Source organism: Cellulosimicrobium sp. NPDC055967 (assembly GCF_042269845.1).
GTDB lineage: Bacteria > Actinomycetota > Actinomycetes > Actinomycetales > Cellulomonadaceae > Cellulosimicrobium.
Map to the genome: position 1 here is coordinate 1 of NZ_JBHJYJ010000017.1, position 87083 is coordinate 87083.

Below are 87083 nucleotides of genomic sequence, written 5' to 3' on the forward strand. Positions count from 1 at the left end.
GGCACCACGCGACAAGAGGAGCACCCGTCCCGGACGACGGTCCGAGGCGGGTGCTCCAACCTGCCACTTGACAGAACGGCCTACATATCAGGCGTCGCCCGCGAGCAGGCGGTCCACCGCGGCGAGGGGGATGGGCTCCCAGTCCGGTCGGTTGCGCGACTCGTAGACGACCTCGTAGAGCGCCTTGTCGAGCGTGAGCGCCCGGACGAGCGCCTCGGACGTCGCGCGGTCGACGCCGGCCGTGTCGGCCCGGTCGTACGCGTCGAGGAACGCGGTGCGCGCCTGGACGGCCCACGCGGCGTCGGGCGCGTGCCCGACGGCGGCGGCGTAGTCGAACGAGCGCACGATCCCGGCGACGTCGCGCAGCGCGAGGTCGGGCCGCGTGCGCTCGACGACGGGGCGCAGCGGCTCGCCCTCGAAGTCGAGCACCTTCCACCCGAACCGGCGGGCGTGCAGCACCTGGCCGAGGTGCAGGTCACCGTGGACGGTCTGGAGCCGGGGGAGCGCGTCGGGGACGCGCGTGACGTTCGCGAGGCGCGCGGACGTGCGGTCCCAGAAGGCGGCGACGTCGTCCGCGCGCCGCGCGAGCGCGCGCGACGACGCGACGGCCTCGTCCGCCCGCCGGCGCAGGTCCGCGACGAGCCAGCGCGCGTCGACCGGCGAGCCGACGTCGAACGCGCGCCGGAGCGCGGCGTGCAGGTCGGCGAGCACGCGCCCCAGGTCGGCCGCGAGGTCGGCGAACGACGCGCCCTGGCCCGCGTACGAGCACGCGAGGTCGAACCCGTCGCGCGCGCCCTCCACGAACTCGCTGAGGATCGCCAGGTGCGCGGACCGCGGCGCGGGGTCCGGGGCGGTGCTCGACGGCGGCGACCCCGGCCCGGCGGTCGGCCCGCCCGGTCGGTGGTCCGGGTCCGGTCCGACGGCGGCCGGGTCGTCCGCCGCGTCCCACGTCACCTCGAGCCACGCGAGCGGGCGGGGCACGCCCGTCCAGCCCTGGGCCGCGAGCGCGCGGGGGATCGTCACGTCGGGGTTGGGGCCGATCGCGATGGCGCGCAGCACCTTGAGCATGCTCCCGCCGGCGACGCCCGGGAGCAGCACCGAGCTGTTGGACTGCTCGACGCTCAGCGCGCGGCCCCCGGCGAGCTCGCGGTCGGGCGCACCGGCGTCGCGGGACCCCGCGGCGCGGGGCGCCGAGCCCGGCTCCTCCCACGCGGCCTCGGCCAGGAGGGCCGCCCAGCAGGCGGGGTGCGTGGTGCCGTCGTGCACGACCCACCCCGGGCCGGCCGGGACGTCCGTGCCCAGGGTGCCGATCGGCGTCGGGCTCCCGAGCCTCGCCGCGCCACCGGGCTCCACGCCCCCGCTCGCGGTGCCCGCGGGTTCGAGCACGAGGGGCACCTGCACGACGAGGTCGACGCCGTCCCCGACGAGCCGCAGGAGGTGGAGCTCGACCCGCGCTCGCCCTGATGCGTCGTCGGGCGGGCCGGCGGCCGGGGCGGACGCCGGGACGTCGAGCGCGAAGGACAACCACGGCACGTGCCGCACGGCGACCCCTTTCACGGGGTACCACCGCCGCGCGGGCAGCCAGTCGTCCAGGAGCGCCATGAGCTCCGCCGAGGGCGGGTCCGTCCGCCGTACCGTCACGCGTGCCTCCCGGGTCGGGTCGCTCTCATGCCATCACGCGAGCGACGAGCCCGCCGCACGAGGACCGGGAGGAGGCGCGCTCACGCGGGGTCGTGCACGACGAGCCAGTAGAAGTCGCGCGACCCCCAGGTCATGACGACGCGCTCGTCGTCGTCGACGGCGGGGAAGTGCGCGCCGCCGAACACGTCGGTGAGCGTCGCCCCGGCGTGACCGGGCAGGTGCACCGCGGCCGAGCGCGCGGTCGCGGAGAGATTCGCGACGCACAGGACCGTCTCGGTCGGCGTGCGGCGCAGGAACGCGAGGATCGACTCGTTGTCGCAGTCGAGCGGCACGAAGTCGCCCGTGCCGAACGCCTTGTGCCGGCGCCGGACCTTGAGCATGCCGTGCACCCAGTGCAGCAGCGACGTCGACTGCTCGAGCTGCGCCTCGACGTTGACGTAGCCGTAGTGGTGCACGAGCGACTGGACGAGCGGCAGGTACACCTTGCCGGGGTCGGCGGTGGAGAACCCCGCGTTGCGGTCGGGCGTCCACTGCATGGGCGTGCGCACGGCGTCGCGGTCGGGCAGCCAGATGTTGTCGCCCATGCCGATCTCGTCGCCGTAGTACAGGCACGGGCTGCCGGGGAGGGAGAGCAGGAGCGCGTGGGCGAGCTCGACCTCCTTGCGCGAGTTGTCGAGCAGGGGCGCGAGCCGGCGCCGGATGCCGACGTTCGCGCGCATGCGCGGGTCGGGCGCGTACCAGCCGTACATCGACGCGCGCTCCTCGGTGGAGACCATCTCCAGGGTGAGCTCGTCGTGGTTGCGCAGGAACGTGCTCCACTGCGCGCCGGGCGGGATGTCCGGCGTGTCGGCGAGGATCTCCAGGACCTGGTTGGCGCGCTGGTCGCGGATCGCGTAGTAGATGCGGGGCATCACGGGGAAGTGGAAGCACATGTGGCACTCGGGCTCGTCCTCGGTGCCGAAGTAGTCCACGACCTCGCGCGGCCACTGGTTCGCCTCGGCGAGCAGGATGCGCCCCGGGAACTCGGCGTCCACCATGCGCCGCACGCGCCGCAGGAACTCGTGCGTCTGCGGCAGGTTCTCGCAGTTGGTGCCCTCGGCCTCGTACAGGTACGGCACCGCGTCGAGGCGGAACCCGTCGACCCCCATCTGCAGCCAGAACCGCGCGACGTCGAGCATCGCGTCCGCGACGCGGGGGTTCTCGAAGTTGAGATCGGGCTGGTGGGAGAAGAACCGGTGCCAGAAGAACTGGCGTCGCACGGGGTCGAACGTCCAGTTGGACGTCTCGGTGTCGACGAAGATGATGCGCGCGTCCTGGTAGCGCGTGTCGTCGTCGCTCCACACGTAGAAGTCGCCGTACGGGCCCTCCGGGTCGGCGCGCGACGCCTGGAACCACGGGTGCTGGTCGCTCGTGTGGTTCATGACGAGGTCGATGACGACGCGCATCCCGCGCGCGTGCGCCTCGCTGACGAGCTCGGCGAAGTCCGACGTCGAGCCGTACTGCGGCGCGATCGCCGTGTAGTCGGAGACGTCGTAGCCGCCGTCGCGCAGGGGCGACGGGTAGAACGGCGGCAGCCACAGCGCGTCGATGCCGAGCCACTGGAGGTAGTCGAGGCGGTCGATGAGGCCTCGGAGGTCGCCCGTCCCGCTGCCGTCGGAGTCGGAGAACGCGCGGACGATCACCTCGTAGAACACGGCCGTGCGGTACCAGTCTGGGTCGTCCGACAGCCCGGGGCGCGCGTCGACGGGCGCCGTCGGCTGGCGGCGTGGCGGGAGCGCCGCGACGGGGACCGGCGCGGTGATGGGCGGCACGGGGGCGGGGCCGGCAGCGGGACCGCGCACGGGGACCGGTGCAGCATCGCGAGGGAACGTCATGCAGGCCTCACGTGCACGACGTGCGCGACCTGGCGCATCGGCTCGAGCCGCACGTAGACGTCCTGGCCCCAGCCGTAGCTCTCGCCGGACAGCTCGTCGTGCGCGACGAAGGACGGCACCCACGGGTCCTGGCCGTCCGCGAGGGGAGGCAGCCCGAGGGTCGCGAGGTCGAGGTGCACGTTCGACTCCTGCGGGGAGCGGGGGTCGAGGTTCACCACGACGACGACCGTGTCCGCCTCGCCGGTCGGCGAGTGCTCGGCGGGCAGGTGCCGCGAGAACGCGAGCACCTGGTCGTTCGTCGTCGGGTGCACGGTGAGGTTGCGGAGCTGGCGCAGCGCGGGGTGGTCGCGCCGGACCTCGTTGAGCCGCGCGAGCAGCGTCGAGATCCCGATCTCCTCGGCGAGCGCCCAGTCGCGCGGCTTGTACTCGTACTTCTCGTTGTCGATCTGCTCCTCGACGCCCGGGCGCGGGACGTTCTCCACGAGCTCGTACCCGGAGTAGATCCCCCACGTGGGCGACCCGGTCGCGGCGAGCACCGCGCGCACCGCGAACCCGGCCACCCCGCCGTGCTGGAGGTACGGGGGGAGGATGTCGTGCGTCGTCGGCCAGAAGCTCGGCCGCATGTACGCGCCCGCCTCTCCCGAGACCTCCTCGAGGTACTCGGCGAGCTCGTCGCGCGTGTTGCGCCACGTGAAGTACGTGTACGACTGGTGGAACCCGATCCGCGCCAGCGTGTGCATCATCGCGGGCTTGGTGAACGCCTCCGAGAGGAACACGACCTCGGGGTTCGTCGCGCGCACCTCCGCGAGCAGCCACTCCCAGAAGTCGAGCGGCTTGGTGTGCGGGTTGTCGACGCGGAACGCCGTGACGCCCCGCTCGATCCACACGCGGACCACCCGCAGGACCTCGGCGTAGATGCCCTCGGGGTCGTTGTCGAAGTTCAGCGGGTAGATGTCCTGGTACTTCTTGGGCGGGTTCTCGGCGTACGCGATCGAGCCGTCGGCGCGGGTCGTGAACCATTCCGGGTGCTCGGCGACCCACGGATGGTCGGGCGAGCACTGCAGCGCGAGGTCGATCGCGACCTCGAGCCCGTTGCGTCGCGCCTCCTTGACGAACGCGCGGAACGTGCGGTCGCTGCCGAGCTCGGGGTGGATCGCGTCGTGGCCGCCGTCCTTCGAGCCGATCGCGTACGGGCTGCCCGGGTCGCCCGGGAGCGCCGTGAGGGAGTTGTTGCGGCCCTTGCGGTGGGTCGTGCCGATGGGGTGGACGGGCGTGAGGTAGACGACGTCGAACCCCATCGCGGCGATCGCGGGCAGGCGCCGGGCCGCCGCGGTGAACGTGCCGGAGCGCCAGCGCCCGTCCTTGAGCCGGCGCGCGCCCTCCGAGCGCGGGAACATCTCGTACCACGCGCCCGCGAGCGCCAGCGGCCGCTCGACGCGCAGGTCGTAGGTGGCCGACGCCGTCACGTGGTCGCGCAGGGGCGCGCGGTCCAGGACGTCGCGCACCTCGGGGGACGTCGCCGCGGCGAGGCGGGCCTCGGCGGGGCGGCTCGCGTCGGCGAGGGCGGCGGCCGCGTCGGCGAGCGTGCGCGCGTCCTGCGGCGACCGGGTGCCCGGGGTGCCGTCGGCGCCCGGGAGGGGGACGGCGTCGGCCAGGACGCGCTCGAAGAGGCGGACGCCCTCGGCGAGCATGAGGTCGACGTCGACGCCCGCGGCGATCTTCACCGTCGCGTCGTGCGCCCAGGTGCCGTACGGGTCGCTCCACGCCTCGACCCGCAGCGACCAGTCGCCGAGGGAGTCGGGGTGCAGCGACGCGCGGAAGCGGTCGAGGCCGGGCGCGACGTCCACCATCCGGGCGGTGCGCTCGGCCCCGTCCGGGGCGACGAGGACGGCGGTCGCGGCGACGGCGTCGTGCCCCTCGCGGAACACGGTCGCCTCGACCGGCACCATCTCGCCGACGACGGCCTTCGCGGGCCACCGCCCGCCCTCGACGACGGGGGACACGTCCAGCACGGGGATGCGGCCGATCGGGGCGGACGGCGCGGGAAGGGGGGAGGTCGCGGGGGTGCGGTGCGGCGCGGGGGCCGGAGGGGTCGACGTCACACGCACAACGTATCGAGGCCCGCGGGGGGCGGGCACCTGGGAGCGCGGGTCGGCGCGTCGCACGTCCGTGCCCGCAGGCGGCGCGCACCGGGGTGAAACTTCATGCAAGCGTTACGTGCGTGTGACGGCGCGAGGGTGTGCAGCGGCCCGAGCCCCCGTAGTCTCGTCCCCGTGAGAGCGATCCGACGGTTCACCGTCCGCACCCTGCTGCCCGCCGAGCTGCGCGACCTGGACGAGCTGGCGCACAACCTGCGCTGGTCCTGGCACGCCCCGACGCGCGACCTGTTCGCCGGCATCGACCCCGAGGCGTGGGCGTCCGTGCACGGCGACCCCGTCGCGCTGCTGGGCGCGCTCGGCCCGGAGCGCCTCGCGGAGCTCGCCGCCGACGGCGCGTTCGTCGAGCGCGTGCGCGCGGCGGCGGCCGACCTGCGCCACTACCTCGACGACGCGCTGTGGTACCAGCAGCGGGCGGCCGCGGAGGACGAGAACGGCCCGCTCCCGGCCGCGATCGCGTACTTCTCGCCCGAGTTCGGCATCACGTCGGTGCTGCCCCAGTACTCCGGCGGGCTCGGCATCCTCGCGGGCGACCACCTCAAGAGCGCGAGCGACCTCGGCGTGCCGATCGTCGGCGTCGGGCTCCTGTACGGCGCCGGGTACTTCAAGCAGTCCCTCACGCGCGACGGCTGGCAGGTCGAGACCTACCCGCTGCTCGACCCGGACGGCCTCCCGCTGACCCTGCTGCGCGACGACGACGGCACGCCCGCGCGCGTCTCGCTCGCCCTCCCGGGCGGTCGGACGCTGCACGCGCACGTGTGGGTGGCCGCCGTGGGGCGCGTGCCCCTGCTGCTGCTCGACTCGAACGTGCCCGGCAACGACGAGGCCGCGCGCAAGGTCACCGACCGCCTCTACGGCGGGGGTGGGGAGCACCGTCTCCAGCAGGAGCTGCTGCTCGGCGTGGGCGGCGTGCGCGCGCTGCGCCTGTGGTCGCGCCTCACCGGCGCGCCGGCGCCGGAGGTCTACCACACGAACGAGGGGCACGCCGGGTTCCTCGGCGTCGAGCGCATCCGCGAGCTCGTCGAGCAGGGCCTCACGTTCGACGAGGCCCTGGAGGCCGTGCGCGCCGCGACGGTCTTCACGACGCACACGCCCGTCCCGGCCGGCATCGACCGGTTCGGCCGCGACCTCGTCACGCAGTACTTCGGCGGCGACATGGCCGTGGACGGCCTGCCTGTGGAGCGGGTCCTCGCGCTCGGCGCCGAGGACTACGACGGCGGCGACCCGACCGTCTTCAACATGGCCGTCATGGGACTGCGCATGGGCGGCCGCGCGAACGGCGTCTCGCTGCTGCACGGCGAGGTGTCGCGGGGCATGTTCGAGGGGCTGTGGCCCGGGTTCGACGCGCGCGAGGTCCCCATCACGTCCGTGACGAACGGCGTGCACTCGCCCACCTGGGTGGACCCCGCGTTCGCGGCCCTCGAGGCCGAGCGGCTCGGGCTCGACGAGCTCACGGCCGACGACGCGTCGTCGGGCTGGCTGCGCGGTGAGGGCGAGGGCGGCGTGAGCGACGGCGAGCTGTGGGCGGTCCGCCGCGAGATGTGTGGTCGCCTCGTCGACGAGGCCCGCCGCCGCGTGCGCAAGTCGTGGCGCGAGCGCGGCGCGACCCCGGCGGAGCTGGGCTGGGTCGACGACGTCCTGTCGCCCGACGTGCTCACCATCGGCTTCGCGCGCCGCGTGCCCACGTACAAGCGGCTCACGCTCATGCTGCGCGACCCCGAGCGGCTCAAGGCGCTGCTGCTGCACCCCGAGCGCCCCGTGCAGCTCGTCGTGGCCGGCAAGTCGCACCCCGCCGACGACCAGGGCAAGCGGCTCATCCAGCAGCTCGTGCGCTTCACCGACGACCCCGAGGTGCGCCACCGCATCGTCTTCCTGCCCAACTACGACATCGCCATGGCGCAGTCGCTCTACCCGGGCTGCGACGTCTGGCTCAACAACCCGCTGCGTCCGCTGGAGGCGTCGGGGACGTCGGGCATGAAGTCGGCGCTCAACGGCGGCCTCAACCTGTCGATCCTCGACGGGTGGTGGGACGAGTGGTACGACGGCGAGAACGGCTGGGCCATCCCCACCGCCGACGGCGTCGAGGACCCCGACCGCCGCGACGACCTCGAGGCGTCCGCGCTCTACGACCTCGTCGAGCAGCAGGTGGCGCCGCGCTTCTACGACCGCACCGCCGACGGCGTCCCGGACCGGTGGCTCGAGATGGTGCGGCACACGCTCGCCACGCTCGGCCCCAAGGTCCAGGCGACGCGCATGGTCGGCGAGTACGTGACGCGCCTGTACGCGCCCGCCGCCGCCGCGGGGCGGGCGCTCGCGGCCGACGGGCTCGCCCCCGCGCGCGAGCTCGCGCACTGGAAGAACGCGGTCCGTGCGGGCTGGTCGCGCGTGCGGGTCGACCACGTCGACTCGTCCGGCATCGGCGAGGTGCCGCAGGTCGGCGACCGGCTCACCGTGCGCGCGTACGTCTCGCTCGGCGACCTGCGCCCCGAGGACGTGCAGGTGCAGGTCGTGCACGGCCGCGTCAGCGAGGCCGACGTCATCGAGGAGTTCACCGCCGAGCCGCTCGCGCTCGCCGAGACGTACGAGGCCGGCCGCTACGCGTTCGCCGGTGACGTCGTGCTCGACGCCTCCGGCCCGTTCGGCTACACGGTGCGCGTCGTCCCGACGCACACCGGCCTCCCGAGCGTCGCCGAGCTCGGCCTCGTCGCCAACGCCTGACGCCCCGCTGCCGAGGTAGAGCCTCCGGTCGCGGCGTAGAACACCCGGAGTTCTACATCGCGACCGGAGGCTCTACCTCGTGGGAGCCGGTGGCCGGGACGAGCCCGCTGGGCGCGGTCGACGGTTGTCCACAGGTTCCTGGCCGGCCCTGGCTGCGGCCGGCGTGCTCGGCCATTCTGTGCCCGTGAGCACGGACGAGCACGAGGTCGAGCAGACGCGTCGGACGGTGAGTCGTCCCCGGGACACGCGGCACCCGCCCCGGCGAGACGACGACGCGCGTGCTTCCGTGCCGTTGCCGTCGGTGGTCCGGTTCTCGGCAGAGCGGCGCGCCGAGATCGCGGCCGCGGTCCGCCGCGGCACGCTCGTCCGGGTGCGTCGGGGTGTCTACGCGGCCCCGCCGGCTTCGGTGGCTCCGCCGGCGCGGCGTCGGCGCGACGCCGTCGTCGCGCGTGCGGTAGCGCTCGCGGGACGGTTGACGACGGACTACTGGTTCAGTCACTCGACCGCTGCAGTCCTGCACGGGCTGTGGACCTGGCGGCTCGAGGACGAGGTCCATGTGACGCAGCTCGGGAACCCGTCCGTGCGCCGGACCGACTCGGGGTTCCGCAGGCACTGGACGGCGCTGCCCGAGAGCGACCGCTGCGAGCTCGACGGTCTGCCGATCACCTCGCTGGAGCGCACGATCGTCGACTGTGCTCGTTCTCTCAGCCCGACGGCGGGCGTCGTGGTCGCGGACTCGGGGCTCCGTGCCGGGGCTGACGTCCAGAAGGTCACGGCCGTTCTGGACGCAGCCGCCGGTGGGCGTGGCGTCCAGCGCGCACGGAGGGTCCTCGCCGAGGCCGATCCCCGGTCGGAGTCGCCGGGCGAGAGCGTGGTGCGCTGGTTGGTGGTCGACGCGGGCCTCCCGCACCCTGAGCCGAACCTCGCGGTGACGACCTGGCGAGGCACGTACCGGCTGGACGTCGCGTGGGCGACGTACCGCGTCGCGGTCGAGTTCGACGGAGCCGTCAAGTACTCCGGCGGCGAGTACGGCGACCCGCGGGACCGCCTGCTCGCGGAGAAGACCAGGCACGACGCCCTGACGGAGGCAGGGTGGTTCGTCCTGCGGGTGACGTGGAACGACCTCGCGGAACCCGACGTCCTCGTTCGCCGGATCCGGGCTGCGCTCGCGCGACGCTCCGCGAGATAGAGGCTCCCGCAGCGAGGTAGGGCTCGCGGAGCTCTATCTCACGACCGGAGGCTCTATCTCGCGGGTGTCGAGGAGGGTGAGGTAGCGGGAGCGGGTGCGGACGACGTCGGCGAGCTGGGTCTCGATGCCGTCGACGAACTCCTCGCGGTAGACCGCGTCGACCTGCACGGAGATCGCGTAGTAGAGGCCGGTGAAGGTCGCGATGGCGACGGAGACGCGCAGGAGCGTCTGCGTCACGACGAGGTCCGCCCCGCCGACCCCACCCCCGCCCGCGAGCGAGAGCGTCTGCTGCCAGGTGCCCCCGTCGACGTCCCACAGCGCCATGACCTCCGGCGTCACGGTGAGGGTCCCCAGCGCCATGAAGAACACGCCCATGCCGAGACTCACGACGAGGACCTGCAGGAGCTGGCTGCTGGCGATCATGGTCGCGAGGTTCGCCGTCTGGCCGCGGCTGAAGCGCGTCGCGCGCTCGTGCCCGGGTAGCCGCGCAGCCGTCTCGGCGAGGGCCTCGCGCGCCTCGCCCGGGGAGCGCAGCGCGACGAACAGCACGACGAGCAGCGCGAAGAACGCGCCGAGCACGAGGTCCGCGACGCCGTGCGTGCGGTCGAACACCTGCCAGACCTCGGCGTTGTAGAACAGGACGAGGGAGAACACGAGCAGCAAGGGGAGCAGCCGCACGAGGCGCAGGAGAGCGGCGCCGAGCTCGTCCGTGACGCGCGCGAGACCCCACCACAGCGACGACAGCACGCCGTACCCCACGACGACGCGCACGACCCCGAGCAGGACCAGGTTCCCCACGACGGTGAGCAGCGCCTCGTCCCACTGGCCGCCGAACACGAGCGGCAGCAGCGCCGGGACGAGCACGAAGAACGCGAGCTCGGGGAGGCCGACCGACTGGGGGAGGGTCGACCACGCGCGGCCGCGCACCACGTTGAGACCCGCGTAGGCGCCGGCGACGATCGCGGCGCCGCCGAGGAGCGCGAGCGCGTTCGCCCAGGCGGGCCAGCCGGAGCGGAGGGCGCCGGTGAGCTCGGCGAGCAGCACGACGAGCAGGAACGGTGCCGACCGACCGAAGACGTCACGGTCCACGGAGTGACCCTCGACGAGGAGCGGGAGCCCGTTGCGGCGGAAGACACGTTCGCACGCAGCGACGTCGGACGGGTCGGTCTCCGGCTGCGTGCCGGACTCCTGGACGACGCCCGGCCCGGCCGGTTCGCCGTGCCCGACCGGTCCCGTACCCGAGGCGAGGGCAGGTCGTCCGGGTCGGGACGCGTCGTCGTGCACGCTCATGCTCGGTGACCCTACCGGCCGTGGCACCTCGCGCGACGGACGACGACAGCCGGCCCCCAACGACCAGGTGCTGTCTCGCGTGGGTTCAGCCGAGCTCCGCCGCGAGCGAGCGGCCCGCGACACGGCCCGAGTAGAGGCAGCCGCCGAGGAACGTGCCCTCGAGCGCGCGGTGGCCGTGCACGCCGCCGCCGCCGAACCCGGCGGCCTCGCCCGCGGCCCAGAGCCCGGGCAGCATGGAGCCGTCGGCGCGCAGCACGCGCGCGGACGTGTCGGTCCACAGCCCGCCGAGCGTCTTGCGCGTGAGCACCGAGAGGCGGACGGCGAGCAGGGGCCCGTCCTTGGGCGTGGTGAGCGGGCGCGGGGGCGAGACGCGGATGAGCCGGTCGACGCGGTAACGCCGCGCCATCGCCGTCGCGACGACCTGCGGGTCCTTGCCGAGGCCGGTGCGGACCTGCTCGTCGCGCAGGTGGACGATGCGTGCGAGGGCGTCGCCGTCGACGTGGCCGCGCGAGCCCGGCGTCGCGTCCACGAGCGCGTTCATCCCGGCGGCGAGCTCCTCGGGCGTGTCGGCCCAGACGAACTCGGGCGACTGCTCGGCGAACCGCGCCACCGGCCCGACGGCGCCCGGCAGCACGCGCTGCGCGAGCAGCCGGACGTCCTTGCCGGTGAGGTCGGGGTTCTGCTCGGAGCCCGACAGCGCGAACTCGGTCTCCATGATCGCCTTGTTGAGCACGAACCAGGAGTGGTCATCGCCGCGCTCGGTGACGTGCTGGAGCGCGCCGAGCGCGTCGAACCCCGGGAACAGCGGCGCGGGCAGCCGGTTGCCGTCGGCGTCGAGCCACAACGAGCTCGGGCCGGGCAGGATGCGGATGCCGTGGTCCGTCCACACGGGGGAGTGGTTCGCGATGCCCTCGGGGTAGTGCCACATGCGGTCCTCGTGGACGAGCGCGGCGCCCGCGTCGGCGGCGACGCCGATCATGAGCCCGTCGGTCGAGTCGGGGACGCCGGAGAGCATGCGGGCGGGCAGGTGGCCGGCGGACCGCGGCCAGCGCGAGCGCACGAGGTCGTGATTCGCGCCGATCCCGCCCGACGTCACGACGACGGCGCTCGCGGCGATCTCGACCTCGCCGACCACGTCGCGCGACGACGGGGCCCCGCGCTCCGCGTCGGACGGCGCCAGCACCTCCGCGCGCACGCCCGTCACCGCGCCGTCGGTCACCACGAGGGACGTGACCCGGTGCCGGAACCGCAGGTCGAGCAGGCCCGCGGCCCGGGCGTCGAGCGCGGCGCGGACGAACGGCTCGAGGATGCCCGGCCCGGTGCCCCACGTGACGTGGAACCGGGGGACGGAGTTGCCGTGGGCGCCCGCCGCGGACCCGTCGGCGCCCGAGCGCACCGGGTACCCGCCGCGCTCGGCCCACTGCACCAGGGGGAACCACCGCACGCCCTTGTCGTGCAGCCAGCCACGCATCTCGCCCGCGGCGAAGTCGACGAACCCGCGCGCCCACGCGTACCCGTGGCGGTCGGGGCCTTCTCCTCGGTCGGCGCCGGGCGCGAACTGCGCGGACCCGAGCCAGTCGTCGAACGCGAGCTCGGCCGAGTCCGTGACGCCCATGCGCCGCTGCTCGGGCGAGCCGACGAGGAACAGGCCGCCGAACGACCACCACGCCTGACCGCCGAGGCTCGCGGCCGGCTCCTGGTCGAGCAGGACGACACGACGCCCCGCCGCGGTGAGCTCGGTCGCCGCGACGAGCCCGGCGAGGCCGGCCCCCACGACGACGATCTCGGGATCCTGGATCGCGGGAGAGCTGACGGAGGAGTCGACCGCGCTGTCACTCATGCGGGAACACTAGAGCACCAGGTCGTGCGACGTCAGCCGCGGTCGTGCGGTCCGCGACCCCACACCCGCCACGCGACGGCGAGCCCGACGGAGAGCAGGACCAGACCGACGAGCACGATCGCTCCCTTCGCGAGGGCGTCGTGCACGAGGAGCTCGACGACGTCGTCGCCGTCCGCGCGCACCGCCGCGCTCCGCAGCGTGGCGCTCACGGGCGGTGTCGGTCGGTCGGACGCTCGTCCCGGGCCGCCGTACCGCGCGCGCCCAGGAGGTGGTCGACAGCGGCACGCGCGACGGCGCGCGCGACCGGTGCGGCCTGCTCGCGCGCGGCGTCGAGCCGACCCCGGCGCCGCAGGACGAGCGCGACGACGAACAGGACGAGAGCGGCCACGACGATCGCGGCGACGACCAGGCCGAAGCGGACCAGGAGCAGGGTGGACAGGGTCTCCACGACGACCTCCGAAAGTTAAGTAGCACACTTGTGATAAAAAAACGTATCACAGGCGTGATAGAACGACCCCATGCCGAGGATCGTGGACCCCGTCACGCGACGGGAGGAGATCGTCACCGCCGTCCTGCGGCTGACGGCGCGCGAGGGACTCGCGCGCGCGTCGTTGCGCAAGGTGGCCGACGAGGCGGGCCTGAACGTCGGCTCCGTGCGGCACTACTTCGCGTCGCACGAGGAGCTGGTTCTCTTCGCGATGGTGTCCATGGTCGACCGGGTCTCCGGACGCGTCCGCCGGCACGTGGCCGACGCGCAGGGGTGGACCGCGCGCCCGTCCGGCGAGCGCCGTCGCCTGGTCCAGGCCCTGGTCGAGGAGCTCCTCCCGCTCGACGACGCCCGGCGCGACGAGGTGTCGGTGTTCGTCGAGTTCACGGCCGCGGCGCGGACGGACCCGACGCTCCAGGAACAGGCCCGACGCGCTGCCGAGGGCACCCGGTGGGTCCTCGGGCAGGTGCTGGCGGGGCACGTCGCCGGCGGGGGGTTACGCCCGGGGCTCGACGTCGAGACCGAGACGGCCCGCCTGTGGGCACTGGTCGACGGCGTCGCGACCCAGGCGGTCCTCCAGCCGCACCTCGCCGGGCCCGCGACGTGCCGGGCCGTGCTCGACGCGCACCTGCGCAGCCTGGAGGCCGACGGCTACGACGACGCGCCCCGCGCCACGTAGACGCGCAGGCTCAGGGCCTCGAGCCCGACGACGTCGCCCGCGCGGGCGGTGCCGTCGCCGTTCGCGCGGTCCCGGTCGTCGGGGTGCTCCCAGTCGGAGTCCCACGCGAGGTCCCAGCGCTCGGGGTCGCCGCCCGACGCCGCGCGCACGCCCGGGAGCGTGACGTCCACGGGGTCGAGGGCACCGACCAGGACGACGAGCACATCGGCGTCGCCGGGCTCGGGCGCGGTCCGCAGCATCTGCAGGGTCCGGACTGCGGGGTCGTGCCACGCGGCGTGGTCCAGGAGCTCACCGTCGGCGCCGAACCAGACCAGGTCGGGCACGCCGACGCGGTCCGCCCCGCGCGGCGTCGCCGCGTCCGTCGCTGCGCCCATCGCGGTGTTCGTGGCGGTGTCCGTCACGGCGTGCGTCGGGCGGGGCCGACCGGTGAAGAAGGTGTCGGGCCGCAGCGCGGGGTGCGCGCGGCGCAGGGCGAGCAGGTGCCGCGCGGTCGCGAGCAGGTCCTCGCGCCACGGGGACAGGTCCCACGACACCCAGGACGTCGCGTCGTCCTGGGTGTAGGCGTTGTTGTTGCCCCGCTGGGTCCGACCCATCTCGTCGCCCGCGGTGAGCATCGGGACCCCGGCGGCCAGGACGAGCGTCGCGAGCAGGTTGCGGATCGACCGGCGGCGCAGGGGCGCGATCACCTCGCCGATCCCGATCCCGATCCCGCTCCCGAGTTCGTCGAGCCCGGCGCCGGGGCCGCCGTCCGTCCGTGCGTCGAGGGCCGCGACCGGGCCCTCGAGGCCGTGGTTCCAGGACCGGTTGTCGTCGGTCCCGTCGCGGTTGTCCTCGCCGTTCGCGAGGTTGTGCTTGTGGTCGTACGCGACGAGGTCCGCGAGCGTGAACCCGTCGTGCGCGGTCACGTAGCTCACCGAGGCGACGGGCCCGCGCAGCAGCGGCGGGTCGGAGCGGCCGAACAGGTCCGCGGAGCCCGCGAGCCGGGTCGCGAGGTCGCGCACGCCGTGGCCGGGCCGCCCGTGGGACGCCTCGCGCGCGTCGGCGAGCCAGAACTGGCGGGCCGCGTCGCGGAACCGGTCGTTCCACTCGGCGAGCGGGGGCGGGAACTGACCGGTGCGCCAGCCGCCCGGCCCCACGTCCCACGGCTCGGCGACGAGCTTGAGCCCGCACAGCACCGGGTCGGTCTGGAGCGCGACGAGGAACGGGTGGTCGGGGTCGAACCCGGCCGACCCGCGCCCGAGCGTGACCGCGAGGTCGAAGCGGAACCCGTCGACGCCCACGACGTCCGCCCAGTACCGCAGCGAGTCGAGCGCCGCGCGCACGACCGCCGGGCGCCGGAAGTCGAGGGAGTTGCCCGTCCCGGTGACGTCCGCGAGGCGCGCGGGCGCGCCGCCGTCGTGCAGGTAGTACCCGGCGTTGTCGAGGCCGCGCCACGACAGGTGGTAGCCGTCCGCGCCGCCCTCGCACGTGTGGTTGTGCACGACGTCGAGCAGCACCTCGATCCCCGCCTCGTGGAGCAGGTGGACCATGCCGCGCACCTCGTCGAGGACGGCGCCGGGACCGGCCTCCTGCGCGGCGCGCGTCGCGTACGCGGCGTGGGGCGCGAAGAACCCGAGCGTCGAGTACCCCCAGTAGTTGGTGCGGCCGCTCGCGAGCAGGTGCGGCTCGGGGACGTTCGCGTGCACGGGCAGGAGCTCGACCGTCGTCACGCCGAGGGTGCGCAGGTGCTCGACCGTCACGGGGTGCGCGACGCCCGCGTACGTGCCGCGCAGGTGCTCGGGCAGCGCCTCGAGCCGCTGCGTGAGGCCGCGCACGTGCGCCTCGTAGACGACGGTGTCGCGCCACGGGACGCGGGGCCGGGGCGCGAGCGCGCCCGCGGGCTCGGCCACGACCACCGCGTGCGGGACGAACGGCAGCGAGTCGCGCGCGTCCGCCGGGCCGTACGGGTCGTCGCCGGCCTGCCCGCGGATCGCAGGGTCGTCGACGAGCTCGCCCACGAGGCCTCGCGCGTACGGGTCGACGAGGAGCTTCGCGGGGTTGTGCCGGAGCCCGGCCGCGGGGTCCCAGGGGCCGTGGACGCGGAACCCGTAGCGCTGCCCGGGGCGGACGCCCGGGACGTGGGCGTGCCAGACGCCGTACGCCGGCCCGGCGAGCGGGACGCGGCGCTCGCGGTAGCGGGCGGGGTCGTGGGCGGGCCGCGCCGCGTCGACGACGTCGACGAGGCACAGCTCGACGGCGGTCGCGTGCGAGGCGAGGACGGCGACGTCGACGCCGTCGCCCGCGACGCGGACGCCGAGCGGCGGCACGAGGGCGTGCCGGTCGACGCGTCCCGGCGCGGCCGGGAGCGCGGGCTCGCCGGTGGCCGGGGGGACGGGGCTCGGGTCGGAGGGCTCGTGCACCCGTCCATTGTGGCGGGTGTCACCGGCTCCTCCCGCCGCCCGCCGGTAGGCTTCCCCGAGCGGGCCGGGAACCTCTCCGGCCGACCGCCCAGCGCACAGGGAGAGCAGCCGATGCGGATCGTCGTCGCCGTGAAGTACGTCCCGGACATCCACGCCGACCGGGGCTTCGAGGGCGGGCGCGTCGTGCGCCGGGCCGACGAGGGGACGCTCAACGAGCTCGACGAGAACGCGGTCGAGGCCGCGCTGCGCCTCAAGGAGGCGCTGCCGGAGGCGGAGCGCGAGACCAGCGAGGTGATCGTCCTCACGGTGGCAGGGCCCGACGCCGACGGCGCGGTGCGCCGCTCGTACCAGCTCGGCGCGGACCGCGGCGTGCGCGTGAGCGACGACGCCGTCGCGGGCTCCGACTACTTCGGTACCGCGCGCGTGCTCGCCGCCGCGGTGCGCCGCCTCGCGGACGAGGCACCGGTGGACGTCGTCGTCACCGGCATGGCCGCGCTCGACGGGCTCGGCTCGGTCGTCCCCGCGCTCCTGTCCGCGGAGCTCGGGCTGCCGCAGCTCACGCTCGCGGGGAAGCTCGAGGTCGACGGCGAGCCGGGCGCGCGCACCGCGCGCGTCACGCGCGAGCTCGACGGCGTCGAGGAGGTCCTCGAGGCGCCGCTCCCCGCCGTGGTCTCGGTGACCGACCACGCGAACGACCCGCGCATGCCCAACTTCAAGCTCATCATGGCGGCGCGCACGCGCCCGGTGGAGGCGTGGAGCCTCGCCGACCTCGGCGTCGACCCGGCGCTCGTCGGCGACGCGGGCGCGCGCTCGCGCGTGACCGACGCGTCGCCCCGCCCGCCGCGCCCCGACGCCGAGATCGTCGTCGACAAGGGCGAGGGCGGCCGCGCCCTGGCCGAGTTCCTCATCCGCAACGACCTGGTCTGAGAGGCGTCCGCACATGAGCACCCCCGGGACCCGTACCGTCCTCGTCCTCCTCGACTCCGCCGGCACCGAGCTGCGCTCGCCCGTGCTGGAGCTCATCACCGTCGGCCGCTCGCTGGGGCGCGTCGAGGCCGTCGCCCTCGAGGCGCCGAGCGTCGACGTGCTCGCTCAGCTCGGCGCATACGGCGTCGCGCTCGTGCGCCAGGCGGAGCCGTCGTCGGGCGGGGAGGTCGTGACCGGCGACGCGCTGCACCTGACGCCCGTCGTGGCGGAGGTCCTCGCCGCCGCGACGCGCGCGTCCGACGCGGACGCCGTCCTGCTCACCTCGTCCTTCCCGAACAAGGAGGCCGCCGCGCGCCTCGCGTTCCTCACCGAGGCGGGACTCGTCGTCGACGCGTCCGCGCTGTCCGACGGCGGCACGCACCTCGTCGCGGACAAGCGCGTCTTCGCGGGATCCTGGGACGTGCGCAGCGAGATCGTCACCGACCCCGCCGTGCTCACGCTGCGGGCGAACTCCGTCGTCCCGCAGCCCGCGGAGGTCGCCGTCGCGACCGAGGTCGGCGCGCTGCGCCTCGAGCTCTCGCCCGCCGCGACCGCGGCGCGCGTCGTGTCCCGCACGGTCGACGAGTCGGCCGGCGCGGGCCGCCCGGCGCTCGGCGAGGCGGCGATCGTCGTCGCCGGGGGTCGTGGCACCAACGGCGACTTCGGTCCCGTCACCGAGCTCGCCGACGCGCTGGGCGCGGCCGTGGGCGCGACACGCGACGCCGTCTACGAGGGCTGGCACGACCAATTCGTCGGGCAGACGGGCGTCACCGTCGCCCCGCGCCTGTACATCGGCGCGGGCATCTCCGGCGCCCCGCACCACCGCGGCGGCATGCAGGCGTCGCAGGTGATCGTCGCGGTGAACAACGACCCGGAGTGCCCGCTGTTCGAGATCTCGGACTTCGCGGTCGTCGGCGACCTCGCGGACGTGCTGCCCCAGGCGGCCGAGGTGCTGCGCGAGCACCGCGCCTCCCAGGGCTAGCGGTCCGCTGGGCGGGTCGGCACACTGCTCGCATGGAGATCACGCTGCGCGGGCTGGAGGACGGCGACCTCGACCAGGTCTTCGCGTGGGAGCGGGATCCCGAGGCCGTCGCGCTCGCGGCCTTCACGCGCGCGGACCCGTCCGACCGCGACGCCTTCGACCGCCACTACGACCGTATCCGTGCCGATCCGACGTGCAGCGTGCGTGCGGTCGAGCGGGACGGCGCGTTCGTCGGGACGATCGGCAGCTTCACCGTGGACGGGGAGCGAGAGGTCACCTACTGGGTCGACCCGTCGCTCTGGGGGCGGGGGATCGCGTCGGCCGCCCTCTCGGTCTACCTCCTGGTCGAGCGGGAGCGTCCGCTGTTCGCACGCGTCGCGGCTCACAACGCAGCCTCGTCGACGGTGCTCACCCGGGCGGGGTTCGTGGAGGTGGGCAGGGAGGTCTCGTTCGCGCCCGGCGTCGGTGCCGAGGTGGTCGAGCGGATCCTTCGCCTGGAGTCGTGACCCGGGCGAGGTCGCACAGCGGGCTCCGAGAGTTCACCCGGCGTCCTCCGGGCGGTGGCCGGCCGGCCACCCATCGTTCCTAGCGTCGGGCCGACTCCCCGGTGACGGGGAGGCCCCCCGACCCGTGGAGACGACCGATGACGATCACGCCTGCCCCCGAGCATCGCCCCCTGCTCTCCGTCGCGCCGCACGCGCGCGGCAAGCGCAGCCCCGTCACCTGCCGGCTGAAGTGCGCGGACGCGTGCTCGCACCCGGTCCCCAACGAGAGCGCCAACGAGACGTTCCGGGACGTCGTCGCCGGCGTGATGTCGCGCCGTGCGCTGCTCGGCGGGCTCGCGGTCGGCGCCGCCGCCGTCGTCCTCGGTGCCCAGACGGTCGGTGCGCCGTCGGCCGCCGCGCAGGGCGTGACGACGCACGGGGGCCACGGCGGAGGCCGCCCGCAGAAGGGCCTGGCCTTCGGCGCGATCTCGCCCCAGCCCGCGGCGCGCGACGCGTTCGTCGTCCCCGACGGCTACCGGTGGCGGCCCGTGATCCGCTGGGGTGACCCGATCCTGCGCGGCGCCCGGCCGTTCGACGTCGGACGCCAGACGCCCGAGGCCCAGGCCCAGCAGTTCGGCTACAACAACGACTACCTCGACATCCTGCCGTTCGAGCGCCAGCACGCCCTCGCGGGCGCCCAGGGCAGGGGCAAGGGCCCCGGCCGGGGCACGCGCGGCCTGCTGGTCGCGAACCACGAGTACACCAACCCGGCGATCATGTTCGACGCCTCGTACGACGCCCCGACGCGCCGCGCCATCGAGCGCGCCGCGCACGGCATGTCCGTCGTCGAGGTGCGCCGCCGCCGCACCGGGACCCCGTGGGACTACGTCGCGGACAGCCGGTACAACCGTCGCGTGCACCTCTCGACCGAGTTCCGCCTGACCGGCCCGGTCGCGGGCACGGACCTCGTCAGGACCGTCGCGGACCCGTCGGGGACGCGCGTGCTGGGCACGCTCAACAACTGCGCGGGCGGCACGACCCCGTGGGGCACCGTGCTGTCGGGCGAGGAGAACTACAACGGCTACTTCCGCACGTCGGGCACGGGCCACGACGCGCGCTACGGCCTGCGCGACGCCGCGACCGGGTACGGCTGGGAGCTCGACGACCCGCGCTTCGACGCCCGCAACCCCGGCTACGAGAACGAGCCCCACCGCTTCGGCTGGATCGTCGAGATCGACCCGTACGCGCCGGACGAGCCGCCGGTGAAGCACACCGCGCTCGGCCGCTTCAAGCACGAAGGCGCCAACGTGATCCTCTCGCGGCGCGGCAACGCGGTCGCGTACATGGGCGACGACGAGCGCTTCGACTACGTGTACAAGTTCGTCTCGTCGCGCACGATGCGCCCGGGGAACAGCGAGGCCGCGCGACGCCACAACAAGACGCTGCTCACCGAGGGCTCGCTGTACGTCGCGCGCTTCACGGGCGACTCGCCGGCGGCCGAGATCGACGGCACGGGCGCCGTTCCGTCCGACGGCGCGTTCGACGGCCGGGGCGAGTGGGTCCCGCTCGTCCTGGACGGGCGGAGCCAGGTCCCCGGCATGAGCATCGAGGAGGTGCTCGTCTACACGCGCGTCGCGGCCGACCAGGTCGGGGCCACGAAGATGGACCGCCCGGAGGACGTCGAGCCCAACCCGGTCACGGGCCGCGTCTACGTCGCGTGCACCAACAACACCTCGCGCGGGCCCGCGGCGGTCGAGGCCGCGACCGAGCCGAACCCGCGCAACACCAACCGCGACGGGCACGTCGTGGAGATCGTCGAGGACGGCGACGACGCCGCGTCACTGACGTTCCGCTGGAACCTGCTGCTCGTCGCGGGCGACCCCGCGACGAACACCTCCACCTACTTCTCGGGCTACCCGAAGGAGAAGGTCTCCCCGATCTCCTGCCCGGACAACCTCGCGTTCGACGCCGAGGGCAACCTGTGGATCTCCACCGACGGGCAGCCCAGCACGATCCAGAAGTGCGACGGCCTGTTCAAGGTCACGCTCGACGGCCGCGAGCGCGGTCGCGTCGAGCAGTTCCTCTCCGTGCCGCGGGGCGCCGAGACGTGCGGGCCGCTCGTCGACTCGGCGGACCGCATGGTCTACGTGGCGGTCCAGCACCCGGGCGAGGACGGGTCGTTCGACGCGCAGGCGTCGTACTTCCCCGACTACCTGACGCCGGGCACCCCGGTCCCGACGGGCGCCTTCGCCGGCCCGCGGCCGTCCGTCGTCCAGGTGTGGCGCGACTGACGCGTCCCCGCGACCGAGGGGCCCGGCGTCGCGACGGCGCCGGGCCCCTTCGTCGTCCGCTCAGAGACCCGCTCAGAGCCCGAGGTGCTCCAGCCAGGCGACGGCTGCGACGCCCTGGGCGCGCTGGAACGCGCGCAGGCGGGGGATCGTCGGGACGGCGGGCTTGCGCGAGGAGTGCAGGAAGTACCCCGCGATCCCGGCGACGACCGACCGGAGGTCGGCCGGGTGCACGTCGCGCCCGAGGGGGTGCGCGGCGAAGGTCGACGCGGCCCACGCGCCGCCGCGCGCACGGCGCCCCGGGTCCGCGCTCACCGTGACCGGCTCGCAGACGTCCACGACACCCTGCATGACGACGCTCGGCAGGAACATCGCCAGGTCGAGCCAGGCCGCGCCGCGCGACGCGTGCGGCCAGTCGACGACGTAGACCTTCTCCGGCGTGAGGAGGATGTTGTCGGCGCGCAGGTCGCCGTGCACGAACGACTCGCCCTCGCACGCCACGAGCGCCCCGCGCTCGGCCTCCGCGAGCGCGTCGAGGTGCGCGGCGGCCCACGGCGCGACGGCGGCCAGGCGCGGGTCGGGGTCGTCGCGCAGCGCGCGCCATCCGGTCGCCATGTCGGCGAAGTCGGGCCCGGTCGGCGGCAGGCGCATGGCACGGGCCCCCGGGACGGCCGCGACGCGGACGAGGGTGGTCAGGACCCGGTCGAGCTCGTCGGGGTCCCAGGGCGTGGCGGGCACGTGCCCGTCCACGACGTCGAAGGCGAGCGCGATCCAGTCGCCGTCGCCGTGACCCCACGCGAAGCGCGGGGCCGGGACCTCGCGCGGCAGCCGGGTCGCGACCTTCGCCTCGGCGCGGTGGAGGTCGGCCGCCACCGGCTCGTCCGCGGTCCGGGCCGCCTTGACGAAGAGGCGGGTGCCGTCGTCGAACGTGAGCACGGACGCGAGCCCGGGGCTGAACCCGGCCGTGACCGAGCGCTCCTGCACGACCCTGCCGCCGGCGACGGCCTCCAGCTCGTCGCGCAGCGTGAGCGGGAGGTCTCCCCAGAGCAGGCGGCCACCGCCCGAGGCGACCGGGACGTCTCCGGCGACCTCGACGGCGGGTGGTGCGGCGTCGTCGGGCATCGAGATGCCACTTCCCCTGTCGGTGGCTGGACGGTCTCGTCCTCGGCACGTTCCCGTCCCGCGGCGATGTGTGGCGCGCGACGGCGGTCCTGCGACCGGGACGAGCGCCCGGCGGCGGCCGGGCGCAGACCTCTGACAACCTAGCGCTTCTCGCCGTGATGTCCAGCGCCGCCCACTCCTCGGACCGGTGCGCGCCGCGGTGCTCCGTAGACTGGGTGATCGTGACCCACCCTCCCGGCCCCGTCCCCGCGCCGGCGGCCTACCTCGACCACGCCGCCACGACGCCGCTGTCCGCGGCGGCGCGCGAGGCCTTCGTCGACGAGCTGTCGCGCACCGGCAACCCGTCGTCGCTGCACGCCGCGGGGCGCGCCGCGCGCCGCACGGTCGAGGAGGCGCGCGAGTCGATCGCCGCGGCCCTCGGCGCGCGCCCGAGCGAGGTCGTGTTCACCGCGGGAGGCACCGAGGCCGACAACCTCGCGATCAAGGGCCTGTTCTGGGGCCGGCGCACGACCGACCCGCGCCGTCGGCGGATCGTCGTCTCCGCGGTCGAGCACCACGCGGTGCTCGACCCCGCGTTCTGGATGGCCGAGCACGCCGGCGCCGAGATCGTCCTGCTGCCCGTCGACGGCGAGGGCCGCGTGGACCTGGCCGCGCTGCGCGCCGAGGTCGCGGAGCACGCGGACGAGATCGCGCTGATCTCCGTCATGTGGGCCAACAACGAGGTCGGGACGCTGCAGCCCGTGCAGGAGGTCGTGCAGCTCGCGCGCCCGCACGGCATCCCCGTGCACTCCGACGCGGTCCAGGCGGTCGGCCAGGTCCCCGTCGACTTCGCCGCGAGCGGCCTCGACGCGACGACCGTGTCCGGGCACAAGCTCGGCGGCCCCGTCGGCGTCGGCGCGCTCGTCGCACGGCGCGACGCGCCCCTCACGCCGGTCCTGCACGGCGGGGGCCAGGAGCGCGGCGTGCGCTCCGGCACGCTCGACGCGCCCGCGATCCGCGCGTTCGGCGTCGCCGTCGCCGAGGCCGTCGCGCACCGCGAGGAGCGCGCCGCCCACCTCGCGGCCCTGCGCGACGAGCTCGTCGCGGGCGTGCGCGAGCGCGTGCCGGACGCCGTCCTCAGCGGGCCCGAGCCGGGGTCCGGCGGTCGCGACGCCGCCCGCCTGCCGGGCAACGCGCACTTCACGTTCCCCGGGGCCGAGGGCGACTCGCTCCTCTACCTGCTCGACTCCGCGGGCGTGCAGGCGTCGACCGGCTCGGCGTGCCAGGCCGGCGTGCCGCAGCCGTCGCACGTGCTCCTCGCGATGGGCGTGCCGGAGCAGGACGCGCGCGGCGCGCTGCGGTTCTCGCTCGGCGTCACGTCCACGCCCGACGACGTCGCGCGCCTCCTCGACGCCCTGCCCCCCGCGGTCGAGCGTGCGCGGGCCGCCGGGCTCGCGTCCGGCCCGACGCGCGCCGCTGCTCCGACCCGCACCGCGGTCCCGACCCGCGCGGGCGGTGCCGCGTGAGGGTCCTCGCCGCCATGTCGGGCGGCGTCGACTCGGCCGTCGCCGCAGCGCTCGCGGTCGAGGCGGGGCACGAGGTCGTGGGCGTCCACATGGCGCTGTCCCGCAACCGCGACCAGTTCCGCACCGGGTCGCGCGGGTGCTGCTCGATCGAGGACGCGGGGGACGCGCGGCGCGCGGCCGACGTGCTCGGCATCCCGTACTACGTGTGGGACCTCTCGGAGCGGTTCGAGGACACCGTCGTCGCCGACTTCCTCGCGGAGTACGAGGCGGGCCGCACCCCCAACCCGTGCGTCCGGTGCAACGAGCACATCAAGTTCGAGGCGCTGCTCGACAAGGCGACCGCGCTCGGCTTCGACGCCGTCGCGACGGGCCACTACGCGCGCGTCGTGACGCGCGAGGAGGCCGACGAGACCGCCCCGGGCGGAGCGCGCACGGTGCGCGAGCTCCACCGCTCCCCGAACACGGCGAAGGACCAGTCGTACGTCCTCGCGGTCATGGGGCCCGAGCGTCTCGCGCGTGCGATGTTCCCGCTCGGGGACTTCGCGTCGAAGGACGAGGTGCGCGCCGAGGCCGCGCGGCGCGGGCTGTCGGTGTCCGCGAAGCCCGACTCGTACGACATCTGCTTCGTCGCCGACGGCGACACGCAGGGCTTCCTCCGCGACCGCCTGGGCGCGCGCCCGGGCGAGATCGTCGACGCCGAGGGCACGGTGCTCGGCGAGCACGACGGCGCCTACGCGTACACCGTCGGTCAGCGCAAGGGCCTCGGCATCGACCGCCCGGCACCCGACGGCCGCCCGCGGTACGTGCTCGACGTGCAGCCCGCGAGCAACCGCGTGGTCGTGGGGCCGGCCGAGCTGCTGAGCGTCGACCGCATCGAGGCCGGCGCGGCGGTCTGGTTCGACGACGCGCGCCCGGCGCCGGGGGAGCAGGCCGACGTCGAGGTGCAGGTCCGCGCGCACGGCGCCCCCGTCGCGGCGCGGGTCCGGGCCGCCGGCGACGCGATGGAGGTCGAGCTCACGGGCACGCCGCTCCGGGGCGTCGCGGCCGGGCAGTCGCTCGTCGTCTACGACGGCGCGCGCGTGCTCGGCCAGGCCACGGTGGACCGCGCCTACCGCTCGACGGCACGGTCGGCGGACCGGTCGGCCGGTCAGCCGACGCCGACGGGCGCGGGGTGAGCGAGCGCACGCACGAGCGCCGACTCGTCGCGCACGCACCAGTGCTCGACCTCCTGGCCCTCGGCGAAGCGCAGCACGTGCATCTCGCGCACCTGGAAGCGCCGTCCCGTCGGGGCGAGGCCGCGGAAGAACCCGGTGTGCCGCGCGCTCAGCTCGACGTGCAGCGCGACGAGGTCGCCCTCCGCGACCGCGTGCAGGACCTCGACGCGCTGGTCCTCGAACGCCTCGTCGTACCAGTGCATCATCGCGAGGAGGGCGTCGGTGCCGCCCTCGCAGCCGGGCGACGTGTCGTGGTTGCGGAACCCGGGCCCGAGCAGCGTCGCGAGCGCGTCGCCGTGGTTGCCGGGGATCGCCCGCGTGTGCACGGCGACCGCCGTGGCCTTGTTCTCGTGCGTGCCCATGTCGGAGTCCTTCCGCACACCCTCGTGCTCGGCGGCCGCGCGGCCCCCGGACCCCGGCGGGGTCGCGGCACGGCTCGGTTTCCCAGTGTGCTCCTGAAGAGAGGTGGTCGGCACGTGGTTCGTGACGAGAGGCCGGGCGGCGCCCGGGGCGGGCGCTCGCGCGCGGGTGCGGCATGACCGCGGTGAGCGGGCTCGGCCCGTGGCCCGGCGGCGAGGGCGTGGACGTGCTGGAGGCGCAGCTCACGGTGCTCGGCGACCTCGCCGAGGTCCCGACGGGCGTGCGCGGGGTCCCGTTCCTCGTCCAGCTCCCGGGACGCGGCCCCGGCGCGGACGCGACCGGGCGCACCGCGGCGCTGCTGCCGGGTCTGCCCGTCGAGCTGGGGCCGCACGGCTGGAAGCTCGCGGACCACGGCGGGTCGGACCTGCGCCGGTCCGAGGCGTACCTGCGCGAGGACCTCGAGGCGCTCGCGATCGCGGGCGCGGGGTACACCGGTCCGCTCGCCGTGACCGTCACCGGGCCGTGGACGCTCGCCGCGGACGTCTACCTCGCGCGGGGCGACCGCGTGCTGTCCGACCGGGGCGCCGTGCGCGAGGTCGTCGAGGCGCTCGCGGCGGCCGTGGGCGACCACGTCGCGCAGGTGCGCCGGCAGGTCCCCGGGGCGGACGTCGTCGTGCAGGTCGACGAGCCGCTGCTCGCCCAGGTCGGGGCGGGCGTGCTCCCGTCGTTCTCGGGCTACTCGCGCCTGCGCGCGGTCCCGGGCCCGGACCTCGTGGAAGGGTTGCGGCCCGTGCTCGACGCCGCGCGCGCGGCGTCGGCGTCGACGGTCGTCCACGTGGGACCCGCCTGGGTGGGCGTGGCGCCCGTCGTGCTCGCGGGCGCCGATGCCGTCGGCATCGCGCTCGGCGCGTGGGACGAGAAGCTGTGGGAGACCGTCGCACGCGCGGTCGAGCGGGGCGTGGGCCTGTGGGCCGCGCTCCCGCCCGCGAAGGTGTCGCAGTGCGCCGGCCCTGCGCTGGGCGAGCTCGCCGACCTGGTGAGCGTGCCGTGGCGCCGGATCGGGCTCCCGCTGCCCGCGCTCGACGACGTCACGCTCCTGGGCGCCTCCCGAGGTGCCGGGGGAGGGCCCGGCCGCGGCGTCGCGGGCACCCCCGACGAGCACCGCGCGCTGCTCGCGAACCTGGGCCGTGTCGCCGACGTCCTCGCCGAGCGCGCCCACGCCTGAACGTCGCCAGGACACGCGCTCGACGCTTCCCGAGCGCGCTCCCGCATGCGTACGCTTGACCGGCGTCGCCCCCCTCGTCCCCTCACCGCGAAGGACCTCCATGCCCGTGCTGCGAGCCGTGCTGTTCGACCTCGACGGCGTCCTCACGCCGACCGCCGAGATCCACATGCGCGCCTGGGAACGCCTGTTCGCGCCCTACTGCGCGGCGCACGGGCTCGCCCCCTACACCGCCGCGGACTACTTCGCGTCGATCGACGGCAAGCCCCGGTACGACGGCGTCGCGACGTTCCTCGCGTCGCGCGGCGTCGAGCTGCCGCGCGGCGACGCGTCCGACGCCCCCGGCGAGGGCACCGTGACGGCGCTCGGCAACCGCAAGGACGAGATCGTGAACCGCATGTTCGCCGAGGAGGGCATCGCGCCCTACCCGGGCTCGGTGCGCTTCCTCGACGCCGTGACCGGGGCGGGCGCCGCCGTGGCCGTCGTGTCGTCGTCGCGCAACACGCCCGCGGTCCTCGCCGCGGCGGGGCTCACGGACCGGTTCGGCGTCGTCGTCGACGGCAACGTCGCCGCGCGCGAGCACATCGCCGGCAAGCCGGCCCCGGACACCTACCTGCGCGCGGCCGAGCTGCTCGGCGTCCCGGCCGCGGAGGCGATCGTCGTGGAGGACGCGCTCTCGGGCGTCCAGGCCGGCGCCGCCGGGGACTTCGGGCTCGTGCTCGGCGTCGACCGCGGCGTGGGCGCCGACGCGCTGCGCGCGCACGGGGCCGACGTCGTCGTCGCCGACCTGGGCGAGCTGGACGCGACGGTCCTCGACCGCCCGCGCGCCGCCGCGACCGCACCGGCCGACTCCGCGCCGGCCGGCGAGGAGGCGGGCGCGTGATCCGCAAGACCGCCGACGAGCAGAGCACCGTCGACCGCCTGCGCTTCCCCGCCGAGCCGTGGCGGCTCGTCGAGTCGCAGTTCTCGGCCGAGGACCTCGGCGTGACCGAGACCCTCTTCGCCGTCGCGAACGGCTACCTCGGCATGCGCGGCAACGTCGAGGAGGGGCGGGAGTCCCACTCGCACGGCACGTTCGTCAACGGCTTCCACGAGACCTGGTCGATCCGGCACGCCGAGGAGGCGTACGGGTTCGCGCGCGTCGGGCAGACCATCGTCAACGTCCCCGACGCGAAGGTCATCCGGCTGTACGTCGACGACGAGCCGCTCCTGCTCCCCGTCGCGGACCTCGTCGACTACGAGCGGTCGCTCGACCTGCGCGACGGCGTCCTGCGCCGCGAGCTGCTGTGGCGCACGCCGTCGGGCAAGCGCGTGCAGGTTCGCTCCGAGCGCATGGTGTCGTTCGTCGAGCGGCACCTGGCGGTCATGACGTTCGAGGTGACGCTGCTCGACGCCGCGGCGCCCGTCGCGATCTCGTCGCAGGTCCTCAACCGCCAGGACGGGCAGGACGAGTACCACGTGCGCTCCGCGTCGCTCGGCGAGGGGTTCGACCCGCGCAAGACCGACCAGTTCTCCGGGCGCGTCCTGCAGCCGCAGTCCCAGTGGGGCGACGACGAGCGGCTCGTGCTCTCCTACCGCGCCACGAACTCGGGCATGACGCTCGCCGTCGCGGCGGACGACCTGCTCGAGACCGAGAACGCGTGGGACGTGCGCACCCAGGTCGACGAGGACCTCGCCAAGCACGTGTTCCGCATCCACGCCGAGCCCGGCCGGCCCATCCGGCTCACCAAGCTCGTCGCGTACCACACGTCGCGCGGCGTGCCGTCGCGCGAGCTCGTCGACCGCTGCCGCCGCACGCTCGACCGCGCGCGGGAGACCGGCGTCGAGGGCCAGGTCGCGCTCCAGCGCGAGTGGCTCGACGACTTCTGGGCCCGTTCCGACGTCGAGGTCCCGGGCCAGCCCGGCATCCAGCAGGCGGTGCGCTGGAACCTCTTCCAGCTCGCCCAGGCCACGGCGCGCGCCGAGGGCAACGGCGTCCCCGCCAAGGGCCTCACCGGCTCCGGGTACAGCGGGCACTACTTCTGGGACACGGAGATCTACGTCCTGCCGTTCCTCACGTACACGAGCCCCCGGTACGCGCGCAACGCGCTGCGGTTCCGCTACCAGATGCTCGACGCCGCGCGCCGTCGCGCGGGCGAGCTGTCGCAGAAGGGCGCGCTCTTCCCCTGGCGCACCATCAACGGCGAGGAGGCGTCCGCCTACTACGCCGCCGGCACCGCGCAGTACCACATCGACGCCGACGTCAGCTACGCGCTCGTGCAGTACGTGCGCGCCACGGGCGACGTGGACTTCCTGCGCCGCGAGGGCGTCGACATCCTCGTCGAGACCGCCCGCATGTGGGAGGACCTGGGCTTCTGGCGCGCCAACGGCGACGACAACTTCCACATCCACGGCGTCACCGGCCCGGACGAGTACACGACCGTCGTCAACGACAACCTCTTCACCAACGTCATGGCGCGGTTCAACCTGCGCGCGGCGGCGTTCGTCGTCGAGCGCATGAAGGCCGAGCACCCCGAGGACTACGCGCTCCTCGTGGACCGGCTCGGGCTCGGCGCCTACGAGGCCGCGGAGTGGGTCCGCGCGGCCGACCACATGTCGATCCCGTACGCCGAGAGCATCGGGATCCACCCGCAGGACTCGCACTTCCTCGAGCGCGAGATCTGGGACCTCGCGCACACACCCGCGAACAAGCGGCCCCTCCTGCTGCACTACCACCCGCTCGTCATCTACCGCTACCAGGTGCTCAAGCAGGCCGACGTCGTGCTCGCCCTGTTCCTCCAGGGCCAGCACTTCACGGCGGAGGAGAAGCTCGCCGACTTCGAGTACTACGACCCGTTGACCACCGGCGACTCGACGCTGTCCGGCGTCGTGCAGTCGATCGTCGCGGCCGAGGTGGGCTACCACGAGCTCGCGCTCGAGTACTTCGTGTCGTCGCTGTTCGTCGACCTCGCGAACCTCCACGCCAACGCGGCCGACGGCGTGCACGTCGCCTCCGCCGGCGGCACGTGGTCCGCGCTCGCGTGCGGGTTCGGCGGCATGCGCGACTCCGACGGCGACCTGACCTTCGACCCGCGGCTGCCGCAGGAGTGGGAGTCCCTGACGTTCCGCGTCCAGTGGCACGGCTCGCGCCTGCGCGTCACCGTGCTCCCCGACGCGATCGAGCTCGACGCCGAGACCGGCGACGGCGCGCAGGTCACCGTGCGCGGCGAGCGCGTCAAGGTCGTGCCGGGCGAGGTCACGCGCGTCGCGCTCGACGGTCAGGGCCCCGTGAAGCCCGGCCGTCCGAGCCTGCGCGCGCTCTCCGGCAACCGCCGCGACGACGGCACCCTCATCACCGCCACCGTCCCGCACTCCTGACCCCGCGCTCTCCGTCGGCGGCCCCCGACCCGCCGACGGAGGCCCTGGTCTTGCTCGACACCGGTGGGGTCGCCTGGGGTGTCGGGGCGGGTGCGTGGCGAGGCATCAGCCGCCGAGGCGGGCGGCGAGCCCGTCCAGGACGATGCTCAGGTGCCGGTCGAACCGCTGGTCGCCGTCGTCGCGCAGGCGGCCGGCTTCCTTGACCAACGGCGCGGCCGGGCCGAGCCACGTGTCGCGTTCGGCCGTCCCGTAGCGGGTGGGGTCGTCCTCGCCGGACTGGCTCCGTTCCTGCTCCTCGATGACGAAGCCGACGACGAACGCCACCACGAGGTCGACGGCGTCGTCGGCCTCGACGAGGGTCAGGCCCTGCGCCGTCCAGCGCGCGAACCACGGCTCCTTCATGCGGACCACCTCGGGGTCCGTCAGGCGTGTGCCGCTGAAGATGCGCGCGCCCTCGCGGTGCTGCAGGAACTCCGTGCGCAGGATCCGGGCGTAGGTCCTCAGGTCGTCGGTCCAGCGGTCGGCGACCGGAGCCTGGGACGCCGCCGTGCTGACGCGACGCAGCACGGCGGTGGCCATCTCGTCGAGCAGCTCCTGCTTGTTGCGCACGTGCCAGTACAGGGCGGGCGGGCGGACGTCGAGCCGGGCGGCGAGCGCACGGACGGTGAGGCCCTCCCTGCCCTTCTCGTCGAGCAGCTCGAGCGCCGTGGCCACGATCCGTTCCCTGGTGACGCCCTTTGCCATGGTTGACACCTTAACAACGTTCAGGCAGTGTGGTGCGCACTAGTTGAACTTAGTTAAGGAGATGTCATGCGTGCTGCCGTCGTCAACGTCCCGGGGCAGGAGCCGGTCTGCGCCGAGTTCCCCGAGCCGGAGGCCAGGCCCGGGCAGGAGCCGCTGCACCTGGTCGGGGCAGGTCTGCACCACGTGGTCCGGGCTCGGGCGTCCGGACACCACTACAGCAGCACCCAGGCCTACCCGTCGGTGCTCGGGGTGGACGCCGTGGCGCGAGCCGCGGACGGGCGCCTGGTCTACACCGGCTTCCCGCGCGCGCCGTGGGGCACGATGGCCGAGCGGATGGTCACCCCGTTCGAGCTGGACCTTCCCGCCGGCGCCGACCCTCTCGCCGTCGCGGCCGGCATGAATCCCGGAATGTCCGGGTGGGTGGTCCTGGCCGGCCACCGCAAGGAAGCGGGTTCCCTGGGCTCCGTGCTCGTGCTCGGTGCGACGGGCATGTCTGGCACCCTCGCGGTGCAGGGCGCGCTCGCGCTCGGCGCCGACCGGGTCGTCGCCGCCGGCCGTGACCCCGAGTCGCTGGAGCGGCTGCGCGCACTGGGTGCCGTGCCCGTCTCGCTCGCCCACGACGGGCCGGACGCCCTCGTGGACGCCCTGGCCGAGGCGACCGAGGACGCGCCCCCGACGCTCGTGCTCGACTTCCTGTGGGGCCCGGTGGCCGAGGCCGCCTTCGCCGCGCTGGGCCGGGGCGGCGTGGGCGACGACGACACCGAGACCGCCTACGTGCAGATCGGCTCGCTCGCGGGGCCGCAGGCCTCCCTGCCGGCCGCGTTGCTGCGCAGCCGCCGTCTCCGGGTCACGGGGAGCGGCATCGGCTCGGTGTCCAGGGCGGAGCTGCTCGCCGAGGCGCCCGCGGTCCTGGCCCTGCTCGCGGACGGGACGTTCTCCGCGCCGTACACCCCGTACCCGTTCAGCAGGGTCGGCGAGGCCTGGGCGCACCAGGGGCGCACGCGTGCCGTCGTCGTCCCGGACTGACCGCCGCCCGCCCCACGAGCGCGGAACGAGGACTCGGAGGAGCACCATGCAGACTCAGGAGAGCGCCGCCCAGCAGCGGCGCGCTCGCAGGCGCGCACTCGTCGTCGGGCTCGGGATCGCCGGCCTCTCGGCGGCCATCGGCCTCCGGGACGCCGGATGGGACCCGGTGATCGTCGAGCGTTCCCCCGAACGTCGGCGGGGAGGCTACTTCGTCGGTCTGATGCCCGACGGTCGGCAGGCGGCCGTCGACCTGGGCGTCGCCGCCGACCTGCACGTGCGCAACCCCGTGGACGGTGCCGAGGCGTGGGAGCTGGACCGGCGCGGGAACCGGGGGCCCGGGATGGGCTTCCTCGACCAGCCCGGCCGGCCCGCAGCGGTCGTCCGCGGTGACATCGAGGCCGCGCTCTGGCGTGGGGTCACGGACGGCACGGGCGACCGGCGGGTGGAGGTGCGGCTGGCCACGAGGCCGCTCGAGATCGTCGACGACCCGGGTGGGGTCCAGGTGCGGTTGGAGGACGCCGACGCCGGCCGGGAGTACCGCGAGAGGTTCGACCTCGTCGTCGGGGCCGACGGCCTGCGCTCCGGGGTGCGGCGCCTGGTGTTCGGTCCGCACGAGCGCTGGATGACCACGTGGGGCGCCATGGTCTGCGCGTTCCAGCTGGCCGAGCAGGTGCCCTCCTTCGGTGCGCAGGACAGCATCGTCAGTGCGCGTGTCGGCCGTGCGGCCTGGGTGTTCGGGTTCGCCGACCGAGCCCCCACCGCGCTGCTGACATACCGCACTGCGGACGTCGCAGGGCAGTTCGCCGGAGATCCGGTCGAGCGGCTGCGCGCGGTCTTCGCCGGGATGGACGACCTCGTCGTGAGCCACGTCCTGGACGGGCTGGCCCAGGCGCCCGAGCACCTGTTCGACTCCGTGCACCAGGTCAGGATGCCCCGGTGGAGCAGCAGCAGGGTCGTGCTCGTCGGGGACGCCGCGTGGTGCCTGAACCTGTACTCGGGCATGGGGGCCACCGCCGCCCTGCGTGGCGGCGCGGCCCTGGGCCAGGCGCTGCGGGACGAGCCCGAGGACCTCCCGGTCGCACTCGCGGCCTGGGAGGCGGGGCTGCGCCCGTCCGTCGAGCGCCACCAGCGCGTCGCCCGGCTCAAGCAGCAGATGTTCGTCCCGTCCAGCCGGCCGGTCGAGGCCGTCCGCTCGTGCCTCGTGCGGCTCGGTGGTGCGGCGCGCGGGCGGGGCCTCGGACCCCGGCCCGCGCGCTCCTCCTGAGCCGGTCCTCGGCCGGGGCGCGAGCCTCAGCCGAGGCGCTCTGCGAGGAAGCGGTAGTGCACGGCGGCCATGTGGGCGGCCTGGGCGTTGTTCGCGGCGCCGCCGTGGCCGCCCTCGATGTTCTCGTAGTACGTGACGTCCTTGCCCTCACCGAGCATCTTCGCGGCGAGCTTGCGCGCGTGGCCCGGGTGGACGCGGTCGTCCTTGGTCGACGTCGTGAAGAGCACGGGCGGGTACTCGCGCTCGGCGTCGAACAGGTGGTACGGCGAGAACGTGCGGATGAACGCCCACTGCTCGGGGTCGTCCGGGTCGCCGTACTCCGCGGCCCACGACGCCCCGGCGAGGAGCTTCGTGTAGCGGCGCATGTCGAGCAGCGGGACGCCGACGATCACGGCGCCGAACAGCTCGGGGTACTGCGTGAGCATGTTGCCGGCGAGCAGGCCGCCGTTGGAGCGGCCCTCCATGCCGAGGTGCTCGTGCGTCGTGATCCCGCGGGCCACGAGGTCGCGCGCGGCGGCGGCGAAGTCCTCGTAGGCGCGGTGGCGGTTCGCCTTGAGCGCGGCCTGGTGCCAGGCGGGCCCGTACTCGCCGCCGCCGCGGATGTTCGCGACGACGTAGACGCCGCCCCGCGCGAGCCAGGCGCGGCCGAGCGCGCCGGAGTACGCGGGCGTGAGCGAGATCTCGAAGCCGCCGTACCCGTACAGCAGCGTCGGCGCGGTTCCCGTGCCGCCGTCGCCCGCGCCCGCGACGAGGTCCGCGCGTCCGACGACGAAGTACGGCACGCGCGTGCCGTCGTCGGACGTGGCGAAGTGCTGGGCGACGGTCATGCCGTCGGCGTCGAAGAACGCGGGGTTGGACTTGACGACCTCCGGTGCACCCGCGTCGCCCGGCCGCTCGCCGAGCGACAGGAGCGAGAGCGTCGTGGGCGTGAGGTAGTCGGTCGTGACGAGCCACAGGTCGTCGGTGTCGACGGGGTCGACGGCCCCGACGGCGACCGTGCCGAGCTCCGGCAGGCCGGGGATCTCGGAGCGCACCCACGGCGCGTCGGCGGTCTCCTGCCCGACGGCGGTCCCGGCACCCTCGGGAGCGGCGGCGTCCGGCGGCGTGAGCACGTGCAGGCGGTTCTTCACGTCGTCGAGCACGTTGACCACCAGGTGGTGGCGCGTCCACGTCGCGCCGGCGAGCGACGTCGTCGCCGTGGGCTCGAACAGCACGGTGAAGCCGCGGTCGCCCGCGAGGAAGTCGTCGAACCGGGCGACGAGCAGCGAGCCCGCGCGGTACGTCGCGCCGCCGACCGTCCAGTCGTCGCGCAGCTCGACGAGCATCCACTCGCGCCGCACGCCGACCTCGGCGGAGTCGGGCACGTCGATCTTCGTCAGGCGCTGCTCGGGCGTGCCGGTGCGCTCGGCGAGGTAGAGCTCGTCGGCGTAGAACGCCTTGGAGCGGTGCACGAAGTCGCGCTCGAACCCGGGCGTGTGCGACCGCCAGGCGGAGATGTACATGTCCTCGTCGGTGCCCTCGTAGACGGTCACCGCGTCCTCGAGCGGGGTGCCGCGCGTCCAGCGCTTGACCACGCGCGGGTACCCGGACGGCGTGAGCGTGCCCTCGCCGAAGTCGGTGAACACGTAGACGGTGTCGGCGTCGACCCAGCCGAGCGAGCCCTTGGCCTCGGCGCGGAAGAACCCGCCGTCGCCGGGGGCGACGAACCGCTTCTCGACGAGGTCGAACTCGCGCGTGACGTCGGCGTCGGAGCCGCCGGGGGAGAGCTCGACGAGCGCGTGGCGCCAGGGCTCGCCCGCGGCGAGCTGCCCCGGCGTCGGGCGCAGGACGCTCGCGCCGTGCCAGACCCACGACTCGCCCTCCGCCGCGGCGAGCGCGTCGAGGTCGAGCACGGTCTCCCACTCCGGGTCGTCCGAGCGGTAGGACTCGAGCGTCGTGCGGCGCCAGAGGCCGCGCTCGTGCTGCGCGTCGCGCCAGAAGTTGTAGTAGCGGTCGCCGATCTTGGAGACCTCGGGGATCTTGGCGTCGGAGTCGAGCACCTCGCGGATCGCGCGCTCGGTCGCGGTGAACTCCTCGGCGACCTCGAGCGTGTCGGCGACCTCGGCGTTGCGTGCGCGGACCCACGTCAGGGCCTCGTCCCCCTCGACGTCCTCGAGCCAGAGGTACGGGTCGTGGGGCGCGCCGTCGGCGGGGAGCACGGTCTCGGCGGTGTTCTGGGGCGCGGGCGCAGGGCTCGTCGTCTGCTCGGCGGTCATGGTCCCCCACCCTACGGCGGCGGGCGCGGTGGTGCGGAGGTCACGAGCGGGCCGGGACCTTGGGCCTCGAACACGTTCTGGACCTTGCTCGGCTGCGCGGCTTGTGAAAACATTCACAAGTAGAGAGACCGCTGAAGGAGCCGGGGCAATCCGGCCCCGGCAGCACCCGCGGCCCGACGCCCGGCCCGACCGGGCACCGGAGGGGACGCATGAGCGCGAAGAGCGCCGGCACGAAGGTCGAGACCCGCACCGAGGACACGCGCACCACGCACGAGATCGACGTCCTCGTCGAGCGCGCCCGCAAGGCGCTCGACCAGTACATGAGCCTCACGCAGGAGGACGTCGACCGGATCGTCCTCAAGGCGTCGGTCGCGGGCCTGCACCAGCACGGTCACCTCGCGCAGCTGGCCGTCGCCGAGACCGGGCGCGGCGTGTTCGAGGACAAGGCGACGAAGAACATCTTCGCGTGCGAGCACGTGCCCAACTCGATGGCGAACCTCAAGACGGTCGGCATCATCGGCCGCGACGAGCTGACGGGCGTCGTCGAGATCGCCGAGCCGGTCGGCGTGGTGTGCGCCGTGACGCCGGTGACCAACCCGACGTCGACCACGATCTTCAAGTCGCTCATCGCGCTCAAGACGCGCAACCCCGTCGTGTTCGCCTTCCACCCGAGCGCGCAGCGCTCGTCGGTCGAGGCGGCCCGGATCGTGCGCGACGCCGCGGTGGCCGCCGGCGCGCCCGACGACTGCATCCAGTGGGTCGAGCACCCCTCGATCGAGGCGACCAACACGCTCATGCACCACCCGGGCGTCGCGCTCATCCTCGCGACGGGCGGCAACGGCATGGTCCGCGCGGCCTACTCGGCCGGCAAGCCGGCGCTCGGCGTCGGCGCGGGCAACGTCCCCGCCTACGTCGAGAAGAGCGCCGACCTCGGCCGCGCGATCAACGACGTGGTCATGTCGAAGGCGTTCGACAACGGCATGGTCTGCGCGTCGGAGCAGGCGCTCATCCTCGACGACGTGATCTACGACGACGCGATGCGCGAGCTGGCCCGCCTGCACGCCTACCGCGCGACGCCCGCCGAGAAGGCGATGCTCGAGCGCCTCATCTTCGGCGTCGAGGCGAGCGGCACGAACTGCGCCGGCGCGAAGCTGAACCCGAAGGTCGTGGGCAAGTCGCCGGTGTGGATCGCGCGCGAGGCCGGGTTCGAGGTCCCCGACGACACGTCGATCATCCTCGCGGAGATCGACGACGTGGGCCCGCAGGAGCCGCTGAGCCGCGAGAAGCTCACCCCGGTCCTCGCGGTGCTGCGTGCGCGCGACACCGAGCACGGCGTCCGCCTCGCGGAGCGCATGGTCGAGCTCGACGGCCTCGGCCACTCGGCGGCGATCCACACGGCGGACCAGGAGCTCGTCGAGCGCTACGGCGCGCGGGTCAAGGCCGTGCGCGTGCTGTGGAACAGCCCGACGTCGCTCGGCGGCATCGGCGACATCTACAACGCGCTGCTCCCGTCGCTCACGCTCGGGTGCGGCAGCTACGGCGCGAACTCGGTGTCGAACAACGTGTCGGCGGTCAACCTCATCAACGTCAAGCGGATCGGGCGGCGCAACAACAACATGCAGTGGTTCAAGGTGCCTGCCAAGACGTACTTCGAGCCGAACTCGATCCAGTACCTCGCGCAGATGCGCGACGTGCACCGCGTCACGATCGTCACCGACAAGGTCATGAGCCGCATCGGCGTCGTCGACCGCGTGCTCGACGTCCTCGCCCGCCGCGAGGAGAAGGTCGCGATCCAGATCATCGACGCGGTCGAGCCCGAGCCGAGCGTCGGCACCGTGAACCGCGGTGCCGAGTCGATGCGCGACTTCGAGCCCGACACGATCATCGCGATCGGTGGCGGGTCGCCGATGGACGCCGCCAAGGTCATGTGGCTGCGGTACGAGCACCCGGAGATCGAGTTCTCCGACATGCGGGAGAAGTTCTTCGACGTGCGCAAGCGCGCCTACAAGTTCCCGGAGCTCGGGGGCAGGGCGAAGCTCGTGTGCATCCCGACGTCGTCGGGCACCGGCGCGGAGGTGACGCCGTTCGCGGTCATCACCGACCCGGAGACGGGCTTCAAGTACCCGCTCGCGGACTACGCGCTCACCCCGACCGTCGCCATCGTCGACCCCGTGCTCACGGACACCATGCCCGCGAAGCTCGCGGCCGACTCGGGCTTCGACGCCCTCACGCACGCGACCGAGGCGTTCGTCTCCGTCTACGCGAACGACTTCACCGACGGGCTGTGCCTGCAGGCGATCAAGATGGTCTTCGAGCACATCGAGGACTCGGTCACGCAGGGCGCGGCGGCCCCGAAGGCCCGCGAGAAGATGCACAACGCGGCGACCATCGCGGGCATGGCGTTCGGCTCGGCGATGCTCGGCATCGTGCACGCCATGGCGCACACCGTGGGCTCGACCTTCCACCTCGTGCACGGGCGCACCAACGCGGTGCTCCTGCCGCACGTGATCCGCTACAACGGCCAGGTGCCCACGAAGCTCACGAGCTGGCCCAAGTACGAGCGCTACGTGGCCCCGGAGCGGTTCCAGGAGATCGCGAAGCACCTCGGGCTGCCGGCCTCCACCCCGGAGGAGGGCGTCGAGTCGTACGCGAGGGCGGTCGAGGAGCTGCGCGCCAAGGTCGGCATCGAGCCGACGTTCGCGGCGCAGGGCGTCGACGAGACGGCGTTCCTGAGCCGCCTCGACGACCTCGCGCTGCGGTCGTTCGAGGACCAGTGCGCCCCCGCGAACCCGCGGATGCCGGTCCTGGAGGACATGCGCGACATCCTCGTCGCGGCCTACCGCGGCAGCAGCCGCGAGGTCGTGCGCGCGGAGCGTCTCGCGGCCCACGAGGCCGCGAGCGCCGAGGACGGGCAGACGGCGACCCCGCCTGCCGAGACCGTGGTGGCCGGCTGACCCTTCCCGGCCCCACGAAACCCGGAGCCCGACGGCGCGAGTCCCCTCCCGCCGTCGGGCTCCGTCGTGCGTGCCTGTGGAAAACCCTCGAGGGGCGTCAGGACCTCGGTAGGTTCTCCGCTCGCGGGACGTCGGTCCCGCGGCTCGCGACGACGCGGGTCGTGACGACGGCAGGGGGCCTCATGGTGCACGGACCTGGACGACGCGTGGTGAGGGCCTTCGCCACGGTGCTGGCGGGAGCGCTCGTGGTGACGCTCGCGGCGTGCACCCCGGACGCGGAGCCGGAGCGGCGCGCGCCGGTGGTGTTCACCGAGATCGACGTGCCACCCGAGCTCGCCCCGCAGGAGGCCGTAGTCGACCACGTCGGGATCGTGCCCGCCGCGCCCGGGCTGCCGTGGATCGTGAGCGGTGTGCGGACGGAGCCGGACGGTCTGCCGGAGGCCGTGGTCTGGACCCTCGGTGAGAGCGGCGCGGTCGCGGGGGAGCCGGCGGTCCTCGACCTTCCGGGCGTGGTGCGCGACCTGGCGGCCGCGGGCGGTCCGGCCCGCACCGTCCTCGCGGGGAGCACGTGGGAGGACGGACGGACGAAAGGCTTCCTGCTGACCTCGGCGGACCGTGCGGCCTGGGTGCCGGTCCGGCTTCCTCCGGAGATCGAGGGCGTCCCGGTGACGCACGTCGCCGAGACGGCCGGCTCGGTCGTCGCTCTCGGCGTCGATCCCGACGCGAGGGTCGTGCGCGGCGTGCTCGTGCCGCCGTCGGGCGACCCGGTGCCGCTGGTGCTGCCGGAGGGCGAGGGGCGGCCGACGATCCAGGGGGTGGCCGGACGCGAGGCGTTGTGGGTCGTCGCGGTGTCCTGGGACGACGAGGTGGAGGACGACGTCGTCGTCACCTATCGATCCGCGGACTCGGGGACCACCTGGACGACGTCCGAGCTGCCCGGTGACGCGCCGCGCGTCGCGGGTGCGGCGGCGACCGCGACAGGGTTCGTCCTGACGGGCTCGGTCCGGGAGGCCGGGCTCGGCGGTCCCGTGACCGACGCGGCCGCGTGGTTCTGGGAACCGGGCGGCGGCGACGCCTGAGAGTACCTGGACTTCCGCCGCGACGACGCCGGCACGGACGACCAGTCGACCGGGCTGTCGGCGCCCGCCGTGGGCGGCGACGATCTCGCGGCCGTCTACTGGGGCGACGAGCTCAGCGCGAGCAGCCTGGTGGTCGAGGACGAGTCGGGAGACATCCTCTCCCAGGGCATGTCCGACGACAACGGAGGGATCGGGTTCGGCGGTCCGTCCGCCTGGGACCCGGACGAGCGTGCGGTGCGGGCCGTCCTCGCCGGGGACGGCGGCGCGTACGTGACCGAGCTCCGCGACGGGCGGTGGCGTCGGCTCGCGACCCTCGCGACGCCTCGGCGCTGGTTCCGGCCGACGGAGGTCGACGCGGGCGACGGGGCTGTCGTCGTGCGGCGCGCGGAGGTCTCGACCGCGGGGGACGGCTGGCGGAGGCGGGTCTCGTCAGCGGTGTACACCGCAGGTGGTCGCGGCCTCGCCGAGAGGTCGGCGGACGCCCCCTGGACCGGGGAGGACCTCGCACTGGTCCGGGCTGCGGCCTCCGACGGGAGGGAGGTGACGATCACGTTCGGTTGGGAGGAGGGCGAGAACGGCGTCACGGTGCGGTCGTGGTTCCGTCCCGTGGGCGGTGAGTGGGCGGAGGGCTCCGGCTGGCCGTCCTCCGGGCACGCGGAGATCCACGACGTCCGCGCGGTCGACGGGGGCTGGGTCGCCGTCGGGGTGCGGGCGGACAGTCCCGAGGGCGCGAGCGTGCGGCACGCCGCGGCCTGGCGGTCCGAGGACGGCCTCGTCTGGACCCTCGACGAGGGGCTCGAAGGGGGTGACGGTCGGTCCTCCGCGCGGCACGTGTGTCTCCTCGCCGACGGTCGTCCCTGGGTGCTGGGCACGGTCGTCGACGGCGACCGGGAGGTCGACGCGTCCTGGGTCGGCGCGGGCACCGGCTGGGAGCGCGCGGTGATCGACGCGGAGGAGTCGTTCGAGGTCGACGGGTGCGTCCAGGGAGACGGCGACGCTCGCCCCTTGCTCCAGGTGCAGGTCGACGGGCGCACCGAGCTGCGCGGGACCACGGACGGCACGACCTTCGAGCTCGTCAGCGCGACGGGTCGAGGCGAGACGTTCGGTCGCGTCGTCCGCGTCGACGGGAGGTACGCCGCCGTGGGCACGGTCGTCGCGACGGGCGTGGAACGGTCGGTCCTGTGGCTGTCCGCCGACGCGGAGGAATGGCAGCATCTCGTGCTCCCGACGCCTGAACCGGGAGGCCAGGGGACCGTCCACCCGGACGGGTCGGACGCCGTCGTGACGCTTGCCGGAGCGGGCGGCGTACGGGCCTGGCGCGTGAGCGACGTCGCTCAGCTCGTCGACGCCGGATGATCGTCGCGTCCCGGACGGACGATGCCTGCCTCGTAGGCGAGGATCACGAGCTGCACGCGGTTGGTCAGGCCGACCTTCGTGAGCAGCGAGCGCACGTGGCTCTTGACGGTCGCCTCGGTGAGGTGCAGCTCGGCGCCGATCTCGCGGTTCGACAGCCCGCGCGCGACGGCGAGCAGCACCTCGCGCTCGCGGGGCGTCGCCGCGTCCAGCCCGGTCCCGGGCGCGTCGGTCTCGGCGGCGTCCGGCCCGAGCGGCGCGTGCCGCGCGAGCTCGACGTAGGTCGAGATGATGCGTCCGGTGACGGCCGGGTCGAGCAGCGAGTCGCCCGCGCGGACGCGGTGCACGGCGTCGACGAGGGTCTGTGGGTCGGCGTCCTTGAGCAGGAACCCGGCCGCCCCGGCGCGCAGCGCGCCGTACACGTACTCGTCGTCGTCGAAGGTCGTGAGGACGAGGGTGCGGACCTCGGCGAGGTCGGGGTCGGCGACGATGCGCGCGGTCGCCTCGATGCCGTCGAGCCGCGGCATGCGCACGTCCATGAGCACGACGTCGGGGCGCAGCGCGCGCGCCATCGTCACCGCGGTCTCGCCGTCCCCGGCCTCGCCCACGACGGTCACGTCCGGCTCGTTCTCGAGGATCATGCGCAGGCCGAGGCGGATCGTGGACTGGTCGTCGACGACGACGACGCGGACCGGGGGGAGCGCGGCGCCGCTCCCGTCCGCGCCCGGCACGGGGCCGGTCACGCGGTCTCCCGCGGGATGCGCGCCTCGACGGTCCAGCCGCCGCGCCCGTCCGGCCCGGCGGTCAGCTCGCCCCCGGCGGCGAGCGCGCGCTCGCGCATGGAGGTCAGGCCGTGGCCCTGACGCCCCTCGGCGCTCGGGAGGGACGGCCCCGGGTCGTGGACGCGCAGGCGCAGGTCGGCGGCGTCGTCGGTCACGGTCACGGTGACGTCGGGGGCGAGCGAGTGGAGCAGCACGTTGGTCAGGGCCTCCTGGGTGATGCGGACGACGGCCAGCCCCGACTCGGCGCCCGTCGTCGGCCACGGGCGGGGGAGCGAGAGGTCGACGTCGCGGCCGGCGTCGCACAGGCGGCGTGCGGCCGCGCGCAGCTCGTCGGGAGCGCGGGTGCCGTCCGGCGTCGGGGCGAGGGCCGCGGTCCCGCCGTCGGCCTCGGTGCCGCGGCGCAGCACCTGCACGACCGACCGCATCGCGGTGAGCGCCTGCTTGCCCTCGTCGCTGATCCAGCGCACGGCCTCGGCGGGAGCCTCGGGCTGGTTCGCCGCGACGCGGTCCGCGGCCTGGGCCCGCACGACGATCGCGGACATGTGGTGCGCGACGACGTCGTGCAGCTCGCGCGCGATGCGGGTGCGTTCGGCGAGCACTGCGCGCTCGGCGAGCTCGGCCTGGAGGGCCTGGAGCTCGGCGTTGCGCTCGCGCAGCCGCTCGGACGTCACCGCGAGGCGGCGGAAGAAGTAGCCGGCCGCGACCGCGCCCAGGACGAGCGCGAGGGCGAGGAGCACGTCCGACGGCGACCGGCCGAGCCCGATCCACAGCGGCGAGAACGGGGTCGGGGGGAACGTCAGGTGCGGTCGGGACCAGAGCTGCATCGCGAACGCCGAGAGGCCGCCCGCGAGGCCGGCGAGGGCCCACGGGACGGCGCCCGAGCGGGTCGCGGCGAATCCCGCGACCAGGAGCGGGAGGAGCTCGAACGGCGTCTGCATGGTCCACGGCAGGGCGAGGGGGTAGAGCATCGCCGTCGCCCAGAAGAGCGGGCCCGGCAGGACCCGGCGCAGGGCGAGGGTCAGGACGATCCACAGCCCCGCCACGCGGTACGACTCGGGGGTGCGGGGGTACCAGTAGTCGCCGCTCTCCATCACGGTGATGACCGCGAACCACACGAGGCCCGCGGCGAGCGCGGTCGCGAGGTCCTGCGCCCACACGGGCAGACGGGTGAGCTGGGGCACCTGTCCACGGTAGCCGGGCGCCCGCCCGGGACGGGACCGCCCAAGGACCGAGGCCGGTCGACGGGGGCTCAGCCCCAGGGCGGAGCGGCGTCGCGCCGGGGACGGACGCGGGACGCGCGGCTGCGCCGGACGGCGGGGGTCGAGGTGCCGCCGTCGGGCCGATGTGGCGGGGGGCCGCGGCGGGCGAGCCTCGAGGCATGACCACGACACCCCTCCGCCCCGCCCGTCCCGCCCGCCACGTCCCGGGCCGTCCCGGTCCCCGTCGCGCCGCTCGCGCCGTGGCCGGCGTCCTCGTCGTCGGGGTGCTCGGCGCGGTGGGCGCGATCACGTACCTCACCGTGTCGACGCCCGACGGCGGCGCCGTCGCCGACCCGTCGCCCACGCTGCGCCCGCAGACCGCGACGGGTCTCGACCCGGAGCTCGAGCGGCGCTTCGACGTGGCACGGGCGGCAGCGGACGCCGACGGCGTCGAGCTCACCCTCACGTCCGGGTGGCGCACCGCGGCCGAGCAGCAGGAGCTCGTCGACGCCGCGCTCGAGCGCTACGGGTCGGCGGAGGAGGCGCACCGCTGGGTGCTCCCGCCCGAGTCGTCCGAGCACGTCGCGGGGCTCGCGATCGACGTCGGGCCGACGGACGGCGCGCTGTGGCTCGAGCAGCACGGGGCCGAGTTCGGGCTGTGCCGCACGTACGCGAACGAGCTCTGGCACTTCGAGGCCGCCGTCGAGCCCGGCGGGACGTGCCCGCCGATGCACGACGACGCGTCCCATGGCTGGGAGTGACCGCCGTGCGGCGGCGAGGTCGTGCGGAGTCGGTGTCGAGGGCCGCCCCCGAGGGTGGCCGGCCGAGGTCGACCTCAGCGGCTGACGAGCTCCGCACGGCGCCACCACGACGCGGTCGCGACCCAGCTGGCGGCACCGACCGTCGGGGCGGCTGCGAGCTGCCACCAGGTCACGTGCACGGCGGGGCCGCCCATGCCGAGCCAGAGGCCCGGCGCGGCCCAGGGGAACCACGCGCCGGCGCCGACCACCGTGACGACCTGGGCCACGACGACCAGCCCGAGCACGGCGCCCACCCCGGCCAATGCGTCGCGGCCCCAGGTCGCGACGAGCGCGCAGGGGAGGGCGAGCAGCGCGGCGAGGAGGCCGCCGACGACGGCGCGCGCGGCCCCGGGCCAGGGCGACCCGGCGCCGGGAGCGAGGGCGAGCCCCGCGACGACCGCGACGCTCACGCCGGCGACGCTCGACGCCAGCGCCCATCCGGTGACGACGACGAGCTTGGCCGACACGACGGCGGTCCGGGACGGGAGGGCGGTGAGCAGCGGTTCGACCGTGCCGCGGGTGAGCTCGCGGCCGAACGTCCAGCTCACGACGAAACCTGCCGCGAGGAGCGTCGCGACGGTCAGCACCTGGCCGGTCGTCCCGGTGACGGCGTCCCAGCCGCCGTCGGGGACCAGGGGGCGGACCTTGAGCGCGAGCGTGCTGTTGCCGCCGTGCTCCGCGGCCGCGGCGAGCCCGACGGCCAGCAGGGGCACGATGAGCACGAGCGTGCCTGTCGCGATGCGGGCGACCGTCGAGCGCGCGAGCTTGAGCAGCTCTGCCTCGAGCGCGGCGCTCACCTGGCGCCACCCCCGGTCGCTGCCGCGTGCACCGTGGTGAAGAACTGGCGCTCGAGGTCGGGGCCGTCCGGTGGCAGCTGCCCGACGACGCGTCCGTCGTGGACGACGTCGATCGACGTGGCGACGCGGGCCATCTCGTCGAGGTGGTGGCTCGACACGAGGACCGCGGTCCCGTCCGCGGCGCGGCGCACCAGGGTCTCGCGGATCTCGACGACGCCCGCCGGGTCGAGGGCGTTCGTCGGTTCGTCGAGGACGAGCAGGTCGGCGTCGTGCACGAGCGCGCAGGCGAGCTCGAGACGGCGCCGGTTGCCGTCCGAGAGGGTGCGCACCCGCCGGTCGGACCACCGGTCCAGCGCGAGCGAGGAGAGGAGCCCGTCCGTCCGCCGTCGCGCCTCCGCGGAGGTGCAGCCGTGCAGCCGGGCCGCGGTGCGCAGGTTCTCGCGGACGGTCAGCTCGTCGTAGGCGTGGCCGGAGCCGACGAAGCCGACGCGTGCCCGGACCTCCGCGGGCGCCCCCCAGGCCGGTGTGCCCCACAGCTCGGCGCGTCCGGAGCCGGGCCGCAGCAGGCCGACGAGGAGCCGCAGGAGCGTGGACTTGCCCGCGCCGTTGAGCCCGACGAGCGCGCGCACCTCACCGGGGCGGACGTCGAGGTCGATCCCTCGGACGGCGGCGACGTCGCCGAAGGAGCGGGACAGCGCGACGGCGCGGAGCACCGGCGCCTGCGCCCTACGCACGACGCCCCCTCGCCACGCGCCCGGCCGGCACCAGCACGCCGAGCGCGCGGTCGATGACCGCACCGAGGTCCTCGTCCTCGGAGTCCGCCCAGTGCAGCAGCGCGGCCGTGAGGACGGCGAGGGTGGCTCCGACGGCGGCGCGCGCCTCGAGCGGCTCGCACCCGTCCTCGACGAGCCGGGCCACGACGGCGTCCTCCGTGCGGAGGTTGTTGAGCCCGACCGCGCCGCGCAGCACGGGCGTGCGCGCGACGATCCGGGTGCGCCGGCGGACGACGTCGCGCGCGTCGGCCGGGATCTCGCCCCAGGCGTTCCGCAGGCCCGCGACGGTGCGCTCCAACGGGCCCTCCGCGCGCGGGCGCGCCGCGACCGCCTCGACGAGCACGGGGTCGTACGGGTCGTCGAGGAGCACTCGCTCCTTCGCGGGGAAGTGGCGGAAGAACGTCATCTCGGTGACGCCCGCGGCCTCCGCGACCTGCGCGACCGACGTCGTCTCGTAGCCCTGACGCTCGAACAGGTCCAGCGCGCCCGCGATCAGAGCGGCCCGTGTCCGCTCTCGGCGCGGGACTGCCGCGGTGATGTGTGTCGAGCTCATGGACCAGATGTTAGTGACTAACATTCATGGTGCCAAGACGCCGTCCCGGCCGGGAACCGGCACCCGGCCGGGACGGACCGGGGGCCGCGACCGATGCCTCTCCACCGCCGTCGAGGGCGGCGGATGTCGGCGGTCCGCGCGATGATGTGCGGGTGAGCGAGAGCACCCCCGCGACGTCCGCCCCGACCGCCCCGACCGTGACGGACCAGGAGGTCCCCACGGCCACGTCCGCCGCCGAGCTCGACGAGGCCGCCGCGCAGCGGCGGTGGGCCGAGCTCGTCGCCCAGGTCGAGGCGGACCAGCGCGCGTACTACGAGGAGGACCAGCCCGTCTCCTCGGACGCCGAGTACGACGCCCGCATGCACGAACTCCAGGCGCTCGAGGCCGCGCACCCCGCCCTCCAGTCGCCCGAGTCGCCGACGCAGCGCGTCGGGGGCCGGGCCGCCGCGGGCTTCGCGACGGTCCAGCACCTCGAGCCGATGCTGTCGCTCGACAACGCGTTCAGCGAGGAGGACCTCGCGGCGTGGGCGGCGCGCGTGCACCGCGACCTCGGCGTGGCCGCCGACGCCGAGGTGGACTACCTGTGCGAGGTGAAGATCGACGGCCTCGCCATCGCGCTGCTCTACGAGAAGGGCCGGCTCGTCCGGGCGGCCACGCGCGGCGACGGGCGCACGGGCGAGGACGTCTCCGCCAACGTGCGGACGATCGAGAGCATCCCGCAGCGCCTCGGCGGAGACCCGGCGACCCACCCCGACGTCATCGAGATCCGCGGCGAGGTGTTCATGGGCGTCGCGGACTTCGCGGCGCTCAACGAGAAGCTCGTCGCTGCGGGCCAGGCGCCGTACGCGAACCCGCGGAACACCGCGGCCGGGTCGCTGCGGCAGAAGGACCCCGCGGTCACGGCGAGCCGCAACCTGCGCATGTACGCCCACGGCGTCGGCGCGCTCCAGTGGGAGGCCGGCGAGCACGCCGAGCTCGCGCGGCAGTCCGCCGCGTACGACCTGTTCGAGCAGTGGGGCGTCCCGGTGTCGCCGCACAACCGGGTCGTCCACGGCCTCGACGAGGTCATGGAGCGCATCGCCTACTTCGGCGAGCACCGGCACGACATCGAGCACGAGCTCGACGGGATCGTCGTCAAGGTCGACGAGCTCGCGCTCCAGCGCCGGCTCGGGGCCACGAGCCGCGCGCCCCGGTGGGCCATCGCGTACAAGTACCCGCCGGAGGAGGTCAACACGCGCCTGCTCGCGATCCAGGTCGGCGTGGGCCGCACGGGCCGCGCGACCCCGTACGCCGTCATGGAGCCGGTCAAGGTCGCGGGCAGCACGGTGCGCCAGGCGACCCTGCACAACCAGGACGTGGTCCGGGCCAAGGGCGTGCGGATCGGTGACATGGTCGTCCTGCGCAAGGCGGGCGACGTCATCCCGGAGATCCTCGGCCCCGTCGCGGCGCTCGCGGACGACGGCTACCCGCGCGAGGACTTCGTCATGCCGGCCGAGTGCCCCGAGTGCGGCACGCCGCTGCGCCCCATGAAGGAGGGGGACGTCGACCTGCGCTGCCCCAACGCCGAGTCGTGCCCCGCCCAGGTGCGCGGCCGCGTCGAGCACATCGGCTCGCGCGGTGGCCTCGACGTCGAGGCGCTCGGCGAGGTCACGGCCGCCGCGCTCACCCACCCGTACGAGCCGGCAGAGCCGCCGCTGCGCACGGAGAAGAACCTCTTCGGGCTCACCGTCGAGCAGCTCGCGCCGATCAAGGTCGTCGTGCGCGACCCGGAGACCGGCCTGCCCCGGCCGTACGAGGGCGTGGGGGAGTCGGGCGAGGTCGCGATGTCCGACGGCTCCGTGCTGCTCGCCAAGGTCGTCCGGCCGTTCCAGAAGGTCGCCGCGCGCACCTACCCGCCGGGGTTCGAGGACGCGACGCCCGCCGAGCGCCGCGCGGCGGGGGTCCGCAAGGACTACCCGGTGTACGGGCCGTCGAGCACGGCGCAGACCCTCGTCGACGAGCTGCGGCTCGCGCGGACGAAGGACCTGTGGCGCATCCTCGTGAGCCTCAACATCCGGCACGTCGGCCCGGTCGCGGCGCGCGCGCTCGCGGACTGGTTCGGGTCCCTGGACGCCATCGAGGAGGCGATCCGCGACGGGGGCCGCGAGGCGCTCGCGGCGGTCGAGGGCGTCGGGCCGGTGATCGCCGACGAGGTGATCGCGTGGCTCGAGGTCGGCTGGCACCAGGAGATCGTCGAGCAGTGGAAGCGGGACGGGGTGCGGTTCGCCATCCCGGGGCATCCCGGTCCGGGAGCCCGCCAGGCGCCGACCGGACCGCTCGCCGGCCTCACCGTGGTCGTCACGGGGTCGCTCGAGGGCTTCAGCCGTGACGGCGCCAAGGAGGCCGTGATCGCGGCGGGCGGCAAGTCGTCGGGGTCGGTCTCGAAGAAGACCGACTACGTGGTCGTCGGCGCCAACGCGGGCTCGAAGGAGACCAAGGCCCGCGACCTCGGCCTGCCGATCCTCGACGAGGACGGCTTCGTCGCGCTGCTCGCCGGGGGCCCCGACGCCGTGGCGGACCGGGTCGGTGGCGACGCGTCCGGCGTGGACGACGCGGAAGGTGCGGGCACGGACGGCTGAGTCGTGCGGCGCGACGCGGCGCGGCGCGGCGGGGGATGGGGTCAGGGCGCCGACGGGCGCCGCGCGACGACCTCCCGCAGGCGCGCGACGCCGTCGGGCGGGACGGGCAGCGACGGGCCGCGCGGGGGAGCGGTCGGCACGCCGAGCAGGGTCGCGAGCGCGTGGAACCCGCTCACGGGTCGCAGCGACGCCAGGACGTCCGTGAGTGCGCGCAGCCAGCCGACGACGTCGGCGTCAGGCTCCTCGTCCGCGGTCCGTGCACGCCGGAGCGCCGCGTACTCGGCGGGCACGAGCGCCGCGAGCCCCGTGTGCCAGGCGTCCGCGGCCTCGGCACCGCCGACGATCGCCGCGTCGCCGCTGAGCCCGACGCTCACGCCGAGCCCGGCGGTCGCCGCCCGCAGCGTCGCGACGCGGCCCGCCGGTCGCGCGGGCGTGGACGCCGGGTCCTTCACGGCCGTGACGGTCGTGGCGTGCGCGAGCCGGGCGAGCGCCGCGGGCGTGACGTCGTACGCCGTCTGCACGCTCCGGTTGTAGTAGCAGACCGGCAGGTCGACGGCGGCCGCGACGGCCTCGAACACCGCCACGACCTCGTCCTCGTCGAGCGGGAGGTAGGAGAACGGCGCGAGCACCAGCCCGTCGGCCCCGGCGTCCCGCGCCGCGCGGGCGCGCGCGACGACCTCACGCGTGGAAGCGCCGCTCACGGCGACGTGGACCGGGACGCGCGGCGCGCCGGGCGTGGAGCCCGCCGCGAGGGCAGCCCGCACGACGGCGTCGCGCTCGTCGGGCGCGAACGTCACGCCCGCGCCCGACGACGCGAGGACGACGACGCCGTCGACCCCGGCCCGCGCGGCGCCGCCCATGAGGGCGGCGAGCGCGTCGAGGTCGGGTGCGCCGTCGGGGGTGAGCGGCGTGATCGGGTAGGCGAGGAGCCCGCGGAACGAGGTCACGCGCCGAGTGTAGGGAACCGTGCGCGTGGGGTGCTGCGCGTCAGCGGCTGGCCCAGAGGATGCCGCGCTCCACGATCGTGCGGACGGGCGGGACCTCGAGGTCGGCGAGCTGGTGGCCCGCCGCGCACACGAAGATGCGGCCGGCGCCCCAGCGGCGCGTCCACACGGCGGGGGAGACGACGGGCTCGTGCCACGGGTCGCCGTCGCGCGGGACGATGGTCGTCGTCGCGAGGACCTCGTTGTACGAGTCGGCGAGCACCCAGTACTGCTCGGAGTGCAGCGAGATCGAGTCGATGCCCGCGACGATCGGGTGGTCCGCGTGCTCGGGCGCGATGTCGATCGTGTGGTCGATGAGGTCGTGCGCGTGCGCGGCGAACTGCCCGCCCACCATCTGCAGGTAGTCGGTCGCGAGGCGGAACGAGTCCACGATCCCGCCGTGCCATCCCGCGAACCCGGTGCCGTTCCCGATCGCGGTGCGCAGCCCGCGCATCTCGTCCGGGAGGATCTCGCCCATCGTCCAGCACTGCACGACGAGGTCCAGGCTCGCCATGAACTCCTCGTCGGCGTACGACTCGAGCGATCCCTCGAGCGTCACGTCGTAGCCGGACGCCTCCAGGAACGGGACGAACAGCTCCGCCGCCTCCTCGGGTGCGTGCCCGGGCCAACCGCCCCGGACCACGAGCGCTCGACGGTCCCGCTCGGTCATGACTCCTCCTCGTGCCTCGTCACACTCGTCGCGCCCGCGTGTCGCGGGCAGCGGCCCCCGGCGACCGCGCTCAGGCGATGAGCGCGTCGATCGCTGCGGGCGAGAGTACGTGATCCACGGCCATGGCGCTCGCACCGAGCACGCCGGCCTGGCCGCGCGCCTGCGACGTGACGATGCGCAGGTGCTGCGTCGCGAGGGGGAGCGACCGCTGGTACACGATCTCGCGGATGCCCGCGATGAGGTGCTCGCCGGCCTCGGCGACGATGCCGCCGATGACGATGAGCGACGGGTTGAGGAGGCTCACGCACGCCGCGAGGACCGAGCCGATGTCGCGTCCGGCCTGGCGGACGGCCTGGCTCGCGGTGAGGTCCCCACCACGGACGAGGGTGACGACGTCGGCGCTGTTCGTCGCGTCGAGGCCTGCGGCGGCGAGCGCGGCGGCGACCGCATGGCCGCTCGCGACCGCCTCGAGGCACCCGACGTTCCCGCAGCGGCACGGGACGTCGGCCGCGCTCGGGACGGCGACGTGGCCGATGTCCCCGGCCGCGCCCTGTGCGCCGCGCCGCAGCTCGCCGTCGGCGATGATGCCGGACCCGATGCCGGTGGCGACCTTGACGAACAGCATGTCGGTCACGGTGGGCCAGGCGGTGCGGTGCTCGCCGAGCGCCATGATGTTCACGTCGTTGTCCACCAGGACCGACGCGTTGAACCGCTTCTGCAGGATGCCGGCGACGTCGACGTCGTCCCACGCGGGCATGATCGGCGGGTTGATGGGCCGGCCGGTCGAGTGCTCGACCGGGCCGGGCAGGCCGACGCCGATGCTCACGAGGTCGTCGAGGCTGCGCCCGGTCGTCGCGACGAGCTTCTCGCCCGTGTCCGCGACCCACGACAGGACCACGTCGGGGCCGTCGGCGATCGCGAGCGCGGCGTCGGTCTCGGCGAGCACGTTGGACGCGAGGTCCGTCACGGCCAGGCGGGCGTGCGTCGCACCGAGGTCGACGGCGAGGACGATGCGCGCCTCAGGGCTGAAGGCGAAGGTCACGGGCGGTCGCCCGCCGGTCGAGCTCGCCTCTCCCGCGGGGGCGATGAGGCCCGCCGACATGAGAAGGTCGATCCGGGCGGCGATGGTGGATCGCGCCTGCCCCGTGATCGCTGCGAGGTCCGCGCGCGTGCGCGGCTGACCGTCCCGGAGCAGCTGGAACATGTCGCCGGCGCCGGTCGGGCGCGGCGCGAACTTCAGCAGTTCCTCCATGGGCACAGTGAATCACGGAGCCTCTCGTCGGTCGTCCGTACCTGCCGGACGAGTCATCGGCTTTTGCTTGACGATCGCCAAAAGGTACCCTACTGTCCCCTCCCAAGGCGACACGGACGTCGTCGGAAGTTGTGGAGACCCGAGGAAGGGCCTCCCGTCCGGGCGAACAGCCGCCCCACCTGCTTGTGCAGACCCCGACCCCAGGCCGACTTCTCGGTGGTTCGGCTCGTCAGCCGGCCGTCGTGCCACGAGTCGACCTGCCTCGTCGATCTCTGCCCGCTCGCACGGTGGGAGCGTTCCCTCGCCCTGACAGCGCTTGTCCACTTTTGCTGGTAACGAAGTTGTAACAGCAGCAAAAGGCTGTGATCTTATGATTGACCGTCGTCAAAAGGTCGGCTAGGTTCACCGCATGGTCACCGCAGACCCTCCCCAGCCGCTCCTGCAGATGCAGGGCATCGTCAAGGTCTTTCCCGGGGCTCGAGCGCTCGACGGCGTCGATCTCGAGATCCTCCCGGGCGAGGTCCACTGTCTCCTCGGGCAGAACGGCGCCGGCAAGTCCACCCTCATCAAGGTGCTCGCCGGTGCTCACCAGCCGACCGAGGGTCAGATCCTCCTCGACGGCGAGCCCATCACCATCTCCGACCCCGTCGCCGCGCTCCGGCACGGTGTCGCGACCATGTACCAGGAGCTCGACGTCGTCGACGGCCTGACCGTCGCGGAGAACGTGTACCTCGGGCACGAGCTCGCGACGCTCGGGTTCTCCCAGCGTCGCGAGGCCGTGCGCCAGACGCGGGCGATCCTCAAGCGGCTCGGGCACAGCGAGATCTCCCCGAACCACGAGGTCGAGCGCCTCTCCGCGGCGGGCAAGCAGGTCGTCTCGATGGCCCGCGCACTCTCGCACGACGCGCGCGTCATCATCATGGACGAGCCGTCCGCGGTGCTCGACTCCGAGGAGGTGGGCAACCTCTTCCGCGTGGTCAAGGAGCTGACCAAGGCCGGGGTCGCCGTCGTCTACATCTCGCACCGTCTCGAGGAGATCCGCGAGATCGGGGACCGGATCACGGTCCTCAAGGACGGCCGGACCGTCGCGCAGAACCTCCCGGTCTCCGAGACTCCGACCGCGAAGCTCATCACCCTGATGACCGGGCGCTCGGTCGAGTACGTCTTCCCCGACTCCCAGGAGCTCGCCGCCGACGCACCCGTCGTGCTCGACGTCGAGGGCCTGTCCCTGCGGGGCACGTTCGAGGACGTGTCGCTCCAGGTGCGCGCCGGGGAGATCGTCGGCCTGGCGGGCCTGGTGGGCGCCGGGCGCTCGGAGATCATCGAGACGATCTACGGGGCTCGGCGCGCGACCGCGGGCACGGTCCGGGTCGACTCGAAGCGGCTCCGCGCCGGTTCCGTGGCATCCGCCGTGGACGCCGGGATCGGGCTCGCGCCCGAGGAGCGCAAGAGCCAGGGTCTGCTCCTCGACGAGCCCGTCTACCGCAACGTCACCCTCTCGACGTTCGCGCGCTTCGCGCGCGGCGGCTTCCTCGACGAGGCCGCCGAGCGCAAGGCGGCCAAGGAGCAGGCCGACTCGCTCGAGCTGCGGCCGGCCGGCGTCGACCGTGCGATCCGCACCCTCTCGGGCGGCAACCAGCAGAAGGCGATGCTCGCCCGCTGGCTGGTCCACGGCTGCCGCGTCCTGCTCCTCGACGAGCCGACGCGCGGCGTGGACGTCGGAGCCCGCGCCGAGATCTACGCCCTCATCCGCAGGCTCGCCGACGAGGGCGCCGCCGTCGTCGTCGTGTCCAGCGAGATCCCCGAAGTCCTCGGCCTCGCCGACCGCGTACTCGTCGTCTCCGAGGGTCGCGTCGTCCACGAGGGGCCCTCGAGCTCCATCGACGAGCACCAGGTGCTCGACATGGTCATGGAAGGAAGTGTCGCGTGAGCGAGCAGCAGGTGTCGGCCTCGATGCCGACGGACAAGCCGGACGCCGACGAGTCGGCCAGGGTCGCGAAGGCCGCGAGCGAGCGCCGCCGGGCAGGATTCATGTCCGGGGCGGCAGGTCGGAACATCGGCCTGGTCCTCGCACTGGTCCTCCTGTGCGTCCTGGGCTTCGCGACGGCGGGTGAGCGGTTCGCAAGCGTCAGCAACCTGATGACCATCCTCAGCCTCGGGTCGGTCACCGGTGTCCTGGCCATCGGCATGACGTTCGTCATCACGACGGGCGGCATCGACCTGTCGGTCGGCTCCGTGCTCGGGCTCTCCTCCGTGTGGGCGACGACGCTCGCCACCCAGTCGTACGGCTGGGTCGTCATGGTCATCTGTGCGCTCGCGGTCGGCCTCGGCGCCGGGTTCCTCAACGGCCTGATCATCGCCTACGGGCGCGTCGTGGCGTTCATCGCGACGCTCGCGATGCTCGTCGCGGCGCGCGGCCTCGCCGAGCTCATCGCCCAGAAGCGCACGCAGATCGTCAACGTCCAGGAGTTCAACGACATCTTCCGGGGCAACCTCCTCGGTGTCCCGAAGATCGTCTGGATCTTCGCGATCGTCGCCGTGCTCGGCTGGTTCCTGTTCAACCGCACGACGTTCGGACGCCGGACCGTCGCGGTCGGCGGCAACCCCGAGGCCGCGCGCCTCGCGGGCATCAAGGTCAAGCGGCACCTCATGTACGTGTACGCGCTCTCGGGCCTCACCGCGGGCATCGCCGGTGTCATGATCCTCGCTCGCACGAGCGCCGGCTCCTCGACCAACGGTCTGCTCCTCGAGCTCGACGTGATCGCCGCGGTCGTCGTCGGCGGCACGCTCCTGGCAGGCGGCCGCGGATCGATCGTCGGCACCGTCCTGGGCGTGCTCATCTTCACGACGCTCACCAACGTCTTCATCATCAACAACGTCGACAGCTCGGTCCAGCAGATCGCCAAGGGCGCGATCATCGTCGGCGCGGTCCTGCTCCAGCAGCGCATCGCCCGCCGCAGCACCAGGTAGCCCACGTACCTCCGGCGCCTCGCGCCACGCACAGCCCGCACCACCCCGTCAGTTCCCCCGCAGTTCCCCCGCAGTTCCTCTTGCAGGACAGCTTCGAAGGAGATCCCATGTCCGCACGCACCACCCTGCGCCGCCGCTTCATGATCGCGACGGTCTCGGCCGCGTCGATCGCCCTGATCGCCACGGCGTGCACGTCGAACACCCCGGCCCCCGCGGACACCGCGGACGGCGACGGAGGCGGCAGCAGCAACGAGGCCGTCTCCGACAACGACGCCCCGGGCGACCCGATCGTCATCGGCTTCTCGGCCCCCGCCGCCGACCACGGCTGGATGGGCGCCATCACGACCGCGGCCGAGGCCGAGGCCGCGGAGTACGAGGACGTGGAGCTCCGTGTCGCGGACGGGACGAACGACGTCAACGTCCAGATCAGCCAGATCGAGGGCTTCATCAACGACGGCGTGGACGCGATCGTGCTCCTGCCGTTCGACGGCGCCGCGCTCACCGAGGTCGCGACCAAGGCGATGAACGCCGGGATCCCCGTCATCAACGTCGACCGCGAGTTCTCGAGCCCGTTCGCCGCCCGGGCCACGGTCCTCGGCGACAACTACGGCATGGGCGTGAGCGCCGGCCAGTACATCTGCGAGCAGCTCGGGGACAACCCCGACGCGGTGGTCGCCGAGATCGCCGGCATCGACTCGCTCCCGCTCACGCAGGACCGCAGCCAGGGCTTCGCGGACGCGCTGTCCGACTGCGGCCTCGACGTCGACAACCGCGTCGCCGCCGACTTCACGGTCCAGGGCGGCGAGGCCGCGACGGCCAACCTGCTCCAGGCCGCGCCGCAGATCGACGCCATCTGGAACCACGACGACGACCAGGGCGTCGGCGTGCTCTCGGCGATCCAGAACGCGGGCCGCGACGAGTTCTTCATGGTCGGCGGCGCCGGCTCGAAGCAGGTCATGGAGCACATCCAGGCCGGCGACTCCGTCCTCCAGGCCACCGTCGTCTACCCGTCGACCCAGGCCGCGGACGGCATCAAGCTCGCCCGCCTCGTCGCGCACGACCGGAGCATGAGCGACCTGGCGTCGTCCGGCGTCCCCCGCACGATCCAGCTCTTCGCGCCGGTCGTGACGAAGGACAACGTCGACCAGTACCTGCCGACCGCGTTCCAGTCCTGACGGACCGCTGACGCCCGTCGTCAGCACGCAGCAGCACAGCACGCGGACCACGCCCACGGTCCGCCCGGGACGACCCCGGCCGGACCGTGGGCATGCTCACGTCACGCGCAGGAACATGCGCACGGAAGGAACGTCATGGCAGGAAACGACGGCGCACAGCTCGGCGTCGGCATGGTCGGGTACTCGTTCATGGGGGCAGCGCACTCGCAGGCCTGGCGGACCGCCCCCCGGTTCTTCGACCTCCCTCTCGACCCGCGCATGCGGGTGCTCGGCGGCCGCAACCCGGAGGCGCTGGCCGCCGCCGCCCAGCGGCTCGGCTGGGAGTCCACCGAGACCAGCTGGCAGGCGCTCGTCGCGCGGGACGACGTCGACCTCGTCGACGTGTGCACGCCCGGCGACACGCACGCCGAGATCGCGATCGCGGCGCTCGAGGCCGGCAAGCACGTGCTGTGCGAGAAGCCGCTCGCGAACACGGTCGCCGAGGCGGAGAAGATGGTCGAGGTGGCCGAGGCCGCGGCCGCGCGCGGCCAGGTCGCGATGGTGGGCTTCACCTACCGCCGCGTGCCGGCCATCCAGCTCGCGCGCCAGCTCGTCGTCGACGGCCGGATCGGGACCGTGCGCCACGTCCGCGCGCAGTACCTCCAGGACTGGATCGCGGACGAGGACGCGCCGCTGTCGTGGCGGCTCGACAAGTCGAAGGCCGGCAGCGGGGCGCTCGGCGACATCGGCGCCCACGTCATCGACCTCGCGCAGTTCATCACCGGAGAGAAGATCACGAGCGTCTCGGGACTGCTCGAGACCTTCGTGACCGAGCGGCCCGTCGCGACGGAGTTCGCGGGGCTGTCCGGCCAGGGCGGCACCGAGCGCGGGCCCGTCACCGTGGACGACGCGGCGGTCTTCCTCGCCCGGCTGTCCGGCGGGGGCATCGGGACCTTCGAGGCCACGCGCTTCGCCTACGGCCGCAAGAACGCGATCCGCCTCGAGATCAACGGCTCGAAGGGCTCGGTCGCGTTCGACTTCGAGGACATGAACGTCCTGCACTTCTTCGACGCCGCGGACGACGCGGTCGTCGCCGGATTCCGACGCATCGTCGTCACGGAGCCGGAGCACGCGTACGTCGCGCACTGGTGGCCCGCGGGCCACGGGCTCGGGTACGAGCACGCCTTCACGCACCAGGCGGTCGACCTCGTCGAGGGGATCGCCTCCGGGACGCACCCGGCGCCGACCTTCGCGGACGGCCTCGTGGTGCAGCGCGTGCTCGACGCGGTCGAGCGGAGCGCGGCATCGGGCGGCTGGGTCCAGCCGTAGTATCGAGTCCGGGTCGGCCCGCGGGGCGGAGGGTCGACCCGGACGCCGACCCGACGGTGTCGGTCCGTGCAGCGCAGCACGGCCGACCGGGAACGGCTTGGAGGAAAGGAGGGTGGACGCGCAGCGATGGCGCGCATTTAGTACGACGGGCAATCAAAATTGCCGGTCGAAGATCCCGGGACGGCGGCCGGCCGATGGCGGCACCCGGCGGAGCGCAGCACTGATTCCCCATCTCGACGAGGAGACCTTGTGAGAAACGTGCTAGGAGGATCGCTCGCCTTGAGGCGGACGGTCGCGGCAGCTGCCGCGGCAGCGGTCGCTCTCCCCCTGACCATGGCGGCGGCGACGTCGGCGACCGCCGCACCGGTGCCCACGGGCGTCGCGGCGGCGCCCGTCGTCACGGCCGCGGACGCCGAACCGTTCGACGTGCTCGTCTTCAGCAAGACCGGTGGCTTCCGCCACGGGTCGATCCCCGCGGGCATCGCCGCGATCCAGCAGCTCGGTGCCGAGAACAACTTCGAGGTCACCGCGACCGAGGACGCGGGAGCGTTCACGGACGACAACCTCGCGCAGTACGAAGCCGTCGTGTGGCTGTCCACGACCGGCGACGTCCTCAACGACGACCAGCAGGCCGCGTTCGAGCGCTACATCCAGAACGGGGGCGGGTACGCGGGCATCCACGCGGCGTCCGACACCGAGTACGACTGGCCCTGGTACGGCGGGCTGGTCGGCGCGTACTTCAGCGCTCACCCCCAGAACCAGACCGCGACCGTCAAGGTCGAGGACCACGTCCACGAGTCGACGGCCCACCTGCCCTCACGGTGGGAGCGGTTCGACGAGTGGTACAACTTCCGCACCAACCCCCGCGACACGGTGCACGTGCTCGCGAGCCTCGACGAGACCACGTACAACGCGGGTGGCGGCGCGATGGGCGCCGAGCACCCGACCGCCTGGTGCCAGGTCTACGAGGGTGGCCGGTCCTGGTACACCGGCGGTGGCCACACCGACGAGTCGTACGCCGACCCGGACTTCCTCCAGCACCTGCTGGGCGGCATCCAGACGGCCGCGGGCGCCGTGGCGTCCGACTGCGCGGCGACGCAGTCCGCGAGCTACGAGCAGATCGCGCTCGACGAGGAGACGCGCAACCCGATGGTCCTGGACGTCGCGGACGACGGCACGGTGTTCTACGCCGAGCGTGACGGCCGCGTGCAGGTCATCGACCCGTCGACCAACACGACGCACACCGCGACGACCCTCCCCGTGACCACCGCCAACGAGGACGGTCTGCTCGGTCTCGTCCTCGACCCGGCCTTCTCGGAGAACGGGTGGGTCTACACCTACTGGGCTCCGGCGAACGTCGGCACCGACGGCCCGCACAACCGGATCTCGCGGTTCGACTTCGACCCGGCCACGGGCACCATCGACCAGGCCACGGAGAAGAAGGTCCTCACCGTCACGACGCAGCGCAACACGTGCTGCCACGCCGGCGGTGACATGGTCTTCGACGAGGACGGCAACCTGATCCTCGCGACGGGCGACAACACCAACCCGTTCGAGTCGGGCGGCTACTCGCCGCACGACGAGCGCGCCGGTCGTCAGGACTACGACGCCCAGCGTTCGTCGGCCAACACCAACGACCTGCGCGGCAAGGTCCTGCGCATCCACCCGGAGGCTGACGGGACGTACACCGTCCCCGAGGGCAACCTCTTCGACGAGGCGGCCGACACGGACGACAAGACGCGTCCGGAGATCTTCGCGATGGGCTTCCGCAACCCGTTCCGCATCGGCGTGGACCCCTACTCCGGCAACATCCTCGTGGGTGACTACGGCCCCGACGCGGGCAGTGCGAACCCGTCTCGCGGTCCAGGCAACACGGTCGAGTGGAACGTCGTCAGCGAGCCCGGCTTCTACGGGTGGCCGTACTGCACCGGGGCGAACGCGGACTACCTCAAGTACAACTTCGCGACCGGCCAGTCCGGCGCGGCGTTCAACTGCGCCGAGGGTCCGGTCAACCAGTCACCGAACAACACTGGCCTGACCCAGCTGCCCCCGGCCATCGAGGCCGAGATCTGGTACAACTACGCCGGCAACCCGGACTTCCCGGAGATCGGCGGCGGCGGTGCGCCCATGGGTGGTCCCGTCTACCAGTTCGACCCGGAGCTCGACTCCGACGTCCAGTGGCCCGAGTACTGGGACGGCAAGGCGTTCCTGGGCGAGTGGAACCAGGGCAAGCTGTACTCGATCCAGCTCGACGGCGAGAAGCGCGACGACATCGTCGACATCAACCGCGTCATGCCGAAGATCTTCGACCCGAGCGCCGGTTTCGACCGTGCGATGGACTTCGACTTCGGTCCTGACGGCGCGCTCTACGTCGTCGACTGGGGCTCGGGCTTCGGCGGCGACAACGACTCGAGCGGCATCTACAAGGTCAACTACGTCAAGGGCAACCCGTCGCCGATCGCGCGGGCGAGCGCCGACGTGACGAGCGGTCACGCACCGCTCACGGTGCAGTTCTCCTCGGAGGGCACGCGCCACCCGGCCGGAGACGCGCTGACCCTGCAGTGGACGTTCGGCGACGGGTCGGAGCCGTCGACCGAGGCCAACCCGGTCCACACGTACACGGAGAACGGCAGCTACACCGCCCAGCTCGTGGCGACGGACGCCCAGGGCCAGACGGGCGTGGCGAACGTGTCGGTCGTCGTCGGCAACGAGGCGCCGACGATCTCCATCACGTTCCCCGACAACGGCGGGTTCTTCCAGTGGGGCGACCAGGTCCGGTACGAGATCGCGGTCGACGACCCCGACGGTGAGGTCGACTGCAGCCAGGTCGAGCTCTCGACGTCGCTCGGCCACGACTCGCACGCGCACCCGATGGACGTGCTCGGCGGTTGTGAGGGCGTCTTCCAGACGGCGCGCGACGAGGGCCACGGCATCGAGTCGAACATCTTCTGGGTCATCGAGGCGTCGTACACGGACGACGGTGGCGCCGCCGGTGCCCCGCTCACGGCGAACGACCTCCAGGTGCTGCAGCCCAAGCTGCTCCAGGCGGAGTTCTTCACCTCCACCGGTCGCCTCGAGGGCTCCACGAGCACGGGCGACCCGGGCGTGCAGCGCGAGACGACGAGCGACACGGCCGGCGGTGGCCAGAACATCGGCTACATCGAGCCGGGTGACTGGTGGGCCTACGACCCGATCTCGCTCCACGAGGTCGACTCGATCGCGCTGCGCGCGGCATCGCCGAGCAACGCCACGATCTCCGTCCGGTGGAACGCCGCGGACGGCCCGGAGATCGGGTCCGTCCAGGTCCCCGGAACCGGTGACTGGCAGGCCTACACGAACGTCTCGACCGAGCTGACCGACGTGCCCTCGGGTACCGGCACGCTCTACTTCGTCCTGACGTCCGGCCAGGCCAACGTCAACTGGCTCGAGTTCGACGGCCGCGGCGTCACGGACAACGAGCGCCCGACCATCGACTCGTTCGAGGTCACTCCGACGACGGGCACCGCCCCGCTGACGGTGACCGCGACGGCGACCGCCTCCGACCCCGAGGACGACGCGATCACCTTCGCGTGGGACGCGGGACTCGGTGACGGGTTCGTCGACGGGACCGACTCGTTCGAGGTCACGTACGACCAGCCGGGCACGTACCGGCTCCAGGTGCGGGCCTCCGACGAGCGCGGTGCGTACTCGGTGGAGTACACGACCGTGACGGTGAAGGCGTCGCAGACGGGACCGGGGATGTGCTTCTCGGGTCGCTCGGACGACTTCCTCGGCGCGGACCTCGACGAGAGCCGGTGGTCGGTGCTCAACCGCGACCAGAACCTGGTCGTGCGGGACGGCAACCTCGTCATCCCGACGACGGCGACCGACTTCTACGGCACGGACAACACCACGGTGCCGAACCTGGTGCTCCAGGACCTGCCGGACGGGCCGTTCACGGCCACGGCCAAGCTCACGCTGCCGGCTCGCCAGCAGTACCAGCAGGCCGGTCTGGTGATCTGGGAGGACCAGGACAACTACGCGAAGATGGTGCTCCAGGGTCGTTCGCAGTCCGCGGACCCGGCGACCCGGATCTTCCAGTTCATCCGTGAGGAGAACGCCCAGCCGAACGAGGTCAGCGCGTCCAACACGGCGAACCTCGGGGCGGACTACCCGGACACGGTCTACGTCCGGTTCGTCAGCAACGGGGAGAACCTCCAGGCGGCCTACTCGGCCGACGGCGTCGACTTCACGACGATGTCGGAGACCAAGTCGATCGCCGACCTGGAGAACGCGAAGATCGGCCTCGTGTCGTTCAAGGGGAACAACACCGCGTCCCCCGTGATCGACGCCGAGTTCGACTGGTTCTCCATCACGCCCGACGACACGGCGTCCGCCCCCGGGCCGGACGACGAGTTCGACGGCAGCGCCCTCGACGCGTGCCGCTGGTCGATCGTCCGCGAGGACCCGACCGGCTACCGCGTGGTGGACGGCTCCCTGCAGATCGACACGACGCCGACGGACATCTACGGGACCGACAACCGTCCTGTGCCGAACATCGTGCTGCAGGACCAGCCGGGCGAGGAGTGGACCATCGAGACCGTCGTCGACGGCTCGGCGCTCGACCGTCAGTACCAGCAGGGCGGTCTGCTCGTCTACGGCGACGACGACAACTACGTCAAGCTCGACTACGTGGTCGACAACCAGGCGGGCCAGGCCAAGAACGCCCGGATCGAGCTGCGCAGCGAGGTCGCCGGGGTCGTGCAGAACCCGCAGCCCCAGTCGTCGAGCCTCACGGGCGACGTGTGGCACCTGCGCCTGACCCGCTCCGGTGACACGTTCACCGGTGCGTACAGCGCCGACGGCGATACCTGGACCACGTTCGACCAGAGCGTGACGAACGCTCCCGCGGCGGACGCCCAGGTCGGTCTCTTCGCCCTCGGTGCGGCGGCCGACACCGGTGCGGCGGCGTCGTTCGACTACTTCCGGGTGGTCGGCGACGACGTCGAGCCGATCGCGGTGACCATCACCGCGGAGACGCGCTGCATGGCCGGCAAGGTGTTCGTCGCGGTCCGCGCGACGAACGACGACGCGGTCCCGGTCGCGATCACTCTCGAGACCCCGTACGGGTCGAAGGAGTTCGCGGACGTGGCGCCCGGTGCGAACGCCTACCAGTCGTTCGCGTCGCGGGCGGCAGGGATCGACGCCGGCACCGTGACGGTGACCGCGACCGACGCCGAGGGGAGGACGTTCTCCGGGACGGCGGACTACGCCGCCCGGGCCTGCTCCTGACAGGTTCCGGCGGGCCGGTGCCCTGAGCACCGGCCCGCCGGGCACCGCGCTCGGCGTGCGGGCGCTCGGCGGACGGGCGGCCCATCGGCCGGGCCGACCGTACGCTGCCCGCACGACGAGCACGACGGAGACCCCCGGGTCTCCGGCCCCGGCGCCCGGGAACGGGCGCTCCGGCCCAGGCGCCGGGGCACCCCGGGGACCGACGACCACCGTCGGCCCCGGAGCCACCCACGGACCACGACGAGGTGATGACCCGATGTCCCGCACGTCCCCGCAGCCCCGCGGCACCAGCAGCGGCACCAGCACCAGCTCCCGCACCCGATCCCGGGTCGGGGCGCGCGCTCTTCTCACCGCGGCGCTCGGTGTGCTGCTCGGCGCCGCCGTCGCGCTGCTGGGCGTCGCGGCCCCCGCGGCCGCGCACGGCGGCGACGTCGTGATCTCCCTCGGCACCGACGGGGAGGGCGGCATCTCCGCCAACCTGACCTGGAAGCTCGACGGCCACCCGGTCGAGGAGGCGGCCGACGTCTCCGTGACCGCGCAGTCCGCGGCCGGCGAGACCGTCGGCCCCCTCACCCTCTCCTCGGCGTCGGAGGGCGTCGGCTGGTACACGTCCGAGCCCGGCGTCCTCGCCGAGGGCAACTGGACCCTCACCGCCACGATCACGCACCCGTCGGAGGCGACCTCGTCCGCGCAGGTCGACGTCGTGCCCCTGCCCGAGCCGGCCCCGCACGCGGACGACGAGGCCGCGGCGGGTGCCGAGGACGGGGCGGGCGCCGAGGGGGAGGGCGCCGCCGAGGACGCCGACGCCGCGGCCGACGGGTCCGGCACCGCGGACGAGGAGTCGACGGGAGGCGGCGCGGGCGTGTGGATCGCGGTCGCCGTGGTCGCCGTGCTCCTCCTCGCCGGCGGCTACCTCGTCGTCCGCCGCCGCTCGCGCGCTGCTGCCGCCACCGAGGCGTCGGACGGCAAGCCCCGATCCCTGACCAGCACGTCCGCCCGGTGACCCCGGGCGCGAACCGAGAACGACCGAAGGAGACACGACCATGGCACGACCGATCACCCTCTTCACCGGGCAGTGGGCCGACCTGCCGTTCGAGGAGGTGGCGCGGCTCGCGTCCGGCTGGGGCTACGACGGGCTGGAGATCGCCTGCTGGGGAGACCACCTCGACCCGTGGCGCTGGGACGACGACGAGTACGTCCAGGGCAAGCTCGACCTCCTCGCCAAGTACGACCTCAAGGTCTACGCGATCTCGAACCACCTCAAGGGCCAGGCCGTCTGCGACGACCCGATCGACCAGCGCCACCGCGACATCCTCCCGGACGTGGTGTGGGGCGACGGCGACCCCGAGGGCGTGCGCCAGCGCGCCGCCGAGGAGATGAAGCACACCGCGCGCCTCGCCGCGAAGCTGGGCGTGAAGACGGTCGTGGGCTTCACGGGCTCGGCGATCTGGAAGTACGTCGCGATGTTCCCGCCGGTCTCGCAGGAGGCGATCGACGCCGGCTACCAGGACTTCGCCGACCGGTGGAACCCGATCCTCGACGTCTTCGACGAGGTCGGCGTGAAGTTCGCCCACGAGGTCCACCCGAGCGAGATCGCGTACGACTACTGGACGACGGTCCGCACGCTCGAGGCGATCGGGCACCGCGAGGCGTTCGGCCTCAACTGGGACCCGAGCCACATGGTGTGGCAGGACCTCGACCCGGTGAGCTTCCTGTGGGACTTCAAGGACCGCATCTACCACGTGGACTGCAAGGACACGAAGAAGCGGATGCACAACGGCCGCAACGGCCGCATGGGCTCGCACCTCGCCTGGGCGGACCCGCGCCGCGGCTGGGACTTCATCTCGACGGGCCACGGCGACGTGCCGTGGGAGGACGCGTTCCGCATGCTCAACACGATCGGCTACCAGGGCCCCATCTCCGTGGAGTGGGAGGACGCCGGGATGGACCGCCTGGTCGGCGCGCCCGAGGCGCTCGCGTTCGTCAAGAAGTACGCCTTCGACGCTCCGGACGCGGCCTTCGACGCCGCGTTCTCGACCAAGTAGCACGCACAGTCTCCCGTCGGCCGGCGCGGCCGGCCGACGGGTGGGGGAGAGCAGTCCGACACGCCACCGCCCCCGGCCCCTCGACGGCCGGGGGCGGTGGCGTGCCCGCGTCCGGCCGTCGTCGCGTCGTCACGCGTCGTCACGCGTCGTCACGCGTCGTCACGCGTCGTCACGCGTCGTCACGCGTCGTCCGCGTCGCCGCTGGCCGCAGCCATGTGATCCTTCACATTTGTTTCGCGGCTGGGTTATACAACCGTGACGAGCAATGTTCGGCTTTTGCTTGACGCTCGACAAAAGTGCCCCTACGTTGTCATCCATGCGAGCCGACGACGTCGCGCAGGACGTGCGTACCCCGGTGCTGGACCCGGGTGCCCACCTCCCCGGAGCGACCACGACAGGGGCCCCTGCCGCCCGTTCGACCTTCCCCGCCAGCGCTCCCGACGAGGGCGGTCTGCCGGCCTCCGGCTACCGCGCGGGGATCCTCGGTGCGGGATTCATGGGTGGCGTCCACGCGCGGGCCGTGCGCACCGGTGGCGGTCGGGTCGTGAGCGTCGCGGCCGCGGACCTCGAGATCGCCCGCGCGGCCGCGCCTGGCCTCGGGGCCGAGCGTGCCGTCGCCACGGCGGAGGAGCTGCTCGCCGACCCCGAGGTCGACGTCGTGCACGTGTGCACGCCCAACCACCTGCACGTCCCCCTCGCCCGCGCAGCGCTCGCGGCGGGGAAGCACGTGGTGTGCGAGAAGCCGCTCGCGACCGACGTCGAGGGCGCGGTCGAGCTCGCGGGGCTGGCCGCCGAGGCGCGGGCCGCCGACGGCCGGGTCGCCGTCGTGCCGTTCACCTACCGGTTCCACGCCATGGTGCGCGAGGCGCGCGAGCGCGTGCGCCGCGGCGAGGTCGGCACCGTCTCGCTCGTGCACGGCTCGTACCTGCAGGACTGGCTCCTGCGGGACTCGGACGACAACTGGCGCGTCGACCCCGCGCTCGGCGGTGCGAGCCGGGCCTTCGGGGACATCGGCTCCCACTTCTGCGACCTGCTGGAGTTCACCACCGGGCACCGCATCGCCCGGCTCGTCGCGCAGTCGGCCACCGTCAACCCGCACCGCCGGGGGGCGGACGGCGTCGTGCACGCGGTGGCGACCGAGGACGCCGTCACGCTCCAGTACGTGACGGACGGCGGGGCGCTCGGGACCGCGGTCATCTCCCAGGTGTCGGCGGGCCGCAAGAACCGCCTCTACCTCGAGATCTCCGGCTCGGAGTCGACGCTGTCGTTCGACCAGGAGCAGCCGGAGATGCTGTGGGAGGGCCGCCGCGACGGGTCGCGCCTCCTCGTGCGCGACCCCGAGACGCTCTCCCCGGCCGCCGCCCGCTACTCGCGCCTGCCCGCCGGGCACGCCCAGGGCTACCAGGACTGCTTCGACGCGCTCGTCGGCGACACGGCGGCGGCGATCCGCGGCGACGTCCCGGACGGCCTGCCCACGTTCGACGACGGCCTGCGCGCCGCCCGCCTCGCCGCGGCCGTGGGCGAGTCGGTGCGCTCGGGCGGCTGGGTGGAGGTACCGGCATGACCGCGACGACCACGCGCGAACCTCGGCCGCCGACGGCGGGGGAGGGCGGCGACGGGCCGATCCTGCGGCTGCGCGGCATCGGCAAGGAGTTCTTCGGCAACTCCGTGCTGCGCGGCATCGACCTCGACGTGCGGCCGGGCGAGGTGCACGCCCTCGTCGGCGAGAACGGCGCCGGCAAGTCGACGCTCATGAAGATCATCGCGGGCGTGCACCGCCCCGACGCGGGCACGATCGAGCTCGACGGCGCGGACACCACCTTCGCGTCGCCGCTCGCGGCGCAGCACGCGGGCGTCTCGACCGTCTTCCAGGAGTTCAACCTCCTGCCCGAGCGCTCGGTCGCCGAGAACGTCTACCTCGGACGCGAGCCGCGTCGTGCGGGTCTCGTCGACCGCCGGCGGATGCACGCGGACACGACGGCGCTCCTCGCCGACCTGGGCCTCACCGGCCTCGCGTCGTGGACGCGCGTCGGCTCGCTCTCCGTCGCGCAGCAGCAGATCGTCGAGATCGTCAAGGCCGTGTCCTACGACGCGCGCATCATCTCGATGGACGAGCCGACGGCGGCGCTCGCCGACCAGGAGGTCGAGCTGCTCTACGAGCTCGTCCACCGGCTCAAGGAGCGCGGCGTCGCGATCCTCTACGTGTCGCACCGCCTCAAGGAGATCTTCGACCTCTGCGACACCATCACGGTGCTCAAGGACGGCAACCACGTCCTGACGACCCCGACGGCGGACATCGACCCCGACCGGCTCGTGCGCACGATGGTCGGCCGCGACTTCGCCGGGTACTTCCCGGACAAGGACCCCTCGACCGTCCCGGGCGAGGTGCGTCTCGCGCTCGAGGGCGTCGGCAACACGCAGGTCGACGACGTGTCGCTCGAGGTGCGCGCGGGCGAGATCGTCGCGCTCGCCGGCCTCCAGGGCTCGGGGCGCACGGAGATCGCGCACGGCATCTTCGGGATCGCGGGCTTCACCCGCGGGCGCGTGCTCGTCGGCGGCACGCCGGTCGACGTGCGCTCGCCGCGCCAGGCGGTGCGCGCCGGGCTCGCGCTCGTCACCGAGGACCGCAAGGCGGAGGGCCTCGCGCTCGGGCAGTCGATCCTCGCGAACGCGCGGCTCGTGCTCGACGCCGTCGTGCCCGGCCAGGCGGACCGCCGCGCGAAGCGCATCCCCGGCATCCTCTCCTCGCTCGAGCTCGTCGCGAGCTCGCAGGAGGCCGAGGTCCAGTACCTGTCGGGCGGCAACCAGCAGAAGGTCGTCCTCGCGAAGTGGCTGGTCACCGACCCGCAGGTCATCGTCCTCGACGAGCCGACGCGCGGCATCGACGTCGGTGCCAAGCGCGCCGTCTACGACCTCATGCGCGAGCTCACCGCGAGCGGCGTCGCCGTCCTGTTCATCTCCTCCGAGCTCCCCGAGGTCGTCGCGATGGCCGACCGCGTGCTCGTCATGCGCGACGGCCGCCTCGCGGGCGAGCTCCCCGCCGGCAGCGACGAGGAGACCGTGATGGCCCTCGCCACGGGCGCGGGGGAGGACACCTCGGGCGAGCACGTCCAGGTCGACCTCGAGGCTCTCGCCGACGCCGACGACCTCCCGGGCGCCGAGCCCGCCACCACGCCGGACGGACCGCCCGCGTCCGCCCAGCACCCCACCGACGGCCCGCAGGAGGACCGATGAGCACCGCGGTCGCGACCGCCGCCCCCACCGCGCGCCGCGCTCCCGCGCGTCGGCGCCGCCTGGGGTCGACGGAGATCGTCTACCTCGCCCTCGTCGGGATCCTCGTGATCGCCGGCGTCCTCGTCGCGGTCGGCGGCGGCAACCTGTTCAGCACCGCGAACACGGCGTACATGCTCACGCAGACGAGCCTCCTCGGGTTCGTCGCGATCGGGCAGACGTTCGCGATCCTGTGCAAGTCGCTCGACCTGTCCGTCGGGTACGTCGTGGCGCTCAGCTCGATCGTCGGCGCGACGACCATGGCGGGCGACCCGTCGCGGGTCTGGCTCGGCGTCCTCGCGGCGGTGGGCGTCGCGGCGGTCGTCGGCCTGGTCAACGGTCTCGTCATCGCGAAGCTGCGCGTCAACGCGTTCATCGCGACGCTCGGCGTCGGCCTCATCATCAAGGGCTACCTCGACACGCAGTTCAAGGGCCCGGCGGGCGAGGTGCCCGCCTCGTTCCAGATGTTCGGGTACACGCGCGTCGGCCCGGTGCCGGTCTCGACGATCGTCATGCTGGTCGTCGCGGCGGTCGGCGTCGTGCTCCTCACGCGCACCCGGCCGGGCTACCACATGTTCGCGGTCGGCGGGAACACCGACGTCGCGCGGCTCTCGGGCATCCGGACCGACCGGACCCTGGTCCTCGCGCACGTGCTGTGCTCGGTCTGCGCGGGCGTCGCGGGGCTCCTCATCGCCGCGCGCTTCGGCACCGGCAACGCGCTCGTGTACTCCTACGGCCTCGACCTCGACTCGATCGCGGCCGTCGTGCTGGGCGGCACGCTCCTCATGGGCGGGCGCGGCTCGATCGTCGGGACCGTGGGCGGCGTCCTCATCCTCGCGGTGCTCGACACGGTGTTCAACGTCCTCGACGTCGACCCGTTCTTCAAGGACGTCCTGCGCGGCGTCATCATCATCGCCGCCGTCGCGCTCTACGCCCGGCGCCAGATCGACCCGGCAAGCAGCCGGGCCCGCTTCCGCCCGACCCGCACCGGAGGTGCGTCCGCATGACCACCGACACCACGCGCCGGACGATCCCCGCGCGCGCGCCGCGGGCCGGCTGGCTCGAGCGCCTCACCGCGGGCGGGAGCTGGACCGTGTTCGCGCTGCTCGTGCTCGTCTTCGCGGTCATCCTCGTGATGAACCCGTCGTTCGGCGAGCCCATGTCGCTCATGGCCTTCGTCAAGAAGGCGGCGCCGCTGGTCATCCTCGCGATCGGGCAGTACTTCGTCATCGTCTCGGGCGAGTTCGACCTCTCCGTCGGGTCGCTCGTGGGCGCCCAGGTCGTCATCGCCGCGAAGCTCATGGACGGCGAGGACTCGATGACGTGGCCCGTCATGGCGCTCATGATCGTCTTCGGCCTCGCGGTCGGCCTCGTCAACGGCCTCGTGACGACGCTCCTCAAGGTGCCGTCGTTCATCACGACGCTCGGCATGATGCTCGTGCTCTACGGCGCGATCCGGCTCTGGACGGGCGGCGCCCCCACGGGCGCGCTGACCGACGGCTTCCGGCAGTGGGGACGCGGGGGCATCCCCGACACGCCCGGCCAGTTCCAGGTGCCGTACGCGCTCATGGTCGTCGTGGTGCTCGGCGTCCTCGCCGCGCTGCTCATGCGCCGCCCGTTCGGCCGCACGCTCGTCGCCACCGGCGACAACGACGTCGCGGCCGGCTACGCCGGGAGCTCCGTCTGGTGGGTGCGCACGCGCGCCTTCCTCCTCTCGGGCTTCATGGCGACGGTCGCCGCGATCCTCATCGGCGGCTACGCGGGCGTCACCGCGCAGGTCGGGCAGGGCCTGGAGTTCATGGCCATCACGGCCGTCGTGCTCGGGGGCGTCGTGCTCGGCGGCGGGCGGGGCACCGTGATCGCCGCGATGGCCGGCGCGCTCACGCTCGAGGCGCTGTTCACGCTGTTCAACCAGCTCAGCCTCCCGTCGACGATCCGGCCCGCCGTGCAGGGCGTGATCATCATCGCGGCCGTCGCCTACGCCGCGCTGCCGCGCCGGTCGCGGCGCCGCGCGTCCACCCCCGACGCCCCGCCTGCCGCGGGGCCGACCCCCGCACCGAAGGAGCCCGCCCCCGCGAACGCCTGAGCACCGGCGCCCCGGCGGACTCCCGCCCGCGCGACCTCGACCACGCCCGACGACCCCACCTGAAGAAGTCCCCACCCTTCCGAGCTGTACCCCCTTCCCCCGCACGATGCGGGACGACGACGTCTCACCCTCAAGGAGAGAAGGACATGCGACGTACACGAGCACTCCTGGCCGGCGCGGCGGTGGCCACGCTGTTCCTCACGGCCGCCTGCACGACCGACGCGCCCACCGACCCCGGCGAGGGTGGCGAGACCTCGGCCGAGGAGAGCCCCGCGGACGAGGAGTCCGGCGGCGCCGACTCCGAGTGGTTCGTCCAGGCGGACTTCGACCGTCAGCTCGCCCAGCGCGAGGTCGTGCCCGAGGGCCCGGCCGACCAGCCGTGGCTCCAGGCGATCGAGCCCGAGTACGTGGACACGGCCGAGTACGCGAGCGAGGGCGGCGGCAAGACGCTGTGCTTCTCGAACGCGTCGGTGTCCAACCCGTGGCGCGTGACCGGGTTCATCACCATGCAGCAGCAGGTCGACGTCCTCACCGAGGAGGGCGTGATCGGCGAGTTCCGCGTCTCCGACGCCGCCGACGACGACAACAAGCAGATCTCCGACATCCAGGCGTTCGTCGCGGCCGGCGACTGCGACGCGATCGTCATCTCGCCGTCGACCACCGCGACCCTCACGCCCGCTGTCGAGGCCGCGTGCGAGTCGGGCAAGCCGGTCATCGTGTTCGACCGCGGCGTGAACACCGACTGCATGGTCACGTTCATCCACCCGATCGGCGGCTACGCCTACGGTGCCGACGGCGCCGAGTTCCTCGTCGAGAACCTGGACCCGGGTTCGAAGGTGCTTGCGCTGCGCATCCTGCCCGGCGTCGACGTGCTGGAGAACCGCTGGGCCGCGGCGGACAAGATCTTCTCCGACTCCGAGCTCGAGGTCGTGGGTGCGGAGTTCACCGGTGGTGACGGCGCGAAGATCAAGGACATCGTCACGCAGTACCTGCAGCGCGGGGACGTGGACGGCATCTGGATGGACGCGGGCGACGGCGCCGTCGCGGCGGTCGAGGCGTTCGAGGACGCCGGCAAGCCCTACCCGGTCTTCATGGGCGAGGACGAGATGAGCTTCCTGCGCAAGTGGAAGGACACGGACATGACCGCCCTCGGCGCCGTGTACTCGAACTTCCAGTGGCGCACCCCGATCCTCGCGGCGCAGATGATCTGGGCCGGCGAGCAGGTGCCGTCCGAGTGGGTCCTGCCGCAGTCGCCGATCGACGCCGAGGAGCTGGACGCGTACCTCGAGGCGAACAAGGACATGCCGTCGCTGCACTACGCGAAGTTCGGCGGCGAGGACCTGCCGGGCTTCCCGGAGGCATGGACCGACCGCTGACGGGAGCACTGACCGGACCGCTGTCCGGTCGTCCGTGCCGGGCCTGATGGGTCCGCAGAACCACCCGGTCCGACCCTCGCGGTCGGGCCACCAGGGGCCGCCCGGTCGTCGTCCGACCGGCCGGGCGCCCCGCCCGCCCGACGACGCGGCGGCACCTCCGCGCGGAGGTGCGCCGCGGCGTCGGGCACGCGGGCGGGACGGCCGTGCGTTCGGACCCGACGAGAGAGAGCGACGTGGCTCTTCCTTCCCCGACCCTGCCGCTGCGCCGTCGCGCGCTCGGCGTCAACACGTGGGTCTGGACCTCCCCGCTCACCGACGACGCGCTGCGCGGGATCGCGCCCCGGGTCGCGGGCTGGGGCTTCGACGTGCTCGAGCTGCCCGTGGAGAACCCGGGGGACTGGGACCCGGCGACCGCCGCGAGGGTCCTCGCCGACCACGGCCTGGGCGCCAGCGTCTCGCTCGTCATGGGCGAGGGTCGCGAGCTCGTCGCCGCGGACGCCGCGACGGTGCGCGCCACGCAGGACTACCTGCGGCACGTCGTCGACGTCGCGCGCACGGTCGGCGCCCCGGTGATCGGCGGCCCGGCGTACGCGTCGGTCGGGCGCACGTGGCGGCTGAGCCCCGCCGAGCGCGAGGCGGCGTACTCCGAGCTCGCCGAGAACCTGGCCCCGGTCGTCGAGCACGCGATGGCGGCGGGCGTCGTCGTCGGGCTCGAGCCGCTGAACCGCTACGAGACGAGCCTCGTCAACACCGTCGACCAGGGGCTGGAGGTCGTACGGCGCCTGCCCGCGGCCGGGATCGGCCTCATGCTCGACCTCTACCACATGAACATCGAGGAGACGGACCTGCCCGCGGCGGTCGCGCGCGCGGGCGAGCGCATCGCGCACGTCCAGGTGTGCGGCAACGACCGGGGCGCACCCGGCAACGACCACCTGGACTGGCCCGCCCTCCTCGCCGCGCTCGACGCGACCGGCTACGACGGACCCCTCGTCATCGAGTCCTTCACGGCCGACAACGCGACGATCGCCACGGCCGCCTCCATCTGGCGGCCGCTGGCCCCGACCCAGGACGCCATCGCCGTCGATGGCCTCGCCCACCTGAAGGGACTGATGCCCACGCCGGAGCACCCGTAGCCGTAGTCGACCCACGACCGCAGCGCCGGCACGCCGCGGGATGACGACCACCCTGCCCGGACGACGACGTCCGGGTCCGCACGTCATGCCCCTGGAGGCACCACGATGACCGCACGACGCCCACGCAGGGCGAGGTCCGTCGCGGCACTGACCATCGGAGCGCTCGCGTTCACGCTCGCGCCCGTCACGATGGCCAGCGCCGCCGACGACCCCGTCCCCGCGGACGAAGAGCACAAGGTACTCATCTTCACCAAGACGACCCAGTTCCGGCACAGCGAGGCGATCACGCAGGGCACCCCGGTGCTCGAGGCGGCGTTCGCCGAGGTCGGCATCGCGTCCGACCACACGGAGGACTCGACGGTCTTCAACGACGAGACCCTCGCGCAGTACGACGCCCTGGTCATGTTCCAGACGTCGGGCGACCCGTGGAACGCCGACGAGAAGGCGGCGCTGGAGCGCTACCAGCAGGCGGGCGGCGGCATCGTCGCGATCCACAACGCCACGGACATGCGCGGCAGCTACGACTGGTGGGACGACATGATCGGGGCGCTCATGCCCGGTCACGCCGCCACCGGCACCAGCCCCGGCCTGCCGGGCACGGTCCGCGTCGAGGACCGCACGCACCCGTCGACCGAGCACCTGTCCCAGCGCTGGACGCGCGCGGACGAGTGGTACAACTACTCGGCCAACGTCCGCGGCAGCGCGCACGTGCTCGCCACGATGGACGAGTCCACGTACGACGCGGGCAGCAACAAGATGGGCTACGACCACCCGATCTCGTGGTGCAAGCCCTACGACGGCGGTCGCGCCTGGATGACCGGCATGGGCCACTTCGGGGCGCACTACACCGACGAGCCCGACCTCGTGCAGCACATCGTCGGCGGTGTGCAGTGGGCCGCGGGCCTCGTCGAGGGCGACTGCGGCGGCACCGACTGGGGCTCGTTCGAGAAGATCGCGCTCGACTCCAACACGAGCGCGCCCTTCGGCATGGACGTCGCGCCCGACGGCCGCGTGTTCTACACCGAGCTCGTGCGCGGGCAGATCCGCGTGTACGACCCGCGGACGCAGAACACCACGACCGCCATCACCATCCCGGTGTACTCGGGCGGCGAGGACGGCCTGCTCGGCATCGCGCTCGACAAGGACTTCGCGGAGAACGGGTACCTGTACCAGTACTACGCGCCGGCGAGCTCGAACGACTCCGACCCGGCGAACTTCTTCAGCCGCGTCTCGCGGTTCACGGTCTCCTCCGAGGGGCCCGGCTCCACGGTGATCGACCCGGCGTCGGAGAAGGTGCTCCTCGAGATCCCGGCCGGGCGCCTGCCCGACGAGCCGGGTCACACGGGCGGCGGCCTCCTCGTCGACCACGAGACCGGTGACCTGTACATCGGCGTCGGCGACGACGTGAACCCGCACTCCGAGCCGTCGGGCGGCTACGCGCCGATCTCGGAGCGCGACGGCACGTTCCACGACGCGCGCGCGACGTCCGCGAACACGAACGACCTGCGCGGCAAGGTCCTGCGCATCCACCCCGAGGCCGACGGCACGTACTCGATCCCCGAGGGCAACCTGTTCGCCCCGGGCACCGAGAAGACGCTGCCGGAGATCTACGCGATGGGCTTCCGCAACCCGTTCCGGTTCACGATCGACGCGAAGACGGGCAACCTCGGCGTCGCCGACTACTCGCCCGACAACGGGTCGGACAACCTCGCCAACCGCGGCCCGGCCGGCATCGCCGAGTGGAACCTCATCAAGGAGCCCGGCTTCTTCGGCTGGCCGCTGTGCATGGGCAACAACGAGCCGTTCCGCGACGTCGACTACCGGACGAACCCCGTCACCGTGGGCGACTTCTTCGACTGCGACAACCCGGTCAACGACTCCGTGAAGAACACGGGCCTCACCGAGCTGCCCGCGGCCCAGCCGGCGGACCTCTGGTACGGCTACCAGCGCTCGTCCGTCCCCGGCGTCATCAACGCCGGCGGCGGCCTCGCGCCCATGGGCGGCCCGTTCTACCAGTTCGACCCGGAGCTCGACTCGGACACGAAGTTCCCGTCGTCGTACGACGGCAAGGCCTTCTTCTACGAGTGGGCCCGCAACAAGATGTACACGATCGACCTCAAGGACCCCGAGGCCGCGCCCGGCGCGACCGACGTCGAGAAGGTCAACCCGTTCCTCCCGCAGGAGCAGTTCCTCGCGCCGATCGAGTCCAAGTTCGGTCCCGAGGGCTCGCTCTACGTGCTCGACTGGGGCGGCGGCTTCGGCCGCGACAACCCGAACTCGGGCCTGCACCGCATCGACTACCTGTCGGGCTCGCGCTCGCCGGTGTCGAAGCCGGTCGCGACGCCGGACTCCGGTATCGCGCCGCTCGAGGTGACGTTCGACGGCACGGGGAGCACCGACCCCGAGGGCGAGGAGCTCACGTACGCGTGGGACTTCGACGGTGACGGCACCACGGACTCGACGTCCGCCGCGCCCAGCCACACCTACACCGAGAACGGCGTCTTCGACGCACGCCTCACGGTCACCGACCCCGCCGGCAAGGTCGGCACGGCGACCGTCCCGATCACGGTGGGCAACACGCGGCCCGAGGTCGACTTCGGCCTGCCGCCCACCGGCTCGTTCTTCAACTTCGGCGACGACATCACGTGGGACGTGTCGGTGACCGACGCGGAGGACTCGCCCGAGGGCGACGAGATCGACGACGAGCAGGTCATCATCCAGCCGGCGCTCGGGCACGACGCGCACGCGCACCCGGCCGAGCCGCTGCACGGCCGCACGGGCACCGTGGCGACGAGCCTCGGCGGCGGCCATGGCGAGGACATGAACGTCTTCTACGTGATCGACGCGCGCTACACCGACCGCGGCGGCGAGGGCGACGTGCCCGCGCTCACCGGGTCGGACACGACGCTGATCTTCCCGAAGAAGCGCGAGGCGGAGTTCCACACGACCTCCCAGGGCACCACGACGATCCCGAGCCGGGACGTCGAGGGCGGCGGCTCCGTCATCACCGGGTCCAACGGTTCCTGGGCGTCGTACGACCCCGTGAGCCTCTACGGCGTGCAGGCGCTGAACCTGCGCGTCGCGGCGGCGGCCGAGGGCACGATCGAGCTGCGTCGTGACGCGGCCGACGGCGAGCTCCTCGGCACGGCCGAGATCCCGCAGACCGGGCTCGGCACGTTCACGGACGTGGCCGTCGAGGTCACCGACCCGATGGAGCCGTTCACGCTCTACGTGGTCTTCCCCGGTGAGGGCGAGCGTCGCCTCAACTTCATCGAGGCCGACGGCAAGGGCGTCTCGGACACGACCCGTCCCCAGGTCCGCATCACGTCCCCCGAGGCGGGCGTCCGCCTCGAGCAGGGCGAGATGGCGGTCACCGCGGAGGCGGACGACACCGAGAACACCGTGACCCAGGTCGAGTTCTTCGTCGACGGCGAGTCGATCGGCGTCGACGACACGGCTCCGTACGAGGCCACGTGGAACCCCACGGCGGACAACTACTACGAGCTGACCGCCGTCGCCACGAACGACAAGGGCCTGTACACGCGCTCGCGCGTCGTCCTCGCCCAGGTCGGCGACCTCTTCGCGGGGATGAAGACCTTCACCAACGCGAACGGGACGTTCGAGCAGCTCGCCGAGGGCAAGTACCTCGTCACGTCGGGCGGCGCGAACATGTGGCAGGGCACCAACGAGTACTCGACCATCTACCGCGAGCAGGGCGCCGACGAGAACTGGTCGGCGACCGTGAAGATCAACAGCCAGGGCAACTCGGCCGGGTCCGCCAAGGCCGGGATCATCGTCCGCAACGACGTCACGCAGACGGCGAACTCGCAGGGCTACGCGGCCCTGGGCATGCGCCCGAGCGGGGGCTTCGAGTGGCTGCGCGGCAACTCCAGCGGGCAGCTCACGGCGTCGACCGGCGCGAGCACGACGAGCTACCCCGCGTGGGTGCGGATCGTGCGCGACGGCGACCTGTACACGGCCTCCTGGAGCAAGGACGGCGAGAACTTCACGCAGATCGGCGAGCCGCAGGCCCTGCCGGGTGCGGCGTCCGTCCAGGACGTGGGTCTCTTCGTCACGGCGCACAGCACGTCGGCGACGAGCGCGGTCGAGTTCCAGGACTTCGTGTTCGACGACGACCCGCAGACCGAGGAGCCCGGCGGCGGGAACCCGCCGCAGTGCCTCGCCGACTCGTCCGACGAGTTCGACGGCGACGCTCTCGACCCGCGGTGGACGGTCGTCCGCCAGGCCGAGGGCCAGCCGATCACGGTCGCCGACGGCCACGCCGTCCTGCCGGTCGTGCAGGGCGACATCAACGAGACCGAGACCGGGCCGATCAGCTACCTCGGTCAGTCCGCACCCGCCGGGGCGTGGACGCTCGAGACCAAGCTCGAGGTCCCGCTCGCCCGACACTGGCAGCACGCCGGACTCCTGGTCCACGTGAACGACGACGAGTACACCAAGCTCGCGTTCACCAAGAACCAGAGCGGCGCCCGCTTCCTCGAGTTCCAGACCGAGACCGGCGGTTCCCGGACGTGGCACGGCCAGACGGACGTCGCGACGGACTTCCCGTCGACGATCCACCTGCGCCTCGTCTCGGACGGCTCCGCCATCACGGCGGCGTACTCGGCGGACGGCCAGGCGTGGACGGCGCTCGCGGGCTCCGCGCCCGTGAAGCCCGACGCGACGTTCGGCGTCATGGCGGGCGGCGACACGGCGACCGCGGACTCGGTCGCGAAGGTCGACTACGTCCACGTCACGGGGAGCGAGCCGGACGACGGCGTGCGCGAGCCGAGCGACGAGTTCGAGGGCGACGCCCTCGACGGCTGCCGCTGGGACGCGATCGTCCGTTACGACGGGTCGAAGGTCGCCGTCGCCGACGGCGAGCTGCGCATCACGACCCAGCCGGGCGACATCAACGCCGGGAACAACGGCGACCCGCGCAACTTCGTCCTCCAGACCGCTCCGGAGGGTGACTGGGTCGTCGAGACGCGGTTCAAGGCGCCGCTCGTTCACCGGTGGCAGCTCGCGGGCCTCATCGCGTACGGCGACGACGACAACTACGTCAAGGCCGACGTGCTCGCGAAGAACGCACCGGGTGCGGCCCTCACGCTGGGCGCCGAGCTCGTCTCCGAGAAGGGCGGCCAGTTCGGCAACGGCGGCAACCGCCAGCTCGAGCTCGCCAGCTCGACCGAGTCGGGCTACTGGTACGTGCGCCTCGAGAAGGTGGGGAGCACCTACCAGGGCTGGGTCAGCGACGGCGGGGTGACCTGGACGCCGCTGGGCGCGCCGGTGACCAACGACGCGCCGCTGACCAAGGTCGGCCTCATGGCGATCGGCCCGGAGCAGGAGACGCCGGTCACCGTGGCGTTCGACTGGTTCCGACTCACGACGGAGTCCGAGCCGGAGCCGACGGTCGACGTCGAGGTCACCGCGTCCGCCCGCTGCCTCGCGGGCAAGGCGTACCTCGCGATCCGCGCGACGAACGTCGACGAGGCGCCCGTCGCGATCACCCTGACCACGCCGTTCGGCTCCAAGGAGTTCGGCGCGGTCGAGGTGGGCGGCAACGCCTACCAGTCGTTCGCGTCGCGTGCGACGTCGTTCGACGCGGGCACGGCCACGGTCACGGCGACGCTCGGCGACGTCACGACCGAGATCGAGGTGCCGTACGACGCCGTGAGCTGCGGCTGACGGCGGGCCGGTGACGGGCGACCCGCTCTCGTCACCGGCCACCGCGCCGGCCCGGCCTCGCGGCCGGGCCGGCGCACACCGAGCGGGACGACCACGGACAGGAGCGACAGGTGGCACAGCGCACCGCAGGACGGACGTCCGCGTCCCGGACGCCGACGGCCCAGGACGCCCGGAGGGGCTCCGGCCGCACGGGCGGCCCGACGACGACGCCCGCACGCTCCCGTCCGGCTGACCGGGGCGGTGCCGGCCGCCCCGTGCCCCGACCGCCGGCGCGCGTCCGCGCGCGCCGGTGGTTCGCGGGTCTCGACCCCTGGCGCCGGGTGCTGCTCGCCCTCGCCGCGCTCGCCGTCGTCGCGGTGGTGGTCGCGCTCGTCGTGTCGCTCACGCGCGGGACGTCGTCCGCGCCCGACGAGGGGTTCGTCGTCGACCCGGCGCGCGTCGCCGAGCTCGAGGCGGCCGAGGAGGCGCGCGACGCCGACAACCTCGTCGCCTCGATCGAGCACGCCCAGCACGTGCAGACCGAGCTCGTCCCCGTCCTGCACGGGCTGCACGCGGTGCTCCCCGTCGACGGCTCGACCGCGGTCCCGGCCGACCCGGCCGAGATCGCGGAGTGGCGAGCGACCGTCGACGGCCTCGTTGCCGAGACCGAGTCGCTCCAGAGCGGCTCGTCCGAGCACAACATCGTCCGCAACGGGATGCTCACCTCGCTCCGGCTCGTCGGCGACTCGCTCGACGCCGTCCGCCTCGCGACCGCCGCGGGCACGAGCGACCCGACCGCGGCCACGGACCTCTACGCCCTCGCCGGCGAGCTGCGCACCCGCGCCGTCGACACCTGGGGGCTCGCCGCGATCCAGCTCGACCTGCGCTCGACCGCCGGGGGACAGGGGCACGTCCACGTGTTCCTGCCCGTGCACCCGGACGACTCGCTCGACGGCGGCCTCGACCTCGGGCACGACGGCGGGCCGGGCGACGGTCACGACCACGACGACGAGGACGCGCACGACGACTGACCCGCCACCCGCGGCCCACCGGGCCGCCCCACCGACCTCCCGGTCGGGCGCCCTCCGGGGTGCAGGCCGAGCCCGACCGGGACCCTGACCGGAGCGCCCCGCGCGACGACGCGCGGACCACGACGCCCCACGACGCACCACGAGGAAGGAGAGCACGACCCGCGGCACGGCAACGTCGCCGAGCCGCACCGATCAAGTCTCAAGGAGGAGAAGTGACAGCACGACCTTCGAGAGGTCGGCGCCAGGGGGTCGCGGCGGTCACCGCCGCGGCCCTCGTCGCGCCGGCGCTCACCCTCGCGACGGCAGCCCCCGCCGCCGCGCACGACGAGTTCTCCGTCATGGTCTTCAGCAAGACCGCCGCCTTCCGGCACGGCTCGATCCCCGCGGGCATCGCGGCGATCCAGCAGCTCGGCACCGACCACCACTTCGCCGTGACCCCGACCGAGGACGCGGGAGCCTTCACGGACGAGAACCTCGCCCAGTACGACGCCGTCGTCTGGCTGTCCACCACGGGCGACGTCCTGAACGACGAGCAGCAGGCCGCGTTCGAGCGGTACATCGCCGCCGGCGGCGGGTACGCCGGCGTCCACGCCGCGTCCGACACCGAGTACGACTGGCCCTGGTACGGCGAGCTCGTCGGCGCGTACTTCAACAGCCACCCGCAGAACCAGGACGCGACGGTCGTCGTCGCCGACGACGAGCACCCCTCGACCGCGCACCTCCCGGCGTCCTGGGACCGGTACGACGAGTGGTACAACTACCGCGAGAACCCGCGCGGCCAGGTCCACGTGCTCGCGAGCCTCGACGAGTCCTCGTACTCCCCGGGGTCGGGCGCCATGGGCGCCGACCACCCGATCGCCTGGTGCCAGGAGTACGACGGCGGCCGGTCCTGGTACACCGGCGGCGGCCACACCGACGAGTCGTACACCGACCCGGCGTTCGTCCAGCACCTGCTCGGCGGCATCCAGACCGCCGCGGGTGCGGTCGACGCCGACTGCGGCGCGACGGTCGACGCCTCGTTCGAGCAGGTGACGCTCGCCAAGGGCGCGGTCAAGACGGGCGAGCCGATCGCCATGGCCGTCCTGCCCGACGGCGACGTCCTGCACACCTCGCGCGACGGGCGCGTCTGGTACACGACCGCCGACGCCACGACGGCGCTCGCGGGCACCGTCCCCGTGTACACCCACGACGAGGACGGCCTCCAGGGCGTCGCGATCGACCCGGGCTTCGCCGAGAACCGCTGGGTCTACCTCTACTACGCGCCCAAGCTCGACACGCCGCCCGGCGACGCGCCCGAGACGTCGGCCGACCCGGCCGCGTTCGAGGCGTTCGAGGGGTACAACCAGCTCTCGAGGTTCCGGCTCACGGAGCAGAACCTGCTGGACCTCGCGAGCGAGCAGAAGATCCTCGAGGTCCCGGCCGACCGCGGGCTGTGCTGCCACGCGGGCGGCGAGATCGACTTCGACGCCGAGGGCAACCTCTACCTGTCGACGGGTGACGACACGAACCCGTTCGCGTCGGACGGCTACGCGCCGATCGACGAGCGGGCGACCCGCAACCCGGCGTTCGACGCCCGCCGCAGCTCGGGCAACACGAACGACCTGCGGGGCAAGCTCCTGCGCATCACGGTCGCCGAGGACGGGTCGTACACGGTCCCCGAGGGCAACCTCTTCCCCGAGGGCGAGTACGAGGCCGGCAAGACCCGGCCCGAGATCTACGCGATGGGCTTCCGCAACCCGTTCCGCTTCGGGATCGACAAGGCGACGGGCGAGGTCCACCTCGGCGACTACGGCCCCGACGCGGGCGGCGCGAACGCGAACCGCGGTCCCGGCGGGACGGTCGAGTTCAACGTCATCTCCGAGGCGGGCAACTACGGCTGGCCGTACTGCATCGGCGACAACCTCGCGTACAACGACTACGACTTCGAGACCAAGGTCTCCGGTCCGAAGTTCGACTGCGCGGCGCCGAAGAACACGAGCCCGCACAACACGGGCCTCGTCGACCTCCCGCCGGCCGTGCCGGCGTGACAGCCGTACGACGGCGGGTCCGTGCCGGCCTTCGGCACGGGCGGCGAGTCCCCGATGGGCGCCGTCGTCTACGACTACGACCCCGCGCTCGAGTCGGAGACCAAGTTCCCCGCGTACTACGACGGCAAGCCGCTGCTCTACGAGTGGGACCGCGCGTGGATCAAGGAGGCGATCCGGAACGAGGACGGCAGCCCCGCGGGCTTCGTCCCGGCGCTGGAGTTCATGGACCTGCGCCGGCCGATGAACCTCGAGTTCGGCCCGGACGGCTCGCTCTACGTGCTCGACTACGGCGGCGGCTACTTCGGGGGCGACGCGCTCTCGGCCGTCTACCGGATCGACTACGTGCGCGGGGGCCGCTCGCCCGTCGCGCAGATCGACGCCTCGCCGACGAACGGCCAGGCGCCGCTCGCGGTGTCCTTCGACGGCACCGGGTCCTCGCACCCGGACGGCAAGGAGTTCACGTACGCCTGGGACCTCGACGGTGACGGCGAGACCGACGCCACCGACGCCCAGGTCTCGCGGACGTTCACCGAGAACGGCCGGCACGAGGTACGGCTCACCGTGACCGACGCCGACGGCAAGCAGGGCGTGGCGACCACGACCATCACCGTGGGCAACACCGCGCCCGAGGTGACGCTCGAGCTCCCGGCCGACGGCCAGTTCTTCGACTTCGGCGACCAGGTCCCGTTCCGGGTCACGGTCACCGACGCCGAGGACGGCGCTCAGGTCGACTGCAGCCGCGTCGTGGTCGAGTACATCCTCGGCCACGACAACCACGGGCACCCGCTGTCCAGCGCCACGGGCTGCGAGGGCGTCCTCACGACCGCCAAGGACGAGGGGCACGGCCTCGACGCGAACATCTTCGGCGTCGTCAACGCGACGTACACCGACGGCGGGGGCGCCGACGGCGTGCCCGCGCTCGCGTCCGACGACGAGGCCGTCCTGCACACGCGCACCAAGCAGGCCGAGTACTTCACCGACAGCCAGGGCGTCCAGGTCGTCGCGAAGGACATCTCCGAGGGTGGCAAGCAGCTCGGGTACATCGCGGCCGGCGACTGGTTCGCGTTCGACCGGATGAACCTCGCGGGCATCGACTCGATCTCCGCGCGGTACAGCTCGGGCGGCTCCGGCGGCGTGCTCGACGTGCGGGACGGTGCCGTGGACGGCCCGCTCCTCGCGACGCTCACGCTGTCGCCGACCGGGGCCTGGGACACACCGGCGCGCACGCAGGCGGTCCCGGTCACCGACCCGGGCGGCACGCGCACGCTCTACTTCGTCGCGCGCTCGACGACGGGGGCGACGGGCGACATGTTCGACGTCGACTCCGTCACCTTCACGGGCCGGGGCGCGGCGAACAACGTGGCCCCGGTCGTCGGCTCCGTGACGGCGACGCCCGCCACGGGCGACGCGCCGCTCGACGTCGCGTTCGCCGCGCAGGCCACCGACGCCGACGGCGACGCGCTCACGTACGCGTGGGACTTCGGCGACGGCGGCACGGCGACGGGCGCGACCGCGCAGCACACGTACACGGCGGCCGGGAGCTACACGGCCAAGGTCACCGTGAGCGACCCGTCGGGCGCGCACGCGACCGGCACCGTCGCGGTCTCCGTGTACGGCACGCTCGAGTGCACCGAGCCGGACCCGCAGCGCGGGCCCGAGGACGAGTTCGAGGGCGAGGCGCTCGACGGCTGCCGCTGGGACGTCGTCGACCTCCGCCCCGACCTCGCCCAGGTGCGCGACGGGAAGTGGGTCGTGCGCACGACCGACGCCGACTTCGCCGGCACCGGCAACCAGCGCGTGCCGAACATCATCACGACCGACCAGCCGGGCGACTCCTGGACGGTCGAGACGAAGATGACGGCCTCGTTCGCGAACCAGTACCAGCAGGGCGGCCTCATCGTCCGCGCGTCGGAGTCCGACTACGTCAAGCTCGCCGTGGTCCAGCACCCCGGCGGCCTGCGCGTCGAGCTCCGCAGCGAGATCGGCGACGTCGTGCAGTCCACGAACGGCGACGTCCTCGACATCGCGAAGCCCGTCTACGGCGAGTACCTGCTGCGCCTGTCGCGCGACGGCGACTCGTTCACCGGGTCGTACTCGCTCGACAACGGGCAGACCTGGGTCCCCACCACGCGCGCGGTCACGCACGCGGGGCTCGGCGACGCGGGCGTCGGCGTGTTCGCGCTCGGCAAGAGCGCGGGCGCGAACCAGATCGACGTCGCGTTCGACCACGTGCGCGAGGTCGACGGCAGCGGCGTCCCCGTGTGCGAGGACGTCACCGCGAGCGACACGTTCGACGGCAGCGGGTCCGGCCTCGGCCTCGACCCGTGCCGCTGGTACGTCGTCAACGCCGACCCGTCGCGGCTCGCCGTCGCGGACGGCGCGCTGCAGCTCACCACGACCGACGACGACGTGTACGGCGCGACGAACTCCACCGTGCCGAACATCGTCCGCTCGACGGTCGTGACGGGCGACGAGTGGACCGTCGAGACGACGGTGCGCGCGGACCTCACGCAGAACTACCACCAGGGCGGCCTCATGGTCTACAAGGACCAGGCCAACTACGTGAAGGTCGGCGTGATCCACAACGGCGGTGCCGCCGGGACGGTCGGCTTCGAGCTCCGCAGCGAGAAGGGCGACGTCGTGCTGCAGCCGCAGCCCAGCGCCGGCTCGCTGCCGCGCGAGGCGGACGGGACGTACCACGTGCGTCTCGCCCGGTCCGGCGACACGTTCGTCGGCTCGTGGTCGCTCGACGGCGAGCAGTGGACCGAGCTTGCCGCCGTGACGAACGACCAGCTCGACGGGATCGGGGTCGGGCCGTTCGCGCTCGGCAAGAACCAGACCCAGCCCACGGTCGTCGCGTTCGAGGACTTCGTCCTCGCGGGCGAGGTGGTCGAGCAGCCGCTCGACGTCACGACCGAGGTCCAGGTCCGGTGCCTCGCCGGCAAGGCGTACGTCGCGGTGCGTGCGACGAACGCCGACGGCGTCCCGGTCGACGTCACTCTGACGACGCCGTTCGGCACCAAGGCGTTCACCGGCGTCCAGCCGGGCGCCTCGGCGTACCAGTCGTTCGCGGCCCGGGCGACGTCCGTCGAGGCGGGCGTCGTGGGGATCGCGGCGACCGGCGACGGTCGCACGTTCGCGGCCGACGTCGCGTACGACGCCAAGAGCTGCGGCTGACGCCGTCGTTCGGACAGCAGGCCGAGGGCCGGTCGGGGATCTCCCCGACCGGCCCTCGGTCGTGCGGGGTCAGGCGCGGGGGAGGGCCATGACGACGTCGGAGTGCGTCTCGCCGCCGACCACGTAGGTGCGCCCGCCGACGACGTCGAACCCGTGCTTGCGGTAGAACGCCTGCGCCCGGGCGTTGAGACCGTTCGTGCCGAGCCACACGGGCAGTCCGGGGCCGAGTCGGGCGGCCGCCCCGGTCGTCGCCGTCATGAGCACGCTCGCCACGCCCTTGCCCTGGGCCGCGGGGTGCACGTAGATCTTCGAGAGCTCGACCGCCTCGCCCGCTCCCACCGCCGCCGCGACGTCCGGGTCGTCCGGCACGCCGCGGACGAGGAGCGCGTAGCCGAGGAGGGGCGCGGCGTCGTGCTCGTCGAGGGCGTCCGCCGCGACGTCGTCGCACGCCGGCTCGACGAGGAGGAGCGCGTGCGCGGCGCTCGCGGCCCACGCACGGAACCGCTCGGGCGAGAGCTGCGTCGCGACGTGCTCGGCGATCGCGTCGGGCGACGTGCCCGGCGGGCACGCGAGCGGGAACGTCAGGGCCGCGAGCCCGGCGAGGGCGGGTGCGTCGTCGGTCGTGGCACGCCGCACGCGCACGGCCGGCGCGGCGGGGGAGCGGTCGTCGGGCATGCCCGCGAATCTACGCCCCGCCACGGACGGAGCGGCCGGCCCGCGCCCAGGGTCCGGCCTGTTCCGGGCATGATGGTCGGGTGACGCGCATCGACCTCAACGCCGACCTCGGCGAGGGCTTCGGCCGCTGGACCCTCGCCGACGACGAGGCCCTGCTCGGCCTGGTGACCAGCGCGAACGTCGCGTGCGGGTTCCACGCGGGCGACCCCACGACGGTGCGCACCGTCACGCGGGACGCCGTCGCCCGGGGCGTGCGGGTCGGCGCGCACGTGAGCTACCGCGACCTCGCGGGCTTCGGGCGCCGCTTCATGGAGGTCGACCCCGTCGAGCTCGCCGACGACGTCGTCTACCAGCTGGCCGCGCTCGACGGCTTCGCGCGGCTCGCGGGGGACCGGGTGCGCTACGTCAAGCCCCACGGCGCCCTCTACAACGCGATCGTCCACCACGAGGCGCAGGCGCGCGCCGTCGTCGACGCGGTCCGCGCCTACGACCCCACGCTCCCCGTGGTCGGCCTGCCCGGGTCCGCCGTCCTGCGCCTCGCGGACGCCGCGGGGCTCCCCACGGTGCGCGAGGCGTTCGCCGACCGGGGCTACCTCCCCACGGGCGAGCTGGTCCCGCGGGGCCGGCCGGGCGCCGTCGTGCACGACGCCGAGCAGGTCGCCCGTCGCGTCGTCGGGCTCGTCACGTCCGGCACCGTGCTCGCCGCGGACGGCACGCGCCTGCGGGTCGAGGCCGACTCGGTGTGCGTCCACTCCGACACGCTGGGCGCCGTCGGGCTCCTCGGTGCCGTGCGCGCCGCGCTCGAGGCCGCCGGGGTCGAGCTGCGCCCCTTCGCCGAGGCCGGCCCGGGCGCGCGCGAGGGCACCGTGCCGTGACGGGCACCGTGCACGCGTTCGGGGAGACGGCGCTGCTCGTCGACCTGCCCGACCTGGCGGCCGTGCGGTCGCTGCACCGGGCGCTCGCGGCCGACGTGCCGCCCGGGGTCGTGGACGTGGTCCCGGCCGCGCGCACGGTCCTGGTCCGGTGCGCGGCGCGCGGCGACGTCGCGGGCGCCCGAGCCTGGGTCCAGGAGGCACTGCTCCGCGCGTCGTCCGACGACGCGCCCCTGCCCGCCGGTCCCGCGGTGGAGATCCCCGTGCGCTACGACGGGCCCGACCTGGACGACGTCGCCCGCTGGGCAGGGGTGAGCGTCGAGGAGGTCGTCGCCCGGCACTCCGGACGCGAGTACGAGGCGGCGTTCGGCGGTTTCGCACCGGGCTTCACCTACCTCGCGGGCGTCGACCCCGTCATCGCGGCGCCGCGCCTCGCGACCCCGCGCACGCGCGTCCCCGCGGGGTCCGTCGCGCTCGCGGGCGAGCTCACGGCGGTCTACCCGGCCGCGTCCCCGGGTGGGTGGCGCCTGCTCGGCCGCACCGACGTGGCGATGTTCGACGTCGACCGCGACCCTCCGGCGCTCGTCGCGCCCGGCGCGCGGGTCCGGTTCGTGCCGTCCCGGTCCGTCGTCGCGGCGGCGCCCGCGCGGCAGGGCGGCGAGCCGTCGACGGGGACGGCGGACGCGAGCGGCGAGCTCTTCTCCGGGGCGGCACCCGCGAGCGGCGAGCCGTCCTCCGGGGCGGCACCCGCGAGCGGCGAGCCGTCCTCCGGGGCGGTCGTGCCGGGCGCCGGGAGCGGCCCTGCCCTCGAGGTGGTCGCGACAGGTCCGCTCGTGCTCGTCGAGGACACCGGCCGTCCCGGCCTGGCGGCGGTCGGCGTCGGCCCGTCGGGGGCGGCGGACCGTTCCTCGCACGCGCTCGCGAACCGGCTCGTCGGCAACCCGGCGAGCGCCGCGACGCTCGAGGTCGCCCTCGGCGGGCTCGCGCTGCGGTTCCGGGGGACCGCGACGGTGGCGCTCACCGGGGCGACGGTCCCCGCCACGGTCGACGGGACCCCCGTGGGCATGAACGCGCCCGTCCGGGTGCCCGACGGCGCCGTGCTGCGGCTGGGTCTGGCGGCGCGCGGGCTGCGGACCTACGTCGCCGTCCGAGGTGGGGTCGTCCCGGACGCCGTGCTCGGGTCACGGTCCCGGGACGTCCTGTCCGGGCTCGGGCCGTCCCCGCTGCGGCCGGGGGACCGCGTGCTGATCGGCCCGGTGCCGACGGGCACGTGGCCGCCCGTCGACGTCGCGCCGGTGCGCCACGTCCCCGGCGTCCCGCGACCGGGCGAGCGCGCCGGAGCGCTGCTCGAGATCCTCCCGGCACCGCGCGACGACTGGTTCCTGCCGGGCGCCTGGCAGGCGCTGCGGGCCCTGCGGACCGTGAGCGCGGACAGCGACCGCGTCGCGCTGCGGCTCGACGGGCAAGCCGTGCCGCGCCGCGCGGGGGAGCTGCCGTCCGAGGGGCTCGTCCGCGGGGCGGTGCAGATCCCGCCCGACGGTCGGCCCGTCGTGTTCCTCGCGGACCGTCCCGTCACCGGTGGCTACCCCGTGATCGGGGTGCTGCGGGAGGACGACGTCGACCGCGCGGCCCAGCTCCGCCCGGGGGACAAGGTCGTGCTCCGGGCGGCACGACGCGCGTGACCCCGTGTGCGGGGCGGCGCCCTGACGGCGCGCGGGTCGCGCCGGTCGTCCCGGACGAGGCCCCGACCTGGGCGGGGACACGAGACCGGGCTCGCGAGGCTGTGTGCCGGGTCACCCGGAGCTGGCTTGACCCTGGCGCGACGAGCCGCGTAATGTTCTGGATGTCGGCCCGACAGGGAGGAACAGACACCGCCTCGAACGATCGAGGGTGGCTGGTCCCGGGGTCGAAACCCTTCCACCGCATGGCGTAGGATGTTTTCCTGCCCGCGACGAGGAAGACCACGGTGACTGGATCACGGCGAACAGCCGGGGTTGAGGAGCCGGGGAAGACCTGGTAAGGTTGAAGGGTTGCCCCAAGCGAGGTTCTGCCCGGTCGGGTGGTGCTGAGTTGGTGTGTGTCGGTTGTTTGAGAACTCAACAGTGTGCTTGTTAGTCAATGCCA

General features: G+C 73.7%; 59 protein-coding genes. 38 read left to right on the forward strand and 21 right to left on the reverse strand.

The window, feature by feature from the left end:
- Positions 1-87: 87 nt before the first annotated feature.
- The 3 genes from ACFC2L_RS17460 to ACFC2L_RS17470 form a co-directional block, all read right to left on the reverse strand.
- Positions 88-1641, reverse strand: coding sequence for an aminoglycoside phosphotransferase (locus ACFC2L_RS17460; RefSeq protein WP_375825606.1), 1554 nt, complete (start codon positions 1639-1641; stop codon positions 88-90).
- 80 nt (positions 1642-1721) lie between these two features.
- On the reverse strand, positions 1722-3515 hold the full coding sequence (gene treS / locus ACFC2L_RS17465; RefSeq protein WP_375825607.1) for a maltose alpha-D-glucosyltransferase: 1794 nt from the start codon (positions 3513-3515) through the stop codon (positions 1722-1724).
- Positions 3512-5617 carry a maltotransferase domain-containing protein gene (locus ACFC2L_RS17470; RefSeq protein WP_375825608.1) on the reverse strand — a complete coding sequence of 702 codons (2106 nt, stop codon included), beginning with the start codon at positions 5615-5617 and terminating at the stop codon, positions 3512-3514. Before ACFC2L_RS17470 ends, treS begins: the two co-directional genes overlap by 4 nt.
- 171 nt (positions 5618-5788) lie before the next feature.
- Between ACFC2L_RS17470 and glgP the strand changes: the two genes are divergently transcribed.
- On the forward strand, positions 5789-8389 hold the full coding sequence (glgP, locus tag ACFC2L_RS17475; protein ID WP_375825609.1) for an alpha-glucan family phosphorylase: 2601 nt from the start codon (positions 5789-5791) through the stop codon (positions 8387-8389).
- A 184-nt stretch (positions 8390-8573) separates the two neighbouring features.
- Positions 8574-9578, forward strand: a complete 1005-nt coding sequence (locus ACFC2L_RS17480) for a hypothetical protein (RefSeq protein ID WP_375825611.1) — start codon at positions 8574-8576, stop codon at positions 9576-9578.
- 33 nt (positions 9579-9611) lie between these two features.
- Here ACFC2L_RS17480 and ACFC2L_RS17485 read toward each other — a convergent pair whose 3' ends face one another.
- The 4 genes from ACFC2L_RS17485 to ACFC2L_RS17500 all read right to left on the reverse strand — a co-directional run bounded on the left by ACFC2L_RS17485 (position 9612) and on the right by ACFC2L_RS17500 (position 13156).
- Positions 9612-10868: a hypothetical protein gene (locus ACFC2L_RS17485; RefSeq protein ID WP_375825612.1), complete on the reverse strand. Its 1257-nt coding sequence runs from the start codon at positions 10866-10868 to the stop codon at positions 9612-9614.
- A gap of 85 nt (positions 10869-10953) precedes the next feature.
- On the reverse strand, positions 10954-12708 hold the full coding sequence (locus ACFC2L_RS17490) for an FAD-binding dehydrogenase (protein ID WP_375825613.1): 1755 nt from the start codon (positions 12706-12708) through the stop codon (positions 10954-10956).
- A gap of 32 nt (positions 12709-12740) precedes the next feature.
- Positions 12741-12917, reverse strand: coding sequence for a hypothetical protein (locus ACFC2L_RS17495; protein ID WP_375825614.1), 177 nt, complete (start codon positions 12915-12917; stop codon positions 12741-12743).
- Complete coding sequence (locus ACFC2L_RS17500) at positions 12914-13156, reverse strand: hypothetical protein (protein WP_375825615.1); 243 nt, start codon at positions 13154-13156, stop codon at positions 12914-12916. The genes ACFC2L_RS17495 and ACFC2L_RS17500 overlap by 4 nt, the downstream gene beginning before the upstream one ends.
- Before the next feature lie 70 nt (positions 13157-13226).
- Between ACFC2L_RS17500 and ACFC2L_RS17505 the strand changes: the two genes are divergently transcribed.
- The gene (locus ACFC2L_RS17505) at positions 13227-13874 is read left to right on the forward strand and encodes a TetR/AcrR family transcriptional regulator (RefSeq protein WP_375825616.1); all 648 of its coding nucleotides are present in this window, start codon (positions 13227-13229) and stop codon (positions 13872-13874) included.
- On the opposite strand, the gene glgX is transcribed toward ACFC2L_RS17505, so the two are convergent.
- Positions 13847-16180, reverse strand: a complete 2334-nt coding sequence (gene glgX / locus ACFC2L_RS17510) for a glycogen debranching protein GlgX (RefSeq protein WP_375825667.1) — start codon at positions 16178-16180, stop codon at positions 13847-13849. The genes ACFC2L_RS17505 and glgX overlap by 28 nt on opposite strands.
- Positions 16181-16384: 204 nt before the next feature.
- Here glgX and ACFC2L_RS17515 point away from each other — a divergent pair, with 204 nt between their 5' ends.
- From ACFC2L_RS17515 to ACFC2L_RS17530, 4 genes are all read left to right on the forward strand, one after another.
- The gene (locus ACFC2L_RS17515) at positions 16385-17200 is read left to right on the forward strand and encodes an electron transfer flavoprotein subunit beta/FixA family protein (protein WP_375825617.1); all 816 of its coding nucleotides are present in this window, start codon (positions 16385-16387) and stop codon (positions 17198-17200) included.
- A gap of 13 nt (positions 17201-17213) precedes the next feature.
- Positions 17214-18221 (forward strand): electron transfer flavoprotein subunit alpha/FixB family protein, encoded by a 1008-nt coding sequence (locus ACFC2L_RS17520; RefSeq protein WP_375825618.1) that lies wholly within the window; start codon positions 17214-17216, stop codon positions 18219-18221.
- A 32-nt stretch (positions 18222-18253) separates the two neighbouring features.
- Positions 18254-18727 carry a GNAT family N-acetyltransferase gene (locus ACFC2L_RS17525; RefSeq protein WP_375825619.1) on the forward strand — a complete coding sequence of 158 codons (474 nt, stop codon included), beginning with the start codon at positions 18254-18256 and terminating at the stop codon, positions 18725-18727.
- Between the two features lie 137 nt (positions 18728-18864).
- Positions 18865-20997, forward strand: coding sequence for a PhoX family phosphatase (locus ACFC2L_RS17530; RefSeq protein WP_375825620.1), 2133 nt, complete (start codon positions 18865-18867; stop codon positions 20995-20997).
- Between the two features lie 72 nt (positions 20998-21069).
- Here the strand turns inward: ACFC2L_RS17530 and ACFC2L_RS17535 are convergent, their stop codons facing one another.
- Positions 21070-22116 (reverse strand): aminoglycoside phosphotransferase family protein, encoded by a 1047-nt coding sequence (locus ACFC2L_RS17535; RefSeq protein ID WP_375825621.1) that lies wholly within the window; start codon positions 22114-22116, stop codon positions 21070-21072.
- A gap of 221 nt (positions 22117-22337) precedes the next feature.
- Between ACFC2L_RS17535 and ACFC2L_RS17540 the strand changes: the two genes are divergently transcribed.
- Positions 22338-23621: a cysteine desulfurase family protein gene (locus ACFC2L_RS17540; RefSeq protein WP_375825622.1), complete on the forward strand. Its 1284-nt coding sequence runs from the start codon at positions 22338-22340 to the stop codon at positions 23619-23621.
- Positions 23618-24796, forward strand: a complete 1179-nt coding sequence (gene mnmA / locus ACFC2L_RS17545; protein ID WP_375825623.1) for a tRNA 2-thiouridine(34) synthase MnmA — start codon at positions 23618-23620, stop codon at positions 24794-24796. The genes ACFC2L_RS17540 and mnmA overlap by 4 nt, the downstream gene beginning before the upstream one ends.
- On the opposite strand, the gene ACFC2L_RS17550 is transcribed toward mnmA, so the two are convergent.
- Entirely contained in the window at positions 24769-25197 is a 429-nt protein-coding gene (locus tag ACFC2L_RS17550) for an ester cyclase (protein ID WP_375825624.1), read from the reverse strand. The two genes, mnmA and ACFC2L_RS17550, sit on opposite strands and share 28 nt — an antisense overlap.
- Positions 25198-25370: 173 nt before the next feature.
- Here ACFC2L_RS17550 and ACFC2L_RS17555 point away from each other — a divergent pair, with 173 nt between their 5' ends.
- The 3 genes from ACFC2L_RS17555 to ACFC2L_RS17565 all read left to right on the forward strand — a co-directional run bounded on the left by ACFC2L_RS17555 (position 25371) and on the right by ACFC2L_RS17565 (position 29774).
- Positions 25371-26420 carry a hypothetical protein gene (locus ACFC2L_RS17555; RefSeq protein ID WP_375825625.1) on the forward strand — a complete coding sequence of 350 codons (1050 nt, stop codon included), beginning with the start codon at positions 25371-25373 and terminating at the stop codon, positions 26418-26420.
- A 100-nt stretch (positions 26421-26520) separates the two neighbouring features.
- Positions 26521-27300, forward strand: coding sequence for an HAD family hydrolase (locus ACFC2L_RS17560; protein WP_375825626.1), 780 nt, complete (start codon positions 26521-26523; stop codon positions 27298-27300).
- On the forward strand, positions 27297-29774 hold the full coding sequence (locus ACFC2L_RS17565; protein ID WP_375825627.1) for a glycoside hydrolase family 65 protein: 2478 nt from the start codon (positions 27297-27299) through the stop codon (positions 29772-29774). Before ACFC2L_RS17560 ends, ACFC2L_RS17565 begins: the two co-directional genes overlap by 4 nt.
- A gap of 105 nt (positions 29775-29879) precedes the next feature.
- Here ACFC2L_RS17565 and ACFC2L_RS17570 read toward each other — a convergent pair whose 3' ends face one another.
- Positions 29880-30518: a TetR/AcrR family transcriptional regulator C-terminal domain-containing protein gene (locus ACFC2L_RS17570; RefSeq protein ID WP_375825628.1), complete on the reverse strand. Its 639-nt coding sequence runs from the start codon at positions 30516-30518 to the stop codon at positions 29880-29882.
- A gap of 66 nt (positions 30519-30584) precedes the next feature.
- On the opposite strand from ACFC2L_RS17570, the gene ACFC2L_RS17575 reads away from it, so the two are divergent.
- Positions 30585-31544: a zinc-binding dehydrogenase gene (locus tag ACFC2L_RS17575; protein WP_375825629.1), complete on the forward strand. Its 960-nt coding sequence runs from the start codon at positions 30585-30587 to the stop codon at positions 31542-31544.
- Positions 31545-31590: 46 nt separating this feature from the next.
- Positions 31591-32808, forward strand: coding sequence for an FAD-dependent monooxygenase (locus ACFC2L_RS17580; RefSeq protein WP_375825630.1), 1218 nt, complete (start codon positions 31591-31593; stop codon positions 32806-32808).
- A 26-nt stretch (positions 32809-32834) separates the two neighbouring features.
- On the opposite strand, the gene ACFC2L_RS17585 is transcribed toward ACFC2L_RS17580, so the two are convergent.
- A complete protein-coding gene (locus ACFC2L_RS17585) occupies positions 32835-35063 on the reverse strand; it encodes a prolyl oligopeptidase family protein (RefSeq protein ID WP_375825631.1) in 2229 nt (742 codons plus the stop codon).
- 209 nt (positions 35064-35272) lie between these two features.
- On the opposite strand from ACFC2L_RS17585, the gene adhE reads away from it, so the two are divergent.
- From adhE to ACFC2L_RS17600, 3 genes are all read left to right on the forward strand, one after another.
- Complete coding sequence (gene adhE, locus ACFC2L_RS17590) at positions 35273-38017, forward strand: bifunctional acetaldehyde-CoA/alcohol dehydrogenase (RefSeq protein ID WP_375825632.1); 2745 nt, start codon at positions 35273-35275, stop codon at positions 38015-38017.
- Between the two features lie 209 nt (positions 38018-38226).
- Positions 38227-39096 (forward strand): hypothetical protein, encoded by an 870-nt coding sequence (locus ACFC2L_RS17595; protein WP_375825633.1) that lies wholly within the window; start codon positions 38227-38229, stop codon positions 39094-39096.
- 69 nt (positions 39097-39165) lie between these two features.
- Complete coding sequence (locus ACFC2L_RS17600) at positions 39166-40452, forward strand: hypothetical protein (protein WP_375825634.1); 1287 nt, start codon at positions 39166-39168, stop codon at positions 40450-40452.
- Here ACFC2L_RS17600 and ACFC2L_RS17605 read toward each other — a convergent pair.
- Complete coding sequence (locus ACFC2L_RS17605; protein WP_375825635.1) at positions 40431-41192, reverse strand: response regulator; 762 nt, start codon at positions 41190-41192, stop codon at positions 40431-40433. The genes ACFC2L_RS17600 and ACFC2L_RS17605 overlap by 22 nt on opposite strands.
- Positions 41189-42412, reverse strand: coding sequence for a sensor histidine kinase (locus tag ACFC2L_RS17610; protein ID WP_375825636.1), 1224 nt, complete (start codon positions 42410-42412; stop codon positions 41189-41191). The genes ACFC2L_RS17605 and ACFC2L_RS17610 overlap by 4 nt, the downstream gene beginning before the upstream one ends.
- A gap of 197 nt (positions 42413-42609) precedes the next feature.
- Between ACFC2L_RS17610 and ACFC2L_RS17615 the strand changes: the two genes are divergently transcribed.
- On the forward strand, positions 42610-43191 hold the full coding sequence (locus ACFC2L_RS17615; RefSeq protein ID WP_375825637.1) for a M15 family metallopeptidase: 582 nt from the start codon (positions 42610-42612) through the stop codon (positions 43189-43191).
- 74 nt (positions 43192-43265) lie between these two features.
- Here ACFC2L_RS17615 and ACFC2L_RS17620 read toward each other — a convergent pair whose 3' ends face one another.
- From ACFC2L_RS17620 to ACFC2L_RS17630, 3 genes are read right to left on the reverse strand one after another with little or no spacing between them, the layout of a single operon-like run.
- Positions 43266-44027: an ABC transporter permease gene (locus ACFC2L_RS17620; RefSeq protein WP_375825638.1), complete on the reverse strand. Its 762-nt coding sequence runs from the start codon at positions 44025-44027 to the stop codon at positions 43266-43268.
- Positions 44024-44761: an ABC transporter ATP-binding protein gene (locus tag ACFC2L_RS17625; RefSeq protein WP_375825639.1), complete on the reverse strand. Its 738-nt coding sequence runs from the start codon at positions 44759-44761 to the stop codon at positions 44024-44026. The genes ACFC2L_RS17620 and ACFC2L_RS17625 overlap by 4 nt, the downstream gene beginning before the upstream one ends.
- Positions 44754-45353: a TetR/AcrR family transcriptional regulator gene (locus tag ACFC2L_RS17630; RefSeq protein WP_375825640.1), complete on the reverse strand. Its 600-nt coding sequence runs from the start codon at positions 45351-45353 to the stop codon at positions 44754-44756. The genes ACFC2L_RS17625 and ACFC2L_RS17630 overlap by 8 nt, the downstream gene beginning before the upstream one ends.
- A gap of 152 nt (positions 45354-45505) precedes the next feature.
- Between ACFC2L_RS17630 and ligA the strand changes: the two genes are divergently transcribed.
- A complete protein-coding gene (ligA, locus tag ACFC2L_RS17635) occupies positions 45506-47971 on the forward strand; it encodes an NAD-dependent DNA ligase LigA (protein ID WP_375825641.1) in 2466 nt (821 codons plus the stop codon).
- Between the two features lie 41 nt (positions 47972-48012).
- On the opposite strand, the gene ACFC2L_RS17640 is transcribed toward ligA, so the two are convergent.
- The 3 genes from ACFC2L_RS17640 to ACFC2L_RS17650 form a co-directional block, all read right to left on the reverse strand.
- On the reverse strand, positions 48013-48918 hold the full coding sequence (locus ACFC2L_RS17640) for a dihydrodipicolinate synthase family protein (RefSeq protein WP_375825642.1): 906 nt from the start codon (positions 48916-48918) through the stop codon (positions 48013-48015).
- A gap of 40 nt (positions 48919-48958) precedes the next feature.
- The gene (locus tag ACFC2L_RS17645) at positions 48959-49624 is read right to left on the reverse strand and encodes a ThuA domain-containing protein (protein WP_375825644.1); all 666 of its coding nucleotides are present in this window, start codon (positions 49622-49624) and stop codon (positions 48959-48961) included.
- A gap of 70 nt (positions 49625-49694) precedes the next feature.
- Entirely contained in the window at positions 49695-50876 is a 1182-nt protein-coding gene (locus tag ACFC2L_RS17650; RefSeq protein WP_375825645.1) for an ROK family protein, read from the reverse strand.
- A gap of 409 nt (positions 50877-51285) precedes the next feature.
- Between ACFC2L_RS17650 and ACFC2L_RS17655 the strand changes: the two genes are divergently transcribed.
- From ACFC2L_RS17655 to ACFC2L_RS17735, 17 genes are all read left to right on the forward strand, one after another.
- A complete protein-coding gene (locus tag ACFC2L_RS17655) occupies positions 51286-52806 on the forward strand; it encodes a sugar ABC transporter ATP-binding protein (protein WP_375825646.1) in 1521 nt (506 codons plus the stop codon).
- The gene (locus ACFC2L_RS17660; RefSeq protein ID WP_375825647.1) at positions 52803-53846 is read left to right on the forward strand and encodes an ABC transporter permease; all 1044 of its coding nucleotides are present in this window, start codon (positions 52803-52805) and stop codon (positions 53844-53846) included. The genes ACFC2L_RS17655 and ACFC2L_RS17660 overlap by 4 nt, the downstream gene beginning before the upstream one ends.
- A gap of 107 nt (positions 53847-53953) precedes the next feature.
- On the forward strand, positions 53954-55021 hold the full coding sequence (locus ACFC2L_RS17665) for a substrate-binding domain-containing protein (RefSeq protein WP_375825648.1): 1068 nt from the start codon (positions 53954-53956) through the stop codon (positions 55019-55021).
- A gap of 135 nt (positions 55022-55156) precedes the next feature.
- Positions 55157-56329, forward strand: coding sequence for a Gfo/Idh/MocA family protein (locus tag ACFC2L_RS17670; RefSeq protein ID WP_375825649.1), 1173 nt, complete (start codon positions 55157-55159; stop codon positions 56327-56329).
- Between the two features lie 279 nt (positions 56330-56608).
- A complete protein-coding gene (locus tag ACFC2L_RS17675; protein ID WP_375825650.1) occupies positions 56609-61600 on the forward strand; it encodes a ThuA domain-containing protein in 4992 nt (1663 codons plus the stop codon).
- A 256-nt stretch (positions 61601-61856) separates the two neighbouring features.
- On the forward strand, positions 61857-62603 hold the full coding sequence (locus tag ACFC2L_RS17680) for a hypothetical protein (RefSeq protein WP_375825651.1): 747 nt from the start codon (positions 61857-61859) through the stop codon (positions 62601-62603).
- Between the two features lie 40 nt (positions 62604-62643).
- Positions 62644-63645, forward strand: a complete 1002-nt coding sequence (locus ACFC2L_RS17685) for a sugar phosphate isomerase/epimerase family protein (RefSeq protein ID WP_375825652.1) — start codon at positions 62644-62646, stop codon at positions 63643-63645.
- Positions 63646-63961: 316 nt separating this feature from the next.
- Positions 63962-65209, forward strand: a complete 1248-nt coding sequence (locus ACFC2L_RS17690) for a Gfo/Idh/MocA family protein (protein ID WP_375825653.1) — start codon at positions 63962-63964, stop codon at positions 65207-65209.
- Positions 65206-66879 carry a sugar ABC transporter ATP-binding protein gene (locus ACFC2L_RS17695; RefSeq protein WP_375825654.1) on the forward strand — a complete coding sequence of 558 codons (1674 nt, stop codon included), beginning with the start codon at positions 65206-65208 and terminating at the stop codon, positions 66877-66879. The genes ACFC2L_RS17690 and ACFC2L_RS17695 overlap by 4 nt, the downstream gene beginning before the upstream one ends.
- Positions 66876-67922 carry an ABC transporter permease gene (locus tag ACFC2L_RS17700; protein WP_375825655.1) on the forward strand — a complete coding sequence of 349 codons (1047 nt, stop codon included), beginning with the start codon at positions 66876-66878 and terminating at the stop codon, positions 67920-67922. Before ACFC2L_RS17695 ends, ACFC2L_RS17700 begins: the two co-directional genes overlap by 4 nt.
- Positions 67919-69001: an ABC transporter permease gene (locus ACFC2L_RS17705; RefSeq protein ID WP_375825656.1), complete on the forward strand. Its 1083-nt coding sequence runs from the start codon at positions 67919-67921 to the stop codon at positions 68999-69001. The genes ACFC2L_RS17700 and ACFC2L_RS17705 overlap by 4 nt, the downstream gene beginning before the upstream one ends.
- A 146-nt stretch (positions 69002-69147) precedes the next feature.
- The gene (locus ACFC2L_RS17710) at positions 69148-70377 is read left to right on the forward strand and encodes a substrate-binding domain-containing protein (protein WP_375825657.1); all 1230 of its coding nucleotides are present in this window, start codon (positions 69148-69150) and stop codon (positions 70375-70377) included.
- A 233-nt stretch (positions 70378-70610) separates the two neighbouring features.
- Positions 70611-71510 carry a sugar phosphate isomerase/epimerase family protein gene (locus tag ACFC2L_RS17715; RefSeq protein ID WP_375825658.1) on the forward strand — a complete coding sequence of 300 codons (900 nt, stop codon included), beginning with the start codon at positions 70611-70613 and terminating at the stop codon, positions 71508-71510.
- Positions 71511-71615: 105 nt separating this feature from the next.
- On the forward strand, positions 71616-77198 hold the full coding sequence (locus ACFC2L_RS17720) for a ThuA domain-containing protein (RefSeq protein WP_375825659.1): 5583 nt from the start codon (positions 71616-71618) through the stop codon (positions 77196-77198).
- A gap of 254 nt (positions 77199-77452) precedes the next feature.
- Entirely contained in the window at positions 77453-78208 is a 756-nt protein-coding gene (locus ACFC2L_RS17725) for a hypothetical protein (protein ID WP_375825661.1), read from the forward strand.
- A gap of 212 nt (positions 78209-78420) precedes the next feature.
- Positions 78421-80235 carry a ThuA domain-containing protein gene (locus ACFC2L_RS17730; protein WP_375825662.1) on the forward strand — a complete coding sequence of 605 codons (1815 nt, stop codon included), beginning with the start codon at positions 78421-78423 and terminating at the stop codon, positions 80233-80235.
- Positions 80236-80256: 21 nt separating this feature from the next.
- On the forward strand, positions 80257-83412 hold the full coding sequence (locus ACFC2L_RS17735) for a PKD domain-containing protein (protein WP_375825663.1): 3156 nt from the start codon (positions 80257-80259) through the stop codon (positions 83410-83412).
- 69 nt (positions 83413-83481) lie between these two features.
- Here ACFC2L_RS17735 and ACFC2L_RS17740 read toward each other — a convergent pair whose 3' ends face one another.
- Entirely contained in the window at positions 83482-84087 is a 606-nt protein-coding gene (locus tag ACFC2L_RS17740) for a GNAT family N-acetyltransferase (protein WP_375825664.1), read from the reverse strand.
- Between the two features lie 80 nt (positions 84088-84167).
- Here ACFC2L_RS17740 and ACFC2L_RS17745 point away from each other — a divergent pair, with 80 nt between their 5' ends.
- Complete coding sequence (locus ACFC2L_RS17745; RefSeq protein WP_375825665.1) at positions 84168-84962, forward strand: LamB/YcsF family protein; 795 nt, start codon at positions 84168-84170, stop codon at positions 84960-84962.
- The gene (locus tag ACFC2L_RS17750; RefSeq protein WP_375825666.1) at positions 84959-86641 is read left to right on the forward strand and encodes a 5-oxoprolinase/urea amidolyase family protein; all 1683 of its coding nucleotides are present in this window, start codon (positions 84959-84961) and stop codon (positions 86639-86641) included. The genes ACFC2L_RS17745 and ACFC2L_RS17750 overlap by 4 nt, the downstream gene beginning before the upstream one ends.
- Positions 86642-87083 lie beyond the last annotated feature (442 nt).

Bases quoted from the DNA above. Each gene is read 5' to 3' on its own strand.
- ACFC2L_RS17695 (WP_375825654.1), top strand. From the start codon at position 65,206: ATGACCGCGACGACCACGCGCGAACCTCGGCCGCCGACGGCGGGGGAG.
- ACFC2L_RS17515 (WP_375825617.1), top strand. From the start codon at position 16,385: ATGCGGATCGTCGTCGCCGTGAAGTACGTCCCGGACATCCACGCCGAC.
- ACFC2L_RS17535 (WP_375825621.1), bottom strand. From the start codon at position 22,116: ATGCCCGACGACGCCGCACCACCCGCCGTCGAGGTCGCCGGAGACGTC.
- ACFC2L_RS17485 (WP_375825612.1), bottom strand. From the start codon at position 10,868: ATGAGCGTGCACGACGACGCGTCCCGACCCGGACGACCTGCCCTCGCC.
- ACFC2L_RS17580 (WP_375825630.1), top strand. From the start codon at position 31,591: ATGCAGACTCAGGAGAGCGCCGCCCAGCAGCGGCGCGCTCGCAGGCGC.
- ACFC2L_RS17520 (WP_375825618.1), top strand. From the start codon at position 17,214: ATGAGCACCCCCGGGACCCGTACCGTCCTCGTCCTCCTCGACTCCGCC.
- ACFC2L_RS17530 (WP_375825620.1), top strand. From the start codon at position 18,865: ATGACGATCACGCCTGCCCCCGAGCATCGCCCCCTGCTCTCCGTCGCG.
- ACFC2L_RS17560 (WP_375825626.1), top strand. From the start codon at position 26,521: ATGCCCGTGCTGCGAGCCGTGCTGTTCGACCTCGACGGCGTCCTCACG.
- ACFC2L_RS17555 (WP_375825625.1), top strand. From the start codon at position 25,371: ATGACCGCGGTGAGCGGGCTCGGCCCGTGGCCCGGCGGCGAGGGCGTG.
- ACFC2L_RS17550 (WP_375825624.1), bottom strand. From the start codon at position 25,197: ATGGGCACGCACGAGAACAAGGCCACGGCGGTCGCCGTGCACACGCGG.
- adhE (WP_375825632.1), top strand. From the start codon at position 35,273: ATGAGCGCGAAGAGCGCCGGCACGAAGGTCGAGACCCGCACCGAGGAC.
- ACFC2L_RS17615 (WP_375825637.1), top strand. From the start codon at position 42,610: ATGACCACGACACCCCTCCGCCCCGCCCGTCCCGCCCGCCACGTCCCG.
- ACFC2L_RS17575 (WP_375825629.1), top strand. From the start codon at position 30,585: ATGCGTGCTGCCGTCGTCAACGTCCCGGGGCAGGAGCCGGTCTGCGCC.
- ACFC2L_RS17505 (WP_375825616.1), top strand. From the start codon at position 13,227: ATGCCGAGGATCGTGGACCCCGTCACGCGACGGGAGGAGATCGTCACC.
- ACFC2L_RS17650 (WP_375825645.1), bottom strand. From the start codon at position 50,876: ATGGAGGAACTGCTGAAGTTCGCGCCGCGCCCGACCGGCGCCGGCGAC.
- ACFC2L_RS17525 (WP_375825619.1), top strand. From the start codon at position 18,254: ATGGAGATCACGCTGCGCGGGCTGGAGGACGGCGACCTCGACCAGGTC.
- ACFC2L_RS17570 (WP_375825628.1), bottom strand. From the start codon at position 30,518: ATGGCAAAGGGCGTCACCAGGGAACGGATCGTGGCCACGGCGCTCGAG.
- ACFC2L_RS17710 (WP_375825657.1), top strand. From the start codon at position 69,148: ATGCGACGTACACGAGCACTCCTGGCCGGCGCGGCGGTGGCCACGCTG.
- ACFC2L_RS17690 (WP_375825653.1), top strand. From the start codon at position 63,962: ATGCGAGCCGACGACGTCGCGCAGGACGTGCGTACCCCGGTGCTGGAC.
- ACFC2L_RS17655 (WP_375825646.1), top strand. From the start codon at position 51,286: ATGGTCACCGCAGACCCTCCCCAGCCGCTCCTGCAGATGCAGGGCATC.
- ACFC2L_RS17700 (WP_375825655.1), top strand. From the start codon at position 66,876: ATGAGCACCGCGGTCGCGACCGCCGCCCCCACCGCGCGCCGCGCTCCC.
- ACFC2L_RS17685 (WP_375825652.1), top strand. From the start codon at position 62,644: ATGGCACGACCGATCACCCTCTTCACCGGGCAGTGGGCCGACCTGCCG.
- ACFC2L_RS17680 (WP_375825651.1), top strand. From the start codon at position 61,857: ATGTCCCGCACGTCCCCGCAGCCCCGCGGCACCAGCAGCGGCACCAGC.
- ACFC2L_RS17670 (WP_375825649.1), top strand. From the start codon at position 55,157: ATGGCAGGAAACGACGGCGCACAGCTCGGCGTCGGCATGGTCGGGTAC.
- ACFC2L_RS17585 (WP_375825631.1), bottom strand. From the start codon at position 35,063: ATGACCGCCGAGCAGACGACGAGCCCTGCGCCCGCGCCCCAGAACACC.
- ACFC2L_RS17490 (WP_375825613.1), bottom strand. From the start codon at position 12,708: ATGAGTGACAGCGCGGTCGACTCCTCCGTCAGCTCTCCCGCGATCCAG.
- ACFC2L_RS17705 (WP_375825656.1), top strand. From the start codon at position 67,919: ATGACCACCGACACCACGCGCCGGACGATCCCCGCGCGCGCGCCGCGG.
- ACFC2L_RS17740 (WP_375825664.1), bottom strand. From the start codon at position 84,087: ATGCCCGACGACCGCTCCCCCGCCGCGCCGGCCGTGCGCGTGCGGCGT.
- treS (WP_375825607.1), bottom strand. From the start codon at position 3,515: ATGACGTTCCCTCGCGATGCTGCACCGGTCCCCGTGCGCGGTCCCGCT.
- ACFC2L_RS17720 (WP_375825659.1), top strand. From the start codon at position 71,616: ATGACCGCACGACGCCCACGCAGGGCGAGGTCCGTCGCGGCACTGACC.
- ACFC2L_RS17645 (WP_375825644.1), bottom strand. From the start codon at position 49,624: ATGACCGAGCGGGACCGTCGAGCGCTCGTGGTCCGGGGCGGTTGGCCC.
- ACFC2L_RS17665 (WP_375825648.1), top strand. From the start codon at position 53,954: ATGTCCGCACGCACCACCCTGCGCCGCCGCTTCATGATCGCGACGGTC.
- ACFC2L_RS17630 (WP_375825640.1), bottom strand. From the start codon at position 45,353: ATGAGCTCGACACACATCACCGCGGCAGTCCCGCGCCGAGAGCGGACA.